We start from the raw sequence: 115,343 nt of genomic DNA on the forward strand, positions 1-115,343 counted from the left end.
CTGCTGCTGCTGATGTGTGTCCTGGTCTTCCTTCAGTCCACGTCCGTGCTGGGCTGGATGCTGCCGGTCTGATGTCCCAGCAGTGCTGCGCGGGTACCCCGCAGGTGCCCGCGCAGCGCGCTGCGGTAGCCCGCCACGTCGCCCTGTTCGAGGAGGGCGACGAGTTCGGTGTGCTCGTGGTTGGTGGCGCGCAGCCGGTCGTCGTCGTTGAACACGGCGACGAGGCCCATGCGCTGCTGGCGGTCCCGCAGCCCGGAGTAGAGACCGAGCAGGATGTCGTTGTCCGCCGCGCCGACGATCAGCTCGTGGAAGGCCTGGTCTGCGGCGACGAACGCCTTGCCGTCACCGGCCTCGCGCAGCTTCCGCTGCTCACGGAGCTGGCCGCGCAGCCGCTCGACGAGCGCCTCAAGCGCCGCAGGGCCGAGGGAGGCGACCTTCTCCGCGGCGAAGGACTCGATCAGCTCCCGCGTCTCCAGGACCGTCTCGACCTCCTTGGCGGAGACGGGCACCACCACCGCGCCCCGCTTGGGATAGAGGCGCAGCAGCCCCTCCGTCTCCAGCCGCAGGAATGCCTCACGCACGGGCGTCCGGCTGATGCCCAGCGCCTGGGCCACCGTGCCCTCGCTGATCAGCTCGCCACCGGCGAGGACGCCTTCGAGTATCCGTTCCTTGGCGTAGTCGTAGGCGCGCTGGGACGTGGGGAGAGCCTTTCCCACCTGCTGCCCCCCAACATGGATGGATTCATGTGTCCGAGCGGGACATTAGATGCGCCTCCTGCGGCCGTGCAACCGGCTCCGCCGTGCCCCTCCCGGGCGGGACGGAGCGGCCGTCGCCCCGGCCGCAGGGAGATGCCAGGGGCCCGGTTCGCCGTCCGCGGCGCCCATCAGGGATGATGGGAGAAGGATCCACATCCCGGACGCTGCTGTGCCGGCCCGGACTCCCCACCCGCCCCGCAGTCACAACGCAGGTGAGAGAGCCGAGAGTGCCCGTATGCGATTTCTGAACGATCAGCAGCCCCCGTACGACCTGACCTACGACGACGTCTTCATGGTGCCCGGCCGCTCCGCCGTCGGCTCCCGCCAGGGCGTGGACCTCTCCTCGCCGGACGGCACAGGCACCACCATCCCGCTGGTCGTCGCCAACATGACGGCGATCGCCGGACGGCGCATGGCCGAGACAGTCGCCCGCCGCGGGGGCCTCGTGGTCATCCCGCAGGACATCCCGATCGACGTCGTCTCCGAGGTCACCAGCTGGGTCAAGAACCGCCACCTCGTGCTGGACACCCCCATCACGCTGGCGCCGACCCAGACGGCGGCCGACGCGCTCTCGCTGCTGCCCAAGCGTGCCCACGGGGCGGGCGTCGTCGTCGAGGGGGGACGCCCCGTCGGCGTCGTCACCGAGTCCGACCTGACGGGCGTGGACCGCTTCACCCAGCTCTCGGAGGTGATGTCCCGCGACCTGCTCGTCCTCAAGGCGGACATCGACCCCAGCGAGGCGTTCGACCAGCTCGACGCCGCGCACCGCAAACTCGCCCCCGCCGTCGACGCCGACGGCCGCCTCGCCGGCATCCTCACGCGGAAGGGCGCGATGCGCGCCACGCTCTACACCCCCGCCACCGACGGCGCCGGACGTCTGCGCGTCGCGGCCGCCGTCGGCATCAACGGCGACGTGGCCGGCAAGGCCGCCGCGCTGCTCGAAGCCGGCGTGGACACGCTCGTCGTGGACACGGCACACGGCCACCAGGAGCGCATGATCGAGGCGCTGCGTGCGGTACGCGCCCTGGACCCCCGAGTGCCCGTCGTCGCGGGGAACATCGTCGCCGCCGACGGCGTCCGCGATCTGATCGAGGCGGGTGCCGACATCGTCAAGGTCGGTGTCGGTCCGGGCGCCATGTGCACCACGCGGATGATGACCGGAGTCGGCCGTCCGCAGTTCTCCGCCGTCCTGGAGTGCGCGGCGGAGGCACGCCGCCACGGCAAGCACGTGTGGGCCGACGGCGGCGTGCGGCACCCGCGGGACGTGGCCATGGCGCTGGCGGCGGGTGCGTCGAACGTCATGATCGGGTCGTGGTTCGCCGGTACGTACGAGTCGCCGGGCGATCTCCAGCAGACCGCCGACGGACGGGCGTACAAGGAGTCCTACGGCATGGCCTCGGCCCGTGCCGTGCTCCACCGCACCAGCGCCGAGTCGGCCTACGACCGTGCCCGCAAGACGCTGTTCGAGGAGGGGATCTCCACCTCGCGGATGTTCGTCGACCCGGCGCGTCCCGGCGTCGAGGACGTCATCGACGCGATCATCGCGGGAGTCCGCTCCTCGTGCACGTACGCGGGCGCCGCCTCCCTGGCGGAGTTCGCGGAGAAGGCCGTCGTCGGAGTGCAGAGCGCCGCCGGGTATGCGGAGGGTGAGCCCCTGCACGCGAGTTGGTGAGCACGGGAACGGGCACGGGCTCGGTGCGGGGCGCTGCGCGTACACGGCGCGGCGGCCCGCCCGAGCGCTTGGTGAGGCCGGCACCGGCGGCTGCGCCGGGGGCTGAACGAATCGCCTCCGCCCGCCAGTTGCACGCAACACATCGCCGCGAGCGCGCAAAGGTGTCCCGTTCCGTGACGCGGCACCCGCCTCGTAGGGTCGTGGGCCACATCTGATCAACACCGAGGAGGCCGCTGCCGTGCCGGTCCAGGGAGCAGACCCGTCCCTTCATCCGAAGTCCCCCGCACCGCGGGGCGCCGCCGGCCGGCTGCTGCGCCGCAAACCGGTGGAGCGCCTGGTCGCCGAGGGCGGTCACGGAGCGGGCGGTGACCTGCGCCGCAGCCTCGGCCTGTGGCAGCTGACCATGATCAGCATCGGGGCGACGCTGGGAACGGGGATCTTCGTCGTGCTCGGTGAGGCCGTCCCCGACGCGGGCCCCGCGGTGACCGTCTCCTTCGCGATCGCCGGACTGACGGCGCTCTTCTCGGCGCTCTCCTACGCCGAACTGGCCGGCACCATCCCCGTCGCCGGCTCGTCCTACTCCTACGCCTACGCGACCATGGGCGAACTGGTCGCCTGGGTGTGCGGCTGGTGCCTGCTGCTGGAGTACGGGGTGTCGGTGGCGGCGGTCGCAGTCGGCTGGGGCCAGTACATCGACGAACTCCTGCACGGGACGCTCGGAGTGACCCTCCCTCAGGCGCTGGCCGCACCGCCCGGCGAGGGCGGGCTCTTCAACGTCCCCGCCCTGCTGGTCGTACTGCTGGCGATGGCCTTCCTGATGGGCGGCGCGAAGGAGAGCGCCCGCGCCAACACCGTCATGGTGGCGGTGAAGATCCTGGCGCTGCTGGTGTTCTGCGCCGTGGCCGCCGCCGGGGTGAAGGCGGGCAACTACCAGCCCTTCATGCCGCTGGGCATGGCCGGGGTCAGCGCCGCCGGAGCCACCCTGTTCTTCTCCTACATCGGCTTCGACGCCGCTTCCACGGCCGGGGAGGAGGCCAAGGACCCGCAGCGTGACCTGCCTCGCGCGATCCTGCTCTCGCTGGGCCTGGTCACCGTGCTGTACTGCCTGGTCGCGGCCGTCGCCGTCGGCGCCCTGCCGTGGCGGGAGTTCGAGGGCACCGAGGCGGCTCTGGCGGGTGTGCTGCGCAGTGTCACCGGGCAGGACTTCTGGCCGGCGGTGCTCGCGTTCGGCGCCGTCGTGGCCATCGCGTCCGTCGTGCTGGTCGTGCTCTACGGACAGACCCGCATCCTCTTCGCCATGTCCCGGGACGGCCTGGTGCCCGGGATCTTCTCCAAGGTCCACGCCCGCAGCGGCACGCCGCGCGCCAACACCCTCATCGTCTCCCTCTTCTGCGGGACACTGGCCGCCGCCGTCCCGCTGGGCCGGCTGGCCGACGCGACAAGCATCGGGACACTCTTCGCCTTCGGCCTGGTCAACGTCGCGGTGATCGTGCTGCGCCGCACTCGCCCGACGATGCGGCGCACCTTCCGTGTGCCCGCCTCGCCGCTCGTCCCCGCCGTCGGGCTCGGGCTGTGCCTGTGGATGATGTTCAGCCTCGACTCCGTCACCTGGGCCGTCTTCGGCGTCTGGATGGCCGTGGGCGCTGTGGTCTACTTCGGGTACGGTATGCGCCGCTCCCGGCTGAACGCGGGCGAGGACGGCACCCCGCCGTCGTCGCCGGACCCCGCGCGCAGGGAAGAGTGAGCCAGCCGCCGTGCCCCTGAACGAACTCGACGAACGCATCGTCCACGCCCTGGCCGAGGACGCCCGCCGCTCCTTCGCCGACATCGGCGCCGAGGTCGGCCTCTCCGCTCCCGCCGTCAAGCGCCGGGTGGACCGGCTGCGCGAGCAGGGCGCCATCACCGGCTTCACCGTACGGGTGGACCCGGCGGCGCTGGGCTGGGAGACGGAGGGCTGGATCGAGATGTACTGCCGCTCCAAGACCTCGCCCGAGGACATCCGCCGCGCACTGGCCCGCTACCCCGAGGTCGCCTCCGCCTCCACGGTCACGGGCGATGCCGACGCCGTCGTCCAGGTCTTCGCCGCCGACATGCGCCACTTCGAGCAGGTGCTGGAACGCATCGCGGGCGAGGCCTTCGTGGAGCGTACGAAGTCCGTGCTGGTGCTCTCGCCGCTGCTGCGCCGCTACACCTCGGGGGCACCGCGCTGAGAGGGCCGCACGGCCACGGCACGCGTACCGCGCACCGAGCACGCAACGAATCACCACAGCGACGGAAGAAGACGCAACGGACGGCTCCTGGATGCGCAACGGATGAGCCTTGCCCGCCGAACTGCCCGGATCTACCGTCGAAGTGTTCCCCCGCACATCCGCAGGACCGGCCCAGAGTCGGAGGTTCCATGACGTCGCTGCGCGTCGCGCTGCACCAAGGCCCCGCCCGGGCGCCACGTACCGTCGAGGACGGCCTGTCCGCGATCGACGACGCCGCCCGCCGTGCCGCGGCCCGGGGCGCGCGGCTGCTGGTCACCCCCGAACTGTCGCTCACCGGCTACGCGCTGGGGGACCGCGTCGCCGCCCTCGCCGAACCCGCCGGGGGCGACAGCGCCCGCGCCGTCGCCCGGATCGCCCGGGAACACGGCATCGCCCTCGTCCACGGATACCCCGAGCTGGACGGGGGGAGCGTGCACAACTCCGTGGCGCTCACCGGCCCCGACGGGTCCGTCCTGGCCGGCTACCGCAAGACGCACCTGTACGGCGGCTGGGAGAGGGCCCACTTCACGCCCGGCGGCCGGCTGCTCGTCCAGGCCGACCTGGAGGGCGTACGGATCGGGCTGCTCGTCTGCTACGACGTGGAGTTCCCCGAGACGGTACGCGCCCACGCCCTTGCCGGAACCGAGCTGCTGGTGGTGCCGACGGCGCTGATGCGCCCGTACGACATCGTCCCCCGGACCGTCGTGCCCGCCCGCGCCTGGGAGAACCAGCTCTACCTCGCCTACGCCAACAGGCAAGGCCGCGAAGGGGAGTTCGACTTCGCCGGCCTCAGCTGCCTCGCCGCCCCCGACGGCACGGTGCCCGCCCGCGCGGGCAGCGGCGAGGAACTGCTCCTCGCCGACGTCGACACCGCAGCGCTGCGGGCCTCCCGCGCGCAGACCACCTATCTGGACGACCGGCGCGGCGACCTCTACGCCGCCTGACGGGGCCGTCCGGCCCCACGTTCCCGTCCCTGTCCTTCCCCGCCGCGTTCGCTCACCCTTCCGACGCCCCCCGCGGAGCGCGCCGTTCTCCGGGCGCGCGCCGCGGTCACACCCGCCCACCGACGAGAGAGGCACGCCCCGATGACGTCAACGGTGCCCACGGCCGTCCACGAGGAGCAGCCGGCAGCCGCCGCGACCGCGCCGCCGCTGACCATGTTCGGCCCCGACTTCCCCTTCGCCTACGACGACTTCCTCGCCCACCCCGCGGGCGTGGGCTCCGTGCCGGCGACCGAGCACGGCAGCGAGGTCGCCGTGATCGGCGGCGGCCTCTCCGGCATCGTCACCGCCTACGAGCTGATGAAGACCGGGCTCAAGCCCGTCGTCTACGAGGCCGACCAGATCGGCGGACGGCTGCGCACCGCCTCCTTCGAAGGCGAGGAGAACCTGACGGCCGAGATGGGCGCGATGCGCTTCCCGCCGTCCTCCACCGCCTTCCGGCACTACGTGGAGCTGACGGGCCTGGAGACCCGTCCGTTCCCCAACCCCCTCGCCCCCCACACCCCTTCGACCGTCGTCGACCTCAAGGGCAGCCCGCACTACGCCCGTACGCTGGAGGATCTGCCGCCCGTCTACCACCAGGTCATGGACGCCTGGAACGCCTGCCTGGAGGACGGGGCGGACTTCTCCGCCATGCAGCGCGCAGTGCGGGAGCGCGACGTGCCGCGCATCCGGGAGATCTGGTCCCGGCTGGTGGAGAAGCTGGACAACCAGACCTTCTACGGCTTCCTGTGCGACTCGCCCTCCTTCTCCTCCTTCCGGCACCGCGAGATATTCGGGCAGGTCGGTTTCGGCACCGGAGGCTGGGACACCGACTTCCCCAACTCCATCCTGGAGATCCTCCGGGTCGTCTACACCGGCGCGGACGACGACCACCGCAGCATCGTCGGCGGCAGCCAGCAGCTCCCGCTGCGGCTGTGGGAGCACGAGCCGGACAAGCTCACCCACTGGCCGCGCGGCACCTCGCTCGCCTCACTCCACCCCGGCCGCACCCACCGTCCGGCCGTGACACGCCTGACCCGCAATTCGGGCAACCGCATCACCGTCACCGACGAAGGCGGGAACATCCGGACCTACCGGGCGGCGGTCTTCACCGCGCAGTCCTGGATGCTGCTCAGCAAGATCGACTGCGATGACGCGCTGCTGCCCATCGACCACTGGACGGCCGTGGAGCGCACCCACTACATGGAGTCCTCGAAGCTGTTCGTGCCCGTCGACCGCCCGTTCTGGCTCGACGAGGCCGTCGACGACAAGGGGCTGCCGACCGGCCGGGACGTGATGAGCATGACGCTCACCGACCGCATGACGCGCGGCACGTACCTGCTCGACGACGGACCGGACCGCCCCGCCGTCATCTGTCTCTCCTACACATGGTGCGACGACAGCCTCAAGTGGCTCCCCCTGAACGCCAACGAGCGCATGGAGGTGATGCTCAAGTCCCTCGGTGAGATCTATCCCGGCGTCGACATCCGGCGCCACATCACCGGCAGTCCGGTCACCGTCTCCTGGGAGAACGAGCCGTACTTCATGGGCGCGTTCAAGGCCAACCTCCCCGGCCACTACCGCTACCAGCGGCGCCTGTTCACCCACTTCATGCAGGACCGGCTGCCCGAGGACAAGCGCGGACTCTTCCTCGCGGGTGACGACGTCTCCTGGACGGCGGGCTGGGCGGAGGGAGCGGTGCAGACCGCGCTCAACGCCGTGTGGGGCGTTCTGCACCACTTCGGCGGCGGCACCGACCCGGCCAACCCGGGCCCGGGAGACGTCTACGACGAGATCGCGCCGGTGGAACTGCCCGAGGACTGACGCCTCCTCAACCACGCCGGGGCGGGGCGGGAGCACGACCCCGCCCCGCCCCGCCCGGTGACCGGGTCACGGGCGGAGGAGCCCCGATGATGGGGGCATGGATGTCAACGAGGTGCTTCTGCCCGGCGTCGGTCTGCGTTACGAGTTCACCAACGAGGACGGCGACCGTGTCGGCATCATCGCCCGGAGAACGGGCGAGTTCGAACTGGTGGTGTACTCCGCCGACAACCCCGACGAAGGCCGGCCCGCCCTGCGGCTCACGGGCGACGAGGCCGACGTCCTCGCGGAGATCCTCGGCGCCCCGCGGATCGCCGAGCGGTTCGCCGACCTCACCAAGGAGGTCCCCGGACTCGGCTCCGGACAGGTCGAGGTGCGGGCCGGTTCCCCCTTCGACGGCCGCCCGCTGGGCGAGACCAGAGCCCGGACGCGGACCGGCGCCTCGATCGTGGCCGTCGTACGCGGCGAGGAGGTCACCGCCTCTCCGGGCCCCGGCCACCGGCTGCGCGCCGGGGACGTGCTGGTGGTGATCGGGACCCGCGACGGCATCGCCGGCGTGACCCGCATCATCGAGGGCTGATCCCGTGCACACCTCCGTCGCCCTGCTGCTGGAACTCGGCACCATCCTCGTCGCGCTCAGCGTGCTGGGCGCCCTGGCGCGGCGTTTCGCGCTCTCGCCCGTGCCGCTGTACCTGCTGACGGGAGTGGCCCTGGGCGAAGGGGGAGTGGTGCCCGTGCCCTCCGCCGGCGAGTTCGTCGACATCGGGGCCTCCCTCGGTGTGGTCCTGCTGCTGCTCGCGCTCGGACTTGAGTTCACCATCCCCGAGTTCACCGTCAGCCTGCGCCGGCACGTGCCCTCCGCCGTCGCCGACCTGCTGCTCAACGCCCTGCCCGGCGCCGCGGCGGGCTGGCTGCTCGGACTGGACGCCCCGGGCATCCTCGCCCTCGCGGGCGTCACCTACATCTCCTCGTCCGGCATCATCGCCCGCCTCCTGGGGGACCTGCGGCGGCTCGGCAACCGGGAGACCCCGGCCGTGCTGTCCGTGCTGGTGCTGGAGGACTTCGCGATGGCCGTCTACCTCCCGGTGCTGGCCGTGACCGTCTCGGGCGGCACGTGGCGCCAGGCCCTGCTGGGGGTGCTGATCGCGGTCAGCGCGGTGACGGCCGCCTTCGCCGCGTCCTACTGGTGGGGCCGTCACCTGGGCAGGCTGGTCTCGCATCCGGACTCGGAACAGGTGCTGCTGCGGGTGCTGGGCATCACCCTGGTCGTGGCGGCGCTGGCCGAGGCCGTCCACGTCTCCGCCGCCGTCGGCGCCTTCCTCGTCGGCCTCGCCCTCACCGGCGAGGCGGCGAACAAGGCGCGTGCCGTGCTCAGCCCGCTGCGGGACCTGTTCGCCGCCGCGTTCTTCCTCGCCATCGGCCTCTCCGTCAGCCCGCGGGACCTGCTCCCGCTGCTCCCCGTCGCGCTGGCGCTCGCCGTGGTCACCGCGGCGACGAAGGTGGCCGCCGGCTGGTACGCCGCCTCCCGGGACGGAGCCGGGCGGCAGGGCCGGCTGCGGGCGGGGACGGCGCTCATCGCCCGCGGTGAGTTCTCCATCGTCATCATCGCCCTGGCCGGCACACAGAACAGCCGCCTCGGACCGCTGGTGACGGCCTATGTCCTCATTCTCGCCGTGGCAGGCCCCCTCGCCACCCGCTTCGTGCGAATCCGCCCCGCGCCCCCGCCCGCCGCGCGGGCCCGGGACCTCCCGCCCGGCTGACCTCCGGCACCGGACGGAGCCCCGGCCCGGACCGCCTCCCGTGCGCTACATGCCCGCCTCCCGCACCGCCGCGTACAACCTCCGTGCGGAGTCCAGCAGTTCCGACACGTCGCGGGACGCACCCTGCAGATCCACGATCACCTCGTCCACCCCGGCGGCGACGCCCTCGGCGAAGTCCTCGACGATCTGCTCCACGCTGCCCTGGTGCTGCCGCCGTCCGCCGTCCAGCGGCTTGTCGGTGACCCGTACCGCGCACCGCTGCACCAGCGTCAGGGAGTCCGGGTCCCGCCCGTGGCGCTCGGCCAGCTCACGCACCGTCGCCCAGGTGCGCGCCACCACCGGGTGCGGAGCGAGGGAGGGCAGCCAGCCGTCCGCACGGCGTGCCAGCCGGTCCAGGGTGCGGTGGTTGCTCGCGGCCAGCAGCACGGGAACCCGCCCGGACACCGGCTTGGGGCCCACATCGGAGGGCGGGAGGCGGGTGCGGATGCCGTCGTAGGAGGACGGGCCCTGACCCCACACGGTGTCGCAGACATCCAGTGTCTCCTCCAGCAGCTCACCGCGACGGCCGAAGTCCGCGCCCGCCGCGGCGTATTCGTCCCGCGACCATCCCGTGCCGAGCCCGGCGACCAGACGGCCGCCGCTCGCCGCGTCCAGGGAGGCGAGTGTGCGGGCCAGGTCGAACGGCGCGTGCAGCGGTGCCACCAGCACGGCCGTTCCCAGCCGCACCCGCCCGGTGACCGCCGCGGCCTGCGCGAGGGTGACCAGTGGGTCGGCGACCCGCCGGAAGCCCTCCGGCCAGGGGCGGCCCGGCACGCCGTACATGCCGTCGACCGGGTCCTCGGGCACCAGCGTGCGCTCGAAGACCCACAGACTGCCGAAACCGCACTCCTCGGCGGCGCGCGCCACCTCGGTCACATCACGGCTCGGCTCGTACTGCTTCATCTGCGGCAGACCGAGTCCCAGTCCCAGCGTCATCCTTGCTTCCTCCGCACGTCCCGCCTCCCCACGTCCGCGCCCCGTGCACGGACGGCCGGCCTCCGTGGCGGCGGACGCCCTCCGCGCCACGCCGCCTTCGCTGATCTGCTGGTTCCCCGGCGGCGGTGCGCCCACGCGTCCGCCGGCGTGTACGAGGAGAGTGGCGTGTACGAGGAGAGCGGAGGGAGGACAGCGGCGTCGCGGGCACCGGCCCGCCGTGCGGGCCCGCGCCGAACCGGTCGGCGAACTCCCCGGCAGGCCACCGGAGCGCAGGCGGGTGACGCCCGGCGGCCGGCCTCAGGCCGGCTTGCGCCACACGGAGATGTGCTTCGCGGAGTCCTGGGTGAACGGTGTCCCCTCCCAGTCCGCGACGCGGCGTTCCAGATCGAGCCCGGCGATCCGTGCCATCAGGTCGAGCTCCGCCGGCCAGACGTACCGTTGCCGGCAGGTGCCGCGGCGGTAGCGGCCGTCGTCGCCGTCGCGGGTGAAGTGGTGGGAGACGAGAGTCTGCTCGACAAGATCGAGGGTGTCGAAGCAGAGATGCTGCTCGGAGACGTCGAACGGCACCGCGACCTGGCCGGGCGGCAGGAACCGCAGCGGCGGCACGCCCAGTTCGACGACGAACCGGCCGCCTGGCGCCAGATGACGTGCGGCGTTGCGGAAGCACTCGACCTGCTCGTCCTGCGTGAGCAGGTTCGCGATGGTGTTGTAGACGAGATAGACCAGGGTGAACTCGCCGGGGACGACGGTGGTGGCCATGTCCCCGACGGCTACCGGGAGCGCCTCCTCGTCGATCTTGCGCCGCAGGACCGCTGCCATGTGTTCGGAGAGTTCGACGCCCACCACCGGCACGCCGCGTTCCCGGAGCGGGACACCCACGCGTCCGGTTCCGATGGCGAACTCCAGCGCCCTGCCGTCTCCGGCGAGTTCGGCGAGGAAGGTGAGAGCCGGTCCGAGCACTGCGGCCGAGGAGTTCTCGGCCTCCTCGGCGTCGTAGCGGTCGGCGGTCGCACGGGTCCACAGCTCACTGCTCGTCACGGGCGGCCACTCTGCCGGGTGCCGGGGGCGCTGTCGACGCATTTTCCTCCACCGGCTCCGGGCGGGCGGGCACCTCACGGCCGTCTGCTCCCGGCCTCCTCGTCGCTCTCCGTGCCGTCGGCCGCCTGCTCCGTGCCCGGTGCCGCCCGTGGCGGGGCCAGGTCTTCCCTTCCGGCCGCCGGGCCCGCTCCCGCAGCCGCGGGATGCGGCCCGGTACGCAGCACCCCGGCACCGAGGACCAGCCCCAGCAGCAGCACCGTGACCAGCCCGAAGGAGACCGTCAGCGAGGTCGCCTCCGCTATCCACCCCACCGCCGCGGGCGCCGCCAGTCCCGCGGCGTAGGCGAGCGTCGCCACCCCCGCGATCTCCTGGCCCGGAGAGCCCGAAGTGGTACGGCCCGCCGCCGCGAAGCACAGCGGCACCACCACGGCGACACCCACGCCGATCAGGGCGAAGCCCGCGACGGCCGGGGCCGGCGTCTTGGAGAGGACCACCAGGGCGCTGCCGGCCGCCGCCACGCATCCGCCCGTCCGCACCGCCCGCACCGCGCCCATCCGCCGTACGACCGCGTCGCCCACCAGCCGCGCGACGGCCATCGTGCAGGCGAAGGCGGTGAACGCGGACGCGGCGAGTCCCCGGCCGGCGTCCGTGACGTCGCGCAGGTAGATGCCCGACCAGTCCATCGAGGCGCCCTCCGCGAAGACCGCACAGAACCCGATGAAGCCGATCGCCAGCGCCCCGCGCCCGGGAAGCGCGAAGTTCGGCGGCTTCTCGGCACCGTGCTCGCCGTCCCCGGCGGCGCCCTCGGGGGACGCGCGTACGTCCAGCGCCCACCGGCTGGCGACGGCCGCCACCACTGCCAGGACCGGCCCGGCCACGGCGAGTTGGACCCGGCCGTCCAGGCCCGTGTGCGCTGCGGCGGTGCCTGCCGCGCCGCCCAGCAGCGTGCCCACGCTCCAGATCCCGTGCAGCCCGGACATCACCGAACGTCCGTAGCGCTCCTCGATCTGCACGCCGTGCGCGTTCATCGCGACGTCCATCAGGCCCAGCCCGCACCCGTAGACGAACAGGGCCAGGCACAGCCACAGCAGCGAGGGGGCGAGCGCGGGCAGTGCGACGGAGGCGCAGCACAACACGGAGAGCCACGCCATCGAGCGACGCGGCCCGTAGCGGTGTGCGATGCCCGCCGAAAGCGTCATCGCGGCGGAGGCGCCCAGTGTCAGGAAGACCAGCGCGACGCCCAGCCAGCCCGGACCGAGAGCGAGATGCTCTCTCATCCAGGGGATGGCTGTCGCGAAGCTGCCGCTGACCGCGCCGTGCGCGGCGAAGACGACCGAGATCGCGCGACGGGCCCTGCGGGTGGCGCCGTCGATGGCGGTCTGCTGCATGTACGGGCTCCTCCGGCCTGTGCGTCTGTGTCCCGCGCCGTACGCGCGTCCACTTCCGCGCGCCGCTTCTGCCCGCGCGATCCGGGACACTGTACGGGCGGTCACACGCGGCGGGACAAGGGATTCCGGCAACGGGACCGAACCCGTCGAGCGGCGGTGGCGGAAGCGGCGGTGCCGCCGCGGCGACCGTGGTGCGTGAGCGGTCTGTGAGTGAGCACACAGACCGCGGCAGCATGGGCCGCCCGGCGGCGTGGCAGACTGGAGGCGTACCAGTGACGTCAGCGCACTCCGGGGTCGGTGAAAGTCCGAACCGGCGGTTACAGTCCGCGACCCGTTCGCCGCCAGCGACCGGTTGACCAGGTGAGATTCCTGGACCGACGGTGAAAGTCCGGATGGGAGGCAGTGCGCGGCGGGCCGAGACCGGTACACCGCCGTATCCGGGCGGTGCGTCCGCGTCCTTCAGGGACGGGGCGGCCCCTCGGGAACTTCCCCTCCCTCCGGCGGTGTTCTCCGACCCGGCCCGTACACATCCCACATGCCCCGGAGTCCGTGCCCGAAGAGGCAGGAGAGACCCGGTGGCCACCGACGCCGCAGTGTCATCACCGTCCGCCGAACCGGCCGAACGTGCTGCCATGCGCCGAGCGGTCGAACTCGCCGCGCGCGGGCTGGGATCCACCAGCCCCAACCCCGTCGTCGGCTGCGTCGTGCTCAGCCGTGACGGCCGCCCCGTGGGTGAGGGCTGGCACCAGCGCGCCGGCGGTCCGCACGCCGAGATCCACGCCCTCGCCGAGGCCGGCGACGACGCCCGCGGCGGCACCGCCGTCGTCACCCTCGAACCCTGCGACCACACCGGCCGTACCGGCCCGTGCACCACCGCCCTCATCGAGGCCGGGATCGCCCGCGTCGTCTACGCGGTCGCCGATCCCGCCTTCGGGGGCGGGGCTGAGCAGCGGCTGGCCGAGGCGGGCGTGGACGTCGAGCGGGGGCTGATGGCCGGCGAGGCCGCGGCGGGCAACGCCGCGTGGCTGACCGCGATGCGGCTGCACCGTCCTTACGTGGTGTGGAAGTACGCCGCCTCGCTCGACGGCCGCATCGCCGCCGCCGACGGCTCCAGCCGCTGGATCACCTCCGAGGAGGCCCGCGCCGACGTCCACCGGCTGCGTGCCCGTACCGACGCCGTGATCGTCGGCTCCGGGACGGCACGTGCCGACGATCCCCACCTGGCGGTGCGGGGCGTGCCGGGAGCCGAGCAGCCCCTGCGTGTCGTGGTCGACACGGAGGCGGCGGCCGTACGTCCCGGCGCGCGCGTCCTCGACGACGCCGCACCCACCCTCGTCGCCGTCGCCGAGGACGCCGCCGCCGGTGAACTCGAGGGCGCCGCCGAGCTGTTGCGGCTGCCACGGGCCGCCGGCGGACGCGCGGGCCTGGACCTGGCGTCGCTGCTGGAGGCGCTGTACGCACGCGAGATCCGCTCGGTGCTGCTGGAGGGCGGCCCGACGCTCGCCGGTGCCTTCGTGCACGAGGGCACCGTGGACGAGGTCATCGGCTATGTCGCTCCCGTACTGCTGGGCGCCGGACCCACCGCGCTCGGCGGCGCGGGAATCGTCACCATCGCGCAGGCGCTGCGGTTGAAGGTGACCGAGACCGTCCACACCGGTCCGGACCTGCGGATCACAGCGGTTCCCGCTGCCGCCGCCCGCGCCGGGACCGCTGCGGGCGCCGCTGCCGCCGCCGTGTCCACCGCCGCTCCCGTCACCCCCGCCGCTGCCACCGAGGAGTCCTGAGTGTTCACCGGAATTGTCGAAGAGCTGGGTGAGGTCGTCGCCGTCGGCGAACTGCCGGGCGCCGCCCGCCTCCGGGTGCGCGGCCCCCTCGTCACCGACGGCGTGCGGCACGGCGAGTCGATCGCGGTCAACGGCGTCTGCCTGACCGTGGTCGAGGCCGCCGGCGGTGAGTTCACCGCCGACGTCGTCTCCGAGACCCTCTCCCGCTCCTGCCTGGGCGCCCTGGTGGCCGGCTCCAGGGTCAACCTGGAACGTCCGATGGCCCTGGGCGGCAGGCTCGACGGTCACATCGTGCAGGGGCACGTCGACGGCACCGGCACGCTCACGCGGCGCACCGCCGAGGGGACGGTGGAGGTCGCACTGCCGCCGGAACTGGCCAGGTACATCGTGGAGAAGGGCTCCATCACGGTCGACGGCGTCAGCCTCACCGTCGTCGAGGCCGGTGACGAGCACTTCACCGTCAGCCTCATCCCCACCACCCTGGAGCTGACCACCCTCGGCCTCAAGAAGCCCGGAGAGACGGTCAACCTCGAGGTCGATGTGCTGGCCAAGTACGTCGAACGGCTGCTGACCCACGACGGGCGCCGGCGGGAAGGCGGCCCGGGCGGCTCCGCGGGCGGCCGGCAGCAGGGGGACGCGAAGGAAGCCCTGCGGTGAGCGCCTTCGAGTGGCTCAACAGCCAGGCGTTCACGGCATTCGGCCAGCACGTCATCCACTCCGACCTCATCGGCAACGTCATCGGCCTGGCCGCCCTCGCGCTGGGCTGGCGCCGCTCCCTGCTGACGTGGCCCGTCCAGGTGCTCTCCGGCGTCGTCCTCGTCTGCGCGTACGCCTCCGCGCAGCTCGCGGGCGGTGTGGGCAAACAGCTCCTGGTCATCGTCGTCGCCCTGTGGGGATGGCGGCAGTGGCGGCGCGGCAGGGAAGACAGCCGGGACGGTTCGGTGCCGGTGCGTTTCGCGAGCGGCCGCGAGCGGGGAGTCCTGCTCGCCGGCACGTTCGTGGGGACGCTGGCCGTCGGCTCGCTCTTCACGCTCGTACCGGCGCTGTCGTGGAACCCGTGGCCGGACGCGTACATCTTCGTCGGGACGCTCGCCGCGATGACGGCGCAGGCGCGGGGACTGGTGGAGTTCTGGTTCGCCTGGCTGCTGGTCGACCTGGTCGGCGTCCCGCTGGCCTTCAGCAGCGGACTCGCCTTCTCCGGACTGGTCTACGTCATCTACCTCGGACTGGTGCTGTGGGGCCTGCGCAGCTGGTGGCTGCGTACGCGGACGGCCTCGGCGCAGACGCCCGCCGGGGAGCGGACCTCCGCGGAAGGAGCACTCCCGTGACCGGAGCGGACCGCGCGGACCGGCAGCCGTCCCGTACGTCCCGTACATCCCGTACGACCCGAACGATGGCCCCGAGCGGGCCGGACGAAGGAGCCGCAGGCATGAGCGCAGGTATGAGCAGCGCGGAGACGGGCGCGGCCCCGGGCCGGTACGCGGACCGCGACGCGGCGGGCGTGCCGGAGGGGGAGGGCCCGGAGGAGTTCGCCCTCGACCCCGTCGAGCGTGCCATAGCCGACATCGCGCTCGGCCGGCCCGTCGTGGTCGTCGACGACGAGCACCGGGAGAACGAGGGCGACCTGATCGTCGCCGCCGAGCGGATCACCCCCGAGATCGTCGCCTTCATGATGAGCGAGTGCCGTGGCCTGATCTGCACGCCCATGGAGGCCGCCGACCTGGACCGGCTCGACCTGCCCCAGATGGTCGAGCGCAACTCCGAGGCGATGGGCACCGCCTTCACCGTCTCCGTGGACGCCGCCGCCCGGCACGGCGTCACCACCGGCATCTCCGCCGCCGACCGCGCCGCCACCATCCGGCTGCTGGCCGATCCCGGGTCGGCGGCTGCCGATTTCGTACGTCCCGGGCACGCTTTCCCTCTGCGCGCCCAGCCCGGCGGTGTCCTCGCCCGGGCCGGACACACCGAGGCCGGAGTGGACCTGGCGCGGCTCGCCGGGCTGCGTCCCGCCGCCGCCATCGTCGAGATCGCCGGTGAGGACGGCACGATGCTGCGGCTGCCCGAACTGCTGCCCTTCGCCCGCAAGCACGGCCTCGCCGTCATCTCCATCGAGGACCTCATCGCCTACCGCCGCCGCGACGCCGAGCCCACCGTCCACCGCGAGGCGACGACCCGGCTGCCGACGCCGCACGGCGAGTTCAGGGCGTACGGATACCGCTCGGCGGACGGCGTCGAGCACATCGCCCTGGTCGCCGGCGACCTCACGGAGACGGGCGGCGAGGACGTCCTGGTGCGGGTGCACTCCGAGTGCCTCACGGGCGACGTCTTCGGGTCGCAGCGCTGCGACTGCGGCACCCAGCTCGACGCCTCCCTGGAGCGCGTCCAGCGCGAGGGCCGAGGCGTGGTGCTCTACCTGCGCGGGCACGAGGGCCGGGGCATCGGGCTGATGTCCAAGCTGCGCGCGTACGAACTCCAGGAGCGCGGACGCGACACCCTCGACGCCAACCTCGAACTGGGGCTGCCCGCCGACGCGCGCGACTACGCCGCGGCCGCCCGGATGCTCACCGATCTCGGCGTCCGCTCGCTGCGGCTGATGACCAACAACCCGGAGAAGACCGCGGCGCTCACGCGGTACGGGCTGCGGGTCGACGCGCGGGAGCCGATGCCCGTGGAAGCGGGCGAGCACAACGTCCGCTACCTGCGCACCAAACGGGACCGCATGGGCCACGATCTGCCGTGGCTGGACGCGGAACCCGCCTCCCCGTGCGGCACCCAGTGACGGCGGGGTGACCGTCCCCACAGCGCGGGCACGGCCCGCGGGCAGGGCGGGCACAGATGACGAGAACAATCCGGCGAAAGAGGCGAGGAGCAACGTGAGCGGCAAGGGCGCCCCCGAACTGACCGTCAAGAACTGCGGCGACCTGCGTGTGGCAGTGATCGCCGCACAGTGGCACGAGGAGGTCATGGACGGCCTCGTGGACGGTTCGCTGCGTGCGCTGCGCGAACTGGGCATCGATGAGCCCACGCTGCTGCGCGTCCCCGGCAGCTTCGAGCTGCCCGTCGTGGCCAAGGTCCTCGCGGACCGCGGGTACGACGCGATCGTGGCGCTCGGCGTCGTCATCCGCGGCGGCACCCCGCACTTCGACTACGTCTGCCAGGGCGTCACCCAGGGGCTCACCAAGGTCTCAGTCGACTGCGCGGTCCCCGTCGGGTTCGGAGTGCTGACCTGCGACACCGAGGAACAGGCCCTGGACCGGGCGGGTCTTGAGGGCTCCACCGAGGACAAGGGCCACGAGGCGGTCACCGCCGCCGTGGCCACGGCGGCGGTGCTGCGCGCGGTGGCCGAACCCTGGCGCTGACGGCCGCGGGAGGGCACGTAGAGTTGGGGGCACCATGGCGAACAAGACATTCGAGGAGCTCTTCGCCGAGCTCCAGCACAAGGCCGCCACCGGCGACCCCATCACCTCACGCACCGCGGAACTCGCCTCCCAGGGCGTGCACGCCATCGGCAAGAAGATCGTCGAAGAGGCGGCCGAGGTGTGGATGGCCGCCGAGTACGAGGGGGACGAGCGCACCGCGGAGGAGATCTCGCAGCTCCTCTACCATCTTCAGGTGATGATGATCGCCTGCGGCGTCTCCCTCGAGGACGTATACGCTCACCTCTGAGTCCGCCCCGGCACCCGCCGCGCCCGTCCTGCGGACGCGGACACGCCCCGGCACACACAGCACTCCGGCACACACAGTACTCCGGCACATCCGGGCAAGCGCCCGCACCACACACGCAAAGGAAGCCCGCACCATGCTGCGCATCGCCGTCCCCAACAAGGGTTCACTGTCCGAGCCTGCGGTGGAGATGCTCCATGAGGCGGGTTACCGGCAGCGCAAGGACCGCCGTGAACTCGTGCTCGTCGACAGCGAGAACGAGGTCGAGTTCTTCTTCCTGCGCCCCCGCGACATCGCCGTGTACGTCGGTTCCGGCAAGCTCGACATCGGCATCACCGGCCGCGACCTGCTGCTGGACTCCGGGGCGCAGGCCGAGGAGATCCTCCAACTCGGCTTCGCCGGCTCCACGTTCCGCTACGCCACCACCCCCGGCACGGCCACGACGGTGCACGACCTCGGCGGCATGACCGTCGCCACCTCCTTCGCCGGGCTGGTCACCAAGCACCTGGCCGACCACGGGGTCGAGGCGTCCGTGGTCCGGCTGGACGGCGCCGTGGAGACGGCCATCCAACTGGGCGTCGCCGAAGTCATCGCCGACGTCGTCGAGACCGGAACCACTCTGCGCAACGCGGGACTCGAGATCATCAGCGAGCCGATCCTGCGCTCCGAGGCCGTGGTCGTACGCGGTCTGGACGTGGCCGGCGACGACCCCAAGACCGGCCAGTTCCTCCGCCGGATGCAGGGCGTCCTCGTGGCGCGGCGCTACGTGATGATGGACTACGACATCCGCGCCGAGCACCTGGAGGCGGCCGTGGCCCTCACGCCCGGCCTGGAGTCGCCCACCGTCTCCCCGCTGCACGACCAGGGCTGGGTCGCCGTACGCTCCATGGTGCGCACGAACGAGGCGCAGCGGATCATGGACGATCTCTACGAACTGGGCGCACGCGCCATCCTCACCACCGGCATCCACGCCTGCCGTCTGTAGGACGTGCCGGTCTCCCGAGGTGATCCCGCCCTCCTTCGCGGACCCTCCGTGGAGGGGGCACCGCCCTCGCAGCAGCCAGGAGTCCCGCAGATGAGTGAACCGCCCGCTCTGCCCGTCACGTTCCGGCCGACCCGCACCCGCGTCGTCCTCGTCGCCGTGGGTGCGGCGGTGTGCGCCGTGCTGACCCTGGTCGGGCTGATCGTGCCGACGACGAGTCCGGGGGAGCGGCTCAGCTTCGTCTTCACCGGCGTGCTCTTCCTCGGCGTACTGCTGCTGCTCTCGCGTCCGCACGTCACCGCGGACGAGGACGGGATCACCGTCGTCAACCTGACCAGGAGGCGCCGCCTCGAATGGGCGGAAGTGCTGCGCGTGAATCTGCGCTCGGGAGACCCCTGGGTCTCGCTCGACCTCGCCGACGGCACCAGCCTTCCCGCCATGGGCATTCAGCCGGGGATCGCCAAACAGCAGGCCGTCGCCGACGCGAGCGCGCTGCGTGCCCTGGCGGAGAAGCACGGCACCGGGGACACCGTGGGCTGAGCGGCGCTCCGCACGCCCGCGTACACCCGGAAGCGGAACCGAGCCGTCCGGCCAGTGCCTCTGCCCAGTACCGGGCAGAGGCCATTACGCTGGTCCGGGTGGCTCTCGGCCGCACCCCGCTTCCGTGACCCCCTACCCGAGGAGTGACCACCGCCGGCAATGGACGGATCGTCCTGTAGTACCTGCGCTGTGCCTCCCCCGGAAGTCCGGGGAGCCGCAGCATGACCCTCTCGCTCGTACTGCTCGCGGCTGCCTTCGTGCTGATCCTGGCCAACGGCTTCTTCGTCGCCGCCGAGTTCTCCCTCGTCACCGTCGAGCGCCCCGAGGCCGAACGTGCCGCCGCCGAGGGCGACCGCCGGGCCCGGTCCGTCACCGCCGCCCTGCGCGAGCTCTCCTTCCAGCTCTCCGGCACTCAACTCGGCATCACTCTCACCTCGCTGGTGGTCGGCATGCTCTGCGAGCCCGCCCTCGCGCACCTGCTCAGCCCCACGCTGAGCGCCGCCGGACTGCCCGACGGCGCTGTGCCGGGCGTGGCCGTGATGACCGGCATGCTGGTGGCCTCGTCCGTGCAGATGGTCCTGGGCGAGCTGGTCCCCAAGAACTGGGCCGTCTCCAGACCGCTGTCCGTGGCCCTTTTCGTCGCCCGCCCGCAGCGCCTCTTCGCCGCCGCGTTCCGGCCCCTGATCTCGGCCCTCAACGCTGTCGCCAACCGCATCGTGGCCACCTTCGGCGTGCATCCCGCCCAAGAGCTGGCGTCCGCGCGCACACCGGGCGAACTGGTCTCCCTCGCCCGGCACTCCGCACGCGCCGGAGCCATCGAGCAGGACACCGCGGACCTGTTCGTGAGGACGCTGTCACTGACGGCGCTGACCGCCCAGCACGTGATGACCCCAAGGCTGCGGGTATGCGCCCTGCAGGGCGGCGCCACCGCCGAGGACGTACTCAACCTCACCCGCGCCACCGGCCTCTCCCGCTTCCCCGTCTACGGCGACCGGATGGACGAGATCACCGGTATCGCCCATCTCAAGGACGCCCTCGCCGTCCCCGCCCACGAACGGCTGCGCACCCCCGTGGCCCGAATCGCCGCTCCCGTGCTGCTCGTTCCGCAGACCCTTCCCGTCCAGCCGCTGCTGGAGCGGCTCCGCCGCGAGGCACCCCTCGCCGTGGTCGTCGACGAGTACGGCGGCACGGCCGGAGTCGTCACCCTGGAGGACATCGCCGAGGAGCTCGTCGGGGAGGTGCGTGACGAACACGACGGCGAGGCCCTGCCCGCGCTGGCCCCCGCACCGCCCGACGCCCAGGGACGTCCCGCGTGGGACGCCGACGGCGGGTGCCGGGTCGACGTGCTGCGCCGCATCGGGCTCGAAGCTCCCGAGGGTCCGTACGAGACGGTGGCAGGGCTCGTCGCCGACCGCCTCGGCCGCATCCCCGCGCCCGGGGACACGGCGCGGCTGCCGGGCGGAGGGGGCGCGGCGGGCTGGCTGTTGCGGGTGCGGCACGTGGCGCACCACCGCGCGGAACGCGTCCGCATCGTGCGTACGGCGCAGGGCGGTCCGCAGGACGGTTCGCGGGGCGCCGGCTCCGGGGGAAGCCGTCCTGCCGGTGCCGGTGACCGCGCCTTTCGGCGAAGTGCCCCGGCGGCCGGGGGGAGCTGCCGGTGAGCGCCCTTCAACTCCTCCTCGCCGCCCTTCTCGTGCTGGGCAACGGCTTCTTCGTGGGTGCCGAGTTCGCCCTGGTCTCGGTGCGCCGCAGCCAGATCGAACCACTGGCCGCCGCCGGTGCCGGCCGCGCCCGCAGGGTGCTCGAGGGCCTGGAGAACCTGCCGCAGATGATGGCCGCGGCGCAGTTCGGCATCACCGTGTGCTCACTGACCCTCGGAGCGGTCGCCGAACCGACCGTCGCCCGCCTGCTGGAGCCGGTCTTCCACGCGGCAGGTGTGCCCGAGGCACTCATCCACCCCGCCGGGTACGCCATCGCGCTCGCCGCCGTCGTCTTCTGCCACCTCGTCATCGGCGAAATGGTGCCGAAGAACCTGGCCATGGCCGCCCCGGAGCGCACCGCCCTGTGGCTGAGCCCCGCCCTGGTGGCCTTCGCCCGGCTCTGCCGGCCGGTGACAGCGGCCTTCGGGTCCCTCTCGAGGCTGATCCTTCGCGGATTCCGCGTCGAGCCCAGGGACGAGGTCGAGGCGGTCTTCACCAGCGAACAGCTCACCGGTCTCCTCGCCGACTCCCGGCAGGCCGGCCTGCTGGACCACGCGGAACACGAACGCCTCTCCGACGCCCTCGGACTCGGCTCCCGCCCCGTGACGGACGTACTGCTGGAGGGCGGTGCCCTGGTGGCCGTCCCTCCCGGTGTCACCCCGCGCGAGATCGAGGACCTCACCGTACGGACGGGCTACTCCCGCTTTCCCGTCCGCGCGCCCGGCGGCGCCTTCATGGGCTATCTGCACGTCAAGGACGTCCTCGACCTCACCGAGCACGACCGTGCCGTTCCGCAGCACCTGTGGCGCACGATGACCACCCTGCGCGCCGAAGTCCCCCTCGACGACGCCCTGACGGCGATGCGCGGCGCGGCCTCGCACCTCGCGGCCGTCGCGGACGCCTCGGGACGGGTGCTGGGCCTGGCGGCGCTGGAGGACGTACTGGAAGAGCTGCTCGGCGAGATGCACGACCCGGCGCACCGGTCCGGCGGGCCGCCGCCGCAGCGGAAGCACCCACCGGTGCAGGCCGGGGGCGACGGGCAGACAGGAGGTGCCCCGCACCCGGGTGGCGGCACCGATCGCTTTACGGCCACGGAGCCCGCCGGCCGCGCGGAGGCCTCCGTCAGACCGGCGGAGGAGGGTCAGGACGGGGACCGTCGGGGCCCCTCCCGGACAGCACCTCACCGTACGCCTGCATGAGGTCGGGCAGCCTCAGCGTCGCCAGATCCTCCCGGCCGGGATCGCCCGGATATCCGGACAGCCGCAGGTCGCGGTACGCGCAGCTCTTCTCGTAGAGGGTGCGCAGGAAGCGGCCGTTGCCCAGTTCGTCCACCCAGCCCTGGTCGACGACGTGGCCGCTGATGCTGCGCAGCTCCTCCAGGCTCTCCTCGTCCCACAGGTCACCGTTCTCGGCGGCCAGGACCTCGCCGATCGCGGTCAGTTCCAGCGGCCGGTAGCTGGGGAAGTCGACGCGCGTCGTGAAGCGGGAGGACAGACCCGGATTGGCGGCCAGGAGCCGGTCCATGCCCTCCCGGTAGCCGGCGAGGATGACCACGAGCTGATCGCGGTTGTCCTCGGCGCGCTTGAGCAGTACCTGGAGCGCCTCGTCGCCGTAGGCGTCGCCCTTGCTGTAGCCGGAGTTGGCCAGGGCGTAGGCCTCGTCGACGAAGAGCACGCCGCCCATCGCCGAGTCGATCAGCTCATTGGCCTTCACGGCCGTCTGCCCGAGGAACTCCCCGACCAGATCGGCCCGCTGGGCCTCCACCAGATGATCGCCGCCGAGCAGTCCCAGCGCGTAGAACGCCCGTCCGAGTATTCGTGCCACCGTCGTCTTGCCCGTACCCGAGGGCCCCGAGAAGACGAAGTGTCTCTTCGGCGGCTGTACCGGCAGTCCCTGCGCGGCACGCAGCCGCGCCATGTGGAGCTGCGCCGAGAGCGCCCTCACCTGGCGTTTGACCGGCTCCAGGCCGACCATCCGCTCCAGCTCCTCCAGCGCCTGCGCCAGCAGCGCCGGGTCCGAGGGGCCGGTGAGCACCCGCTCGGTGCCGGCGTCGGTGGCGTGCGGCACCGTACGGCCCCGTACGGCGTCGGAGTCGACGCGTACGGGCTCGGCGGGGTCGCCGGAGTCCTCCAGCCGCAGCGCGTCCGCGCCCGGGTCGACGTCGGGGTCGGCGCCCTCCGCCGGGTCCGGCACCTCCAGCCCGCCGGGAGGGGCGGCGGGGCCCGGAGCGCTCTCTCCGGCGGCCGGCTCCCCGGCACCGCCTGACTCCACGCCTGGCTCGATGCTCTCGCCGAGCCCGTCCAGCCCTTCCATGCCCTCCATGCCGCCGCCCTGTCCGCTGCCGGTGCCGGCCAGGGTGATCGCGGTGGCCAGGTCGCCGGCCTCGCCGAGACCGTCGCCCTCGGCGATGTTCGTCAGCCGGGCCGCGGTGTCCATGAAGGCCGGATCGATACGGTGCACGGCGCGGTAGAGCGGCAGGGCGGCGGCGCTGCGCCCCGTGCCCTCGCGGGCGCGCGCCAGCCAGTAACGCAGCTCCTTGCGCTGCGGCTGCTCGCTGCGGCAGCGCATCAGCGCGGCAGAGAGCAGCGGTTCGGCCTGCCCGTACATCTCCAGGCGTACGCGCGCCATCCCCGCGAACAGGCCCGCCTCGATGCCCAGCAGCGGATCGTCGACGAGGACCTCGGTGTGTGCGACCAGCCGCTCCCAGTCCTTGGCCAGGTAGGCGCGGCACGCGTGCAGGAAGCGCACCTGCGGATCGGTCTCCACCGGCGGGCAGTCGGCGAGTGCCCGGTCCAGCTCGGCGACGTGCCGCCCGTCCAGCCAGTGGGAGGCGTGCGCCAGCAGCAGGTCGCGTTCGCTCTCCAGTACCGGCTGCACCCACCAGCCCAGCCAGTACCAGGAGTTGAGGTCACGCGCGTAGCGTGCGCGCTGTTCGCCGAAGCGCCGCCGGTGGTGGTACATGCGCAGCAGTGCCGTGGGGGTGTCCGCGCGCAGCGCGTGCAGGCCCAGCCAGGCGTCGGCCATGCCCGGGTCGAGCCGGACCGCCGTGTGGAACTCCTCCTCGGCCTGTGCGTACTGGCCCACGGTGTAGGCGTCGACGCCGCGCAGCCACGCGAGATCGGCAGGGGCGTGCAGGTGCTGGCCGCTGTGCGTGCCGTAATCCATCACGTCCCCCACGAAACGTAACCCCCGCCATCCGCCGACGGCCGCCCGCTGCATCCCCGGTCATGTCGAGCTCCGGGACGTCCCTGCACCGGAGGACCGGAGAGGCGTCGGACGAATGTCCGTGATCCGGGAGGGAATTGGGGCCGGCTGACCCTGGTTTGCCCGATGTCACGCGCGCCTACGCATCGTACCTGCGAGGTTGTCGCCGCCGAAGGGCGGTGCGGGCGCGGGAGGAAGGGCTGAAGCAGGGACTCCGGTACGGTCACGAACGGTCACGAACGGTGATCCCGGGCGGCGGGTGAGACCCCCGCGGGCCCGGGCGCGGGCAGAACGAAGCCCCCGATCACGGGGGAACAACCGGGGGCTTCGCGTCTGCAGGCGACCTGTACAGACCGCCTGTTGGAAAAGTAATTCCTCGGATGCTCCCGGGTCAAGCGGCTCTGCGGCACGGCACCCGGCGCACCCACAAGGGACACCCAACGGGTCACCGTGGGTGACGAGTTGGGACTGTCAGCGGTCTCCCGCGGGCCCCGCCCTCACCTCGAAACCCTCTCGTCCCGCCCGCACCAGAGAATTCGCAGACGAATACGAGGGGTCCTCCGCGAAGTGCGCGGTCTCCGCGCGCGTCCACTCCGCCCAGAACGGCGCCAGCCCTGCGCCGTCCCGCCGCAGCCCCCGCTCCCACGCCCGCTCCCGCGGCATGTCCATCCACAGCAGACAGGCCAGATACGGGCGCAGCGCGCGGCGCCCCGCCCCGACTCCCTCGATGAGCACGACAGGCTCCGGCGGCAGCACCGAGGCGGCGCCGGCGCCCTCGGGGAAGGCGCCGGCCGTCCAGTCGTAAGGCGTCCAGCGGGCCGGGCGGCCCCCGGCCAGGGGCGTGAGGATCTGCCGCACCAGCCGCCCGTCCCAGCCGAAGAAGTCCTCGTGCGTCGCCAGGTCGTCCAGATGCAGTACGGGCGCACCGGAGAGTTCGGCAGAGAGGCGGGCGGCGAATGTGGTCTTGCCCGAGCCGGCGTGGCCGTCCACCGCCACGAGCCGCACCGGGCCGCACGAGGGCGGCAGCGCCCTCAGGCGGGCGGCGAGACGGGGGAGGGGCGCGGCCGGGGAGCCGGACGGGGCGCAGGACGCGGACGGGCTCATCCGGCCCAGCGTACGGGCGGGGGAGCACCGGGACCGTCACTGGTCCACACCAATATTGGTGCCAGGCCGATGCCCGGTGCTCTGGCCCGGGGGGCGCTCCACCGGCGATAGTGGCACTCTGACGCGCACCTGCCGCCGCATGGGAACCGAGTTGAGGGATCTATGGCCATGAACAGCAGACCCGCCGCACGCCGCACCGTACTGGCCGCCGCCGTAGCCACCGCGGCCGGCGTCGCATCCGCGCCCCAGGCCACCGCGAGCGCGCGGCTGACCGCGCGGGCGGCGGGCAGCACCGCGGCACGGGCGGGACGTGGCGCCTCGGATGTCCACCTGCACAGCTGGAGCCGCTACCGCGACTGGGTCGAGGGCAGGGCCGAGGGCGTACGGGTCGTCGGCGGACGCCGTCCCGCCGTCGTCTTCGGGCGGGCACAGGGCACGGTCGAGTACGAGGACCCCCACACCGGAGAGAGCGCCGAGTGGGAGTACGCCAGGTGGACCTCGCCGCTGCGCAAACCCGGCGTCGACGCCGGGGAGGTCATCACCTCCTGGAACGCCCGTACCCCCAAGGGCACTTGGCTGCGCGTGGAACTCCACGGCCTCTACTCGGACGGCACGCGGACACCCTGGTACACCATGGGCGTGTGGACCTCCGGAGACGGCGGGGACGTACCGCGCCGTACGTCCGTCGACGACCAGAGCGACGACAAGTCCAGCGTGTGGACCGACACTTTCGCCATCGACGACCTGGCCGGCGGCCTGCGGCTGGTGGCCTACCAGCTGCGCCTGACCCTCCACCGCGCCGTGGGCAGCGGCGCCGAGCCGGCGGTGTGGCGGCTGAGCGCGATGAGTTCCGACGTCCCCGACCGCTTCGAGGTCCCCGCCTCCGAGCCCGGTCCGGCGCGCGGTGTCGAACTGGACGTGCCGCGGTACTCGCAGGAGATCCACAAGGGCCAGTACCCGGAGTACGACGGGGGCGGCGAGGCGTGGTGCAGCCCCACCTCGTCCCAGATGATCATCGAGTACTGGGGCCGGAAGCCCTCCGCCGGGGACCTGGAGTGGGTCGATCCCGACTTCGCCGACCCGCAGGTCTGCCACGCGGCCCGCCACACCTTCGACTACCAGTACGAGGGGTGCGGCAACTGGCCCTTCAACGTCGCCTACGCGGCCACGTACCGGGACATGCAGGGGGTCGTCACCCGGCTCGGGAGCCTGACGGACGTGGAGCGTCTGGTGGCGGCGGGCATCCCCGTCATCACCTCGCAGTCCTTCATCGAGTCCGAACTCGACGGCGCCGGATACGGCACGGCGGGCCACCTGATGACCGTCGTCGGCTTCACCGAGGACGGAGACGTCGTCGCCAACGACCCGGCGTCCGAGGACAACGAGGCCGTCCGGCACGTCTACAAGCGCCGTCAGTGGGAGAACATCTGGCTGCGCACCAAGCGCAAGGACGAGGAGGGCGAGGTCAAGTCCGCGACGGGCGGCGTGTGTTACCTCTACTTCCCCACCCGGCTTTCCGCAGCTCAGAAGCGGGTTCTGAAGTCCCTCGGAGTGCACTGACGCCCACGGCGAAGCGCCCCTCGCGATCTTCGCGAGGGGCGCTCTCTGCGTCCGGGCCGGCCCCGGGGAGAATCCGGGGTGCCGCCCGGACCTGGCTGACGGCTGGGCAGGTCTCTCTCCTGCCCACGGCTTGCGTCCCCACCGCTCAGAGCTCGGCCAGCACCTCGTGCAGGGCCGCGGTCACCTTGTCCTGGACGTCGGTGGGCAGTGCCGGATACATCGGCAACGAGAAGATCTCGTCCGACAGTCGCTCCGTGACCGGGAGCGATCCCCTGGCGTAGCCGAGGTGCGCGAAGCCGGTCATCGTGCGGACCGGGCAGGGATAGCTGATGTTGGGTGAGATGCCGTACCCCTTCAGGGCCTCGACGATCTCGTCACGGCGGGGATGGCGGACCACATACACGTAATGCACATGGTCGTTCCCGTCCGCGGTGGATTGCCGTCGTGACCGGGGCCCAGTTCGTTGGCCGGCTCCTGGTCCGCGGTGGCGATGCTGGCAGTGAAGGCCGGCGGGTCCGCCGGACGTGCGACGGCGTTCTCCGTCAGGCGTGCCAACCGTTCCTTGGGGTTGCGTATCCGGGACGTTGCGCCGTGCACGCGCCCGCGCGCACGGAACTGGCCGGCGCCGAAGCCTGCGAGCGGCAGCTTGCGCGGGATCGTGTCCATCCGCCCCACATGCTTGGCCACCAATTCCCGGTTGCGGTCCAGTTCGTCGCGCCACTCCTTCGCCCAACGACCGGCCGCAGGGCGTGACTTACCCGCATCTGAGGGGGCGGCACCCCGCGTGGGGAGGAGAATGTCAAGTCGGCCGGCACGGCTCTGGTGCACGCACCCTCGTCCGCGGTGGCGGAAGTGAGGGCGGCCCGCGGGCAGGTGCCCGTTCATCCCCGGAAGCGGTCCGCCACGATCGTCCTCGACCCGGACACCGTCCACTCCGGCATGCTCCTGGCCACCCGGGCGGCGTCAGCTCCCGTCCCCTTGAAGGTCTGCTCGACCAGCGCGGTCACGGGTCCGCCCGTCCGCACCGTCGCGGTGAACCCCTCCGGGCGTCCGACCACGTCCACCGTGGCTTCCTGCCCGTCGCAAGAACGGCCGTTCACCGACAGGACCGGACCGGTGAGTGTGATCCGAACTCTGGGGGCCGCGTTGGCGCCGACGTCGATCGTCAACTCCCGGTCGCTCGGCCGGCGGAAGCTGACCCTGCCGGACGGCACGGTTCTCGGCTTCGCCAGCAGCGCGTCCCCGCGCACTCGCAGGCCCGTCGCGTCGGCGGCGTCCTGCAGCAGGCCGAGTGACCGGGCCGACTGGGGGCCGTCGCTCTCCAGGAGGATCCGCGTGCCGCCGGCTGTCTGTTCCTGCATGAGGATCAGGTGCTTCGGACGCTCCGGGGTGTAGGGCGGCAGCACCGCCGACGCCACGAGGCCCGTGACGAGTACGACGGCCAGCGCGGCCGGCGCGGCCGGCGCGCGACGCGGACGTCCGGCATGCACGGCGAACACCGCGACCGCCAGTGCGAGGGGGAAGACGACCACGGCTGTCAGCGCACCGAGGATCACGTCGGGTGGGACGGCGAACGACTCGCGGCCCAGCAGCGGAACGAGCAGCGTGTAGATGTTGCGTACGAACTCGGCCGCCAGGAGGGTCTGCGCCGCAACGGCCACGACCACCGGCCATGCCGCCCACCGCCGGCCGAGCGTCGCGGAGACCCACAGAGCGAGCGTCAGCAGAGCGCTGAAGGTCCACAGCAGGTACGCGGCGCTGACGCCGGCCCAGGCCGTGACGCAGCTGAGCACGGTCGCCGCGGCGGTCACGCCCAGGGCAACCGTCAGGGTGGCCTCCTGCCTGGAGGCCCGTGCGCGTCCGGAACGCCGCAGCAGCGCCAGCGGAGCAAGGGTCCCCGCGACGGCGGCGGGGATGTGGAGAAGACCGATCAGCCACGGCCTGCCGTACCAGGAGAACTCCCCCTGCGTCAGCCAGGTGAGCCCCCCGACGGCGAGCCCGGCGACGATGCCCGTGAGCAGTCCGCCGGTCGCCAGCCCGGCGGAGAGCAGGACGGCCCGGGCCCGGACACGTCCGCGGCGGCGTTCCAGCAGTACGAGGCCCGCCAGCGCGGCTGACAGGACGGCCGAGCCGATGACCGGCACGACCGGGTCGAACGTCACCCAGGCCCGGTTGAGCAGGTCGAAGTAGTAGGGCGCCGGCGAGGCTTCGGGGTGGTCCAGCTCGGCCACGACGCCGGTGACCGTGTCGACCGCGGCCTGCGCTGTGCCCGGCGGAATCCGGCCGACGCGGTCGAGCGGCGTGTGGTAGACGTAACCGTCGCCGATGGGGGCGTAGTCGATGCCCTGCCAGCCCGCCTCCCGCCACACGCGGCTGTCGGTGTCGGAGTTGAGCAGCCCGGTCTGGAAGAGCTGCTGCCCGACGACGGAGCCGAGCGGTCGGGGGGCGGCCCCCGCCGCGTCCACCAGGCCGCCGCTGTTCGCCGATGCCTGGAAGAGCACCGGCAGACCGCCGGCCCCGATCGCTTCCATGTTCAAGTACCACTTGACGTCGCGCGCCCACCGGTGGCGGGTGAACGCGTCCGCGCCGGTGAACCCCGCCTCTTCCCCGCCGTTGAAGAGGAAGACCACCGTGTGCTCGGGTCTGTCCCGGCTCAGCGCGCGTGCCGCCTCGATCATGGCTCCGACGTTGACCGCGTCGTCGGCTGCGCCACGGCTCTCGAGGGGTGCGTCCACATGAGCGTTGACGAGAACTGTCTTTGGGCTCTTCCCGGCTATTCGGGCGATCACGTTGCTCACCGAGTACGTCACGTCGCGTTCCTCGAGACGGACGGTTCCGGAAGCCCGCTGCCGTGTGACGTCCACTCCCGGGACGGCTGTGAGGGAGCGCTGCACGTCGCCCATGGCGGCTGCCAGCTGGGGTGTTCCGACGTGGCGGTAGCCGTGCTCCTGCAGGCGTTTCGTGGTGGCGAGAGCGCGCTTGCCCGCCTCGCGGTCGTCGCCGGGCGTGGCGGAGTTGAAGGCGATCGAGAACGTGACCGCGGTGAGGACCGCGAATGTCAGCCACGTCACCGCGAACCTCATGTTCGCGCGCCGTGGCCGGTGGGCCGCTTCGTCTGCCTCTGTGGCCGGAATCGGACCGCCGCAGCGGTCGGTGCGGAGCGGCATGACGGGACCTTATCCGATGGGGGTGAGGGGCGCCGGCCTCGGGTTGACGGTACGTCAACACCCGCGCGAGAAGCGTTATCACGCCTGGCAGGTCAACTGCGAGTGCTATTGTCTGTCTGTTTGATTCGTGCTCTGCCAATGGGCGGGGAGTGACGACAACTCGGGGGGTTGCGTCAACGATGACGCGTTACAGATCGTCTTTCCCGTGGCGCGACCTGCCCGAAGTGGTCGAGATTCGCGGCGACCGGGGTGCGGGCAAGACCACGATGCTGGCCGACATCGTCACCTGGGCCCGCGCCCGGGGCACGACGGTGGCAGCGGCGCACCCGCCGGAGACTCAGCCTCCTTGCCCCTACGGGCTGTTGCTGGACCTTCTGGACGCGCTGCCCGCAGCACCGGCGGCCGGCGGTGCGGACGGCTTCGCCGGAGCGCCCTGGTTGCGGACGAGCATGCTGGACGGACACTGCCGGGACCGGACGGGTCGTCACCTGGCCGCTGCGCTCCGCCGGGAGCTGTGCGCGAGTGCGCCTTCCGGCGGGCTGCTGGTCGTCCTGGACGACGTGCAGTGGGCCGATGCGGCCTCCGTGCGGCTGCTGGAGCACCTGGTCCGGCATTCCGCCGACGGGCGGGGGCCCGGCGGGCGGGTCAGCCTCGTCGTCGCGCACCGCCCACGCCAGACGCCTCATGTCCTGCTGGCGGCCCTCGACCAGGGCGTCGGCGCCGGGCGCGTCGTGCGGGCCGTGCCGCAGCCGCTGCCGGCCGAGGAGGCGCTGACGCTGTTGCCCGCGGACCTGGACTGGCAGGAGAGCGCCCGCATTCTCACCCAATGCCGGGGCAACCCCGGTCTGTTGACGGCCTGCGCGGACGCCCTGAAGCAGCGCGGCGCGCGTTCCCTGGCACCTCCGGCGCTCTCGCCGGAGGTGCTGACCGGCGCGGTGCGTGACTTCCACCGGCTGTCCGAGACCGCGCTGCACGTCGCCGGGGCGGGGACGGTGCTGACGGAGCCGTTCGACGTGAAGCTGCTGCGGAGGGTGGCCGATGTCGGCGATCAGTTCTGCGACGCGATGGACGAACTGGTGCGGTTCGACATCTTCACCATGGACACGTCGCTGGCCGATCTCCGCTTCAGCACGTGGCTCCAGCGCGCGGCTGCGCATTGCGTGGCCGGGGCCGGCTGGCTGGTCGGTGCCCAGGAGCGGGCGGCCGCGGCCGGCGGGAGCCGGCCTGCGGCAGAGAGCCGGAGGCCGGCTGCCGGGGCGCTGGTCGAGGCGGCTGCGCGGCGGCGGTGGTCCAACGCACCCGCGGCGGTCGTGTGGTCGGAGGCTGCCGCGGCGGTGCCGGAGGAGTCCAGCCGTTCCGCCGTGGTCTGCGGCAGCGCGCTCGCGCTGACGGGCCGGTTCGTACGGGCACTGGAGCTGCTGGGGCGGCCGTGGCCCGACCGCACCCTGCCCGACCGGGTCGAGGCCGCCCAGTGGCACGCCTGGTGCGAGGACATGCTGGGACGGCCGCAGGCGGGCGCCGCCGTGACAACCGAGTACGTCGCGCGGAGCCGGAACCTGTCCGACTCGTACCGGGCGGTTCTCATGGGTACGCGGATCGCGAGCGAGTTGCGGGCCGGGCGGCGCGTCTCGCCGGACAGCGTGTCGGAATCCGAGAGCCTCCTCGGCGCGGTGCCGTCCGTGACACGGGGATGGCTGAGTGCGCTGCTGGCCAAGGCCGCCCTCGGCTCGGCCGGCCCGGTGCCGATGGGCGCCGCCTTCCATGCCACGAGCGCCGCGCTGCTGCTGGACGAAGCCGGTGACGAGGCCGTCGCATGCCATCTCGACGGGCTGGTGTGGCTGGCGGAGGCCGAGTTGCAACTCGACCGTGTGCGCGCAGCCGGACGCCACGCGGGACGCGGTCTGAAGGTCTCCCAGGAACGGGGCTTCCGCGCGCACGCCGTGGTGCTGGCCGAACTGCTCACCCGGCACGGCCGTGCCGCCGGAGACGCCGACGCCTCGGCGAAGTACGCACGAGTGGCGGAGTCGTCCGCCGCTGAGACCGACAGCGACCATCTTCTCGCTCTGGCCGGACGTGCACGTGCGGCGGCCAGCCAGGGCCCGGACGCCGGGGCGAGCGCGGCCGGTGCCCGCAGGGAGCCGCTGGGCATGCTCAGCAACCGGGAGGTGGAGGTCGCGGTCCTCGTCAGCCGGGGCTGCACCAACCAGCGCATAGCGCGGGCCCTGTCGATCAGCCAGAAGACGGTGGAGACCCATCTGGGGCGCATCTTCCGCAAGCTGACGGTGTCCTCCCGTGCCGAGGTGGCGGCCCTTGTCGGACGCTCTCGTGGGGACCGTGGCGATGATGAGGTTCCGGGGGTGTTCGGGCTCGACGCCGCCCGCCGGCGTACGGCGTGATCAAACTCCCGACGACCCCGACGCGATGTGCTGGAGAAGTTCGCGTGCGGTGCGCAGACGGTAGATCGTCGGCACGTCGACAGGCAGACCCCGGTCGCGCAGCTCCCTGCTGAGGCGCAGCGCCAGCAGGGAGTTGCCCCCGAGGTCGAAGAAGTCGTCCTCCATCCCGGCGTCCGTGTTCACCACGTCCCGCCAGGTCGTGAGGAACCTGTGCTCGGCCTCGTCCGAGCCGTCCGCCGCCGGTGCAGCCGTCCCGTCGGGCGCCGGCGGCGCAGCGTGGAGGGAGACCAGGGCGCGTTCGTCGACCTTGCCGTTGGGCGTCAGCGGGATCTCCCCGACGGGTACGACGACCGGAACGAGGTAGTCGGGCAGCGACCGCGCCAGGTGACGACGGAGCTCGCGCCGGTCGCCGCCGGTGAGAACCACGAACGCCGTGAGCAGGGCGCCGTCGGCGTCCTCCCCGTCCGCCACGGCGAGCACGGCGGCGTCGGCGGCGTAACCGCTGGCGAGGACGTGGTGCCGGACCTCTCCCGGTTCGATCCGGTGCCCCCGCACCTTGATCTGGCCGTCGATGCGGCCGTGGTGCTCCAGGGTGCCGTCGTCCCGGAGGACGCCCAGGTCCCCGCTGAGGTACATGGGCGCGCCGTCGAGCGGGTCGCGGACGAAGCGCTGCCGGGTCAGTTCGGGCCTGCCGAGATAGCCGAGTGCCAGCCCGTCACCGGTCACCGCGATCTCCCCCTTGACCCCCGTCGGCAGGTGGTGCCGGGCGCTGTCGAGGATCCGCACTCCCCATCCCGGCAGCGGTCCACCGACCGTACGGCCGGCCGACAGCGCGTCACCGCGGGTCACGGTGTGAGCGGTGACGTGCACGGTGGTCTCTGTGATTCCGAACATGTTCACGACTCGGCACCGGGCTTCCGGGTGCACGTCGAACCACGGAATGAGCCTCGCCGCGTCCAGCGGCTCTCCGCCCAGCACCACCAGCCGTACGCCCTCCAGCGCCGGGCCGGCGCGTTCGAGGTCGATGAGCCGCTGGAAGGACGACGGTGTCTGGCTGAGCACGGTGACGCGCTCCCGCGCCAGCAGCCCTCGGAAGTCCTCCGGGGAGCGGCACGTCAGATAGGGCACGACCACGAGCCGTCCGCCGGTGGCCAGCGCTCCCCAGATCTCCCACACCGAGAAGTCGAATGTGAACGAGTGGAACCACGTCCACACGTCCTCCGAGCCGAGCGACAGGTCCTCCCGGGTGGCGCCGATCAGGGCGGTGACGTTGCGGTGCGGCACCACCACGCCCTTCGGCCGGCCCGTCGAACCCGAAGTGTGGATGACGTAGGCGGGATCGCCGGCGCGGGGGTGGTCAGCTGTGGCCTCCTGTCTGCTCCCGGCTCGTCTCCCGTCGGCTTCGAGCGCCGCAAGGGTGACCGCTCGCCGGTCCGGGACTGCGCTGTCTGCGCCGTCTGGGCCGGTGGAGCCGACGACCACCACTTCGAGGTCCGTGTCCCGTGTGAGGTACTCCCGCCGGGCGCGGGGGTGGGCCGGATCGAGCGGCACGTAGGTTCCACCCGCCGAGAGGACGGCGAGCAGGGTCACCACGAGGTCCGCCGACCGGTCGAGGCAGACGCCGACCCGGGTGCGACGGCGTACGCCGAGCCCGCGCAGTCCGGCGGCCACGGCGTCGGCGCGCTCGACCAGTTCGCGGTAGCTGAGCCCGGCCCCGCCGTCGGTCACCGCGGTCGTGTCCGGGGACCGGGCGGCCTGTGCACGGACCAGATCGGGGATGGTCGCCGCCGGTGCGGGGCCGGTCCTGGCAGCCGAGGCCAGCGCGACGATCCGGGTGGCTTCGTCGGGATCGAGGAGCGGGAAGTCGCCGGCACGGCCTGACGGACTCCCGCCCGCGACGGCTTCGCTCACGGACGTCAGCATCGACGGCAGGTGGCGTACGCCGGGGAGGCGGGCGGAGTGCCGGCGCCAGCCGCGCACCTCGACCACGCCGGCGGAGTCGGGCTGGACGTGCAGAGTGAGCGCGCTGCCGTCGCAGAGCCGGGGCCGGTACCGCAGTTCGGAGGGTGTCCGCGGCGCGGGATCGATGTGGACGGTGACGCGGTGGGCGGCCTCCTGGCTGTCCGGGTGCACGGTGCCCTCGGGAAACGTGTGGGCCGCACGGAACTCGGCCGTCGTCGTCTCCGGTCCCAGGGGGGAGACCATTCTGGTCCCGGTCCCGGACGGGGTGATCACGTCGAGGACCGCGGGGTGCTCGGCGGTCCGGGCGAGCAGCAGGGCCACCAGCGCGACGACGTCGTCCGTGAGCCGGAGGCACTCGCGAAGCGCGGGAAGTGCCACGGTGAACTCCGCCACGCCCGTGCCCGTGCCCGTGCCCACACCGGTGTCCCGTCCGGGTGCTGCGGGCGTGGCGGGCCACGGTTCACCTCCGGTGACGGCCGCCGCGATGCGGTCCAGCTCCGCCCGGTCGATCCGGTCCGCCCGCGCGACCACCACGAGATCCCTGACGCCGTCGCCGTACTCCAGCAGTGTCGCCCGGAGGGCCGGTCCCGCCGGGCTCAGTGCGATGCAGAGTTCCCGGTCACGGCGTGCGGCAGCGAGCGGGCTGCCGGAAGGGCCCGGTACGTGCTCCGTCCACACGCGCTGGGCTGCGCCTGTCGCGGCGGCAAGCCGCGCGCGGCATGTCCCGGCGTCGGCCCCGGCGGGCAGCCGGTGGACCGCCCCGTGCGACGGCACGGTGAGCACCTCCCGGTCAGCGGGCACTGAAGCCGCCGTCGACGGTGACGACACTGCCCGTGGTGTCGGCGGACTCGTCCGAGGCGAGCCACAGCACGGCCGCGGCGACGCTGCCGGGCTCGACCAGCTTGTTGGTGGGCTGCTGGCTCACCAGCGCCGGCTCCTGGTCCGTGGCGCCGATACGGAGGCAGCGGCCGATCTCGGCGAGCATGCGGCCCTCGTTGGGTCCGCCGTCGCGGACGGAGCCGGGGCACACCGCGTTCACACGCACCCGGTACGGAGCGAGGTCCAGGGCGGTGGCCTTGGTCAGTCCGACGAGGCCGTGCTTGGAGGCGACGTAGCCGCTGAAGTTCCGGTAGCCGACCAGCCCGGCGGTCGAGGCGATGTTCACGATGCTGCCGTGGCGGCGTTCGGTCATGTCGCCGCAGACCGCCTTCGTCAGCCGCCACGGCGCGGTCAGATTGACCTCCGTCATCACTGCCCACTCCGGCTCGGTGACGTCGTTCACCGCCTGTCCGGAGGGGGAGACGAGGCCGGCGTTGTTCACGAGCACGTCGATGTGCCCGAACCGCTCCCGCCCTTTCGCCACCGCATCGGTTACCTGTTCGACTTCCCGTACGTCGGCTGTCAGCGACAGGACCGCTGCGCCGCGCTCCCGGGCCAGCCGGGACGTGTGGTCCAGCTGGCTGCGCGTCGCCATCGGGTAGGGAACGCCCGGAAGGTCGGCCGCGACGTCGAGCAGCACGAGGTTCGCGCCCTCGTCGGCGAAGGCAGCGGCGCAGGCGCGGCCGATCCCTCGCCCGGCCCCCGTGATGAGGGCGGTCCGTCCCGCCAGCCGCCCTGTCATCCGGAGTGCTCCAGTGAGTCCGCGGTTTCGCCCACCAGGCTCAGCAGCCGGGGCCATGCGTCGACGAGGTACATGTGGCCGCCCTCGACGTCGGCCAGCCGGAAGGGGCCGGTGGTGACCTCACGCCACTGCTCCGCCTGTGCGGCGCCGACGATGGCGTCGTCGCTGCCGCGGACCGCGAGGACCGGGACGTCCAGCTTGGGAGCGTCCTCGTCGGCCCGGTAGTCCTCGTGCATCGCGACGTCGGCCCGCAGGGGCGGCAGCAGCACCTCGCGGAGTTCGGGTTCGCCCAGCGCGGGATGACGGTACCCGGCGATGACCTCGACGCCGGCGACGAACTCCTCGTCGGGCAGCCCGGTGATCCGTCCGCCCCGGGGCACTCCGGGCCGGGTCGAGCCGCTCGCCACGAGCATCAGTGCGGGCGCCGCTTCTGCGGCTGCGAGCGCGCGGCAGAGTTCGTAGGCGAGGATCGCGCCGAAACTGTGGCCGAGGACGACGACCCGGTCGGCAGCGCGGGCGGCCGGCAGCACCTCGGGCACGACGACGGACAACAGGCCCGCCACGTCCCGCTGTTCGGGCTCACCGAACCGCTTCTCCCTGCCGGGGATGCCGACCGGCTCGACGTGCATGCCTGCGGTCGGGCCCTTCCAGCCGTGGAAGAAGCTGGGTCCCGCACCGGCCGGCGGGAGGCACAGAACCGTCGTCTTCGGCATGACCTTCAACTTCCCACTCGGCAGGTGATCGTGAGCGGCCGCCATGCTTCCACGCCCCGTCCGCGGACCGGGAGTCGGGAGAGTTCCCGACGTACCGGCGGGCCCCCCGGGCCGCGGCCGCGCTGCTAGATTCGCGGTTCCCTCGGCAGCGGCTGGAAGACGGAACATCGTGAACGACAAACCGTGGAGGCTGTGTGTCGCCGGTGCCGGAAGTGTCGGAGCGGGGTTCCTCGCGATACTGCGCGACCGCCACGACGATCTGATCGCCCGCTACGGCGCGCAGTTGTCCGTCGTGGGTGTCGCGGAGCTCGGAGGTGCGGCCCTCGACCCGGACGGGCTGGATCTCCCGGTCGTCCTCGACGCGCTGGCGGCGGGAAGGCCGCTGGCCGCGCTGGCCGGCGTGGGCCGCCCGGGAATGTCCGCCGCGGACCTGCTGCGCGAGTGCGACGCCGACCTCCTGCTCGGAGCCACGCCCGTCGATCTGGCCGAGGGACGGCCGGGACTCGGCCTGGTGCGTCATGCGCTGGCGACGGGAACCCACGTCGTGCTGGCCGACAAGGGGCCGGTCGCACTCGCCTACGACGAACTCGCCGCCGCCAGTGACCTCGCTGACGGCTGGGGGATGCCGTATCCGCCATCGACCGGCGCGGACGAGCCGAGCGGCGCGGTCGACCGGCCGTGCCTGCGGTTCAGCGCCACCGTCGCCGGTGCACTTCCCGTGCTCAACATCGGGCGCCGCGACCTGGCGGGCGAGGAGGTGATCCGCATCGAGGGCGTGTTCAACGGGACGAGCCAGTACATCCTGCGGGCGATGGAGGCCGGTGCGGACTTCGAGGAGGCCCTGGCAGACACCCAGCGGCGCGGCATCGCCGAGGCCGATCCGTCGCTCGACGTCGACGGTCACGACGCGGCCTTCAAACTGCTCGTCACCGCCAACGCCGTGCTCGGCGCGGGCGCACGGCTGGAGGACGTGGCGGTGACCGGCATCCGCGGCCTTCCTGGTGAGGCGGTGCGGGCCGCGCCGGAATCCGGGCGCCGGCTCGTGCCGCTGGCGGTCGTCGAGCGGTCCCCCGACGGCTTCCGGCTGCGGGTCGGACCCGAGACCGTGGCCGAGGACCATCCACTGGCGCGGCTGCATCCCGACGAGATGGGGGTCGTCTACTACGCCGACCGCGTCGAGCGGATATCGGCCGCCAGCCTTGAACCGCGCCCGGAGCCGGCGTCGTCCGCGATGCTCCGTGACGTCCTGGAGATCGTGCGCACCAGACCGGAGCCGCCGTCCGCCGGAAGGAAACGCCACTCACCGTGCGCCGTTTGACCCTGTGCCAGGTCCCCGGCCGGTTCGCGATGCTCCGGCTCGGGCCGGACGACGATATCCCGACGTGGGCGCTGGCGCCCTCGAGCACGTTCACTTCGCTCACCCGCACCGGCGGCGAGCTGTCGCTGATCGTTCCCGCCGCGTCGGTACCCCTCGGAGTACGGTCCGACGGCGGGTGGTCCTGCCTCGGCATCGACCAGCAGTTCGGCCTGGACGTGCCCGGCATCGCGGACTCCGTGCTCTCCCCGCTCGCTTCGGCCGGGCAGAGCGTGTTCGTCGTCGCCACGTTCGACACGGACCACTTCCTCGTACGTGACGTCGCCGCCGCGGCGGCAGTGCTCGAAGCCGCCGGTCACCGGGTGCTGCTCGCCGGCTGAGCCGGGCCGCAGTCCTCGTCGTCCGGCTCCGGCGAGCGGCCGGTCACCAGCCGGAGGGCAACGACCGCGGCGACGGCGGTCGCGGCACCGCTGACGAAGAACGGCGCCCGCAGGCCTGCGAATTCGGCCACCACCCCGCCGAGCAGCCCACCGACCGGCGAGATCCCGTTGACGATCAGACGGTAGGCCGCGTTGACGCGACCGAACTGCGACTCCGGGATGATCTCCTGCCGGAGCGACAGGGTGACCACGGTCGCCATCGACGTGGCCAGCCCCACGAACGACAGTGCTCCGACCGCGGCGGCGACGTTCGTCGTCAGGCCGGCGATCACGAACGCGGCCGGGCACACGGAGATCGCCAGCAGCAGTGCCTTCGGCCGGCCGAGCCAGGCGACGCAACGCGGCGCGAGCATGAGACCCGCCAGTCCCCCGACGCCGATGCCGAGGAGGAGCAGCCCGTAGGCGCCGGCGCTGACGTGCAGTACGGAAACGGTGTAGAGGACGGCGATGCCGAGCACCGTGAGGTTGGCGAAGTTGACCAGGCAGATGGCGACGGCCACCGTGCGCAACGAGGTGGAACGCCACAGCCGGCGCATGCCGTCGACGGCTCCGCTCCCCAGCGTCCTGACGGACACGGACTGCCGGCCGTCCGGCCCCGCTCCCTCCTTCGGCGCGCGGCCGTCGCGGCCGTCGGGGCGGACCGTCCAGATCAGCACCGCGGCGGCGGCCGACAGCAGAGCGTCGATACCGAAGGGCAGCGCCGCGGCGACGGTGAGGAGCATGGGCCCGAACGGCGTGCCGAGGAAGTCCGTGGTGATCGACTGGGCACCGATGATCCTGCTGTTGGCCCTCTCCAGGCCGGCGCTGCCCGACACTTGGGGAACGACGGCCTGGGCCAGGTTGTCGGCGAGGGTGTCGACGGAACTGATGACGAACGACACCGCGATCAGCTGCCAGATCCCGGCGTTGCCGGTCAGGACGAGGATCGCGAACACGGCCACGACGGCGGTACGTCCCGCCATGCACAGCCACATCGTCCGCCAGGGAGCGACGGCGTCGGCCAGCGCGCCCGCGAAGGGACCGACGACGATCCACGGCACGCGAGCCGCGACCGTGACGAGTGCGATGAGCAGGGGCGACTGGGTGAGGGTGGTCGCGAAAACGGCGAGCGCGGCGATACGGCAGCCGTCGCCCAGCCCGGACAGCGCAGTCGCCGAGAACAGCCTCAGGAAGCCCTTCCCGAACCGCGGGCGCTGCCCGCCTCTAGTCACCGAGTCTCGCCGCGACCTCGCCGTCCGACATCTGCTGGACCTTCAGCACAACCGTGGCGATCCGCTCCGTGTCGACCCCGGCCGCGGCGCCCTGCGTCTGCACCATCCCGGACATCGCCTCGATCGTGGGTGCCTCGACGAAGAAGTGGAGCGGAAGCTCGATCCGGAAGACCTCGCGCACCCGGGAGACCACCACCGTCGCCAGCAGGGAGTTGCCGCCGTGGTCGAAGAAGTTGTCCCGTACCCCGATGTCGCCGGTGTCGAGGGCCTCGGACCAGATGCCCAGGAGCACCTCCTCCAGCGGTGTCGACGTGGGAACCGGCGCCGCAGCAGTGGGGACCGCGTCGGGTTCCGGCAGGGCCCCGTGGTCGACCTTTCCGCTGGTGGTCAGCGGGAACTCCGGCAGGACCGTGACGGTGACCGGGATCATGGGGGTCGGGACCCTTGTGCCCAGCTCGCGGCGGAGGCTGTCGGCGTCGGGCGGGTTCTTCCCCGCCACCGGCACGACGTAGGCGTGCAGGACATGGCTTCCCGTCCCGTCCGGGCGGGCGACGACCGCCGCGTCCCCCACCAGCGGCCCGGCGCGCAGCAGGCTCTCGACCTCGCCCGGCTCGACCCGGTAGCCGTGCACCTTGACCTGGCGGTCGATGCGGCCCAGGAACTCCAGCGAACCGTCGGCGAGCCACCGCACCCGGTCACCGGTCCGGTAGACGCGCTCGCCGGGGCGGAACGGATGGGGGACGAATGCCTCGGCCGTCTGCTCGGGCCGCCGGAAGTAGCCCTTGCCGAGCTGGGCCCCGCCGATGACCAGTTCGCCGGCGGCTCCCGGCGGTTGCAGGTTCATCCGGCCGTCCACGACGTAGAGGTCGCTGCCGGGGACGGGCGACCCGATCGGAACCGGGTCGGGCACGGGCAGCGAGACCGGCTGCGTCGTGATGTCGAGGGTCGTCTCCGTGGGGCCGTAGCAGTTGAAGAGCCGGGCATTCGGGAGGGCACGCAGCAGCTGCGTGGCGAGCGGCGGCGCCAGGACCTCGCCCGCGGACAGCACCAGCCGCAGTGAACTGCCGGCCTCGCCGAAGCCGGGCCTCATGAGCACCGGCCGCAGCAATGACGGGATGAACTCGCACGCCGTGACCTGATGCCTGGTCAGGACGTCGTGGAGGTAGGCGGGGTCGGTGCCCAGCCGAGGGCGGGCCAGGACGGTCCGTGCTCCGCAGAAGAGCGGGACGAGGATCTCCCACATGGCCGGGTCGGCATTGACGGTGCTCTTGTGGAGGACGACGTCCTGCTCGGTGAAGCCCATCTCCTCGCGCATTCCGAGCATCCGGTTGCCGATGCCGTGATGCGTCAGCACGACGCCCTTCGGCTTGCCGGTGGAGCCGGAGGTGTAGAGGAGGTACGCGCCGTCCGCCGGGTCGACACGGACGCCGGGCCGCTTCTCCGGGCAGGCCGCCAGTTCGGTGGCGACGGCGTCCAGATCGACGACGGCCGGTACACCGGAAGCACCTTCCGCGCCGTCGAAGCGGCCGGTCACCGCTGACTCGGTGATCACCAGTTCGGGGTCCGCGTCCTGGATCAGGTCATCGACCCGGCTCCGCGGATGGCCGGGGTCGAGAGGCACGCACACAGCGCCGGCCTTCAGGACGCCCAGCAGCGAGACGACGAGTTCGGCCCGGCGGTCCAGGCAGACCGCGACCCGGTCGCCGGATTCCACCCCGCGTGCGAGCAGCCAGTGCGCCATCCGGTTCGCCTGCCGGTCCAGTTCGCGGTAGGTGAGCGTGGCCTGCTCTTCGCCGTCGACGGCGACGGCGACACGGTCCGGGGACTCGTCGGCGCGGTCGGTGAACAGATCCTGCAACGGCCGGGCGGGGTGGGCGGGGGACTGGCTGCCGCTCGTCTCGGACAGCAGGGTGCGGCGCGCGTTGCCGGACATCACCGGCAGTGCGGCCAGCGGGATGTCGGTGCCGGCCTCGGCGACGTGCTCGAGGGCTGCAGCCACCCCCTGCGCGATCTGGGCCGCCGTGGACGCGCCGAACAGGTCGGCGGAGTGGACCAGCCAGCCCTCCAGTCCGCCGTCGTCCCGCGGGGTGAAGTCCAGGCTGAAGTCGAAGTCGGTTCCCGAGCGCGGCTGTTTGGGGACGACCGACTCCACTCCGGGCAGCTTCAGCTCACCCAGTGGTGTGTTGTTGAGGGTGAGCAGCACCCTCAACAGGCCCGACGGACCGCTGTCGTGCTCGCCTGCCAGGTCTCCGGCCACCTGGTCGAAGGGGAGGTCGGCGTGGGCGGACCCGCCCACGACGGTCTCGCGCGCCCGGGCCAGCAACTCCCGGAAGGTGAGAACGCCGTCGAAGTCGATGTCGAGGGCGACGGTGTTGACGAAGAAGCCGAAGATCTGCTCGAACTCGGGCCGGCTGCGTCCCGCCACCGGCGTGGCCAGCAGCGTCCGTGTCTGCCCCGACCAGCGGTGGAGAACGTACGCGTACGCGGCCAGCAGGACCATGAACAGCGTGGAGTCGTGTGCACGCCCCGCACGGGCCAGGGCAGCCGTCAGCTCCGGCCCGAGATGCAGTGGCACCGACCGGCCCGTGAACGTGCGCCTGGCCGGTTCGGGACGGTCGCCCGGTACCCGCAGCGGCTCGACGCCGGCGAGCCTGTCGCGCCAGTACGCCCGGTGCGGCTCCGGTTCGTCGCCCGCGAGCCAGTCGCGCTGCCAGGCGGCGAAGTCCGGGTAGCCGACCGGGGGCGGCGGGAGTTCCACCGGCCGGCCGTCGACGGCGGCGGCGTAGGCCGCAGAGAGATCCTCCACCAGCAGGCCCAGCGACCAGCCGTCCGCGATGATGTGGTGCAGCACCAGCCCGAGGCGCCAGGTGCGGCCGTTTTCGTCGTCTGCCGTCCGCCACAGCCGGACCCGTGCCAGGCTGCCTGTCGCGAGGTCGAACGGTCTGCGCGTGAGCTGGTCCATCAGCCGCGGCAGTTCCCGCTCGCTCGCCCGGCCGACCTCCAGGTCGGCCACCGCCTCGTCAGGGGGCCTCACGACCTGCAGCACCGTCCGCTGCCCGGTGTCGAGTTCGAAACCGGTGCGAAGTGCTTCGTGCCGCCGGACGACCGCGCGCCAGGCGTCGCGGAACGCCTGCTCGTCCAGGTCGCCCGACAAGGTGCAGAGCACGGGGATGACGTAGGCCGCCGAGGCCGGGTTCAGCTCGTGCAGGAAGTACAGCCGTTCCTGGCCGGGGGCCGCGGGGAAGCGCGCGATGCCTTCTCCGCGCGGGACGCGAGGGGCAGGGGCCGCGTGCTCCCGCCGCCGTCCGGCGAGCCGCCGCTCGACCTCCGCGCGCTGTCCGGGAGACAGCGCCGCGAGCTTGCGGCGCAGCGCGTCGTTGTCCGTCATGTCGTTCCCCTGTGTTCCTGGAACCCTGTCACCCGTGACCGGCCATGCGGTCGAAGTCGACGATCAGCACGTCGCGATACGCCGGCCGGGCGGCGTCCCGGGGATGGATGTCGGTCACGTCGTGCATCACCCTGCGGTCGTCGATGAGCAGGTAGTCGCCGGGGCCGGTGAGCTCGGCCGACATCGTGCGGCGTCCCCGGGAGTCGTAGAGCGAACTCGTACCGCCGTCGATGTTGGCCCTGCGGATCAGCAGCGACGTGACGTACGTGCAGCCGTCACGGTGCCTGCCCTGCGGGGCGGGCCTGCCCGGCTGATCCGGCGAGGAGACGATGCGGAACGGATGCAGCTTGACGTCCCAGACGGAGTTGCCCTCTGCCTCGCTGACGATTCCTCCGAGCATGCGCACGACGGACCCGGTCAACGGGTCGTCCGCGAACGCCGCCGTCAGCGGTTCGAAGCTGCGGTCGACGCCGCCGTTGAGCGGGTTGACCGACGTGTCCTGGTGATAGGTGCTGTGCGGAAGCCGGGTGAGGGACTTCCCGTCGAGCCGGTAGTGGCCGAAGCGCCGGTACCGGTAGGTCCCGCCGTCCTTCATGTATCTGTCGAGGGTGAGGTGGTCCCAGTGTTGTGCGTACCGCGTCCAGTCCTCGTCGCTCGCTGCCACGGCGGGGGAGGTCACGGACGTGTCCCGGACGACCCAGCCCTCATCGGCCAGCGCGGCGGCCTCCGGGCTCCTGGCACGGGACGGCGATGACGGGGAAGACGTCACATTCCCTCCTGGGGGAGCGCGGCCTCGGATGAGCCGGCCGTTCGGCGGCGTCCGGCCGACCGTCAGCAGGCTGGTCCACACGGCCGGCTGCCGGGAGTCGGGAGAACTCCCGATACCTGGAGGGACGCGCGCCGGGGGAGCATGCGCCGACGGGCGCGGAGTGAGCACTCCCGCGCTGCTCCCTGGTACAGCAAGGAGGCCTAGGGTGGGTGCGCAACCGCTGGTGGTTCCCGCCTCGCTCGCCCAGCAGAGCCTGTGGGTGCACAGCCGAGTGGCGGAGAACGACGCGGCCTATCACGTGACCGCCCTCGTCCGGATGACAGGTCCGCTCCAGCTCCCGGCGCTCAAACGCGCGCTGGACGTGATCGTCGACCGGCACGAGTCCCTGCGTACGGTCTTCCGCCTGGACGCCGACGAACTGATGCAGGTCGTCCATCCGCGGCTGCCGCCATCCCTGGAGGTCCGCCCGGTCGGTCACGACGAACTCGACGGCGTAGTGGAGAAGCTGCTCGACCCGCCGTTCGACCTGGCGTCGGGTCCGCTGCTGCGGCTGCATGTGCTCCGGCTCTCCGCGGACGAGCACGTCGCGGTCCTGGTGATGCACCACATCGTGACCGACGCGGTCTCCTCCACGGTCCTGCTCTCGGAACTGGCCCACGTGTACGAGGCGGAGACGAGCGGGACCGAACCGGATCTCCCTCCGCTCCCCATCCAGTACGCCGACTACTCCGTGTGGCAACGGGACAGGCTTTCGGGCGCCCGCCTGCGGCGCCTGACCGACTACTGGGCCGCCCGCCTGGAAGGCGCGAAGCCGCTGGGCGTCCCGGCCCGGACCCCGGCCGGGCCGGGGCGGGCCGCCGTGTCGATGTTCCGGTGGCCGGCGGAACTGGCCGGGCAGGTGCACCGTCTGGCGAGCCGGAGCAGCGCGACGCCGTTCATGGTGCTGGTGGCCGGCATCGCAGCCGTGCTGGGGCGGTACCACGACCAGACCGACGTCACGGTCGTCTCACCCGTCGAGGGCCGCGGACGACCGGAACTTGCCGGTGTCGTGGGCTACTTCATCAACGCGGTACCTCTCCGCGTCGACCTCTCCGGCGACCCCGCTTTCTCGTCGCTGCTGGAGCGGGTCAGACAGAGCGCCCTGGAGGCCTACGACCACCAGGAGCTTCCCATCGAGCAGGTGTCGGGACTGCTGCGCCGTCACGGAGGACCCGGCGCCGAGCGGGTGTGTTCCGGCGCCATGGTCGTGCTGCAGGAGCCGCGTCCCTCGACCTGGCAGGTCGCGGATCTCACGCTGGAGCTGCTGCCGGCGCCTGCCTCGATCGCCAAGTCGGACGTGGTGCTGGACGTCCGCCCCGACGGCGGCGGATTCGCCGGTTCCCTCGAGTGCGACCGGGCCGTTCTCACGCGGGCGGAGGGTGCGCGGCTGACCGGCCACCTGGCCGGGTTCCTCGGCCTGGCGGCGGGCGCCCCCGACGCAGGCGTCGCCGAACTGCTCGACCGGGCGGTTCCCGCGGACCAGGTGCCGGCAGGGCGGGCGGCTGCCGTGGGCGCCCGCCCCGACACCGTCGTGGCCGGCCGTGAGCGTGCGGGCTCCGGCGGTTCCGACGAGTCCGCCCGGCCCAGGACCCCGGCGGAGTCGGCAGTGGCGGACGTGTGGTCGGCGGTGCTCGGCGAAGGGCCCGTCGGCGTGCACGACAACTTCTTCGACCTCGGCGGGCAGTCCCTCGCGGCAGTGCGCCTGGCCGCCAGGCTGCGCCGGGACTTCGGCGTCGACGTGTCGGTCGCGGGTGACCTGTATCCCGACTTCACCGTGGCGGCGGTGGCGAAGCTGGTCGCGGAGCGTGCAGCCGCGAAGGGAGACCAGGAGGCCCCGGCGCAGAGAGCGGAGGGCGCCGCGGAGGCGGATGCCGCGGGTGGAGACCACCGGGCCGGTCCGGCCGGATACGGTCACCCGCAGGCCGCGCCTCCGCGCCCACGCGGTGAGCAGCGCTTCCGGGCGTCACCCGCGCAGGAGGGCATGTGGGCCGGCCTGGGCTCCGGCGGTCCGCCGCCGGTGGTGCTCGGGGGTGTCCGGGTGCGCGGCGCTCTTGACGTCGAGCGGCTGGAGCGGGCCTTCGCAGCGGTGGCGGCGAGGCACGAGACGCTGCGCAGCACCTACTGCGATGCCGGCGGCGAACTGCTGCAGACGATCTCACCGGAGGCACGGATACCGGTCGCCGTGCGCGACGCGGCGCCCGAGGGCTACGCGGAGACGGTGCAGGCGGAGATCGACCGCGGATTCGACCTCCGGAACGAGGTTCCCGCCCGCGTCGTCGTACTGCGCTTGGCCGGGGACGACCACATCGTGCTGGTGCTCCTCCACCACATCATCGGCGACGGGCAGACCGTCGAGATCCTGGCCGGGGAAGTATGGGCCTGCTATGCGGGCCGGGCGGAGACGTTGCCCGCGCTGCCCCTGCAGTTCGCCGACTTCGCCCGGTGGCACCGGCAGCTGCTGGAGGGGCCGCGAGGCCGTGAGCTGATCGGCTACTGGGTCGGCCGGCTCGCGGGCGCGGCTCCGGCAACGGTCCCGGACGACCTGACGCCCTCCGGGGGGCCGTGGGCACCGGGCGCCGCGGTGGAGGTGCCGATCCCGGCGGAGACGTTCGAGGGCGTCGCCCGGCTCGCCGCCGGCCGGCGGGTCACCCTCAACTCGGTCGGCCTGGCCGCGTTCAGTACGCTGCTCGCCCGCTGGACCGGCGACCGGGAGATCTGCCTCCGCGCACCCGTGTCGTACCGTGACGACGCACGGCTTCAGAACCTCGTCGCCGACTTCTCCAACGACGTCGTCATCCGGCTGAACCTGTCGGACGGAATGACCTTCGAGGATCTGCTGCGCCAGGTCGAGGAGACCACCGCGGAGGGTTTCGCCCACCACGAACTCCCGCCGCACATGCTCGAACCCCATCTGCCGGATCCCGGTCTGCTGTCGCGGCTCTTCCGGATCCAGTTCACCACCGAGCGGGAGGTCACGCCCGAACCGGCGGCCGGCGGGCCGGCGGTCAGCGCCTGCGTCCCGCCGTTCCCGTATGCCTACCGTCCGCTCAGCGTCCGGCTCAGGCACGGGGGTGAGCGCCCGAACTGCGTGTGGATCTACCAGAGTGACCGGTTCTCGCGTGAGCGGATTGAGCATCTCGCCGGCGACTTCGTGGACATTCTGGCGGAGATGACGGTCGAACTCTCGCGCACGGCACTTCCCCCTCACAGTCGGGGATTCCCCCGACTGTGACACCACATCGGCGCGTGACACGGTTCCCACGTCAGGCGCCCCCTGCCGCCCGTTTCACCTCAGCTCCGAGGAGTGCGAATGAGCACGATCGCGGTTCTCACCAACGATCTCCAAGCAGATCTCGTCAACAAGAACGAGGAGCGCAGGAGCGCTGTCGAGAAGGCCACCCCCGCCTACGCCGAGTTCCTCTCGGCGCTGCGCACCCGTGGTCACCACGTCGTTCACCTGCAACTGATCAACATGCCCGACGATCCGATCGCGGAGCGCTACGACGGTTTCCTCCCGGTGCAGAAGGGCACCGAGGGCGCCGCCGTGCTGCCGGAGTTCCTCGGTGAGGGCGACATCCTCGTGGAGAAGCACAAGGACAGCGGCTTCTACGAGACCGACCTGCACGAGCGGTTGCAGGCGCTCGGGGTCGAGACCGTGATCGTCACCGGGATGCAGACCCAGATCTGCGTCCAGACGACAGCGGCCGACGCCTTCTTCCGTGAGTACAACGTGTGGGTCCCCAGCGACTGTGTCGTCTCGGCCAGGCCCGCGGACACGGCCCGCGCGCTGGAATGGCTGGACGGCTACTGCGCGATGGTGGCGCCCTCGGCCGAGATCATCGGCATCCTCGACGCGGACGGGGAGCTCCCCCGCAAGGAGTTCGTGGTTCCATGACCACCGGGGCATCCCCGCCCGCCGGTGCCGACGGCACCGGGCCGGGCACGCAGGCCACCGCGGGCGGAAGGATTCTGCTCGACCACGGGACGGGCGCCGCGCTCAGCCGTGAGCTGATCGAGTTCATGGTGGAGGTCCTCGGCGATGCCTACACCGGAGAGATGGAGGACAGCGCCACGCTGCCGGTTCCCGCCGGCAGAATCGCGATGACGACCGACTCCTTCGTCGTCGATCCGCCGTTCTTCGGCAACGGCGACATCGGCAAGGTGGCTGTGTGCGGCACGGTGAACGACCTGGCCGTCGTCGGCGCGGAGCCGCTCTATCTCACTCTCGCGGTGATCCTGGAGACCGGCCTGCCCATGGCCGATCTGCGCCGTGCTCTCGTCTCGGTCAGGGACACGGCACTGGAGGCCGGTGTCAAGATCGTGGCGGGCGACACCAAGGTTGTCGGCAAGGGCGAGGCGGACCAGATCTTCCTCAACACCACCGGCGTCGGCGTCCTCCGCCGTGCGCCGAAGCGGATGACCGATGTCCGCCCCGGAGACCGCGTGATCGTCACGGGACCGCTCGGCAACCACACCATCCACCTGCTCTCGGTCCGTGAGGGTCTGGGTTTCGAGCGGAACGTGCTCAGCGACTGCGCTCCGCTGAACGGGATGATCGCCTCGCTCGAGAGCGCCGTGCCCGAGGGATCGGTACGTTCGATGCGGGACGTGACCCGTGGCGGGCTGGCAGCCGTGCTTCACGAGTACGCCGCGACGCTCAGCCGCACTCTCCGCGTCGACGAACAGGCGCTGCCCATCGACCACGAGACCCGGATGGCCGCCGACATGCTCGGCATCAACCCGATCCACGGCGCCAACGAGGGCTGCCTCGCCCTCTTCGTCGCGCAGGACGCCGTCGACCGCGTGCTGCATGCGCTGCACGCGCACGAGTACGGCCGGCGCGCGGTGGTGGTCGGTGAGGTGACCGAGGGCGAACCCGCGGTGGAACTCGTCCGCGCCGACGGTCTCGTCAACCGCCTCGAGGAGCTCCGGGGAGCCGAGCTTCCACGGCTCTGCTGAGGTCGCCCATGTCGACAGTTGCGGGATCCGAGCCGTCCTCCGGCGCAGCGGACGACGGGCACGCGCGTGCCGAGTGCCGGACGGTCAGGGTCGAGGGAGTGGTGCAGGGGGTCGGCTACCGGCCCTTCGTGTACACGCTCGCGGTACGCCTGGGGCTCACGGGCTGGGTGCTCAACGACTCGCAGGGCGTGCTGACCGAGGTCAGCGGCCCGCCGTCGGCCCTGGACCGTTTCGTGGATGCCCTGCGCGACCAGGCGCCGCAGCTGGCCAAGGTCACAGGTGTACGGATCGAGGAGTCCCGCTCCGCGCCGGAGTCCGTTGCCGGCTTCCGGATTCTGGAGAGCCGTCGCGACTCCGCCGCGAGTACCTATATAGCCCCGGACTCGCACGTCTGTGACGACTGCCTGCGTGAGGTCCGCGACCCCGGCGACCGCAGGTACGGCTACCCGTTCACCAACTGCACCAATTGCGGGCCCCGTTACTCCTTGATCGCCAGCCTCCCCTACGACCGGCAGAACACCACCATGGCGGTCTTCGAGATGTGCGACGACTGCGCCGCCGAGTACGCCGACCCGGCCGACCGCCGCTACCACGCGCAGCCCAACGCCTGCCCGGAGTGTGGTCCCCGGCTCACCCTGTGCGACTCCGCGGCGGAGCAGGTCGCGACCGGTCCCGGGGCGCTGACAGCGGCATCCGGCGCGCTGCTGGCGGGAAAGATCGTCGCCGTCAAGAGCGTCGGCGGCTTCCATCTGGCCGTGAACGCGCGGGATGCCGGGGCGGTGGCGGAGCTGCGCAGGCGCAAACGGCGCGACTCCAAGCCGTTCGCTGTCATGGCCGCCGACCCGGCGAGCGTCGAGCGGGTCGCGCGGGTGAGCCCCTCCGAGGCGGAGCTGCTGGAGTCGCCGCCCCGGCCGGTCGTGCTGCTGCGCAAGCTTGCCGGCACGCTCCCGGAGACCGTCGCGCCGCGGAACCCGAATGTCGGGGTGATGCTCCCGTCGGCCCCCCTGCACCATCTGCTGATGGACGGCGCCGGTCTCGACGTGCTGGTGATGACCAGCGGCAACGTCTCCGGCTTCCCGATCGCCTACCGCAACGACGACGCGCTGCGGCAGCTCACCACGATCGCGGACCTGGTGCTGCTGAACGACCGTGACATCCAGGTGCGCGTGGACGACTCCGTCGTCCGCCTCTCGGAGCACGCGTCGCTCGACGAGCCGCTGGTCACCTTCTTCCGGCGGGCGCGCGGCTACGCCCCCTACCCGGTGAGGATCGACGAGGTGCCCGAGCCGGTGGTGGCCTACGGGGCGGAACTCAAGACGACCGTCGCGGTGGCCTCCGGTACGGACGCCTACCTCAGCCAGCACGTCGGCGACCTCAAGAACGACGAGGTCTTCGCCTCCCACCAGAACGCCGTGAGCCACCTGGGCAAGCTCTACGGCCTCACACCGGCGAAGGTCGCGTGCGACCTGCACCCCTCTTTCCGGTCGCACCTGCACGCGCAGCGCGGCGAAGGCGACGTCACCGCCGTCCAGCACCACCACGCCCACATGGCCTCGTGCATGGCCGAGAACCAGCTCACGGGTCCGGCGCTGGGCGTGCTCTTCGACGGCGCGGGCTACGGTTCGGACGGCACCGTCTGGGGCTCGGAGTTCCTGCTCGGCGACTACCTCGGGTTCCGCCGTGCCGCCCACCTCAGGCCCATCTCCCTGCCGGGCGGGGACCAGGCCGTGAGGGAACCGGTGCGCACCGGCTTCGTGCTCGCGCTCGACGCGTACGACGGCGACGTGTCCTCCGCCGTCGGGGCGTTCCCCGCCCTGGGCGCGCTCGATGCCAGGCAGTGCCACGTCTACGCGACCATGGTGCGGCGTGGGATCAACAGCCCGGTGGCGTCCAGCATGGGGCGCTTCTTCGACGGTGTGGCGGCGCTGCTCGGCGTCTGCGGTGTCGCGGAGTACGAAGCGCAGGGGCCCATCGAACTCGAGGGCCTGCTGGAGCGCGACCTGACGATGGCCCAGCCGTATCCGTTCGGGTACTCCGAGAAGGAGCCGGGGGTGACCGAGATCGACCCCCGGCCCGTGATCCGCGCGATCGCCGGGGACCTCGCAGCGGGGACGGACACGGCGTGGATCAGCCGGCGCTTGCACTCGGCCGTGGTCGCCCTGATCCGGGACCGGAGTCTCGCCGAGTGCGGGAAGGCGGGTGTCGAGCAGGTCGTACTCTCCGGCGGCGTGTTCCTCAACGAGTTCCTCATGGTCAACGCAATGGCCCAGCTGCGGTCTGCCGGGCTGCGCCCCTACTGCCACCGGCTCGTTCCCCCGAACGACGGCGGTATCAGCCTCGGACAGATCGCGGTGGCCGCTGCCGGGCTTCGGCGGGACGCGGCGCGCGACGAGGCAGCCGACCAAGGAAGAAGGTAGAGATGACCGGCGCCATACCCACGCTCGAGGACGTGCTGGGAATCCTGGAGGAGCACGAGGAGCAGGCACACAGGACGCTGAGCCTGGTGCCGTCGGAGAACGTGCTGTCGGGGCTGGCCAAACTCCCGCTGGTCCTCGACTCCTACCATCGGTACTTCTTCAACGAGGGCGGCGCCCCCGACCGGTGGTCGTTCCGCGGAGCCCAGGGGCTGCGCGACATCGAGATGAAGGTGACCATCCCGCTCCTGGAACGGCTCGGCAAGGCCTCCTACGTCTCCGTCCGGCCGCTGAGCGGGCTGAACGGCATGACCCTCGCGCTCGCCAGCCTCGGCGGGGAGCCGGGTTCGACGATCGTCACGGTCGCCCCGCAGAACGGCGGTCACTTCGCGACGCCGAGTGTGGCGGGCCGGCTGGGTCTGCGGGTGGAGTTCCTCTCCGGGCCCGGCCCGCACGAGATCGACTGGAGCGCTGCCTCCGATCTGCTGCGGCGCGTCCGTCCGAGCCTGGTCTACGTCGATCAGTCGCACTGCCTGTTCCCGGTGGACGTCGCCCAGCTCGTCGCGACCGTGCGCGCGGCGTCGCCCGGAACCACCGTCCACGTGGACGCGAGCCACTGGATGGGCTTCATCCTCGGCGGCGTGTACGCCAATCCGCTGGACCTCGGCGCGGACAGTTTCGGCGGGTCGACCCACAAGACCTTCCCCGGCCCGCAGAAGGCGGTGCTGCTGACACGCAGCCCCGAGATGGAGAAGCGGATCCGGGAGACGCAGGACTACCTCATCAGCAGCCATCACCTTGCCGCCGTCGCCAGCCTGGGGATGGCGCTGCTGGAGTTCCAGGAGTTCGGACCCGAGTACAGCGCCGCGGTCGTCCGCAACACCAAGGACTTCGGCGGACACCTCCTCGACCGCGGACTCACCGTTGCCGCCGCCGACCGCGGCTGCTCGGCGGGCCATCAGCTCTGGCTGGACACCGCTGCAGACGGTGTGCCACCGCACGTGGCCAGCGACCGGCTCGCGGCCGCCGGGCTGATGGTGAACTATATGGACGGCCTCCCCGGCTTCCCCGGCCAGGGCGTGCGCGTCGGGCTGAACGAGGCCACCTACCACGGGCTCCTCGGCGACGACCTCCCCGAACTCGCCGACGTGTTCGTCTCCGCCGTCACCGGGACCGCGCCCGCCGGCCGGCAGGCCGAGCGCACGGCGGCGCTTCGGCGCCGGTGGGTGGAGCGCAGACAGCAGTCGCCGGAGCGGGCACGCCTGACCGAGCGCGCCGACGCGCTCTTCTCCAAGGCACTGGGCCTGCGCAACGGTGGGGCGTCGGTGCGTCCGCACGTGCTGGCGCGATGACCCGCCCCGTCGTGGGAATCACCGCGTACCGGGACCGGGCGCGGTGGAACATCTGGGACGTCGACGCCGTCCTGATCCAGCAGCACTACGTGCGCTGCGTCACCGACAGCGGGGGCTGCGCCGTCGTACTGCCTCCCCACGAAGCGGGCACAGAGGTGGTGCGGCGCCTGGACGGGCTGCTCCTCACCAGCGGCCCCGACATCGACCCCCGCCTCTTCGGTCAGGAACCGCATCCCGAATCGGAGGAGCCCAGCGCTGTCCGCGACCGTGCGGAGCTTCAACTGCTGCGGGCCGCCCTGAGATCGGACCTGCCGGTACTCGGGGTGTGCCGCGGGCTGCAGCTGATGGCGGTCGAGTACGGAGGGACGTTGCACCAGCATCTTCCCGACGTCGTCGGCAACGACGGCCACAGTCCGGCCTCCGGCGAGTTCGGCGCCCATGAGGTGACGTTCGCCGAGGACACGCTGGCGTTCGGGATCTACGGGCGTCGGGCCCGGCTGAACTCCCACCACCACCAGGCGGTCGCCGAAGCCGGGCCGGGCCTGTTGGTCAGCGGGCGTGCCGGCGACGGTGTGGTCGAGGCGGCGGAGGACCCGGCGAAGCGGTTCGTCCTCGGCGTGCAGTGGCATCCGGAGCTGTCCGATGACCAGCCCCTGTTCGACGCTTTCGTCGGCGCGTGTGCCGGCGCCGGGCCGGCACCCCAGGAGTAGCCCCATGTGGAAACCGATTCCCCGCCCCGACCGGACGCTCGTGGACATCCTCCGCGAGCGGGCGGCGCGGACCCCGGACCGAGTGGCGCTCGTGTTTCTCGACGAGGGCCCGGAGGAGGTGACCGACGCCCAGTTGGACAGGGACGCACGGTCCCTGGCGTCCGCGCTGCTCCAGCACGCGGTGCCCGGTGAGCGCGCGCTGATCCTGCTGCCTGCGGGACGGGCGTACGTGACCGCCTTCCTGGGCTGCCTCTACGCCGGCCTCGTCGCCGTTCCGCAGTATCCGCCCACTCCCGGCCGGGGCGGCGGCGCCGTGCTGACGACCGCGACCGACGCCGAGGTCGCCGTGGCGGTCACCGACGCGGCCGGACGCGAAACGGTGACCGCCGAGCACGCCGCGCTGTCCGCGGTGCCGCGCACCTGGGTGGTCGTCGAAGACGTGCCCGCGGCCCCGCAGTCGGACGCGTCCTGGCAGGGCCCCGGCACCGGCTCCCTCGCTCTCCTCCAGTACACCTCGGGCTCCACGGGCACACCCAAGGGTGTGATGGTCCGTCACGACAACGTGGTCCACGGCTCCGCCGTCATCGCCAGGGCCATCGGGACGCATCCCGGTTCCCGCTCCGTCAGCTGGCTGCCGCCGTACCACGACATGGGCCTCATCGGTGGCGTACTGCAGCCGCTCTACGGCGGCTTCACAGGCATGCTCATGGCTCCGATGTCGTTCCTGCGCCACCCGTTCCGCTGGCTCGAAGCCATCAGTACGTACCGGGCGACTGTCACGGCCTCGCCCGACTTCGGCTACCTGGAATGTGCGCGCCGTGTCTCGCCCGGGGACGCCGCGACGCTGGACCTGTCGTGCTGGGAGCACGCAATGACAGGTGCCGAGCCGGTGCGCCCCTCGACGCTCGAAGCGTTCTCGGCGGCGTTCGAGCCGCACGGGTTCCGGCCCGCGGCGTTCCATCCGTGTTACGGGCTGGCCGAGGCGACGCTGTTCGTCACCGGAGGACGCTCCGGGACCGGCCCGCCGCGCGTCGTGACGCTGGACCGCGCAGCACTCCGGTCCGGAGCGGCGTGCCAGGTGGCCGCGGGTGCCGACCCGGCACTGCCGAAGGTCGATGTCACCGCGTGCGGCAGCACGGTGAGCCAGGACCGGGTCCTCGTCGTGGACCGTGAGTCGCTGCGGCCCTGCGCCGACGGCGAGGTGGGCGAGATCCTGGTCAGCGGCCCCACCGTCTCGGCGGGCTACTGGCGCACGGACGCGGCCGACAGCGTCTTCTCGGCCGCCGTGCCCGGATCGTCAGACGGTTTCCTGCGGACCGGTGACCTCGGCTTCCAACTCGACGGAGAGCTGTTCGTCACGGGCCGTGCCAAGGACCTGGTCATCGTCGGCGGCCGGAACCACTACCCGCACGATCTGGAGAGGACCGGGGAGTCGGCGCACCGTCTGATCGCCGCGTCACGGTCGGCGGCGTTCTCGGCCGATGTGGACGGCCAGGAACGAGTCGTGCTGGTGCACGAGGTGGCGCGCGGATTCCGTGCGGAGGACGCGGCCGAGGTGATGGACGCGGTGACGGGCGCCGTCACGGCGGAGCACGGGATCGCCCCGTACGAGGTGGTGCTCGTGCGGCGGGGCAAGGTGCCGACGACCACCAGCGGGAAAGTGCGCCGAAGCCGGTGCCGGGAGCTGTGGCTCGATGACGGGCTCCCTCGGCTCACTCCGTCCGCGCCGCGGGGGACCGGGGCCGGAGGCCGGGCCTTGGCGGACGGACGGGCCGTCGCCCCGGCCGTCGCCGAAATCCTCTGCCGCGCCCTGGAGCTGGAGAGCGACGCCCTGGCGGCGGACGTTCCGCTGGTCGCCCTCGGACTGGACTCGCTCAGGGCCGCCAGGGTGGCAGAGTCCCTGCGCGACACCTTCGGCGCGGCACCCGGCCTGCCGGAGCTGCTCAGCGACCTGACGCCCGGAGGGCTCAGCGAATGGGCCGGTGCCGTGCAACAGCGGCCGGCGCCTGCCTGCTCCGAAGCCCCGGCGCACGCCTCGGCGCCGGCCCGAGCCGGTGCCGGGGAGGCCGCCGTACGGCCCGCCGGCAGTGCGCAGGAGTGGCTGTGGCTGCTGGACCGGGAGGGGGCAGGGCCCGCCTACACCGTCGTGGGCGGCGTCCGCCTGCGCGGGACCGTGGACGCGGAGCGGATGCGCCGCGCCGTCGGCGCCGTGCTGGCCGGTCACCCGGTTCTCCGCACCACTTTCGCGCCCGACCGCGAGGGGACGCTGCTCGCCACGGTCCAGCCCCGGCAGCCGGTGCCGCTGCCTGTCGTGGACGTCTCCGGTGAACCGGAGAGCGCCGCCGTCGCCGCCGTGCAGGAGCTGGCTTCGCGGGGCTTCGACCTGGCGACAGGCCCACTCCTGCGGGCTGTGCTGGTGCGTTCGCAGGAGCGTGAGTGGACCCTCGGCGTCGCCGTGCACCACATCGCCCTCGACGGCTGGTCCCTGGCCGTACTGCTGCGGGAGTTGGGCAGCGCCTACGCCGCCGCCGGCCGGACCGCCGGCCGCTCTGCCGGTACTCCCGAGCACAGCCGGGCAGTCCGGTGCGCCGGCTCCGAGCCGGCAGGGCCCGCGCCGGGTGACGCCGCGTTCTGGCGCTCCACGCTGGAAGGGGCGTGTGCTGTCGCCCTGCCCCTGGACCAGGCGGTGGCACAGCGCGGTGGCCGGCGCGGTTCCTCGGCAGCCCTTGAGCTGCCGGCCCGGCTCGTCCGCGGGGTCAGGGCATACGCCGCAGAGCACCGGGCGACGCCGTTCATGGTCCTGCTGACAGCGCTGGCGGCTGTGCTGGCGCGACGGACAGGGCAGACCGATCTGGTGATCGGCACACCGGCGGCGCGCCGGGACCCGGCGACCGCGGACGAGGTGGGCCTCTTCGTCAACACGCTTCCCATCAGGGTCGACGCATCGAACGACCCGGCCTTCGCGAAGCTGCTGGAGCGGGTACGCACATCGTGCCTCGCGGCCTACGCCCACCAGGACCTGCCGTTCGAGAAGATCCTCGAAAGCGCCGACATCCTCGACCCGCCGGGCCCCCGGGCCCCGCTGGTGCGGATCTGCCTCGCCGTGCAGAACCTCCCCTTCGAGCCGTGGCAGGTGGAGGACCTGACTGCCGAGCCGTTCGAACTGCCTTCTCCCGGTGCGCAGTTCGAGCTGAGGGTCAGTCTCGCGGAGCGCCCCGACGGGTCCATGTCGGGCCACACGGTGCACGCCGCTGACCTCATCGACGCACAGGCCGTCGCCGCGGTACGCGAGGAACTCCTGGTGGTCCTCGACGCCGCGGTCGGCGGCGACGGCCGTCCACTGGACCGGCTGCCGCCGCTTGCGGAGAGCCCTGCAGACGCGACGCAGGCGAAGGAAGCGGTCGACGTCGGCGGATTCCGGGTGGCACCGGAACGGGTCGCGGAGCTGCTGCACAGGCATCCGCACATCGCCGGGGCGGAGGTCAGGGCCGAGCCGGCCGAGGGGGAGGGCTCCAGGCTGGTCGCCGAACTCACCGCCGCCGAGGAGGCCGTACAGGTTCCGGACGGCGAGCTGCGCTCGTTCCTCTCCGCCGACCTGCCCGGCGCCGCCATACCCGTCGAGTACCGCTGGACACAGGAGCCGGCGGCATTCGAACTCCTCTCGCTGACAGACCCCGGGCCTGCCGCCTTCGTCGGCCCTCGCGACGAGAGCGAGGCGAAGCTCGCCGCCATCTGGTGCCACGTGCTCGGCCTGCCCGAAGTCTCGGTGAACGCCGACTTCTTCGAGCTGGGCGGGCACTCCCTCCAGGCCGCGCGCATCATCACGCGCATCGAGGCGGCGTTCGGGGTGCGGGTGGACGTCGATGCGGTGCTGACGGCCGGGACGACGATCGAGAAGCTGGCCGCCGTCGTGCGCGACGCGGCCGCACGGCCCGTGGACCCGGCCGTCGAAAGTGCGCTCGCCGCCATGGACGGGCTGTCGGACGAGGAGCTCGCCGAACTCCTCGGAGGGGAGGAGGGCGCATGACGCAGACGGCGGAGACAGCCGCTCGCTCGCTGCCCGGTCTGCTGTTCGAGGCCGCCCGCCGGGAGCCCGGACGGATCGCGCTCGTCGACGGTGACACGAGCCTCACCTACTCCGAGGTCGACAGGGCCGCAGCGGAGCTCGCCGTGGTGCTGCGGAGGGAGGGCGTGACGCGCGGGACGAGGGTCGGCCTCGTGATCGAGCGCACCGTGCGGATCCCGGTCGCGATCCTGGCGATCTTGAAGCTGGGCGCGGTCTACGTGCCGCTGGACCCCGAGTATCCCGCGGAGCGGCTCCGGCACATGGTCGAGGACGCGTCCGTGGGACTCATCGCGGGTGACCCGGCGGCACTGCCCGGCGGGGTGGCCGGGGACCTGCCGTGTGTCGGCCTGTCGAGTCGTGCAGCCGGCAGCCGAGCAGGCACCGACGACGGTCCCGGAGGCGAGGACGCCGCCTACGTCATCTACACCTCGGGATCCACGGGGCTGCCGAAGGGGTGCCTCGTCACGCACGGCAATGTGCTGTCGCTCGTAGATGCGGCGATCCCTATGCTGCGCGTCGGGGCGGACGACCGGTGGTCGCTGTTCCACTCCGCCGGCTTCGACGTATCCGTGTTCGAACTGTGGGCGGCCTGGTCGACGGGCGCCGCCGCGGTGGTGGTGCCCGACGCCGCGGCCCACTCGCCCCGCGAGCTGCTCGGCCTCCTGAGGGACAGCCGGGTCACGGTGCTCAGCATGGTGCCGACCGTGTTCAGCCAGTTCGTCCACGCGCATGCCGAGGAGGGCGCCCCCGGCCTGGGGCTGCGCTACGTCCTGTTCGCGGGTGAGAGCATCCAGCCCGACGTCGTCGAGGACTTCCTGGGGCGCTTCGCCGAACCGCCGGCCGCGGTCAACCTGTACGGGATCACCGAGATCACCGTCCACGCCACCTTCAAGGAACTGCGGGCGTCCGACCTGCGTGGCCCTGTCGCGTCTCCGATCGGCCGCGAGCTGCCGCACCTGCGAATCGTGCTGCGCGACCAGGAAGGCCGCCCGGTGCCGCAAGGGGAGCCGGGCGAGATCTGGGTGCACGGCGCCGGAGTGGCCCGGGGCTACCTGAACCGCCCGGAACTGACGGCTGAACGCTTCAGAGCGGTGGACGGGGACCCCGTCGGCGACGTCGGATACCGCTCGGGCGACCTCGCGCGCCGGCTCCCGAACGGCGAACTGGAATTCATGGGGCGCAGCGATCAGCAGGTGAAACTGCGGGGGTTCCGAGTCGAACTCGGAGAGATCGAGAGCGTGCTGCGCCAGCACGAAGGCGTCCACGAGGTCGCCGTGCTCACGGACAGTCCGGCACCCGGCCTGCGGGTGCTGCTGGCACTGTTCGTCCCCTCGGACACCTCCGACATCCCCACGGCGCCCGTGCTGCGGGAGGCCGCGCGCCGCCTGCTGCCGGAGCACATGGTCCCGCACCGGTTCGAGGCGCTCGCCGCGCTGCCCCTGACGCCCTCCGGCAAGCTCGACAGGCAGACCCTGGCGAAAGCGGTACGGCAGCGGCGCCGAACGTCCGGTTCGTGACGGGAACGGCTCACACCCAACACTCCGCCGGCAGCTTCCGCGGTGCGCCCCGGCTCAGCCTGCCGGGGCCTCGAAGACCATCCTGACCTCCGTCACGCGGTAGCGGGCGCGGTCGAAGGCCGCGGCCATCGGCGTGTTGGACACGTCCGTGGTCGCGGTGATGCGGTCGGCGCCGCCGGCGGCGTGGACGCGGGTGATTTCGCCCAGCAGGTCGTCGACGTAACCGTGGCCGCGCCGTTCGGGCACGACGCCGAGATATCCGACGTTGCGGTTGTAGGGCGTGGCCGACGGAATGGCGAAGCCCACCGGTTCTCCGTCCGCCGTCTGTGCCAGCCGCCACCACGACCGCTCGCCGGGGCACGAGCGGTAGAACTCGAGATCGCCCCGGGCCACGCCGTCCGCGTCCGTCGCCGCGAGCTCCCGCAGGGTCGCGACATCGAGGCTGCCGACGGCGACCCGCCGGAACAGCGCGAGGAACTCCTCGTCCCCGGCGGGACGAAAGGCCAGTCGGCGTGACGGAGCGGGCACCCCGGCGGCGGGCGTCCACTCGTAGCGCAGCCGTTCGACGACGTCGGTCAGTCCCGCCGCCCGCGCCGCGCCGGTGCGCCAGTCCACGGCTGCCGCGACGCCGGGATCGTCGCGCCAGCCGGAGGGCAGCATCAGGTTGAACTCGGGCGCCGCGCCGAACTCGGCGTGCCCACGCGCCAGGAGCTCGGCGGCGAGGGCGGCCCGGTCGGGCACATCGGCCTGCACATGGAGGCAGTCGAGGGCGAGCGGACGGTCGCTGTCCGCGCGTCCCCACCACAGGGCACGTGCGACGATCCGCGAGCCGTCACCGGCGAACCAGGTCCACTCGGGCCGGACACGGCCTGCCGCAGCCTCCTCCCGGAAGCGCTCGGTGTCGACGGACCCGACCGGGTCGTCCACGGTGAAGTCGACAGGATGCTCCATCTCGGCCGGAGTCGCGTGTCTGATCAGCATCATGTCTCCTCTGCCGTGGGCTTTCACTGATGCGTGGTTCCCACGTGGAGATCCGACATCGCGACGAGAACGCGGCGGTCTCCCCCGAAAGGGTCGCGCCCGTGCGTGGCCAGGAAGTTGTCCACGATCAGGACGTCGGACCGCTGCCATGCGAAGGTCACGCGTGCCTCCTCGTACAGTCCGCGGATCAGGGCGATCACCTCGTCCTCGATCGGCTCGCCGTCGCCGTAGAGGGCGTTGCGTGGGAGCCCGTCGAGGCCGTAGTCGGCGATCAGGACCTCGACCACCTCGGGAGGCAGGATGGAGGTGTGGAACAGGTGCGCGTGGTTGAACCACACCGTCTCACCCGTTCGGGGATGTGCGGCCACCGCCTGACGGACGGAGATCGTGCGCAGGCTGTCGCCCCGCCCCCATTCCGCCTCCGTTCCGGAGGCGTGACAGTAGGCGTCGACCTCCGCCCTGTCGGTGGTACCGAAGACCTCCTGCCACGGGAGATCGACGTCGGGGCCGTAGTTGCGCACGTAACGCACGCCGTGGCGGGTGAACCGCTCCTTGACGTCGTCGGGTATCCGCGGGAAGACACGGCGCTCGCTGGCGACCGGCGTCGCACCGCCCTCGGCGGGCGGGACGTCGCAGTAGAAGTAGAGACGGCCGGGCCAGTTGTGGGCGTAGGACATCTCGTGGTGGAGGTCGATCGGCCGGTCGCGGCTCATCTCGGTCGAGGTGAACACCCTGTCGGCGACTTCGGTGCGGGGAGCGGCACGCTCCGTGTAGTCGAGCAGGTCCGGCGAGAAGGCGCGAGCCGCTTCGCCGAACGCGCCGGCGTCCGGCACGTCGAATCCGCGGCACAGCACCGCACCGTGCCGGAGCAGGTCCTCGGTCAGCTGCCCGTGGTGCTCGGCGATCCACTCGGCCGGCGAGACGGGCGCGGTCGCCTCGAGCGTGAGGAGGAACGGCTCGTCGTCGGAGGCGACCGCACGGGCACCCGTGTACCCGGCGGAGGGATTGGTGGTCATGGCCCGTTCTCCACGGTGCTGATCGGATCGGACATCGCTGTCAGGATGCGGCGCGGACCCTCGAAGGATTCGCGCGCGTGCGCCGTGATCATGTTGTCCACGACCAGGACGTCGCCCCGCTGCCAGTCGAACGACACGGTCTCGGCGTCCATCGCGCGGCGGATCTCGTCCAGGACGTCCTCTTCGATCGCGGCGCCGTCGCCGTAGTAGGTGTTGTAGGGGAGGTCCTCCTCGCCCAGCGCCTCGAGCAGAGCGGTGCCGACCTCCTCGGGCAGGGAGGAGACGTGGAAGAAGTGGGCGTGGTTGAACCAGGTCTCCTCGCCGCTCACGGGATGGGCGCGGACGGCAGGGCGTACCTGGGTGGTGCGCAGCTGGTCGTCGGAGACCCACTCGGCGGTGATGCCGGCGCGTCGGCAGTATGCGTCCACCTCGGAGCGGCTGTCGGTCTGGAACGCCTCCTGCCACGGCAGGCTGATCCCCGGCAGGTAGTTGCGTGCGTAGCGCACGCCGGTGCGGCGGAAGCGGTCGACGGTCTCGGGACGGAGCCTCCCGAGCACCCGGCGTGAGTCGACGAGCGGAGTCCGTCCGTCACGGGCGGGCGGATGCTCGCAGAAGAAGACGATCCGCGTCGGCCAGTCGTCGGTGTAGGACTGCTCGTTGTGCGGGAGGATGCGCTCCTGCGCTGGGTACTCGGTCGAGGTGTAGACACCCTCCGACACCAGGCTCCGCGGTGAGGAGCGTTCCCCGTAGTCGAGGATCTGCGGCGACAGCGCCCGCATCACCGCGTGGAAGTCGGTGTGGTCGACGACGCGGAAACCGCGCAGCAGTACGGCTCCCGCCGTACGGGCCAGCCGGTCGACCTCGTCCGTGTGGTCGCTGATCCAGCGTGCCAGGTCCGCGCCGGCACTCCCTGAGAGGACCAGTCCGGGAAGGGACCGCCCTTCCCAGCCGGTGTGGATCTCGACGTTCACCGTCGTGTCCATGAGCGCCCTTCCACTTGTCGGGTGACGGACACCCCGCGCGTCGGCTCGACTCTCTCGCAGGGCTCCTCAGGCATTGCCTCGGTCGATCCTCGGGATCGGTGCGTGATCGTCCGTTTCCGTCGCGGTCTCGTTCATCCGCTCGCCGATGAGTGAGGCGAGGCTCGCGAGGTCGGTGGCGTTGAAGAACTCACCGATCATGATCCGGACGCCGAACGTGGACCGGATCCGGGCGATGGCGCGGAGCGCGACCAGCGAGTGACCGCCCAGTGCCGCGAACGACGCGCCGCGACCGACCCGCTCGGTGTCCAGCAACTCGGCCCAGATCTCGGCGAGCTGCTTCTCGACGTCGCCGCGGGGCGGCTCGTCCGCGAGTCCGCCTCCGGGCTCGTCGGCGGGTTCGGGCAGCGCAGCGGTGTCGATCTTGCCGTTCGCGTTGACCGGCCATTCGGCGAGCACTGTCAGGTGACGGGGCACGGCCGCCGACGGCAGGCGGTCGGCGAGGAACTCCACGAGGCGGTGTGCCAGGCCGTCCGGGGCGCCGGGCGCGAGGACGTGTGCCACCAGCCGCGGGTGGCCGGCGCCGGTGGTGCGGACCTGGACGAGGGCGTCGGTGACCGCGGGGTCGTCCCGCAAGAGGGCCGCGACTTCGCCGAGTTCGACTCTGTGGCCGCGGATCTTGACCTGATCGTCGGTACGGCCGAGGAAGTCCAGCGAGCCGTCCGGCAGCCAGCGGACGCGGTCGCCGGTCGCGTACAGCCGCTCGCCGTGTTTGAAGGGGTGCGGGACGAAGCTCCTCGCCGTCGCCGCGGGAGCCCCGGCATAGCCGCGGGCGACCTGCACGCCCCCGACGTACAGTTCGCCGGGGACGCCGGCCGGCAGCAGCCGGAGCCTGTCGTCGAGGACGAGGAGTTCGGTGCCGGGGACAGGCCGCCCGATGGGCACGACGTCCGGTACCGGCGCGGTGACATCGCCCGCCGTCACGTCGATGGCCGTCTCGGTGGGCCCGTACTGGTTGACGAACCGCGCCCGCGGCCAGCGGGCGAGTACCCGCTCCGCGAGCCGGCGGGAGAGGCGCTCGCCGCCGCTGAGCAGCAGGCGCAGCCGGGGAGCGTCAGGGCCGTCGGCGCGGACGAACTCCTCCAGCAGCGAGGGGACGAAGTGGCAGACGGTGACGTCCCGGGCGGCGATCAGCTCGTGCAGGTAGTCGACGTCGCGCTGGCCGCCCGGGCGGGCGGCCACCACGGTGGCGCCCGTCACGAGGGGCAGCAGCAGCTCCCACAGCGACACGTCGAATCCGACGGGCGCCTTGTACAGGACCCGGTCTGCGGCGTCGAGCCGGTAGCTTTCCTGCATGCCCGCGAGCCGGTTGAGCAGCCCGCCGTGAGTGCCCAGGACACCCTTGGGCAGACCGGTCGAGCCGGAGGTGAACAGCAGGTACGCGGCCCGCTCCGGTGCCGGCGCCGGAAGACCGGGACGGCCGGAGGGCTGCTCCGAGAGCAGTTCGTGGGTCAGCGCGATACTTCCGCCGGGGGCCGCGTCCCCGGCGGGACCGGTCAGCACCAGACGGGCGTCGCCGATCTCGACGAGCCTGGCGAGGCGGCGCGCCGGCTGGTCGGGCGGCAGCGGCACGGCCACGGCTCCCGCCTTGAACGTGCCCAGCAGGGCGGCGGCGAAGTCGGTGCCGCGGTCCAGGAAGAGCCCTATCCGCTCTTCGGCTTCCACCCCCCTGGAGAGGAGCAGGTGGGCAACCCGGTTGGCGCGCCGGTCGAGTTCGGCGAAGGTCGCGGACTCCCCGGAGGCGTCCGCGACGACCACCACGGCGTCCGGGGTCTCGTCGGCCAGCGACTCGAACCAGCGGACGACATCGGTGTGTCGGGTGCCGGCGGGGGGTACCGCGCCGGGCAGCTCCGCCAGGCCCGCTCGTTCGGCCTCCTCATTCAGCAGGGCGACGGGTGAGTCGGGGGCATGCGCGGCGGCAGTCAGGAGGTCCGTGAACGCGCCTGCGAGCCGCGCCGCGGTGCCGGCGTCGAAGAGTTCGGTGGAGTACTCCAGCCGGCCCTGGAGGCCGCCGTCCTCGGCGGGGGTGAGCTGGACGGACAGGTCGCAGCGCACCGTTCCGACGAGATCGGGCAGCACCTCGACATCGAGGCCGGGCCAGGACGTCTTCAGGGGCGGGTTGTTGTGCAGTGCCAGCCAGTGTCTCGCCAAGGTGGTCTGACCCGACACGTCGCGCTGCAGCGGCAGTTCGCCCACGATCCGCTCGAAGGGCACGTCCTGGTGCGCGTAGGCGTCGAGGCAGACGTCCTGCGTCCGCCGGACCACGGAACGGAAGCGCTCGTCCGGGTCCACGGGCACGCGCAGGGGCAAGGTGTTCACGAAGAAGCCGACGATGTCCTCCAGTTCGGACCGTCTGCGGCCGGCCACGGGTGTGCCCACCACCACGTCGTGGCTCCCGGACCACCGGCCGAGAACGAGGGACCACCCGGCGACGAGCGCCATGAACAGCGTCGCGTTGGAGGAGTCGGTGAGCGTCCGCAGGGCCGACACCACACCGGGGGAGAGCGACAACCCGACGGCGTCCCCGGCGTAGGTCCGCTGCGCGGGGCGCGGCCGGTCGGTCGGCAGGTCCACCATCGGGACTCCGTCGAGGCGTTCCCGCCAGCGCGCCAGCTGGTCCTCCAGCTCTCCCTGCGCGAGCTGGTCACGCTGCCACGCGGCGAAGTCTCCGTAACTGATCTCCAGCTCGGGCAGCGACGGTGGACGATCGTCGGCGAGAGCGCGGTATATCTCGCCGAACTCCTGCACCAGCACCCCGACGGACCAGGCGTCGACGGCGATGTGGTGCATTGAGAGAACCAGAACCCACTCGGGGGACGGCGCGTCGGTCACACGCAGCAGCAGTGGGCGCAGCAGCGGCGGGCGGCTGATGTCGAAGGGCTGTGCGGCGGCTTCCGCGACCGCCTGCTGCAGGGAACCGCGTTCGACGTCCCGTACCGGCAGTTCGAAGGACACCTCCTCGGACGAGTGGACGCGCTGGACCGCTTCGCCGCTCAGGTACGGGTCGACGATCCCCGTGCGCAGGCTCTCGTGCCGTTCCAGGAGAACCCCGAAGCTGCGGCGGAGGAGCCCGACATCGACCTCGCCCCGCAGGCGCAGCGCGCCCGTCCCCACGTACATCGCCGAACCCGAGAGGCTCTGCTCGACGGTGAGGAGGCGCTCCTGTCCGAAGGACAGGGGTGCTCGCGTGCGGTCGCCCACGCGGCGCGGGATTCGGATGTCACCCCGGTCGATGTTGTCCTCGGCGAGCAGCTTGTCCAGCAGCCGCTGCCGTTCCGGGGTCAGTCCGCCCGGCTTGGAGGTCGCTCCGTCCACTTCAGCGCTTCCCAACTCGATGTGCCCCTCCCGCCAGGATCGGCTGGTCGTACCGGCGTTCCGGGACGGTGCCCGCGGGACGTGGCCGGTCGAGGTGCAGGAGGATTCGTTTGAGCCACCGGTCCGTACCGTCGTACCGAGGCTTGAAGGCCTCCCTGCCGTGCACGACGAGATCGTTGTCGATCAGCAGCATGTCACCGGGGCCGATGTCCACGGTCGTGCTGGCACGTTCGAGGCCGGTCATGAGGTTGTCGTAGGCCGACCGGAACTTCGGGTCCTCGATGAGGAACCGCGTATAGGCGGGGTCGAACCGCAGGCACGGTCCGTCGTCGGCGTCCCACACTGTCGCGACCCCGGGCCCGGCGTCGGCGCCTGCTGGCTCGTGCTCTTCCGGCTGTCGTGCGGCGGCGTAGGAGTCGTCGGGCAGGATCTGCGTGTCGGTGCGGCGGAGCAGGTCCAGTTCCGCGTCGGTGAGGTCGACGTCACGGATGGAGGCGACGCGGCTGCCGATGCGATCCGGGTTGCGCATGCACGTCAGGACGATGATGTGGGCCCGCTCGGGGTGGAAGGCGTCCTCGGTGTGCCACTCGAGGGGGGCCTGGCTGCTCGCCCCCACCTGCATGGTCTCGTACCCCTGGGTGGGGACGATGTCGTGTACCAGGCGGCCGTCCTGCTGGCCCGCCCAGCCGAAGGGCCTGCCGAGAGACTGGGCGATCACCGCGATGGCGATGTCCAGCCCGCGGGTCTCGACGGACTGCGCCTCCCCCCACCGTGCCGGCGTCGGCCCGACCGGGAAGAACGGTGTCAGCAGCCCGCGTACCGTCCGAGCGCCCGCACCGCGGTCCGGCGGGGTGACGTGCTCGCGCACTTCCTCCACGAGCCCGTCGGGCACCGATATGCCCTCGCCGAGGAAGTCGTCGGCAGTCCGGCCCGCGTACGCCCACTCCATCGCACAGCTGTGCAACAGTCGGGCAGATCTGGGCAGGCCGACGGCTGCGGTACGAGCCATGCTGCGCTCCTCCGTACTCGGGGTCCCGGGCGCAGAGACCTGGCACCACGGTTCCAGGACTGCCGGAGAACGACTCTAGGCAGCCGTTCCCGCATTGTTGTGTCAGGAGATGCCCTGATGTCCGGCGCAGTCCCGGCCTGCTGCCGGTGGTGTAACGTCCGCAGCGCTTCCGGCCGCCTGCCCTGGGGCGGAGCGGGTCGCTTTTGGCCAACACGAGGGAAGGCTTCCGTGAGCATGGGTCCCGAACTTCCCGCATCTCCCGGGACACCGGCGTGCGCGGGTGCCCGCATGATCGCCGAGAAGTACTGTTCGGCCGCCCTCCTGAACCACTGCCTCCGTTCGTACGTGTGGGCTGCGGCTTACGGGTCCCGCGAAGGAGTGGCCTACGACTCCGAGTTGCTGTACGTCGGCTCGCTGCTCCACGACATCGGGCTGGTGCCCGAGTTCGACAGTCACGCCGTCGGCTTCGACGACGCGAGCGGGCACGTGGCCTACGTCTTCGCGACCGGAGCGGGCTGGGACGAGGAGAGGCGTACCCGCCTCGTCGACATCGTTCTGAGCCACATGTGGGACGTCGTGGACGTCGACGTGCATCCGGAGGGATTCCTGCTGGAGCGCTCCACCAGCATGGACATCTCCGGCCGGTACATGGACGACTTCCCGGCGGATTTCAAGGACGCCGTGCTGGCGCGTCTGCCCCGTGCCGGCCTCGCGGAGGAGTTCCTGGCCTGCTTCCGGGACCAGGCAGGACGCAAGCCGGCCAGCTCGCCCGCGCGGGCCCTGCGAAACGGCATCGCCGAGCGGATCCTCAGCAATGAGCTGGACGGATGAGGCGTCAGTAGCGGCGCCACCACAGCTCGACGGAGTCCTCCAGCTCCAGCCCGGTCCAGGACGCCAGAACCTCTTCGGCCGCCTGCGGCCCGAACTCCAGCTTGACCACTTCCTCCACCGTGGCGCGGTCGGGGAACGCCCACCGGAACGCCACGTGGCTCCTCGACCAGCCCCGCTCGGTCCAGAAGCGTTCGACTGCCCCGGGCTCCGAGGTCGCCCACGCACTGCGGAAGAGCCGGCCGAACGGAGACCTGACGGTGTCGTGGTCGATGACGAAGGACACGCCTCCCGGCCGCATCACGCGCTCAAGCTCGGCGAGGCCCGGTTCGCAGCCGGGCCCGAAGAAGTAGGCCCACCGGGAGTGATGGACGTCCACCGAACTGTCGGCGAGGGGGAGTTCCTGGGCGCCGGCCTCCGTCACCTGAACGTGGGGCAGGTCCAGCACGCGGGTCCTCGCGCGCTCGACGAGCGGCGGATGCGGCTCGACGCCGGTCACCGACCGTGCCGATTCGGCGAACACGGGCAGGTGGAAGCCCGTGCCGCAACCGATGTCCAGGACATCCAGACCGGCCCAGTCCATGACCGAGCGCATGGCGTCCTCCAGGGCGCCGTCGGGGTCCACCGCCAGGTTCTCCAGCTCGTAGACGTCGGGGTCGTTCCAGATGTTGGGGGACGGAATGGCGTGCATGGCCGGACGCTACTGCGTAACCGGTGTGACAGTCATCCCCGTGATCGGGCCCGGCCGCCGGGCTCGCCGAGCGGTGGGCCCGACTCCGGCACCGGCCGGCGCTCCACGCCGGCTTGCGCGCGGAGCGTCGTCCGCCGCCGGTCAAGGCCGGTCAACGCCGGTCAGCTGCCGGGCGTTCCCGGCGCCGTCTGTTCGGCCCAGATGACCTTGCCGTCCTGCGTGTAGCGCGTGCCCCAGCGCTCGGCCAGCTGGGCCACGAGGAAGAGCCCCCGTCCGCCCTCGTCCATGGTGGCCGCGTAGCGCAGATGGGGCGAGGTGCTGCTGTGGTCGAAGACCTCGCAGAAGAGCGTGCGGTCGCGGACAAGCCGCACGTTGATCGGTCCCGCACCGTGGCGCACGGCGTTGGTGATCAGTTCGCTGAGGATCAGTTCCGTGGTGTCCACGAGGTCCTCCAGACCCCACTGCGTGAGGTGCTCGGTGACGGCGGCGCGTACGCGGCGGACAGCGGCGGGGTCCGACTCCACGTCCCACTCGGCGACTTGCCCGGCACCGAGCACGTGCGTACGGGCGACGAGCAGCGCGATGTCGTCTCTCTGGACGTCCGGAAGCAGGGATTCGAGCACGGCGTCGCAGGTCTCCTCCGGCGACCGGTCCGCGTACGCCAGCGTCTCGCCGAGCAGCCGCAGCCCGGCGTCGATGTCCTGCTCGCGGCGTTCGACGAGGCCGTCGGTGTAGAAGACGAGTCTGCTGCCCTCGGGCAGTTGCAACTCGACGGTTTCGAAGGGCCGTCCGCCGATGCCGAGAGGAAGTCCCGGGGGTACGTCCAGGAACTCCACCGTGCCGTCGGGATGTGTGACCGCGGGCATCGGGTGGCCCGCCCTGGCGACGGCGCACGTGCTGGAGACGGAGTCGTAGACGGCGTACAGGCAGGTGGCCCCGGTGATGGCGGTCTCGTCGCCCGCCGCGACCGCGTCCTGGTCGGTGAGGTTGACCAACTCATCGAGGTGGCCCAGGAGTTCGTCAGGCGGGAGATCGAGGGAGGAGAAGTTGCGCACGGCGGTGCGCAGCCGCCCCATGGTGGCGGCGGCATGCAGCCCGTGTCCGACGACGTCGCCCATGACCAGTGCCACCCTGGCGCCCGGCAGAGGGATGACGTCGAACCAGTCACCGCCGACTCCCTCCTGGGCGGGAAGGTACCGGGAGGCGACTTCGACGGCGTTCTGTTCGGGCAGTGCGCGGGGGAGCAGGCTCCGCTGCAGGGCCACGGCCATGCCGTGCTCGCGGGTGTAGCGGCGGGCGTTGTCGAGCGAGACGGCGGCACGGGCGGCCAGTTCGGCCGCGAGAAAGAGATCGTCCTGTTCGAAGGGCTCGGGCTTCTCGGAACGCCAGAAGTTGACGACGCCCAGCAGCATGCCGCGGGCGGGCAGCGGCGCCGTGATGAGCGAGTGGATCCCGTAGTCGAGGATGTGGGACGCACGGGTGCGGTCCACCGCCTGCCACCCCGGGGAATCCCCCAGACGAGGCACCAGTACAGCCTGTCCGCTCTCGATGCTGCGGGCCGGGGGCGATGACCGGCCGAAGGTGATCAATTCGCCCGTTGCGAAGAGGGGAGCGTCGTCGCGGATGCCGCTGTAGGCCAGGCGCCGCATCCGCGTACCGCCGTCGTCGGTGCTGATGCTGGTGCCGTTCACCCCCGGTTCGTCACCGCGCAGCACGGGATCGGCGAGGTCGACGGTGACGAAGTCGGCGAAACGCGGGACCGCCACCTGCGCCAGCTCCTCGGCCGTATGGGTCACATCGAGGGTCGTGCCGATCCCGCCGGTCGCGTCGTAGAGCAGCTCCAGCCGTCGCCGGACCAGCTCGACCCGCTGCGACGCCTCGCCGATCATCTCCATCACGTCATCGGGCCCGACGTGCTCCTCTCCGGCCACCGCGTCGACCGCAAGCCGCGCGGACGCCGCGCCCACCGAGCCGGCGAGCTGGGCCTCCGCGTGGTGGACCAGCTCCGGGGCCGCTTCGGCTGTGGGTGAGTCGGGTTCCCTTCCGGTGTAGGAGCGCATCGCCCTCCGGGCGCCGTCCCGCCCGAGGAAACGCTCCAGCAGAGCCTGCAGTTCGCCGGCGGTGGCACGGACCGGCCAGCGCCTCCGCTCCCTGACGGGCTCCGCGAGGACTTCGACGAACTGCATGGCCTGTGCCTGCTCGGCGGCGTCCGGCCGCCCGGCGAGAGAGACCGCGACGTACCCACCGATGTTCAGCAGCGCACTCCAGAACATCGCATGGCTGACCGGGTCCATCCCCGTCAGGCCGAACAGGTGCTGCGGCCGCAGCAGCTCGATGCCGAGCGGGCCCTGGCGCAGGAACGAGGTGGGAAGCAGCCCGGCGTCGGCGAAGCTCGGCAGCAGCAGGGTGTACGCCCACACCGCGAACCCCGCCATCAGGCCGACCAGCACGCCCCGGCGGGTACCGCCCTTCCAGAACAGGCCGCCCAGGATCGCGGGCGCGAACTGTGCCACCGCCGCGAACGACACCGTTCCGATCGATCCCAGCGCCGGCCCCTCGCCGGCGAGCCGGAAGTAGGAGTAGCCGAGCAGCAGGATCAGCACGATGGTCGCCCGGCGGATGCCGAGCACCAGCCCGGCGACGTCGGCGCGGTGCGCCAGCCGGGACCTGCCGCGCAGCAGAAGCGGCATCACCAGTGAGTTCGACACCATGGTGCTGAGCGCGATGGTCTCGACGATGATCATGCTGGTGCCCGCGCTGAGGCCGCCGATGAAGACGAACAGCGCGAGTGCCTGCGGGCCTTCGGCCATCGGCAGGGCCAGCACGTAGGTGTCGGCGTCGACGGACTCCCCGAATCTCAGCAGCCCGCCGGCCGCGATCGGAAGCACGAAGAAGGTGATCGCGAGCAGGTACAGGGGGAAGAGCCACATCGCCCTCTTGAGGTGGCCCTCGTCCACGTTCTCCACGACGATCATCTGCCACTGCCGGGGCAGCAGCACGATCGCCAGCATGGAGAGCACGTTGAGCCAGACCCATTCGCCGTAGCCGGTCTCCTCCCGCACCGTGAACAGCCGGGTGAGACCGGCGTCCGCTGCCTGGGAGAACAGGTCACCGAGCCCTCCGAACGCCCAGAAGGTCACGAAGATCCCGGCCGAGAGGAACATCACGAGCTTGACCACGGACTCGAACGCGATGGCGGCGACGACGCCTTCGTGGCGTTCGGTGGTGTCCAGGTGACGGGTGCCGAAGAGGATGGTGAACGCGGCGAGCAGCAGCGCCACGTAGAACCCGGTGTCCTGGAACAGCGGGATGTGGCCCAGCTCCGAGGTGGAGGTGATCTCGGGGTGCCGGCGAAGGATCTCGAAGGTGTTGGAGATCGCCTTGAGCTGCAGCGAGATGTAGGGAACGATCCCCACCACGGCGATGACCGTCACGAGGCCGCCCAGTGCGGCGCTCTTGCCGTAGCGGGCGGAGACGAAGTCGGCCAGCGAGGTGATCCGCAGCCGCCGGCTGATCCGGATGATTCTGCGCAGCACCAGCCAGCCCAGCGCGAACATGAGCATCGGGCCCAGGTAGACCGACAGGAAGCCGACTCCGGCCGTGGCGGCCGTGCCCACGTTGCCGTAGAAGCCCCACGCGGTCTCGTACACGGCCAGGGACAGCGCGTAGACGGTGGCGTTGTTGATCAGGCTCCTGCCGGTGTCCGCGCGCCGGTCGGCGTATGAGGCCACAGCGAAGAGCAGTCCGAGGTACCCCACCGAAACCGCGACGATGACCCAGGTCTGGAGCACGGCGCTACCTCGATCTGCCGCCGATGACGGCGACCAGGACGATCACGGACGCCCAGACGATGTACAGGTAGGCCCACAGAACCGGGACTCCGAAGACCCGGTCCGTGCGGTCGAACTGCACGAGCAGCGGCGGAACGATCAGCACCAGCCCCAGTCCCGCCACGGCCACCAGGCGCCCGGCGAGCTGTTCGTCGTCCCGCGAGTCCGCCACGGGCTGCCTCCGTATCCTCGATGTCACGCCGTGGACCGACCCGGTATGCGCAATGCCCTACGGTGACGCCGAGCGGCACCCGCCGCGCGCACCCTGCCCAGTCCAACACGGCATGCGGACACCTCGTAGAGCGCCACGCCCACTGCCGGCTGCGGTCCGGCAGCGAGAGTGATCACGGTTCCGCCGACCCGGCAGCGCCGCCAAGTCCGGCTCCCGGGTCCACCGCCGAATCCATGCATGACGGACCACGGTGAGCCCCGCCCCGACGATGCAGCGGCCCGCGCGCCGTCCTACGCTTCCGCCACCGCCTTGCGGAAGACGTCACAGGTGTGCTGGACCTCCTCCATGAGCCGGGTCGCCTCCGCCATCAGGATGCCGTACGGCTGGGAGGGGTCACCCAGTGACAGGGTGTTCTCCCGCACGCTCTGCACGAGCCGGATGTGGCACTCCCGCGCTCTGTCGGTGCACAGACACAACTCCCGCGTCTCCTCACGCATGTTGTGCTCGTCGATGCGGCCCAGAAGGCCGGCGACCTCCGCGAAGCAGGCAAGGAAGTCCCCGTAGCGCAGCAGGAAGTCACCGAACTGCGGCTCCCCGTCCTCCTCGGTGTGCTGCCACTGGGCGAAGCTCCTGGTCATCGAGACGACCTGGTAGGTGACCCGCTCCAGCGCCTCGATGACCGTCTGGCATCCCAGCAGGTAGGAGTGGCCGGGACGCAGCAGACAGCGCGGGTTGTAGTAGGTGCTCTCGCGGGCGGTCTGCGCCGCGACCTGCGCCTGGTCGACGATGGACCGCAGGTTCGCGGCACGGCGCTGCCAGTGCTCCGTCAACTCCTCTCCCGGTTTCCCCTCCCACAGGACGGGATACATGTCGCCGACCAGGTCGCCCAGGGTGTTCCCGAGCGTATGGATGCCGTACTCGGCGCTGTGGTAGCGCACCGGGGGGAAGACGAGCACATTCACCAGCACACCCGTCGTGCACCCGAGGAGGACGAGAAGGATGATCTGCCCGAGCTGCGTCAGGCCGTGGCTGACACTCGTCGCGGAGGCGTAGGCGGAGAAGGCGAAGAAGGCGGCCGTGGTCACCTGTGGGCCGTGGGTGCCGAGGGGCCGCCACCGGCCTATGACCAGCGCGGCGAGCGCCATGACTGCGAAGGTCACCAGTCCCGGATCGGCCATGAGCCCGAGGGCGCCCTGGAGCAGGACCCCCACCACCACGGCGCCCACGTAGCGCAGAGACTGCAGCAGCGTCTGATAGGCGGTGATCTGCATGATCAGTACCGCCGAGAACGGGGCGAAGGCGGGATTCTGCGCCTGCATCACGTCGTGCGCGAAGAACCAGGAGATGGTCGCGACGAGAGTGCTCTTGCCTATCAGGGTGACCGTGTCGCGTTCGTGGCTGTTGGCCGCCGCGGCTCTGTGCAGCCACTGCTTCGCGCGGGTGATGCCGCCCGCGGCCGGCGGTTGGGCATCCCGGGGCTCCGCCGCCGGATGCGGTGTCAGGGGCTTCCCGGTGCCCGCGGGCAGCGGCCGTACGTGGCTGCCGGCGATCGAGCGGAGAGCGGAGCGTCGAGTGGCCACGGCGAAACGGCGGCGAGGGGCCTCGACGGACCATGGATCATGCGCGGTTGTCCTGAACACGCCCGGACCTCCAGGGACAAGCGGTGAATCGGTGTGTACGGACGGTCTTCGCCGGGGCCGTTGCGCCCCGGCGGACCGGACTCGGCGAACCCCGTCGGCGCGGCCCACATGTCCGCCTGGCCGGACGGGAGTTGCGATGAGGAAGAGATCTGGGAGAAGTTCGTGAACTGCGTGGTGCGCGAGTCCGTGGTGGCGCTGTATGGACCGCCGCGTTCGCGGGCCGCGCTCACGCCCGTCGCGAGGACGTCCCGGAGCGACGCCGGGGAGGGAACCCGAAGCCGGGCGGGCGTGCGCTCAAGTCTCAGGCCCCGACGCCGGCTTGCGGCGGTCGGTCGGGGAGGGCGGAAGGGTCTCCAGCGGGACGGCGCGGGGGGAGTGCCACCGCAGGGCCGGTCTCCCGGGGAGTGCTGTCGTCGTGCGGCCGGGTGCAGAAGGTGCACGGGGCCGGGTGGTGCGCGCTCGGGACTTCGGGCGCCGGTATGAGCATGAACGTCACGACCTCTCCACCGTCTTCTGACGTCGGGCGTGCTTGTCCCAGGCCGTTGCGCCCGGGGTTCTGTTCGTTCTCATTGCATTCTGGGTGAACGCACGGGGCCCCGCACCGCGAGAACCGCCTCCCGCGGGCGTTCGGTGCGGACGCCCCACCACCGCTCCCGGCAGTGCGGATTCGCCGGCCGGCGGCACGGCCGGCGGTATGACCGGGCATCTGCGGGCGCTGCGGATCACGGGCGGCCAGGGCCGTCGCTCCGCATCCGTCCTGGCCGGCTTGCGAGCTTCGGGCACCCCGGATTCGGCCGTTCGTGTGGTGAGCGAGTCACGTGCGGCTCGACGAGCAGCCTGTGGTGCGGCTGTGCGGAGGCGTCACGGGCTCCGGGGGGCCGGGTCACCTGCCGCAGGACGCAGCAACGCCAGCAGCAGGCGCACGAGTTCGTCCACGACCTCGTCGAGCGTGGCGTCCACCCAGCCCGCTGCCCAGTCGTGCAGGAGGCCGTTCACACTGCCGATGAAGGCGGCGGCGGCGAGGCGGTGGTCACGGTCGGCCGCCTCACCCCTGCCGACAGCCGCTGCCGCCTCGTTGCGGATCAGGTCGATCCACCGTGCGCGGCGGGTCAGCCGTTGTTCATCCAGACGGGGGCTGACACCGACGATCTCGGTGAAGCTGATCCGTATGCGGCGCGGGTCCTCGGCGAGGCTGGCCGCGTACGCGCGGAAGACGCGGCCGTAGCGTTCGGCGAAAGGCAGCCCGCCGGTCCGGGCGAGTGCCTCGACGACGGCGCTCTCGGCCCAGTCGTTGGCTTCCAGGTGCAGGGCGGCGAGCACGTCTTCGAGGGTGCGGAACTCCTCGTAGAACTGCCGGGTCGAGAGCCCGGCCGCCTCGCAGAGCGCGGCGACGGTCGTCGCGCGGTAGCCCGGCCCGCCTCCGAAGAGCTCCAGTGCCGCGTCGAGGAACCTCCGGCGCCGTTCGGCGTGCCGCTCCGTGGCGGCCTTGCCCGCGTAGCGGCCGGTCGACCGCCTGAGCCGCTCCGTCACACCTCACCCCTCGCTCGTGTCCCGGCCATCTTCTCCCTTACGGGGGGTTGAAGAACCGCGGGCCCGTCGTTACTTTCAAGTAGCCAAGTGTGAAGTGAGGCGTTTTCACATTGCCCCGGCGAGGGCGCCTCACCAGCAGCACGACTGCCCGGAGAGCGCCGCCGCGCCCCATGGAGGGCATGGCATGCCCACGCTCGCCTCAGGTCCGTCCGCTCGCCGCCCGGCGGACGCGGAGCCGCTACGCGAAGGAGAGCCATGCCCGTATCCAGGAACAGGAACGAGCCGGCCGCGACCGGAGCCCTCACGCTCCGGGGCGGCCCACCCGCGCGGCGCCGTAGGCGGCGGCTGACGCTCGCGATCGCCACGGCGCTCGTGGCCGCCGCGACCACCACCGGCGCGTCGGCCGCCGCGAACGAATCCGCCGCCCGTGACGCCGCTGACCTTCGGGAGGTGATGTTCGTCGGCAACAACTGGGACGGCACCGCCGACGTGATCGAGTCCAAGGGCGGCTTCGAGAAGCTGGGGCGCATCAATGTGATCCCCGACAAGGAGGAGCGGCTGAAGGAGATCTACACCAACCCCGTCAAGCTCATCTTCTTCCTGGCCATCCGCAACGGACCGGGAGAAGGACACGATCAGTTCGTCGACGACATGTACTCCACCCCCGACGGTTCGGCCATGGTCGTATCCCGTCCCAGCTTCGCCGACGTCGTCTCCGTCGACGTGGCGACCGGGGAGATCAACTGGCGCTTCCCCGTCTCCGGTTTCCGCTCCGACCACATGGCCGTCTCACCGGACGGCGAGCGCGTCGCGGTCTCCGCGTCCACCTCCAACACCGTCCACGTCCTCGACATCGAGACGGGGGAGGAGGCCGGCTCCTTCAAGACGGGCGACAAACCCCACGAGAACGTCTTCACCGACGGTGGGAAGCACATCTGGAACATGTCCATCGGCGACGTCCAGACGTCGCTGGACGACCCCGCGATGGACTGGACGAAGGGCGACCGCAAGATCACCGTCGTCGACGCCGACACCTTCGAGGAGGTCAAGGTCATCGACATGCGCGACAGGCTCGACGCGTTCGGCCGCGAGGACCTCTCCGACGCCGTCCGCCCGGTCGCCTTCACCCCGGACGAGTCCAAGCTCTACTTCCAGGTCTCCTTCTTCAACGGCTTCCTCGAGTACGACGTCGCGGACGACAAGATCACCCGCGCCAAGACGCTCCCCAAGAACCCCGAAACCGACGAGGACCGCACCACCTGGGTCAACGACTCGCGCCACCACGGCATGTCGATGAGTCCGCAGGGCGACAAACTCTGCGTGGCGGGGACCATGGACGACTACGCCACCGTGGTCGACCGCGCCACCCTGGAGGAGGGCCCGCTGGTCGAGGTCTCCAAGCCCTACTGGGCGACCGTCAGCGGCGACGGCAGGTCCTGCGTCGTCTCGGAGAGCGGAAGCGACCGGGTCACCGCCATCGACTTCGCCACCGGGAAGAAGACGGCCTCGGTACCCGTGGGGGACCATCCGCAGCGCGTCCGGCTCGCCCACGTACCGGCCGACTGGACCAGTCCGCCCGAGGGCTGAGGCCGACTCCTCGCCACGGGGCGGGAGTTGTCCCTGGCTGCGTGAGGTCGACAGGGAGCCGGGCCGGCTGTCCTCGCCCCGTCTGCTTCACGCGGGAAGGAGACCGCCCGGGGCCGGGACGGGGGCGCCGGGGAAGGTCAGCGTCCGGTAGACGGCCACGCTGCCGGCGAGTTCGGCGCACGCCCGGGCCGCCGCGGTGGCCCGGTGCGTGCAGGACCGGTCCCGGGTGTCCAGGAGGATGCCGAGCGTCGTTCCGCTGTGCCCGACGGCCACGCCGAGACCGCCCACCTCCCGGCAGATCTCCCGCATCGGTTCCAGCGAGCGCTTGTGCCGGACCGACTGGTTCATCAGCGCACTGCGCGTCGCGACCCTGCCCACCTCCTCCAGATCGTGCCTGGGCACGGCGTGCGCGAGCCGCTCCAGCAGACGTGCGTACTCGTAACCGTCCGCCGTGGTGTACGGCTTGGGGATGCGGTTGAAGCCAATGGTGTCGACGGCGCCCCCCTCGTCCAGCCCCACCACGGTCATCGGCGGGAGCGACCCGAGGACGGCCCGCAGGCGGACGCTGCGGTGGTGGAAGGCGACGATCGCCGGATAGAGGACTCCGTCGGTCGGCTCGATGCGGGCCAGCAGCCTCTCGATCCTGGCGGGCGGCATGGGGGTCTCCAGCGCGTTCGCCACGGCCCGCGCGGTGGCGACCAGGTCCGCCGAGGAACTGGCCAGTCCCTTTCCCTCGGGAATCACGCTGTTGACGTTCAGCACGCCCCCGGCCGCGCTGCGGGTCTCCTCGGTGATCATGCGCGCCAGCCGCAGCGCCTTCTTCTTGTGCGCGGGACGTACGACGATCCCGTCGCGCCCGGGGTCCTGCCGGAAGGTGGCCATGGTCCACCGGGCGACGGGCAGTGTCACCAGGAAGTCCCCGTCCCTCTCCGGGAGTTCGCCCTGGAGCAGTTCGCCGAAGGTCCCGAAGGCGGTACCGACACCTGTCGGGCCCTGCCGCGGAACCACTGTCCGGGACAGCTTCATCTCTTCGCCTCCTCGGTGCGCGGGTGCGGTGCCGTCGAAGCATAAGATGAAAGTGATAATCATTCCAGCTCGGAGCCGATTGGAGTCGCGGAAGGCGGTTTCCGGCTCACCGGCGGCCCTGACGGCCCCACCCACCGGTGTGGGAGCAAAGGGCAGCGGAGCCGGGGCCGTTGCGGCGGCGTTGGTCATCCGCGTACGCGGTGGCGCAGCCAGACGGGCCGGGTCCGGCGCCGCACCGCCGGCACTCCTCACTCCTTGCGCAGCGCGGGCCGTAGCGCGTCGAGCACGCTCGCGTCGTCGATCGTGCCGGGGACGGGCTCGTCCCGCCCCTCGGCGATGCCCCGCATGGACTTGCGCAGGATCTTCCCCGACCGTGTCTTGGGCAGCGCCGGCACCACGGCGACATCCTTGAGCGAGGCGACAGCACCGACCTGGTCGCGCACCATCCGGACCAACTCCGCCTGCAGCTTTGCCGTGTAGCCCTCGGCGGCAGCGTCGACACCGGACTTGAGGACCACGAAGCCGCGCGGGACCTGGCCCTTCAGCTGGTCGGCGACACCGATGACGGCGCACTCGGCCACGTCCGGGTGGCCGGCCAGGACCTCCTCCATGCCGCCCGTCGAGAGCCTGTGCCCCGCGACGTTGATGACGTCGTCGGTGCGTCCCATGACGAACAGGTAGCCCTCGTCGTCGAGATAGCCGCCGTCGCCGGTGAGGTAGAAGCCCTCGAACGCCGACATGTAGGACGCCACGAACCGCTCGTCGTCCCTCCACAGCGTCGGCAGCGCGCCCGGAGGCATCGGCAGTTTCGCCACGATCGCGCCGCTGGTGCCGGGCGGCACCGGCTTTCCGTCGCCGTCGAGGACCTGGATGTCCCAGCCGGGCAGCGGCCTGGTCGGCGAACCGGGCTTGACCGGGAGCAGTTCGATGCCCGCCGGGTTTGCGACGATCGGCCACCCCGTCTCGGTCTGCCACCAGTGGTCGATCACGGGGATGCCGAGCAGTTCGGAGGCCCAGCGGTAGGTCCCCGGGTCGAGACGTTCACCGGCGAGGAAGAGGTACTTCAGCGACGACAGGTCCCACCGGCGGGCGTGTTCGCCCTCCGGGTCCTCCTTCTTCAGCGCCCGGAACGCCGTGGGCGCGGTGAACATCGCGCGCACGCCGTACTCGGAGGCGACGCGCCAGAACTGGCCCGCGTCCGGGGTGCCGACGGGCTTGCCCTCGTAGAGCACCGTCGTCGCGCCGGCCAGCAGCGGCGCGTAGACGATGTAGGAGTGCCCGACGACCCATCCGACGTCGGAGGCGGTGAAGAGGGTCTGGCCCGGGCCGACGTCGTAGACGTGCGTCATGCTCCAGGTCAGGGCCGTCGCGTAACCGCCGCAGTCACGCACGACGCCCTTCGGCTTACCGGTCGTCCCGGAGGTGTAGAGGATGTAGAGCGGATCGGTCGAGCGGACCGGGACCGGTTCGGCGGGCGGGGCCGCGGCGCACGCCTGCGCCCAGTCCACGTCTCCCTCTCCCAACTCGGCCTCGGCCTGCGGACGTTGCAGGATCACCCGGTGCGCGGGCTTGTGCGAGGCCAGCTCGATCGCCTTGTCCAGCAGCGGCTTGTACTCGATGACGCGCGAACCCTCGATCCCGCAGGAGGCGGAGACCACCACGGCGGGCGAGGCGTCGTCGATCCGGACGGCGAGCTCCTTCGCGGCGAAGCCGCCGAAGACCACGGAGTGCACCGCGCCCAGTCGCGCGCAGGCGAGCATCGCGATCAGAGCCTCGGGCACCATCGGCATGTAGATCACCACCCGGTCGCCCTTCCCCACGCCCAACTCCCGCAGCGCTCCCGCGAAGACGGCGACCTCGTCACGGAGCTCTCCGTAGGTCCAGGTCGCGGCGATGCCGGTGACGGGGGAGTCGTAGATCAGCGCGGTCCGGTCCGCCCGCCCCCCGTCGGCGTGCCGGTCCAGTGCGTTGTGGCAGACGTTCAACTCGCCGTCGGGGAACCACCGGTAGAAGGGCGGACGGGTGTCGTCCAGCGCCCTCGACGGCGCCCTGTGCCACTCCAGCGCCCCCGCTGCCTCCAGCCAGAACCGTTCCCGGTCCGACACGCTCGCACGGAAGATCTCCTCGTACTCGCCCACCGGGGCCTCCTTCCCGGGCGGCCCTGGGGCCGCCCCGTCGCGTGCTGGCCGTCCGCCGGCCGGGCCGCCCGCCCGTCCGGGCGGGACCCGGGCCGTCCTCGCCGGCGGACGGGAGCCGCCGCCTCGAAGGCAGCCGCGGCCTCCGCCCGTCCGGTACAGCGACGATACGGCCAGGACGCTGCCCTGGTCAGCAGCCAGGACGCTCCGTCCTCGGCGGCGGGGAGAACGGCTGTGGTCCCGCACGGCCCCGGGGCTGCCGGCGCACGCGAGCCGCCGGGAAGGGAAGCGGAAGCAGGTCTTCCCTAGAGTTGTCCCGTCCGTACCACCACAGCGACGACCCGAGGAACGCCACGTGAGCAACGTCCCCGCTGTCACCCTCAGCAACGGAATCCGCATGCCGCAACTGGGCTTCGGCGTCTACAAGGTGCCGGAGGAGGAGACCCGGGAGGTGGTCACCACCGCTCTGGAAGCCGGGTACCGCAGCTTCGACACCGCCACCCTGTACGACAACGAAGCCGGCACCGGAGCCGCACTCGCCGCCTCCGGCATTCCGCGCGGGGAACTGTTCGTGACCACCAAGCTCTGGAACACGGACCAGGGCCACGACGCGGCGCTGCGTGCCTTCGACCTCTCCCTGGACAGGCTCGGCATGGACTACGTCGACCTCTACCTCATCCACTGGCCGCTGCCGCGGCGCGACCTGTACGTCGAGACGTGGCGCGCCCTGGAGAAGGTTCACGCCGAGGGACGCGCCAAGGCCATCGGCGTCTCCAACTTCCATCCTGCCCACCTGAGCAGGCTGATCGACGAGACCGGAACCGTCCCCGCCGTCAACCAGGTCGAGCTCCACCCGCGGCTGCAGCAGGAGCAGTTGCGGGCTTTCGACGCCGAGCACGGCATCGCCACGGAGGCGTGGTCCCCGCTCGGCCGCGGCAACGGAGTACTGGACGATCCGGCCGTCACCGCGGCCGCGGCGAAGCACGGCAGGTCGCCGGCCCAGGTGGTGCTGCGCTGGCACCTCCAGCTGGGGAACGTCGTCATCCCCAAGTCGGTGACACCCGCCCGCATCCGGGAGAACTTCGACGTCTTCGGCTTCACGCTCGACGAGGACGACATGGCCTCCCTCGCCGCCCTGGAGACGGGCGAGAGGGTCGGACCCGACCCCGACACCTTCAACTGACCGGCCGCGCGGGCCCGTTCCGGCTCCGTGCCACCCAGCGGGCCCCGGCCCCGGGGCCGCACAGGGCGGCAGCCCGGGCCAGGCCCGGGGCACTCACGCTCAGGCGGGAGCCGGTGCCCGGCTCAGCAGCTCGTCGATACGCCTCAGTTCGTCGTCCGCGAAGTCGAGCCGTTCGGCCGCCGCGACGTTGTCGGCCAGCTGCTCGGGGCTGCTCGCACCGACCAGCGCCGAGGTGACGCGACCGCCGCGCAGTACCCAGGCCAGCGCCAGCTGCGCCAGCGACTGCCCGCGCTCACGCGCCAGTTCGTGCAGTCCACGCAGCATGCCGAGGGTCTCCTCGGTGATCTGGTCGGTGCTGAGGAACGGACTCGCCCCGGCGGCGCGGGAGTCGGCCGGGATGCCGTCGAGGTAGCGGCCGGTGAGCAGGCCCTGCGCCAGCGGTGAGAAGACGATGGACCCGGTGCCCGTCTCCTTCAGCGTCTCCAGCAGTCCCTCCTCCTCGGGCCGCCGGTCGAGCATCGAGTAGCGCGGCTGGTGGATGAGCAGCGGCGTGCCCAGTTCGCGCAGGATGCGCGCGGCCTCGCGCGTCTGCTCGGGGGAGTAGTTGGAGATGCCCGCGTAGAGGGCCTTGCCCTGCTGCACCGCGGAGTGCAGCGCCCCCATCGTCTCCTCCAGGGGTGTTCCGGGGTCGGGCCGGTGGGAGTAGAAGATGTCGACGTGGGAGAGTCCTGTGCGGCCGAGGCTCTGGTCGAGGGAGGCGAGCATGCTCTTGCGGGAGCCCCATTCGCCGTACGGGCCGGGCCACATGAGGTTACCGGCCTTGGTGGAGACCACGATCTCGTCGCGGTACGGGCGCAGGTCCTGGTCGAAGACCCGTCCGAAGGCGGTCTCCGCGGCGCCGGGCGGCGGCCCGTAGTTGTTGGCGAGATCGAAGTGCGTCACGCCCAGGTCGAAGGCGCGGCGGACGATGGCCCGCTGGTTCTCCAGCGGGCGGTCCGTGCCGAAGTTGTGCCACAGGCCCAGCGATATGGCGGGCAGGTGGAGGCCGCTGCGGCCGGTGCGGCGGTAGGGCATGGTGGCGTAGCGGCCGTCGTGGGCTCGGTACACGGTGGATCTCCTAGGGACGACGGTTCAGTGCGGGGACCGGAACCCGGTGCGTACGCGGAACGGCGCCGGCGCAGCCGCTCGCGTACACACGCAGGCCGGCGGGCCGGCGGAGCGATGAGTCGACAAGACGCCAAGACGACCATGCCGCCGGGGTGTTCTGTTGATCCGGGTGGTCAGGTCTTCGGGTCCTCAGGGGTGCACAGCGCGGTGGCCCCCGCAGATGTGCTCCGCATGCGTTCGCTCCTCAACCCGGTGCCGCGGTGGACCTCTTCAGGTTCGCCCGTTCCGGGCGATGCGTCCAATAGAAGAAAGCGAACGGATTCAGCGACTATGCTTCTCAATCGTGGAACTGAGGCACCTTGAGTACTTCGTGACCGTCGCCGGGGAACGGCACTTCACGCGCGCCGCTGAACGGCTGCTGGTCTCCCAGTCCGGCCTGTCGGCGTCCATCCGTGCCCTGGAGCGGGAGCTGGGCGCCAAGCTGTTCGTACGCACCACCCGCAGCGTCGAGCTGACCGGGGCCGGCGAGGCCCTGCTGAGCGAGGCTACGCGTACGCTCGCGAGCGTACGGGCGGCGAAGGAGGCGGTCGCCGCCGTACAGGGACTGCTGCGCGGCACGCTGTCCGTGGGTACCGAGCAGTGCATCGCCGGCGTGAACGTGCCCGGACTGCTGGCCCGCTTCCGCGCGGAGCACCCGGAGGTGGAGATCAGGCTGCGGCAGGCCGGATCGGCCCGGCTGACCGGGATGGTCGCCGACGGGAGCCTCGATCTGGCCTTCGTCGCACTGTGCGGGCCGCCGCCGCGGGGCGTGCACCTGATACCGCTCACGCACGAACCCCTCGTCCTGCTCTGCCATCCCGGGCATGCCCTCGCGGCCGGGGAGCAGGCGCGGTGGGCCGAGCTGAAGGGCGAGGCACTGGTGGACTTCCAGGCCGACTGGGGTGTGCGGCAGCTCACCGACAGGGCCTTCGCCGCCGCGGGAGTCGAACGCCAGGTCGCCCTGGAGGTCAACGACGTCCACAGCATGCTCGAACTGGTCGACCAGGGGCTCGGAATCGCCGTCGTCCCGCGCCACTTCGCCGGCAAGCCCCAGGCGTCGGGGCTGCGTACGCTCTCCCTGAGCGAGGGCCCGCAGCCGGTGTGGGAGGTCTCGGTGGCGGTACCGGCCGGGGACGCAGCCTCTCCCGCGGCACGGAAGCTGTGCGCCTGTCTCGGCCTGACCGGGAACGCGCCGTGGTGAGAGGAGTCAACTCGCCTCTCGCACGGAGGTGCTGGCCGTGGCGTGGGCGGGACGGCTCGGTCGTGGGTTCGGCTCCGCCGGCGTCGCACTCCTCGAAGTCTCCGACCTGGCCGGTGCGTTCCCCGAGCCGGGCGCCGCGTCTGCCGGCAGCTGCGCCGGCAGGGACGCTGCGGTACGGGAGCGTGAGGCCGGCACGCCCGCCGGGCCCGCAAGGCGGTCCCGCCTCCGTCCAGCCGCCGAGCCTGTCCGGCGTGGCCCGAACCATGCCCGTCCTTCGCGCCGCTCGGGCCCGGGAGGAGGTTGACTGGGCGAGTGGACTGCATCTTCTGCGACATCGTCAACGGCCGGCGCCCCTCACACCAGGTCTTCGAGGACGAGGCGGTGGTCGCCTTCCTCGACGCCCGTCCGCTCTTCCCCGGGCACACCCTCGTCGTACCGCGCGGACACCACGAGACACTGACCGATCTGCCCGCGCAGGCTGCGGGGGCGCTCTTCGGCCGCGTGCAGCGGATCACCGCCGCCGTCGAGACGGCCATGGAGGCCGACGGTTCGTTCGTCGCCGCCAACAACATCGTCAGCCAGTCCGTTCCGCACTTCCACGTGCACGTCGTCCCCCGCAACCGCAAGGACGGGCTGCGCGGCTTCTTCTGGCCGCGCAGCCACTACGCGGACGAGGCGGAGGCCGAGGCCGTCGCCGAGCGGCTGCGTTCGGCGCTGGAGTGATGACCGGGTACCCGTGACCCATGAATCCGGCGACCGTGTACCCCGTGGCCCGGAACTGCCGTCGCGCCGCACCGGTGCCGTGCCGCCCGCCCTTCCGGCTCCCGGCCGGACGCCTCACTTGGCGTCCGCGTAGCACTCCACGACGGCCGTGGTGAACGGGAACCGCACCGGCGTCGGGCCGAAGGCCGCGCGCGCCGCCCGGCGGCCCGCCCTGCGGACCGCCTCCGCCACACGCTGGGCCTCCTCGGCGGGACAGTGCACGATCACCTCGTCGTGCTGGAAGAACACCAGCTCCGCCTCCGTCCCCACCAGCTCCTGGCGCAGCGCGGCCAGCAGCAGCACCGCCCAGTCCGCCGCACTGCCCTGCACCACGAAGTTCCGGGTGAACCGGCCCCGTGCGCGGGCCGCGCCGGTCCCGGCTCTCCCCGCTGCCGGAGCCCGGCCGCCCTGCCCGTCTCCCTCCGGGCCCTCGTCTCCCTCGTCTCCCTCCGCGCCCTCCGAGCCCGCGGGCGGACAGGTGCGCCCCAGGTACGTACGCACCAGGCGCCCCTCCTCACCCGCCCGTGCCGCCTCGTCCAGATAGGCGACGGCAGCCGGGAAGCGGCGCCGCAGCGCCGCGAGGTGCTTCAGCCCGTCGCCACTGGTCTGTCCGTAGACCGCGCCCAGGAGCGCGAGTTTGGCCTGGGCGCGGTCCCCGGAGAAGCCCCGCTCCGACAGCGTCGTGTAGAGATCGTGGTCGCTGCCCGCGACCGCCGCCAGCCCCGGGTCGCGCGAGACCGCCGCCAGCACGCGCGGTTCCATCTGGTCGGCGTCGGCCACCACCAGCCGCCGGCCCGGGTCGGCCACCACCGCCCGGCGCACCACTTTCGGGATCTGCAGCGCGCCGCCGCCGTTGGTGGTCCAGCGTCCCGAGGCGGCGCCGCCCGGTACGTACTCGGCGCGGAAACGTCCGTCCCGCACCCAGGAGCGCAGCCAGGACCAGCCGTGCGCGGTGTAGAGGCGGTAGAGCTTCTTGTAGCGCAGCAGCGGCTCCACCGCCGGGTGGTCGACCTCCCGCAGCTCCCACGCCCTGGTCGAGGAGAGCCCGATCCCGGCCCGCGCGAAGGCCCGCAGCACGTCGGCCGGCAGATCGGGCCGCACCCGTACCCCCGCACCGAAGGCGTCCGAGACTTCCTCCTCCAGCTCGGCCAATCGCCGGGGGAGGCCGCCACCCCCGTAGCGCTCGCCGAGGAGCTCATCCAGCAGTGCACGGTGTATGTCCGCGCGCCAGGGCACACCCGCCCGTCCCATCTCCACCGCCACCAGCGTTCCCGCGGACTCCCCGGCCAGCAACAGCCTCATCCGGCCGGGGTGTTCGGCAACAGCCGTACGCTCCAGCTGCGCGGCGTACACCTCCAGCAGCGCCGTCATCGGGTCCACCCCCTCCGGCAGCGGAACCGGCCCCGCCTCGAACAGCGACGGCTCAGGGTCGGCTTCACGGGAGGCGGCGGGCGGATCCGGCGGCACCGGCAGCCCGTGCAGCCGCGCCCACGCGGCGGGCAGGGAACGCGGCCGCCCGGCCCGCCCCTCGTGGGCCAGCAGCAGTGCCTCGGCCGTCTCCACGTCGTAGCACCGCTCCACCCGCACCCCGGCCTGCAGCAGCCGAGGATGGACGGCGGCGGTCGACCGCCACACCCAGCGGCCCACGCCGGGCCGTGCCCGGACCGCCGAGACCGCCGACTCCTCCGTGCGGACCGGCCCCGCCGCCCGCCCGTGCCCGTCGAGCGGACAGACCAGGGCACGGCCGTCCGCGGACTCGGCGAGCGCCCAGCGTGGCACCGTGGTGGCGCCGGCTTCCGTGCCTGCGCCATCTGCGCCGCTGCCTCCGTCCGTACGGACCGTGTCTCCCGGGTCAGACGTCATGCCGTGGAGTGTGGCACCGGGGTCCGACAGGGACTCCGGCATCGACTCGGGCCGGACTCCGGCATGACTCCGGCCGGAGCCCGGCTCAGCCCGGCGGTCCCATGGCACTCCTCGCGCCCCGCGCGGGTACGCGGGGCGCGAGGAGAGCGGCCGGATCGGGCAGGAGCCCCGGTGCCGCGCCGGCGGCGGCCACTGCCGGGTCCGGGCTGATCAACGAGAACAGCCCTGGTGCACCGGCTAACGGATGGACTTGATCAGTTCGCCGTCCGGGGTGTCGCCGCTCAGCTCCCACACGAAGGAGCCGCCCAGGCCCTGCCCGTTCGCCCAGTCGCTCTTGCTGCCGATGGTCGCCGGGGTGTCGTAGCTCCACCACTGGCCGTCGCAGTGCGCGTAGGCGGTGCCGGCGACCGTACCGTCGGCGGGGCAGCGGTTCTTGAGCACCTTGTAGTCCTCGATGCCCTGTTCGTACGTGCCGGGCGCCGCGCCCGTGGCGGTGCCGCCCGGCTCGGCCTGGCTCACGCCGCTCCAGCCGCGTCCGTAGAAGCCGAGGCCCAGCAGCAGCTTGTCGGCGGGAATGCCCATACCCGTGAGCTTCTCCACGGTGGCCGCGCTGTTGAAGCCCTCCTTGGGGATGCCGTCGTAGCCGGTCAGGGGCGAGTGCGGTGCGGTGGGGCCCTGTGCGTCCCAGGCGCCGAAGTAGTCGTAGGTCATGGGCAGATACCAGTCGACGTACTGTGCCGCACCGGCGTAGTCCGCCGCCTCCAGTTTGCCGCCGGGCGAGGCGTCGGCGGTGATCGCGGCCGTCACCAGCCTGTCGCCGCCGAACTCCTCGCGCAGGGCCCTCATCACGTCTGTGAAGGCCTGCGGTCCGCTTTCGTCACAGGTCAGACCGCACGCGTTGGGGTACTCCCAGTCGATGTCTATGCCGTCGAAGAGCCCGGCCCACCGCTCGTCGTCGAGGAGGCCGCGGCAGGACTCCGCGAACGCCTCGGGGTTCCTGGCCGCCTCGGCGAAGCCTCCGGACCAGGTCCAGCCGCCGAAGGACCACAGCACCTTCAACTGCGGGTGCTTCTTCTTGAGTTTGAGGAGCTGGTTGAAGTTGCCGCGCAGCGGCTGGTCCCAGGTGTCGGCCTGGCCGTCGACGCTCTGCTCGGCGGTGTAGGACTTCTCGTGGTCGGCGAAGCTGTCGCCGAGGGTGCACCTGCCGCCCTGCACGTTGCCGAACGCGTAGTTGATGTGGGTGAGTTCGGCGGCGGAGCCGGAGGTGTCGATGTCCTTGACGTGGTAATCGCGCTGGTAGACGTCCCAGTTGGCGAAGTAGCCCACCAGCCTGTCCCCGGCGGCTGGTTGCTGTGCGGCCTGCCCTGCGGGCCGCTGCGCCGGGTGCGGCCCGGGGTCCGCCGCGGCGCCCGCGCTGCCCGCCGTGAGTCCCGCGGTCAGTACGGCCGCGAGGGCGGTGGCGACAAGGGCGGCGAGGCGGCGCGGTGAGGTGTGTGAGCTGCTTCTGCGGCGTCGTGCGGGTGATCGGCCCATGGTTCTCCTCGGAGAGGTCGCGGGAGCGGGGGTGCGTTCAGCGGTGTGCGATGCGCCGGGCGCGGTCTGCGCGCGGTGGGAGGTGACAGGGAGGGCTGAGCAGTGCGCAGTCTTCCCGGCGGAATCTAGAAGGACTAGACCAGTACGTCAATGGTTTGAACCAGTCGTGTCGGTGGTTCTGTGTCCGTGCGTCCCGTTCCGTCCGGCCGCCCGTGACGGCATGCCCACGATCGGGCATACTTTTTGCGCCGCAGTCGCTGGTCAGCCGCCGTCGCAACCCGGCGGGGCACCATCACGGCCCAGCGGTTCCACCCGGTCCCGGCCCCGGCCGATGACCGGACACGGTGGCGTCACCACACCCCGGTCCGCCGCCGCAGCCCCCGACAGGAGGAGTGCGTCGTGACGCCTGAATACGGACCGCAGCCGGTCGACCGCCAACTGCCCACACAGGAAGCGCGCGACCTGCTCTCCCTCGTACGCGACCTGGTCGCCCGGGAGATCCGGCCCGAGGCGAGCGAGGAGGAAGCGGCCGGCCGCTTCCCGCGCGAGGTCTTCGCCCTGCTCTCCGAATCGGGGCTGCTCGGCCTTCCCTATGCGGAGGAGTTCGGCGGCGGTGGCCAGCCCTACGAGGTCTACCTGCAGGTTCTCGAGGAACTCGCCGCCGCGCGCCTGACCGTCGCTCTCGGCACCAGCGTCCACACCCTCGCCTGCCACGGCCTCGCCTCCTTCGGCAGCAAGCAGCAGCGGGCCGACCACCTTCCCGCCATGCTCGGCGGCGGCACGCTCGGCGCGTACTGCCTCTCCGAACCCGCCTCCGGCTCCGACCCCGCGTCCCTGCGCACCCGCGCCACCCGCGACGGCGACGAGTGGGTACTGGAGGGCACCAAGGCGTGGATCACCCACGGCGGCATCGCCGACTTCTACACCGTCTTCGCCCGCACGGGTCAGGCCGGGCCGCGCGGCATCACCGCGTTCCTCGTGCCGGGGGACGCCGAGGGGCTCAGCGCGGCGGCTCCCGAACGCAAGATGGGAATGAACGGATCACCGACCGCGCAGGTCCACTTCGACGGCGTTCGCGTCGGCGACGCCCGGCGCCTGGGGGAGGAGGGCCAGGGCCTGTCCGTGGCGCTCTCCGCGCTGGAGGCCGGCAGGCTGGGCATCGCCGCATGCGCCGTCGGACTCGCACAGGCCGCGCTCGACGAAGCCGTCAGCTACACGCAGGGCCGCGAGCAGTTCAACCGCCCGCTCTCGGACTTCCAGGGCCTGCGCTTCATGATCGCCGACATGGCCACACAGATCGAGGCCGGACGCTCCCTCTACCTCACCGCCGCCCGGCTGCGGGACGCCGGCCGCCCGTACGCGCGCGAGGCTGCCATGGCGAAGCTCTTCTGCACCGACGCCGCGATGAGTGTCACCACGGACGCCGTCCAGCTCCTGGGCGGCTACGGCTACACCACCGACTTCCCCGCGGAGCGCTACATGCGCGAGGCCAAGGTCCTCCAGATCGTCGAGGGCACCAACCAGATCCAGCGCATGGTCGTCGCCCGCCGTCTGCTCGGCCCCGAGAGCGTGAAGTAGCGGCACGCGGCGGCACGGGCGGTGTCCGACCGCCCGTGCCGCCCGTCCGCCCGTCCGCGCCCCCCTGCGGGGGCGGTCCGCGCTACGTGCTCCCCCGCACGTCCTCGACGACCTTCCTGCCGAGCGCCGCCCGCACCAGCCCCGCCGCGAGCCGTGCCCGGTCCCGCGGGGCGACGAGGGCGGACAGCTCCCCGGGCGCCGTGGGCAGACCGAGCCGTTCGGCACCCTGCTGCGCCTTCCCGTCGAAACAGGGGCCGAACTCCGGCCACACGGCCTGCGCCTCCCGCAGGAAGATGTCGACGCCCGTCGGCCCGATGCCCGGCACCTCCCGCAGCCGCTCCCCGGGCTGCGGGTCCCGGCGCACCGCGCGCAGGTCGCCCCGGTACTTCCTCAGCAGCAGCTCCGCGCCGTCGCCCAGCTGCGTGGCGGTGCGCTCGTCGTAGCGCCGGTAGCCGCCGGCGCCGAGGGCGTCGACCCGCTGCTGCCAGGTCGCTTCGGCCATGCGGCGGGCGGTGCGCATACCGGCGCCGGACAGGGCGCGGGACGCCGCGACCGCGATGTCGGCCTGGATGCGGGCCGAGAGCAACAAGGAGAGCACCAGCAGCCGGTACAGCGGGGAGGGGGTGTCGCGCAGCGTGATGCCCGCCTGCTCCGCGTACGTACGGCCGTGCCGGTCGAGGAGCGCGCGCGCAGTCGCCCGGTCCTCTCTTTGCCGCTGCGGTCTCGTCCTGGCCTGGGTGTGTGTCATGAGGGCCTCGCTCGGCTGGCGGAGTCGGAGGCCGTACGGGTGCCCACGCGGGCGCTCCCGCCACACCGGAACACCGGGAAGTGCACTGCCGGAGCAACGCGTGACCGGCCACCCGGCCCGTGAACCGCCGCGCCGGCGCGCCCGCCCTCTGCGGCTCTCCGCTCGTCCGTGTGCCCTCCGTTCACCGGCACTCCCCGCTGCGCCGGCCCGGCGGACCGGCGCGGTCGGAACCGGCGGAAGCCCTCAGATCACGGGTGTCGCGGGGCGCCCCGCGTGCGAGAACGGCTGCATCCGCCAGTCCAGCCCTGCCGGGAGGTTCAGCAGTGCCGTCACGTCGTGGTCGTGGACGGACTCCCCGTCCAGCGGGGCGGCCTGGGACGCCGGCCGTCCCGAGCCCTGGCAGACCGTCAGCCCGAACGGGTCCCACGGCGAGGCGCACAGCCCGTGTTCGGGCAGTGCGTCCTCCTCCGCGAGCAGCGCGATCGGCTGCCCGCAGTCCGGGCAGGTCACCCGGAAGATCTCATAGGTCTCGCCCTCGTACGGGTCGGCGGCCGCCGCTTCATGCCCCGCCCGCCGGGCGGCGTCATCGGCAGTACGGACCCGCTTCACAGTGCGCATATTCCCCCTCGGGTGGATGTGCCGGGCATCTCGCCCCCCGGCCACAGCAAGCACTTCCCGCGTCGTCACGCGAATATTCGCGGCACGCTCCGGGACACGGGAGCACGGATGTGGGCTTGGTCACACATGTGCGCTGTACGCGCTGTCGGGCATGCGCCCGCTGTGCCGGAGCGCATCCGGCGCAGTAGGTTGACCTGCTGTGGAGGAAGTGGACAGGCACATCGTCGATCTGCTCGTCAGGGACGGGCGGATGAGCTACACCGACCTGGGCAAGGCCACCGGCCTTTCCACCTCGGCGGTGCACCAGCGCGTGCGCCGGCTCGAACAGCGCGGAGTCATCCGCGGGTACACCGCACTCGTCGATCCCGAGTCGGTGGGTCTCCCGCTGACCGCCTTCATCTCCGTCAAACCCTTCGACCCCAGCGCACCCGACGACATCGCCGAACGTCTCGCCGAGGTGCCGGAGATCGAGGCGTGCCACAGCGTCGCGGGCGACGAGAACTACATCCTCAAGGTGCGCGTCGGCACCCCCATCGCGCTGGAGCACCTCCTGGCCCGAATCCGCTCGCTCTCCGGTGTCTCCACCCGTACGACGGTCGTCCTGTCCACCCCGTACGAGGCCCGCCCGCCGCACATCTGACGCACCGTGCGCCCGGCGCCCGCCGGGCCGGCGGAACCCCCGCGCGGAAGCGGCAGGCGTGCGGGCGGGAGACTGTCCCCATGAGCGAGAGCACCGCCCGCCGCCACGGGACACGCACCGTCCTGCTGCGCGGGGGAGAGATCCACAGCCCCGCCGACCCGTTTGCGACAGCGATGGTCACCGAAGGCGGCAGCATCGCGTGGATCGGTTCCGACGCCGCCGCCGACTCCTTCGCCGGCGGCGTCGACGAGACCGTCCACCTCGACGGAGCCCTCGTCACCCCCACCTTCACCGACGCGCACGTGCACACGACGGCCACAGGTCTGGCACTGACCGGCCTCGACCTCACCGGCACTCCCACCATGCGGGACGCGCTCGCCCATATCCGCGGCTACGCCACGGCACGTCCCGGCGACCGGGTCCTGCTCGGCCACGGCTGGGACACCACCGGCTGGCCCGAGGGGCGTCACCCCACCCGCGCGGAACTCGACGAAGCCACCGGCGGACGCCCCCTCTACCTCTCGCGTACGGATGTGCACTCCGCCCTCGTCACCACCGCACTGCTCGACCTCGTCCCCGGCGTCAGGGAGCGCTCCGGCTTCGCCGACGGCGCCCCCCTGACCCTCGACGCGCACCACGCCGTGCGCCGCGCCGCCCACGGCACCCTCACCGCAGCACGGCGCGCAGAGGCCCAGCAGGCGGCTCTCGGCCACGCCGCATCCCTCGGCATCGGCGACCTGCACGAGTGTGCGGGCCCCGGCATCTCGGGCGAGGAGGACTTCACCTCGCTCCTCGCCCTCGCGGCGGAGGGCGACGGCCCGCGCGTGCACGGCTACTGGGCCGAGCCCGTCACCTGCGCCGCGGACGCCGGCCGCATCCGCGCCCTGGGCGCCGTCGGAGCCGCCGGCGACCTCTTCGCGGACGGCTCGCTCGGTTCGCACACCGCCCACCTCAGCGCCCCCTACGCCGACGCCCCGCACACAGGCGCCGCCCACCTCGACGCTGACGCCGTCGCCGCCCACGTCGCCGCGTGCACGGAGGCCGGCCTCCAGGCGGGGTTCCACGCGATCGGCGACGCAGCCGTCGCAGCCGTCACCGCCGGAGTACGGGCAGCCGCCGGGCAGGTCGGCACCCAGCGCGTACGCGCTGCCCGGCACCGCGTCGAACACGCCGAGATGCTCACCGAGGAGACCATCGCCGCCTTCGCCGAGTTCGCGCTCACCGCCTCCGTGCAGCCCGCGTTCGACGCGGCCTGGGGCGGCACCGGGGGTATGTACGCCGCGCGGCTCGGCGCGGAGCGGGCAGGCACCCTCAACCCGTACGCCGCGCTCCTGCGCGCGGGTGTTCCGCTCGCCTTCGGCTCCGACAGCCCCGTCACTCCGCTCGACCCCTGGGGCACCGTCCGCGCCGCGGCCTTCCACCGCACACCCGCGCACCGCATCTCCGTGCGCGGCGGCTTCACCGCGCACACCCGCGGCGGCCGGCGCGCCGTGGGCAGCGACGAAGGGGGCGTCCTCGTCCCCGGGGCCCCGGCCGACTACGCGCTCTGGCGCACCGGTGAGCTGGTCGTCCAGGCCCCGGACCGCCGGGTCGCGAACTGGTCGACCGACCCGCGTTCCGGCACCCCGGGGCTGCCCGATCTCACCCCCGGCACCGAACTGCCCGTCTGCCTGCGGACCGTCGTAGGGGGAGCGACGCTCTACGCGCGGCCGAACGAGTGATGTACGCGCGTCCCGTACGCCCGAACGATGCCCCCTCAGCCTGTCGCCCCCGCGCTGGGGGCGCGGCACTGACCTGCTGATTCGGCGAAACGCCGCAGGTAGCGTGGCTGTTGACAGGCGATGCCCGCAGCCGGGTAGGTTCAGCCAGGTCCACCACAGGACGTCCGGCTTGCCGTTCCCCGCGCAGTCGTCGAACGCCGCTGGGCCAGGGGGTGGTGTGCCGCACCGGGACGCCACCACTGGGAGCCAGGTCCAGCGCCCGCGGCACGGGGGCGGAAGGTTCAGGCTGGCCGGCAGGTGTGACCCGGGTGGGGCCCGGATGCTCAGTAGACAACGGCTCTCGGTCGGCCCGCAGCCAGCGGGTCCCAGGTCGGCCCGAAGGGCACCGGGCCCCGACCCGCAGTCTTGCGCGGCGGCGCCCGCCACAGCTCCCCTCACCTCCGCCCCGCCCCCGGGCACTGCCCCGTGGTCCTCCGCGCGGCGCCCGTGCACGGGGTCCGGAACCCGGCGGCGCCGGGGCTCGTTCTTCCGTCCGCGGCATTGCCGACCCACGGCCCGCGGAGGTGCCCCCGCGTTATACGGTCACCTCACCACCGCACGACCTGCAGGAAGGGCGCGACCGTGCCATCGGGTTCCGACACCACCGCCGCATCCGCCGCCGGCGGTCCTTCCGCCGACGGGCCGGACGGCCCCGCCGGGACGCCGCACCCGGGCAGCCCGCGGGAGAGCTCCGAGGAGAGCGGTCCCGCCCGCAGTGCCACTGGTTCCAGCTCCCCCGAGGCCCTGGGGACGGAGCCCGAGCCGGACGGGAGCGCCGCCCCCGCGCCGCCCCGCGGACGGATGCGGCGGCTGGGCAGCCTGATACGGCGTGAAGCCGCCCGTACGGCACTGGCCGCCGTGGCCGGTGTCGCGCTGGCCCTGGCCTTCCCCCCGTACGGCGTGTGGCCGCTGTCCCTGGCCGCTGTCGCCGCGCTCAGCCTCCTCACCCGAGGGCGGACGCTCCGTCAGGGAGCCTGGAGCGGGCTCGCCTTCGGCTGGCCCTTCTTCACCGCGCTCCTCAAGTGGCTCCATGTCGTCGGCTGGGACGCGGTGCTGGGACTGGCCTTCCTCCAGGCCGCCTTCCTCGCCGTCCTCGGTGCCGCCGCCGCCGTCACCTCCCGGCTGCCGCTGTGGCCGCTGTGGGGCGCCTGCCTGTGGGTCGCCGAGGAGTGGGCACGCGACCGGGTGCCCTTCGGCGGGTTCCCGTGGGGGCGGCTGGCCTTCGCCAACACCGGCTCGCCGTACACGCCGCTGGCCGCTCTGGGCGGGGCCCCTCTGGTCACCTTCGCCGTCGCGCTGACGGGTACGGTGCTCGCCGCCGCCGCTCTCGCCGTGTGGCGCCTGCGCCGAGGAGCGCCCGCGTCCGCACCGGCGGACTCCGGCGCTGAGCGCACCAATACCCGCCGGCGCTCCGTCCACATGACCGTGGTGGGCCCGCTGGCTCTGGCCGCGGCCGTCACGGCCGCCGGCTACGCCGTTCCGGTACCCACCGACGCCGACGACACGGCGGACATCGCCGTCGTGCAGGGCAACGTGCAGCAGCCCGGCATGGACTTCCTCGGGCGTCCCATGAAGATCCTCAACAACCACGTCGAAGCCACCCTCGACCTCGCCCGCGAGGTCGAGTCGGGCAAGACCGAACGCCCCGACCTGGTCATCTGGCCCGAGAACGCCTCGGACCTGGACCCCTACAGGTGGCCCGAGGCCGGCGAGCGCATCGACGAGGCGGCCCGCGCGGTCGGCGTCCCCATCCTGGTCGGAGCCCTCGTCGACCACCCCACCCGGGAGGGCTACGTCAAGAACCAGGGCATCGTCTGGGACCCGCAGTCGGGGCCGGGGGCGTCCTACACCAAGCAGCACCCCGTGCCGTTCGGCGAGTACGTCCCCTTCCGCGACGAACTCAGCAAGGTCATCACCCGGCTGGAGCGCATCCCGCGGGACTTCTGGCCCGGCGACCGCTCGGGCGTTCTCCAGACGGGACCGGCCCGCCTGGGCGATGTGATCTGTTTCGAGGTCGCCTACGACGAGATCCCACGCGACACCGTCAACGCCGGCGCCCGTGCCCTCGTCGTCCAGACGAACAACGCCACCTACGGCAACACCGGACAGCCCGAGCAGCAACTGGTGATGTCCAAGCTCCGAGCGGTCGAGCACGGCCGTGCGGTCGTGACCGCCGCCCCCAGCGGCATCAGCGCGATCGTCGCCCCCGACGGCACCGTCGAGCAGCGCACGAAGGAGTTCGAGCGGGACGTCCTGACCGCCCGGCTTCCGCTGAGGGACGAGATCACACTCGCCGATCGCGTCGGCGCCGCTCCGGAGTGGGCGCTCGCTATGGTGGGCCTCCTCTCCTGCGCGGGGGCCTGGTACGCCGGACGGCGCGACCGGTCCGTACGCCAGGCGCAACAGGCGCGGCAGACGCGCGGAGCGCAGAACCACAAGGGGCAGCAGCGGTGACGGACGGCAGGCAGGAGCGGAGCTACGGGCCGCTCGGCACGGTTTTGGTGGTCATCCCGACCTACAACGAGGCCGACAACATCGAGACCGTCACAGCACGACTTCGCAAGGCCGTGCCCGAGGCGCACATCCTGATCGCCGACGACAACAGCCCCGACGGCACAGGAAAGGTCGCCGACGAACTCGCCGCGCAGGACGCCCACGTCCGGGTGCTCCACCGGAAGGGCAAGGAGGGCCTGGGTGCCGCCTACCTCGCGGGCTTCCGCTGGGGCATCGAGCACGGCTACGGAGTGCTGGTGGAGATGGACGCCGACGGCTCCCACCAGCCCGAGGAACTGCCCCGTCTGCTGACCGCGCTCAAGCGCGCCGACCTGGTGCTCGGCTCACGCTGGGTTCCGGGGGGACGGGTCGTCAACTGGCCACGCTCGCGGCAGTTCCTCTCCCGCGGCGGCAGCGTCTACTCACGGGTCCTGCTCGACGTGCCGCTGCGGGACATCACCGGCGGCTTCCGCGCCTTCCGTGCCGAGACCCTCAGCGGCCTGGGCATGGACGCCGTCGCCTCCCAGGGCTACTGCTTCCAGGTCGACCTCGCCCACCGGGCCGTGCGCGCCGGGTTCCGCGTGGTGGAGGTGCCGATCACCTTCGTCGAGCGGGTGAGGGGCGACAGCAAGATGAGCCGCGACATCGTGGCCGAGGCGCTGTGGCGCGTCACCGCGTGGGGAGTGGAGGGCAGAGTGAAGCGAGCGCTCGGCCGCAGGCACACTTGAACCATGACGAGCCGTGCACCGTACCCCCAGGAGCCACCTCACGAGCAGCCGGGCCCCGGCGGCTCCGGACGCAGGGACCCCTCCGGCCCCCGGCGCTCCCGGCTGCGCCGCTTCCTCCCGCTGGGAGTGGCGGCGTGGGCGCTGCTGGAGATCTGGCTGCTGACCCTCATCGCCGAGGCGGTGGGTGGCCTGGCCGTGCTGGGGTTGCTCCTGGCCGGTTTCGTGCTGGGCATCCTCGTCATAAGGCGTGCCGGTCGGCGAGCCTGGCGGTTGCTCGCGGAGAGTGTCCAGCAGGCCCAGGCCCGAACCCAGCAGGGGCAGGACGGCCAGGCCGCGGCGGAGGAGTCAGAGAGCGCACGTGAGGGCCGGGCCGGCGGCGGCAACGCGCTGGTGATGCTCGGCGGGCTGCTGCTCATGATGCCGGGCTTGGTCTCCGACGCGGCCGGACTGCTGTGCCTCTTCCCTCCGACGGCCGCCCTGATGCGCCGCACCACCCGCCGCTATCTGGAGCGCAGCGCCGGCGCCGGGCCGGGCGGCATCGGGGACGCCTATCAGCAGGCCCGCAGGGCGGAGCAGCAGATGCGCATCCACCGTCCGGACGGCAAGGTCGTCGAGGGCGAGGTCGTACGGGACGACGACCCGCCCACGCGCGACCCGGGCGCCGGAAACTGAGCGAGGGCTGGGGCCCGGCCGAGTGGGAGCACACGACAGCGCGCGGCCGGTGACCGCCTGAGCGGGTCACCGGCCGCGCGCTGTCGTACTGTCAGCTGCCGGACGCCTGTCCGCTCACGCGGACTTGCGCTTGTTGTTGCCGTCCCGCGGATGCACCGCGAGGTTCATCGTGCCGGAGCGGAGAACGGCGAGGCGCTCGGCGAGGACTTCTTCCAGTTCCTCGCGCGTGCGCCGCTCCATGAGCATGTCCCAGTGCGTACGCGCGGGCTTGCCCTTCTTCTCCTCCGGCCCTTCGCCGTCCACCAGGAGTGCCTGTGCACCGCACACCTTGCACTCCCACTCGAGCGGGATCTCGGCCTCCACAGAGAACGGCATCTCGAAGCGATGTCCGCCCTCGCATGCGTACTCCACGGCCTGGCGCGGTGCCAGGTCGATACCGCGGTCGGTCTCGTAGCTGGTCACCACGAGTCGCGTGCCGCGAAGAGCTCGCTCACTCATGAATTCGTGCCTCCCGGGCTGGTCGCCCACAGGACAGGTGTCGCTGTCGTCGTCATCTGGTCAACGTCCGGTCGGCGGTGAAGATTCCCGAAACGGGGATGCGTCGTCCGTCGTGCCGCCCTTCGTGTACCCACCGGTGACCGGTTTGTCACAAATGGCAGGAGACATCACCCAGTGTCGTCATCTCCGTGCCGTGCAGTAACGGTCCATCCGGCGAGCCGAGGGCGTACACTACCGGGCCGCCGCCGCATGTCCTAAATCCGGCCCGGCGGAGGGTTGCCCGCAGCAGCCGCCGCCCGCTCCACCGGTACCCGGAGCAGCACGAGGAAACCCAGGACGAAGAAGACGACCAGAGAGATGATGGCAGCCCGGTAGCTCTCCGTCAGCTGATACGCGAGTCCGAAGACCAGCGGTCCCAGCCAGCTCGTCCCCCGGTCGCTGACCTCGTACAGCGAGAAGAACTCGGCCTCCTTGCCGCGCGGCACCAACTGCGAGTACAGCGACCGCGACAGCGCCTGGCTGCCGCCCATCACCAGCCCGATGCCGGCGGCGAGCACGAAGAACCATCCCGGGGCCCCGGCCGGCAGGAAGTACCCGGTCGCCGTGATCGCCGCCCACGCCGCCAGCGATCCGAGGATCGTGCGCTTCGCCCCGTGCCTGCGGGCCAGCTTCCCCATCAGCAGGGCTCCCGCCACGGCGAGCACCTGGACGAGCAGCACGGCCGCGATGAGCGTCGTCTGGTCCATCCCCAGCTCCTCAGAGCCGAAGACCGACGCCTGGGTGATCACCGTCTGCACGCCGTCGTTGTAGATGAGGTATGCCAGCAGGAAGAGCATCGTCAGCCGGTACTGACGCAGTTCGCGCAGTGTCACGGCCAGTTGCCGCCAGCCGCTGAGCAGCGAGACGCGGGCGCCCGCCACCGTGCCCGGCCGCTCCCGCAGCCGCAGCAGCGGCACGACCGTGAAGAGAGCCCACCACACTCCGGCGGAGGAGAGGCAGATCCGCACGGCGGAGCTCTCGCTCACACCGAGCGCCTCGTGCTGCAGGAACAGCGCGAGGTTGGCCACCAGTACGACGGACCCGGCCGCGTAGCCGAAGGCCCAGCCTCGGGAGGAAACCGCGTCCCGCTCCTCGGGGGCGGCGATCTGGGGGAGGAAGGCGTTGTAGATGACCACAGCCACCGCGAACGAGACGTTCGCGACCACGAGCAGCGCACCGCCCAGCAGGTACCGGTCGCCCTCCAGGAAGAACATGGCGGCCGTCGCGCCCGCGCCGAGATAGGCGGCTGTGCCCAGGATGGGCTTCTTGCGGCCCGTACGGTCGGCTATCGCCCCTGCCAGCGGCATCACCACCACCGACAGCAGCACCGAGACGGAGACCGAGTAGGCGAAGTAGGAGCCCGCGCGCACCGGGATGCCCAGCGGGTGCACGAAACCGTCCGCGTCCGCCGCCGCCTTGGCGACCTCCGTCAGGTACGGGCCGAGGAAGACGGTGAGGACGCTGGTGGAGAAGACAGAGTTCGCCCAGTCGTAGAAGTACCAGCCGCGCTGCTCGCGGCGGCGCTCGTCGGCACCGTCCTCGGCACCGTCCTCGGCTCCGGTCACGACAGCACTCACACTTGCCCCCTCGCTCTGCCGGACCGTCCACGGTGCCGGTGCGCTCGCTTCCGTGCGGCCGGGCGGGCGGCACCTCCGCCCGGGTCTACTGAGCTCCGGGGCCGGGCAGCCACGCACCCCGCTCGGTCAGGACGTCGCGCAGTGTCTCGATGTGATCGGTCACAATGCCGTCAACACCCAGGTCGAGCAACTCCTGCATCCGTGCGCGTTCGTTGACGGTCCACACGTGCACCTGCATACGCCGGGCATGTGCCGCCCGTACGAACGCCCGGTCCACCACTCTTGTCCCCGAGCTGCGTTCGGGGACCTGTACGCACACCGCGCTGCGGCGCACCGCCCACACCGGCAGCAGCCCGTACGAGCGCAGCCGCAGCCGCACCACGCCGCGCCGCCCCAGTGACGTGGCCAGCCTGGGCCCGGCGAGCGCCTGGGCGCGGGCGACGCGGCCCTCGTCGAAGGAGCCGACGCACACGCGCTCCCACGCGTCCTCCTCGGCGAGCAGGTCCAGCAGGGGACCCAGTGCGGGCTCCGCCTTGAGGTCGATGTTCCAGCGCGCGCCGGGGAAGGCACGCAGCAACTCCCGCATCAGCGGCAGCGGTTCGCGTCCGCCGACCCGTGCGCGGCGCACCTCGGACCAGGGCAGTTCGCGGATCGCGCCGTGTGCGTCGGTCAGCCGGTCCAGCGCGGCGTCGTGAAAGGCGACGAGCTGTCCGTCGGCGGTCGCGTGCACGTCCGTCTCCAGATAGCGGTAGCCCAGGCCGACCGCGTGGGCGAAAGCGGACGTGGTGTTCTCCATGCCCGCCGCGGTGCCGCCGCGGTGGGCGAGCGCGAGCGGAGCGGGATGGTCGAGGAAGGGGTGCCGCGGTGCGCGGCGGAGGCCGGGCCGTGGCGGAGGGTCTGCGCTCATCACCGTCGCAGTATCGCGCGGGCTGTCACAGTCCCGGCTGCCGCCCCCGCCCGTCGTCGTCCGGCGGGCGGGGAGCAGCATCCTGCCCTCCGCTCGCCGGAAGGGAGGGCGAGTCGGGCGTGCCGCGTGCCACCACGTGCGAACGGCCCGGTGCCGCCGCGTCGTCGATGTGAACGGGCGCCGGTTCCGGCACGGCGAACACCCGCAGGAACAGCTGCGCCAGAGGCCCGATCGCCAGCGCGTACACCACGGTGCCCACTCCGGCCGTGCCGCCCAGCAGCAGCCCCGACACCAGCACGCTCACCTCGATCCCCGTACGCACCATGCGTACCGAGCGGCCGGTGACCCGGTGCAGGCCCGTCATCAGGCCGTCCCGAGGGCCCGGCCCGAACCGTGCGGAGATGTACAGGCCCGTGGCCACGCCGTTGAGCACGACGGCCGCGGTCATCAGCGGGACACGCACCGCGAGAGCGCCGGGCTCCGGCACGAGCCAGATCGTGCCGTCCATCGCCAGCCCGACCAGCACGACGTTGGAGACGGTGCCCAGGCCCGGCCGCTGCCGCAGTGGCACCCACAGCAGCAGGATCACGGCGCCCGCGACGATCGTGATCGCGCCGATCGACAGGCCGGTGTGCCCGGCCAGCCCCTGGTGCAGTACGTCCCAGGGGTCGAGCCCGAGATCCGCGCGCACCATCAGCCCGGCGCTCGCCCCGTACAGCAGCAGCCCCGCATACAGCTGGACCAGCCGTCGGCCCGTGTACCGGCGGGCAGGGGCGGCGGCGGACCGTGCGCCTTTGAAGACCGACAAGATGAACCTTCCTCTCCCGTACCTGCGCCTGCCCTGACTGCGCCGGCGGCTGGTGCCGATGGGCTGGTGCGTGGCAGTCTGGAGCCGGAGACCAGGCCACATCCATGTCCAATCCGGGAAAGGTGGACCGCAGCCATGGCTCAGTGGACCTCTGCCGTAGGGGCGCCGCAGCTCGCCCGGCTGCTGGCCTCCCAGCGCGCCGCCACGGCGGCGGAGGCGGGGCACCGCGTCCCGGCGTACCGCTCGCTGGCCGACGGCGTACGCCTTCTCGTGCTTGAAGGCCGCATCCCGGTGGCCACCCGGCTGCCCGCCGAGCGTGAACTGGCCGCCGCCCTGCGCGTCAGCCGTACGACCGTGGCCGCCGCCTTCGAAGCGCTGCGCAACGACGGCTTCCTCGCCTCCCGGCGCGGCTCGGGCAGCTGGACCGCCGTACCCGCGGGCAAGCCGCTGCCCACCCGCGGGCTGGAGCCGCTGCCGCCGGAGTCGTCGGGCTCGGTGATCGACCTGGCCTGTGCCACATTCCTGGCCCCCGAACCTCACCTGACCGACGCCTTCCAGGCAGCCGTGGGCGACCTTGCGCCCTACACCCACACCCACGGCAACTACCCGGCGGGCCTGCCCGCTCTGCGCGAGGCACTCGCCGAGCGCTACACGGCGCGAGGCGTGCCGACCATGCCCGAGCAGATCATGGTCACCACCGGTGCCATGGGCGCGGTCGCCGCCCTGGCACGCCTTCTCACCCCGCGCGGTGAACGCGTCGCCGTCGAACACCCCTCCTACGCCAACGTCCTTCACCTGCTGCGGGACGCCGGGGCACGCCTGGTGCCCGTCCCCATGGCCGGCGGCCTGACCGGCTGGGACCTGCCCGCCTGGCGGCAGGCGCTGCGCGAGACCGCGCCGCGCATGGCCTACGTCATAGCCGACTACCACAACCCCACCGGCGCTCTCCCCGACGACGACAGGCGCCGTGATCTGGTGGCTGCCGCCCGCGCGGCCGGCACGGTCCTGGTGGCCGACGAGTCGATGACCGATCTCACCCTGGACGAAGGCACCGAACTGCCGCGCCCTGTCGCCGCGTTCGACCCCGGCGGCTCGGCCGTGATCACCGTCGGCTCCGTCAGCAAGGCGATCTGGGCCGGTCTGCGCATCGGCTGGGTCCGTGCCGCACCCGAGGTGATCCGCAGTCTCGTCGCCGCACGCGTCTACGCCGATCTCGGCAGCCCCGTGCTCGAACAGCTCGCCGTCGCCCGCCTGATGAAGGGCGACGGATGGGACGCGGCGGTCGCGCTGCGCCGCGCCCGCGCCCGCGAGAACCGGGACGCGCTCGTCGCGGCCCTCCACGCCCGCCTGCCCGACTGGGAGTTCGCCGCACCGCACGGCGGGCTTACCCTGTGGGTCCGCACCGGCGGCCTGTCCGGCTCCCGCATCGCGGACGCGGGGGAGCGCATCGGAGTGCGGGTTCCGGCGGGGACGCGCTTCGGTGTCGACGGCGCGTTCGAGGGCTATGTGCGGCTGCTGTTCACCGTTTCCGGGCCTGTCGTCGCAGAGGCCGTCGCCCGGCTTGCCGAGGCCGCCGAACTGGTCCGTACGGGTGCGGTGCCCGAGGGGGACGTCCCCCGCACCTACGTGGCCTGAGCCGCCTGAGTCGTGGTCTCCGGTCCTGGCCCCGCCGCCGCGCCCGTCGCCGCCGCCGTCTTGTGCAGCACGTCCGGAAGGACGGTGCCGGGGGCGCCGGAGGCCTCGGGGTCGCCCTGCTGAGCGGTCACTCCCTTCGCGCGGGTCCCCGCACGCGGCGGCATCAGGCGCAGCACGGCCTGTCTTTCGGCTTCGCCCGCCGCCTCGTCGAGCGGGTCCGGCGTCGCGGGCACCTGCAGCCTCACCGCCGGGCCCCCTCCCAGCCGGGCGAAACCGCGCCCGGGAAGCGGGCCGGGCGGCGGCGCGGTGTCCTCGCCCAGCGTGTCCCGGGTCTCGGCGGGAGAGGCCGCTCCCAGCAGCACCCGTGCCCGGGTGTAGGCGCGCACCGCCGGGCTGAGCTGGTCCGCGCACTCGAAGTGCTCCGCCACCGCCACCGTCACGTTCGCCGCCCTTCCGTGCCGCAGCGGCACCTGGAGCAGCTCCTGCGGATCGCGCCGCGCCTCCGCCCGCGCCAGATGGCTCAGCGCCGCCGGCCGGTCGAGGACCACCCACAGAGGCCGCCGGGCGTCGTCGGGAACGCCGTGTCCCGTCTGCCGGGCACGGCTCGCCGCCGAGAGCCGGCGCTCCGTCTCGTGGACCACCCATTCGAGTGAGGCGAGCGCACCCATCACGGACGTCTCCACGGCGAGCACGCCGCTTCGTCCCGCCAGACCGGTGTAATCGCCGGAGCCGCCGCCGTCCACCACCAGCACGTCCCCGTGCTGGAGCGCCTGCAGCATCACCGACCGCAGCAGGGTGCTCGACCCCGCACCCGGAGCGCCGGCGGCCAGCAGGTGGGACTCCGTGGAGCGCGGGCCCGTACGCCAGATGACGGGCGGGAGGTCGCGCGCCCGGCCGCCGTCGGTGACGGGAACCCTGCGGTGCACCGACTCGGCGTCGGTGAAGCCCAGCACGATCTCACCCGGGGCCGTCACGAAGCGCTGAGCGTGGATGCCCTGCGGCAGCGGTCCGGGGACGGTCATCTCCAGCCGGTTGCGCTCCTCGTCCCACACGAAGCGGTACTCGCGGTCCCGTCCCGACTTGGCGCTCAGCAGACGCTCCACCAGGAGCCGTGCGGCCGGGTCGCTGTCACGGAAGTGCGGTGGATAGCGCAGGAGGAGGCGTTCGAGCCGGCCGTCCCCGGCGAAATCCGCCTCCTCGAAGGCCCGCTCCCAGGGACCGTCGTGCGCGAACAGCGGCTGAGGGGCCGCGTCGTCGGGGAGGGCGAAGTGCGGTACGAGCGCTTCGTAGACCGCCTGCAGCCGGGCGTTCTCCTCCTCGTCGGGGACGGTGCCGGTGCGTGAGCCCTCGCGGCCCTGCCAGGCGGCCGCTCCCACCACCAGGACCACCGCGAACGCCGGCCCCCACGGCAGCAGTGCCACCACCAGCAGGCCCACCGCGAACAGGAACAGTGCGGGACCCCGGCGGTCCTTCGGTGTGCGCACCCACCAGCGCACCGCCAGCACGGTCAGACGTCCCAGCCCGCGGACCAGCGTGATCAGGGGATGCAGGATGTCCAACGCGCCGTCCGCGCCGGCGCGGACGGCGCCGTGTGTCCGCCCGCTCGCGCTGCCGGGCCCCCCTCGTGGCCGGGGGAGTGCAAGTGGCCAACGCGCCACACGGCCTCCTGTGGTCAACAGCTTGTGAAGTGGTCGCGCGGAGGCGGGAGTCCACCGCCGCGAAAGGCTAGAACTTGATGCCGCCCAGCAGGCTGGCCAGGCTCGCGCTGCCCTCCTTGATACCGGGGGCGAGAGCGGTGCCCGCGAGGTAGAAGCCGAAGAGCGCGCAGACCAGAGCGTGGGAGAGCTTCAGGCCGTCCTTGCGGGTGAAGAGGAAGACGATGAAACCGAGCAGGAGAACGCCGGAGATGCTGAGAATCATGGGGACTCCTATGTAGGGGGTATCACCCTGAGTTCCTCAAGAGTCACAGAAAGTACATAAACAGGGAAACGGGCAACCGGGTGATTCGCTCCCCGTGCGGATGCCTCGCCGGCGTGCGGTGGAAAGCCCGCTCCCGGCCCGGGTGCCGTAATGCCTCTTTTGTGCGCAGATTGTGTATTTCATCGTGCGATCATCTGCGCTGTGCTGTCGCTGATCCTCATCCACTTCGCCGGGGCGTGCTGTGCTCCGCTCCTGGTCCGGTGGCTGGGCTCGCGGGCGTTCCTCGTCCTGGCCCTGGCCCCGGCCGCGGCGGCCGGATGGGCGTTCGCGCAGTACCGGGACCTCGCGGCCGGCGAGGTGATCGTCCAGAGGTGGCCGTGGATACCGCAACTCGGCGTGGAGATCAGCCTGCGCTGCGACGCGCTCGCCCTGCTGATGGTGCTCGTCGTCGGGGCTGTCGGGGCGCTGGTGCTCGTCTACTGCGCCGGCTACTTCAGCTGGGGCGAGTTCGGACTCGGGCAGTTCGCGGGCGCGCTGACCGCGTTCGCCGGGGCGATGCTCGGGCTGGTCCTCGCCGACGACCTGGTCGTGCTCTACGTCCTGTGGGAGCTGACCACCGTCTTCTCCTTCCTGCTCATCGGCCATGTGCCCGAGCGCCGCCCCAACCGGCTGGCCGCCCTCCAGGCGCTCATCGTCACCACACTCGGCGGACTGGCCATGCTCGTCGGCTTCCTGATGCTGGGCCAGGAGGCGGGCACGTACAGCATCTCCGCCATCGTGGAGCGCCCGCCGCCCGTGGCGGGTACCGTCCCGGCCGCGCTGGTGCTGATCCTCGCGGGCGCCCTGTCGAAGTCCGCGGTGTGGCCCTTCAGCCTGTGGCTGCCGGGCGCCATGGCGGCACCGTCGCCGGTCTCCGCCTACCTGCACGCCGCCGCCATGGTCAAGGCCGGGGTCTACCTCGTCGCGCGGCTGGCCCCCGCCTTCGACTCCGCGCTGCTCTGGCGCGTGAGCGTGCTCGTCCTCGGCGCCCTGACGATGCTGCTCGGGGGCTGGCGCGCACTGCGGGAGAGAGACCTCAAGAGGCTGCTGGCCTGGGGGACCGTGAGCCAACTCGGCTTCCTGATGGTCCTCTTCGGTACGGGCACCTACGACGCCGCGCTCGCGGGCACGGCGATGCTCCTGGCGCACGCGCTGTTCAAGGCGCCGCTCTTCCTCGCCGTCGGCGTCATCGACCACGCCACCGGGACACGGAACATCGAGCGGCTGTCGGGACTGGCCCGCTCCATGCCCGTACTGTGCGGCATCGCCTGCCTCGCCGCGCTCTCGATGGCCGGTCTGCCGCCGATGCTCGGCTTCGTGGCGAAGGAGGCCGCGTTCACGTCCCTGCTGGAGGGTGGGAGTACGCACGCGTGGACGCTGGCGGCCGTGGCGGCGGGGTCGGCGCTCACGACGGCCTACACCCTGCGGTTCCTGTGGGGAGCGTTCGCCGCGAAGCGGGCCGCGCCCCGCACGCCGGTCAGCGGCGGCACAGGGCCGCTGCTCCTCGCACCGGCGGCCCTGTGCGTCCTCGCCGGCGCGGCTCTGGGCCCCGGCTCCGGGGGACTCGATCCGCTCCTCGCCCGCTACGCCGGATCCTTCCCCGTACCCGAGGACCCCTTCCGGCTCGGGCTGTGGCACGGCTTCGAGCCGGCACTGCTGGTCTCCGTCCTGGCCTGGCTCGCGGGCGGCGTCCTCTTCCTGGCCACGCGCCCTCTCTCCCGGCTGGCGGAACGCATGTCGGTTCTCGAGGGGGCGCAGGTCTTCGCGCGCTCGCTGTGGTCACTGGAGCGGGCCTCCCTGGAGGTCACCGGCGCGGTGCAGCGCGGCTCACTCCCCGTCTACCTCGGCACGGCCCTCGCGTTCCTGATCGCCGCGCAGAGCGCCGCCATGATCATCGACCCGCCGTGGCGGCACATCGACTCGGTGCGCTGGTTCGACTCCGTGCCGCAGCTCGGCGTCGCCGTCGTCATCTCCGTCGTCGCCGTGCTGTGCGTGACCTCCCGTCAGCGGATGAAGGCGGTCGTGCTGGCCGGCGTCACCGGGTACGGCACCGCGGTGCTGTACGTCCTGCACGGCGCCCCGGACCTGGCGCTGACTCAGTTCGCCGTCGAGACGGTCTCCCTGGTGGTCTTCGTACTGGTGCTGCGCAGGCTCCCGGCACGGTTCCCCAGCAAGCGGCGGACGGGGAGCCTGCGGCGCGTCACCCGGACCGTGACCGGACTCGCCGCGGGAGCCTTCACCGCCACACTGACGTACGTGGCCGGGGCGTCCCGCCCCGACATCCCCCCGGCAGGGCCCGGGCTCATCGACGCGACCGCGGACCACGGGCTGAAGAACGTCGTGGCCACCGCCCTGGTGGACCTGCGCTCCTGGGACACGATGGGCGAGTCGGCCGTGCTCGGGGTCGCCGCCGTCGGCGTGACCTCGCTCGTCTATCTGCGGCGCCGCACCGGCAGCCCCGTCACGGCCGCGACCACCGGGCCGCGCTCCGGCGGGGGGACGCTGAGTGAGAGCTCCGGGCCGTCCGCGCCGCCCGGAGGAGCGGAGACCGCTCCCCGCGCCGCACCCGCCGGGACCGCGCTGGGCCCGGCCGGAGACCGGCCGGGACGTGCCGTGGGCGCCACGCCCCGGCGCACCTGGCTCACCGCCAGCGGAACCCTCGACCCCGAACGACGTTCGGTGATCTTCGAGGTGGTGGCCAGACTGGTCTTCCACCCCATCCTCGTGCTCTCCCTCTATCTGCTCTTCTGCGCCGAGACCCTCCCCGGCGGGGGCTTCACCGCGGGCCTGGTCGCCGGGCTCGCGCTCACCGTGCGCTACCTCGCGGGCGGACGTCACGAACTGGCCGCGGCCGCGCCCGTCGATGCCGGATTCCTGCTCGGCCTCGGCCTGCTGACGATGACCGGTACGGGCCTGGCGGGACTGGTGCTGCGTGGCTCGGTGCTCGGTTCGGGGACGTACGAGGGGCGGCTGCCCGTCATCGGGGACTTCCACGCCGCCAGCCCGGTGCTCTTCGACACCGGCGTCTACCTGCTTGTGCTGGGAGTCGTGCTGGACGTGCTGCGCAGTCTCGGCTCCGGCATCGACCGGCGGGTGGAGAGAAGCATGCGCGACGAGGCGCACACAGCGCCGCACGGCGGTGACGGCAGCGGCCCGGACAGCGGCGGGCGGCGCCCGGGCGGGGAGGCAGGCGAGTGAACGAGACAGTGGCACTGGTGGCGGCGGGCGGCGCGCTCGTCGCAGCGGGCACGGTCCTGCTGCTCAGCCGCCCCCTCACCCGCATCGTGCTGGGCGCGATCGTCCTGGGCAACGGCGTCAACCTGCTGCTTCTGGCCACCTCCGGCGCCGCGGGCCGGCCTCCGCTGCTCTACCCGGAGGTCGACAGGGAGGACATGCCGGATCCGCTGCCGCAGGTGTTCATCCTGACGGCGATCGTCATCAGCCTCGCCATGACGGCGTTCCTGTCCACCATGGCCTACCGGGCGTGGGAGCTGTCCGGCTCGGACGACGTACAGGACGACGTCGAGGACATCCTCGTCGCCCAGCGCGCCGACTACGCCGAGGAGCGCGACCGGCTGCGCGCCCTCTACCGCGAACGCCGCGAGGGGCACCGGGAGCAGCCCGCCGACGGGGAGCAGCAGACCCGCCGTGGCGGCGCGTTGAAGCGGCTGCGGGGCGACCGCAGCGAGTACCGGGAGGGACGGCGCAGGGCACGGGCCGAGATGCGGGCCGACCGCCGGCGCGGAGCCCGCGCCGAGGAGGGCACCGACGAGGACGACCTGTGGGAGACGATCCTGGGAGCGGACCGGTGATCGCCGGACTCACCGCCGCCGCGGCCACCCCCGGGGAAGCGGCGTCGGTCGCCTCGGCGCTCGTGCCGCTGCCGGTGATCCTCCCGCTGCTGGCCGCAGGGCTGAAACTGGCGATCGGCGTACGGCTGCAGCGTACTCAGCGCGTCATCAGCACGGTCGTCCTGGCCGCGGTCCTGGCCGTCGCGCTGCTGCTGCTCATCGACGCCGACAGGTACGGCCCTCAGGTCGTGTACGCCGGCGGGTGGCCGCCGCCCGTCGGCATCGTGCTCGTCGCCGACAGGCTCTCCGCGCTGATGCTGGTGATCTCCTCGGCCGTCACGCTGTGCGTGCTGCTCTACTCCATCGGGCAGGGCATGGCGGACAACGACGAGGCCACGCCCCTGTCCGTCTTCCACCCTTCCTACCTGGTGCTGGTGGCCGGCGTCTCCGACACGTTCCTGGCCGGTGACCTCTTCAACCTCTTCGTCGGCTTCGAGATCATGCTGACCGCCAGCTATGTGCTGCTGACGCTGGGCGGCACCGTCACCCGCATCCGGGCGGGAGCCACCTACGCGATCGTCTCGCTGCTCTCCTCGGTGCTCTTCCTGGCGGCGGTCGCCGTGGTCTACGCGGCGACGGGCACCGTGACGATGGCACAGCTCGCGGGAAGGCTCGACAGGCTCCCCGACGGAATCGGCCTGCTGGCGCAGATCTCGCTGCTGACCGTCTTCTGCATCAAGGCCGCCGTCTTCCCGCTGGCCGCCTGGCTGCCGGACTCCTACCCGACCGCGCCCGCCCCCGTGACGGCCGTCTTCGCCGGACTGCTGACCAAGGTCGGCATCTACTCGATGCTGCGCACCCAGACCCTCCTCTTCCCCGGCGACCGTCTCGCCGACGCCCTGATGGTCCTCGCCCTGCTCTCCCTGATCGTCGGCATCCTCGGAGCCGTGGCCCAGAGCGACCTCAAGCGGCTGCTCTCCTTCACCCTGGTCAGCCACATCGGATTCATGGTCTTCGGTATCGCGCTCGCCTCCCGCGCCGGATTCGCCGGTGCCGTCTTCTACGTCGCGCACCACATCACCGTGCAGACCACCCTCTTCCTCGTCGTCGGGCTGGTGGAGCGGCGCGGGGTGACCACGGACCTGCAGCGCCTGGGCGGCATCGCCAAGCTCTCCCCGGCACTCGGCCTCGTCTTCTTCATCCCGGCCATGAATCTGGCGGGCGTCCCGCCGCTGTCGGGGTTCCTGGGCAAGTTCGGACTGCTGCGCGCGGGTGTCGGCCACGGAGGTGCGCTGGTGTACGTCCTCATCGCCGCAGCCACCGCCACCAGCCTGCTGACGCTCTACGCGCTGGCGAAGGCGTGGAACCTGGCCTTCTGGCGGGCCGCACCGCCGGAGCTGTACGTGGTGGGCGTCGTCCTCGACGTCGTCGAGACGGAGGAGGAGACCTCGGCCTCCGCACCCGGTGGCCCCGGACTGCCGGGCGGAGAGCCCGGCGAACCCGGCAGCGCCGCCGACGCCCCCGTCCTCTCCGGCGGCCGGACCGAGGCCGCCACCTTCGGCGGACGGGCCATCACCACCGGCCGTCCGCCGGCAGCCATGCTGCTGCCGACCATCGGGCTGGTGGCCTTCGGACTGGCCTTCACCGTGCTGGCCGGTCCGCTCTCCTCCCTGACCGAGCGCGTCGCGGACGAGCTGACGGACCGCACGTCCTACGTCACGGCGGTGACCGGCCGATGAGCGGCACCGAAACGCAGCCGCCGGGCGGTCCCCCACGCGCCCGGAGCAGACTGCGGGCGGCGCAGTGGCCGATGGTGCTCGGACTGACCGCACTGTGGATGCTGTTGTGGGGCACGCCGAGCGCCGCGAACGCGCTGACGGGCGTCGTCGTCGGGGCCGTCGTGTGCGTGGTCTTCCCGCTGCCTCCGATCGAGACCCGGGTGCGGCTGCGTCCTCTCGGCGTTCTGCGCTTCGCCGGCCGCTTCGCCATCGACATGGTCGCCTCCAGCTGGCGGCTCAACCGTTACATCCTCGGCACGCGCCGCCCGCTGAGTGCCGTGGTGGCGGTACGGCTGCGCGCGCCCGGGGATCTCATGCTCACGATCACCTCCGCAGCGGTGTGCGCGGTGCCGGGCAGCAACGTCCTCGATGTGCACCGGCCCTCGGGGACGGTCTACCTGCACGTGGTCGGAGCGGGGAAGGAAGCCGAGCGGGAGCAGGCTCGCTACGAGGTGCTGCGCCTGGAGGCCCGCGTGGTACGGGCGTTCGGTACCCGTGCCGACGTGGCCGCCCTCGACGCGGAGGAGGGGGGTGCCCCGCCCCGCCGGCGCGGCGGGGCGCCCGGCGGGAGCGACTCGCAGGGGGAGGGAGGCCCGTGGGGACCGTCGTGAACATCGTCATCGGGCTGCTGCTGGCCTCCGGGGGGCTGGTCACCGTACGGCTGGTGCGCGGCCCGTCCATGCTGGACCGCGCGGTGGCCCTGGACGCGCTCGTCGCCGTGGTGATGGCAGGCATCGGTGTGCTCACCGCGGTGCGGCGGATCCCCTTCTACCTTCCGGCGCTGCTGGTCCTGGCCTTTCTCGGCTTCACGGGGTCGGTGAGCATCGCCCGGTTCCTGGCGCTGCGCGACGAGGCGGGCAGCGAGGACGCCGACGAGGAGGAGGAGCGCACGGACGGCGACGCGGACGGCGGGACGGCCGCGAACGCGGCTGCCGCCGGTGGCGCCGGCGGAGGAGACAGGGGCAGGAACGACGGGGAGGACGAGGGATGACCTGGGTGGGCGTGGCGGATGTGACGGCAGCCGTGTGCATGATGACCGGCGCGCTGCTGTGCGTGCTGGCGGGAATCGGGCTGCTGCGGCTGCCGGACGTACTGGCCAGGATGCACGCCGCCACCAAGCCGCAGGCGCTCGGCCTGCTGCTCGTCCTGATCGGAGCCGGACTGCGGCTGCGCAGCGCCGTGGACCTGGGAACGCTGGTGCTCGTCGGTCTCTTCCAGCTGCTGACCGTGCCCGTCGCCGCGCACATGGTCGCGCGCGCCGCCTACCGCTCCGGCCGGGTCGACCACGAGCACCTCGTGGTCGACGAACTGGGCGAGGCATCCCGCAGGTCCACGGGCCCGCCGGACTGAGCCGGCCCGCCCGGCTGGGCGGGCGTGCGGACCCCACGGGGTCCGGTGCGACGCCGGGGAGGAATGATGCCGGTGTCAGCTTCGACTGCCGCTCCCTCCACGGAGGTTCGCATGTCCACAGACCACCGCACCCGCGGCGACGGCCCTCCGGGCCGCTCCGCACGCTCCCGTCGCTCGGACCGCTCCGCCAGGGCACTCGCGCGACTGCTGGCCTCCGCCGGGGCTGCGCACCTCGTACTTCCCCGCCCGTTCGACAGGACGGTGCCCGCCTGGCTGCCCGGCAGCGCCCGCACCTGGACGACGGCCAGCGGCGTGGTCGAACTGTTCCTGGCCGCAGGCCTCGCCGCCCCGTGCACACGTCGCGTGAGCGGGTACGCCGCTGCCGGGTTCTTCGCTGCCGTCTTCCCTGCCAACGTGAAGATGGCTTACGACTGGCGGCAGCGGCCCACCCCGGTGCGGGCCGCCGCCTACGGTCGTCTTCCGCTCCAGGTCCCCCTCGTGCTGTGGGCGCGGCACGTCGCGCGGAGCGCCGGACGCTGACTCGGCGCTCGGCACCCGGCGGGGCGGACCCCTTCTGCCCCGCCGGGCGGGGCAGAAGGAGAGACGCCGCGCATGCCCTCGCGTGCGCCGGGAGGAACCACGGGCACGTCTCGTTCCGTGCGACCGGCCGGACCCGGCTGCCCGGCGGGAGCGGCCGGGTGCGCGCTGCGGCGGAGGGGCGCAGCGGGGAGGCATGGCGCTGCTCCCGTCGAGGCGCCGGAGCTCACGGCTGCCGCGACCACGCCGCCCACGCGGAGGCGACATCCGCGTGGAAACGGCAGCGCACGTCGTCGCCGAGCGGCTCGCGGACGCCCTCGTCCGCCCCGACGATGTGGAAGCGCAGACGGCTGCCTGGCGGGAGCAGTTGGGGCAACTCGTGCGCGGAGAGCGCCTCGTCCCGGTGGACATGATTCAAGTCCAGGTAGAACTGGGTGCGTTCGTTCTCGGCGCGGGCGTACAGGCTGTAGTGCAGCACCCTCATCGTCGCGGCGCACAGCGTGCCGCTCGCCGCCAGCCACACGCGCAGACCCGCGACGGCCAGGACACGGACCTGCATCGTCGCCGTCCCCATGAAAGCCCTTGTCCGGCTGCACGCGGCGAGGCAGGGGGAGGCACCCGCACCCCGCCCGTACAGGCCATCGGTGTCGCTGACGTACTGACTGGTATGGCAACCAGTATCACTGCCAACTCCCGTCGGCGCAGGCGGTGACCGACACGGCACGTTCCCCGCGCATTTTCCGACGGGCGGGGACTCCTCCCGTCCACGGGTTCGCCCTGGTGAGCGCGGCGCGGAAGCCCCGCTGGGGGCCAACAGCCGTGCTGTGCAGCTGAGTTCGGTCCCTCGACCCGCAGGAGGCCACGATCTGCTGCCGACGCGCTCTCCTTCGCAGCGACAAGACCTTCCCCGTCGTCACGGGATGTCCCGCAAGTCCCCAACAGGACAGTCGAGACGGCAGTCGGCCGACGGGCCGGACCCACTCGGCGACACCACGTCACATCCTCACCGTCAGTCGTGCCGCCCGCCGAAGCTCCGGGGTCGGCTCCCCGTCACTGACCTGTGGCCGCGGCGTCCTCGCAGCCGCTCCGGCGGGCGACGATCACGGTCGCGCCGAGTTCGCCGCAGACGGCCACGCGGGGACTCAGCCCGCTCCGGGCCACCGCGTCGGCCGCCCGTGCGACCTGGCCTTCGCTGGTCTCCACCAGCAGAATGCCGTCCGGCGCGAGCCACAGCGGTGCCTGGGCGGTCACACGGCGCAGGACGTCGAGGCCGTCCGCGCCGCCGTCCAGCGCCGCCCGCGGCTCGTGGACGCGTGCCTCGGGCGGCAGCAGTGCGACCGAACCAGCGGGTACGTAGGGGGCGTTGGCGACCAGGATGTCGACGCGGCCGAGCAGCGCGGCCGGAAGCGGCCCGTAGAGGTCACCCTCGTGGACCCTGCCGCCGGCGGCTGCGAGGTTGCGGCGGGCGCACCGCACCGCGGCGGGGTCGATGTCGGCCGCGTGCAGTTCGAGATCCTCGACGGACGCGGCCAGCGCCGCCCCGAGCGCGCCCGACCCGCAGCACAGATCGAGGACCACATCGCCCGGAGCTGCCAGGGCGGCTGCCTGCCGGGCCAGGAACTCGCTGCGGCGGCGCGGTACGAAGACCCCTTCGTCCACCTCCACCCGCAGACCGCAGAACTCGGCCCAGCCCAGGACGTGTTCGAGGGGGTGGCCGGCGGCGCGCCGCTGCGCCATGGCAGCGAGTTCACCGTCGGAGGAAGCGGCGCAGGAGAGCAGCCGCGCCTCGTCCTCGGCGAAGACGCACCCGGCGGCGCGCAGCATCGTCACAAGCCAGGAGAAGGAGGACGACGAAGAGATGAGCGACATGGGGGCCTTTCGGGGATTCCCTCGGTGCCTGCTCCGCCCGCCCGCGTCACACGGCCCGCACGGCCGCGGGAGAGGGGCACCCGGCTGGTGCTGCGGTGATGACTCCCACCTCCTCGGCGCGCGGCGTGCTCAGGGACGAGAACTCTACCCGAGCGACACCGCCGTGCGCAGGGCTCTCCTTCCGCCACCCGCCCCGCAGCCCCCTTCCCTTGCCCTGCGGCCTACGTGCCCAGCCCGGCGGCCGCGGCGAAACCGACGACCGCGCCGAACGCGCGCACGCCGCGCTGGAGGACGGTCACCGTCACCCTCCTCTCGCCGTCCGCCCCGGCGCCGGAAGGCTCCGAGACCTCGACCCAGCTGGGTGCGTCCAGATCGACGTAGCGCTCGAACTGCGCCTCCATGCGCACCAGACGGGGTTGCCCGCCGGCCATGGCGTGGTGGCCGCTCTGGCGGGCCGCTTCCATCAGCAGCATCCCCGGAACGTGGTCGACGGGATGGTCGAAGAGCCAGGGACTGCAGGTGAGGACCCGCAGCTGCCGGCGTCCCGCCTCCTCGGCCGGGGCGAGGACCACCTCCCGCTCACTCTCCCGTCCGACCAGCGGGGGAGCCAGCGGCGGGGGCGGCCGGAGCGCGGCGGCCATGGCCGCGGACGGCTCCACGGCGGAACGCCCGCGCAGCCGTGCGTAGACCTCGGGGCTGTGGGCGCTGAAGACCGTGCTTGCCCGTCCCAGCGTGCGGCCCCCGCCGCTGACGGTCATCTCCAGCGCCAGTCTGCGCAGCCGCCGCCCCGGAGCGGGCGGATGCGAGGCCGTCAGCCGCAGGACCACCTCCGCGGGCCGGTCCTCCACGTGTAACAGCGGTGCCGCGAACCGGCAGTGGTGGTGGTCCCATATCAACTGGTGTTCCCTGGGCACCCCGTACGCCGCGTGCGCCAGCATCGGCAGCACCTGTCTGGTCGTCTCCACCAGCAGCATCGGGTCCTGCACCCCGTCACCGCCGGTGCGCCAGAACCCGTGGTCCCGCGGCCACTGCGCACCGACCTCGAACTCGCGCTCGCCGCGGCGCCGCCAGCCGGTCAGCAGCACCTCCGCGTGCGCGGCCTTGTGAACGAACTCGCGGGGAACGGGTGACGAGTACGCTGGGTTTTCCGGCAGATGGGGCACGGCGGGGGTGACAGTCATGTGCGGCTCTCCGGTGGGACGGTGTCCGAAGCGATATGTGCCGGAAACCATAGAACCACTGGTCTGCGAGGTCCGATGACGGCGGAGAGAACAAGGCCGATGCAGCAACGTGCCGTGGAGACGCGGCAGTTGATTCTCGAAGCGGCGGCGGAGGTCTTCGACGAGGCCGGCTACAAGGCCGCGCGGATCTCCGAGATCATGCAGCGTGCCGGCATCACCCAGGGAGCGCTCTACTTCCACTTCTCCTCCAAACTGGACCTGGCCCGCACGGTGATGCTCGCCCAGCAGGAGGCGGTCGTCCTGCCTCCCGGCCCGGACGGACTCCAGCGCCTGATCGACACGACTCTCCTGCTCGCGCGGGAGCTTCAGACGAACAAGCTGCTGCGTGCCGGGGTCCGGCTGGCAGTGGAGCAGGAGGAGATCGGCTTCCACGACGACGCCCCGTACCTGGAGTGGGCCGGGGTCTTCCGCG

The 115,343-nt window shown here is 72.2% G+C and carries 88 protein-coding genes, 2 pseudogenes and 1 riboswitch (2 of these 91 running past the window's edge); of the genes and pseudogenes, 50 read left to right on the forward strand and 40 right to left on the reverse strand.

Going from position 1 to position 115,343, the window contains the following annotated elements; genetic code table 11:
• Positions 1-72: the 3' end of an L-lactate permease gene (locus H343_RS0114060; protein ID WP_028431678.1), read on the forward strand. Its footprint begins 1,668 nt before the window's first position; the window shows 72 of its 1,740 coding nt (coding positions 1,669-1,740); the start codon falls outside the window, past its left edge; the stop codon is at positions 70-72.
• Here the strand turns inward: H343_RS0114060 and H343_RS0114065 are convergent.
• Complete coding sequence (locus H343_RS0114065) at positions 33-716, reverse strand: GntR family transcriptional regulator (protein ID WP_028431679.1); 684 nt, start codon at positions 714-716, stop codon at positions 33-35. The genes H343_RS0114060 and H343_RS0114065 overlap by 40 nt on opposite strands.
• Before the next feature lie 274 nt (positions 717-990).
• Here H343_RS0114065 and H343_RS0114070 point away from each other — a divergent pair, with 274 nt between their 5' ends.
• The 7 genes from H343_RS0114070 (at position 991) to H343_RS0114100 (ending at position 9,240) form a co-directional block, all read left to right on the forward strand.
• Entirely contained in the window at positions 991-2,427 is a 1,437-nt protein-coding gene (locus tag H343_RS0114070) for a GuaB1 family IMP dehydrogenase-related protein (RefSeq protein WP_028431680.1), read from the forward strand.
• Between the two features lie 238 nt (positions 2,428-2,665).
• Positions 2,666-4,171: an amino acid permease gene (locus tag H343_RS0114075; RefSeq protein ID WP_028431681.1), complete on the forward strand. Its 1,506-nt coding sequence runs from the start codon at positions 2,666-2,668 to the stop codon at positions 4,169-4,171.
• A 10-nt stretch (positions 4,172-4,181) separates the two neighbouring features.
• Positions 4,182-4,637, forward strand: coding sequence for an Lrp/AsnC family transcriptional regulator (locus tag H343_RS0114080; RefSeq protein ID WP_028431682.1), 456 nt, complete (start codon positions 4,182-4,184; stop codon positions 4,635-4,637).
• A gap of 188 nt (positions 4,638-4,825) precedes the next feature.
• Positions 4,826-5,620 (forward strand): carbon-nitrogen hydrolase family protein, encoded by a 795-nt coding sequence (locus tag H343_RS0114085; RefSeq protein WP_028431683.1) that lies wholly within the window; start codon positions 4,826-4,828, stop codon positions 5,618-5,620.
• A 141-nt stretch (positions 5,621-5,761) separates the two neighbouring features.
• On the forward strand, positions 5,762-7,483 hold the full coding sequence (locus H343_RS0114090) for an FAD-dependent oxidoreductase (RefSeq protein WP_028431684.1): 1,722 nt from the start codon (positions 5,762-5,764) through the stop codon (positions 7,481-7,483).
• Positions 7,484-7,580: 97 nt separating this feature from the next.
• Entirely contained in the window at positions 7,581-8,060 is a 480-nt protein-coding gene (locus tag H343_RS0114095) for a cation:proton antiporter regulatory subunit (protein WP_028431685.1), read from the forward strand.
• Positions 8,061-8,064: 4 nt separating this feature from the next.
• The gene (locus tag H343_RS0114100; protein ID WP_028431686.1) at positions 8,065-9,240 is read left to right on the forward strand and encodes a cation:proton antiporter; all 1,176 of its coding nucleotides are present in this window, start codon (positions 8,065-8,067) and stop codon (positions 9,238-9,240) included.
• A 45-nt stretch (positions 9,241-9,285) separates the two neighbouring features.
• On the opposite strand, the gene H343_RS0114105 is transcribed toward H343_RS0114100, so the two are convergent.
• The 3 genes from H343_RS0114105 to H343_RS30545 all read right to left on the reverse strand — a co-directional run bounded on the left by H343_RS0114105 (position 9,286) and on the right by H343_RS30545 (position 12,641).
• Positions 9,286-10,215, reverse strand: coding sequence for an LLM class F420-dependent oxidoreductase (locus H343_RS0114105; RefSeq protein ID WP_028431687.1), 930 nt, complete (start codon positions 10,213-10,215; stop codon positions 9,286-9,288).
• 297 nt (positions 10,216-10,512) lie between these two features.
• A complete protein-coding gene (locus H343_RS0114110) occupies positions 10,513-11,253 on the reverse strand; it encodes a class I SAM-dependent methyltransferase (protein ID WP_028431688.1) in 741 nt (246 codons plus the stop codon).
• 74 nt (positions 11,254-11,327) lie between these two features.
• On the reverse strand, positions 11,328-12,641 hold the full coding sequence (locus H343_RS30545) for an MFS transporter (protein WP_078505592.1): 1,314 nt from the start codon (positions 12,639-12,641) through the stop codon (positions 11,328-11,330).
• 279 nt (positions 12,642-12,920) lie between these two features.
• Positions 12,921-13,051, forward strand: a riboswitch (FMN riboswitch).
• A gap of 222 nt (positions 13,052-13,273) precedes the next feature.
• On the opposite strand from H343_RS30545, the gene ribD reads away from it, so the two are divergent.
• The 10 genes from ribD (at position 13,274) to H343_RS30555 (ending at position 22,509) form a co-directional block, all read left to right on the forward strand.
• Positions 13,274-14,425: a bifunctional diaminohydroxyphosphoribosylaminopyrimidine deaminase/5-amino-6-(5-phosphoribosylamino)uracil reductase RibD gene (ribD, locus tag H343_RS30550; RefSeq protein ID WP_051265250.1), complete on the forward strand. Its 1,152-nt coding sequence runs from the start codon at positions 13,274-13,276 to the stop codon at positions 14,423-14,425.
• The gene (locus H343_RS0114125) at positions 14,426-15,082 is read left to right on the forward strand and encodes a riboflavin synthase (RefSeq protein WP_028431689.1); all 657 of its coding nucleotides are present in this window, start codon (positions 14,426-14,428) and stop codon (positions 15,080-15,082) included. It begins immediately after the preceding gene.
• Entirely contained in the window at positions 15,079-15,753 is a 675-nt protein-coding gene (locus tag H343_RS0114130) for a nicotinamide mononucleotide transporter family protein (protein WP_028431690.1), read from the forward strand. Before H343_RS0114125 ends, H343_RS0114130 begins: the two co-directional genes overlap by 4 nt.
• Positions 15,754-15,854: 101 nt before the next feature.
• Positions 15,855-17,204, forward strand: a complete 1,350-nt coding sequence (locus H343_RS0114135; protein ID WP_486586897.1) for a bifunctional 3,4-dihydroxy-2-butanone-4-phosphate synthase/GTP cyclohydrolase II — start codon at positions 15,855-15,857, stop codon at positions 17,202-17,204.
• A 94-nt stretch (positions 17,205-17,298) separates the two neighbouring features.
• Positions 17,299-17,784, forward strand: coding sequence for a 6,7-dimethyl-8-ribityllumazine synthase (gene ribH / locus H343_RS0114140; protein WP_028431692.1), 486 nt, complete (start codon positions 17,299-17,301; stop codon positions 17,782-17,784).
• A 34-nt stretch (positions 17,785-17,818) separates the two neighbouring features.
• Complete coding sequence (locus H343_RS0114145; protein ID WP_028431693.1) at positions 17,819-18,091, forward strand: phosphoribosyl-ATP diphosphatase; 273 nt, start codon at positions 17,819-17,821, stop codon at positions 18,089-18,091.
• A 133-nt stretch (positions 18,092-18,224) separates the two neighbouring features.
• Positions 18,225-19,073 (forward strand): ATP phosphoribosyltransferase, encoded by an 849-nt coding sequence (gene hisG, locus H343_RS0114150; protein WP_028431694.1) that lies wholly within the window; start codon positions 18,225-18,227, stop codon positions 19,071-19,073.
• A 90-nt stretch (positions 19,074-19,163) separates the two neighbouring features.
• Positions 19,164-19,610 (forward strand): PH domain-containing protein, encoded by a 447-nt coding sequence (locus tag H343_RS0114155; protein ID WP_028431695.1) that lies wholly within the window; start codon positions 19,164-19,166, stop codon positions 19,608-19,610.
• A gap of 221 nt (positions 19,611-19,831) precedes the next feature.
• Complete coding sequence (locus H343_RS0114160) at positions 19,832-21,271, forward strand: hemolysin family protein (RefSeq protein ID WP_028431696.1); 1,440 nt, start codon at positions 19,832-19,834, stop codon at positions 21,269-21,271.
• Positions 21,268-22,509, forward strand: coding sequence for a hemolysin family protein (locus tag H343_RS30555; protein ID WP_078505596.1), 1,242 nt, complete (start codon positions 21,268-21,270; stop codon positions 22,507-22,509). The genes H343_RS0114160 and H343_RS30555 overlap by 4 nt, the downstream gene beginning before the upstream one ends.
• Here the strand turns inward: H343_RS30555 and H343_RS0114170 are convergent.
• Together H343_RS0114170 and H343_RS0114175 are read right to left on the reverse strand one after the other, a co-directional pair.
• Positions 22,433-24,475, reverse strand: a complete 2,043-nt coding sequence (locus tag H343_RS0114170) for an AAA family ATPase (protein WP_199778922.1) — start codon at positions 24,473-24,475, stop codon at positions 22,433-22,435. The genes H343_RS30555 and H343_RS0114170 overlap by 77 nt on opposite strands.
• A gap of 510 nt (positions 24,476-24,985) precedes the next feature.
• A complete protein-coding gene (locus tag H343_RS0114175; protein WP_051265189.1) occupies positions 24,986-25,618 on the reverse strand; it encodes a hypothetical protein in 633 nt (210 codons plus the stop codon).
• A 168-nt stretch (positions 25,619-25,786) separates the two neighbouring features.
• On the opposite strand from H343_RS0114175, the gene H343_RS0114180 reads away from it, so the two are divergent.
• Positions 25,787-27,178: a peptidase C39 family protein gene (locus tag H343_RS0114180; protein WP_028431699.1), complete on the forward strand. Its 1,392-nt coding sequence runs from the start codon at positions 25,787-25,789 to the stop codon at positions 27,176-27,178.
• A 145-nt stretch (positions 27,179-27,323) separates the two neighbouring features.
• Here the strand turns inward: H343_RS0114180 and H343_RS0114185 are convergent.
• Together H343_RS0114185 and H343_RS0114195 are read right to left on the reverse strand one after the other, a co-directional pair.
• Positions 27,324-27,614 (reverse strand): annotated as a pseudogene (locus H343_RS0114185) (DegT/DnrJ/EryC1/StrS family aminotransferase); the annotation flags it as partial.
• 445 nt (positions 27,615-28,059) lie between these two features.
• Positions 28,060-30,249, reverse strand: a complete 2,190-nt coding sequence (locus H343_RS0114195) for a M20/M25/M40 family metallo-hydrolase (protein WP_158679561.1) — start codon at positions 30,247-30,249, stop codon at positions 28,060-28,062.
• Between the two features lie 275 nt (positions 30,250-30,524).
• On the opposite strand from H343_RS0114195, the gene H343_RS0114200 reads away from it, so the two are divergent.
• Positions 30,525-32,741: a LuxR family transcriptional regulator gene (locus tag H343_RS0114200; RefSeq protein ID WP_028431703.1), complete on the forward strand. Its 2,217-nt coding sequence runs from the start codon at positions 30,525-30,527 to the stop codon at positions 32,739-32,741.
• Here H343_RS0114200 and H343_RS0114205 read toward each other — a convergent pair whose 3' ends face one another.
• Genes H343_RS0114205 through H343_RS0114215 form a run of 3 tightly spaced genes read right to left on the reverse strand, consistent with a single transcriptional unit; the run spans position 32,742 to position 37,037 of the window.
• Positions 32,742-35,477, reverse strand: coding sequence for a non-ribosomal peptide synthetase (locus H343_RS0114205; RefSeq protein ID WP_486586898.1), 2,736 nt, complete (start codon positions 35,475-35,477; stop codon positions 32,742-32,744).
• 16 nt (positions 35,478-35,493) lie between these two features.
• Entirely contained in the window at positions 35,494-36,324 is an 831-nt protein-coding gene (locus H343_RS0114210) for an SDR family oxidoreductase (protein ID WP_028431705.1), read from the reverse strand.
• Entirely contained in the window at positions 36,321-37,037 is a 717-nt protein-coding gene (locus H343_RS0114215) for an alpha/beta fold hydrolase (protein WP_028431706.1), read from the reverse strand. Before H343_RS0114215 ends, H343_RS0114210 begins: the two co-directional genes overlap by 4 nt.
• Before the next feature lie 169 nt (positions 37,038-37,206).
• Between H343_RS0114215 and H343_RS0114220 the strand changes: the two genes are divergently transcribed.
• Positions 37,207-38,355, forward strand: coding sequence for a homoserine dehydrogenase (locus H343_RS0114220; protein WP_028431707.1), 1,149 nt, complete (start codon positions 37,207-37,209; stop codon positions 38,353-38,355).
• The gene (locus tag H343_RS0114225) at positions 38,343-38,732 is read left to right on the forward strand and encodes an ACT domain-containing protein (RefSeq protein ID WP_028431708.1); all 390 of its coding nucleotides are present in this window, start codon (positions 38,343-38,345) and stop codon (positions 38,730-38,732) included. The genes H343_RS0114220 and H343_RS0114225 overlap by 13 nt, the downstream gene beginning before the upstream one ends.
• On the opposite strand, the gene H343_RS30560 is transcribed toward H343_RS0114225, so the two are convergent.
• The 3 genes from H343_RS30560 to H343_RS30565 are packed head-to-tail and all read right to left on the reverse strand — an operon-like array spanning position 38,708 to position 44,160.
• Positions 38,708-40,003: an MFS transporter gene (locus H343_RS30560; protein WP_051265195.1), complete on the reverse strand. Its 1,296-nt coding sequence runs from the start codon at positions 40,001-40,003 to the stop codon at positions 38,708-38,710. The two genes, H343_RS0114225 and H343_RS30560, sit on opposite strands and share 25 nt — an antisense overlap.
• Positions 39,996-43,391: a non-ribosomal peptide synthetase gene (locus tag H343_RS0114235; protein WP_028431709.1), complete on the reverse strand. Its 3,396-nt coding sequence runs from the start codon at positions 43,389-43,391 to the stop codon at positions 39,996-39,998. The genes H343_RS30560 and H343_RS0114235 overlap by 8 nt, the downstream gene beginning before the upstream one ends.
• A gap of 28 nt (positions 43,392-43,419) precedes the next feature.
• Positions 43,420-44,160, reverse strand: a complete 741-nt coding sequence (locus H343_RS30565; RefSeq protein ID WP_037903676.1) for a 2OG-Fe dioxygenase family protein — start codon at positions 44,158-44,160, stop codon at positions 43,420-43,422.
• Positions 44,161-44,365: 205 nt separating this feature from the next.
• On the opposite strand from H343_RS30565, the gene H343_RS0114245 reads away from it, so the two are divergent.
• From H343_RS0114245 to H343_RS30585, 8 genes are all read left to right on the forward strand, one after another.
• A complete protein-coding gene (locus H343_RS0114245) occupies positions 44,366-47,431 on the forward strand; it encodes a condensation domain-containing protein (RefSeq protein WP_028431710.1) in 3,066 nt (1,021 codons plus the stop codon).
• Between the two features lie 78 nt (positions 47,432-47,509).
• Positions 47,510-48,094 (forward strand): cysteine hydrolase family protein, encoded by a 585-nt coding sequence (locus tag H343_RS0114250; protein WP_028431711.1) that lies wholly within the window; start codon positions 47,510-47,512, stop codon positions 48,092-48,094.
• Positions 48,091-49,158: a hydrogenase expression/formation protein HypE gene (gene hypE, locus H343_RS0114255; protein ID WP_078505604.1), complete on the forward strand. Its 1,068-nt coding sequence runs from the start codon at positions 48,091-48,093 to the stop codon at positions 49,156-49,158. The genes H343_RS0114250 and hypE overlap by 4 nt, the downstream gene beginning before the upstream one ends.
• Positions 49,159-49,166: 8 nt before the next feature.
• The gene (hypF, locus tag H343_RS30570; RefSeq protein ID WP_078505606.1) at positions 49,167-51,575 is read left to right on the forward strand and encodes a carbamoyltransferase HypF; all 2,409 of its coding nucleotides are present in this window, start codon (positions 49,167-49,169) and stop codon (positions 51,573-51,575) included.
• A gap of 2 nt (positions 51,576-51,577) precedes the next feature.
• Complete coding sequence (locus tag H343_RS30575; protein WP_078505608.1) at positions 51,578-52,924, forward strand: hypothetical protein; 1,347 nt, start codon at positions 51,578-51,580, stop codon at positions 52,922-52,924.
• The gene (locus tag H343_RS0114270) at positions 52,921-53,634 is read left to right on the forward strand and encodes a gamma-glutamyl-gamma-aminobutyrate hydrolase family protein (RefSeq protein WP_028431713.1); all 714 of its coding nucleotides are present in this window, start codon (positions 52,921-52,923) and stop codon (positions 53,632-53,634) included. Before H343_RS30575 ends, H343_RS0114270 begins: the two co-directional genes overlap by 4 nt.
• A gap of 4 nt (positions 53,635-53,638) precedes the next feature.
• The gene (locus H343_RS30580; protein ID WP_051265198.1) at positions 53,639-57,661 is read left to right on the forward strand and encodes an AMP-binding protein; all 4,023 of its coding nucleotides are present in this window, start codon (positions 53,639-53,641) and stop codon (positions 57,659-57,661) included.
• On the forward strand, positions 57,658-59,217 hold the full coding sequence (locus tag H343_RS30585; protein ID WP_051265200.1) for an amino acid adenylation domain-containing protein: 1,560 nt from the start codon (positions 57,658-57,660) through the stop codon (positions 59,215-59,217). The genes H343_RS30580 and H343_RS30585 overlap by 4 nt, the downstream gene beginning before the upstream one ends.
• A gap of 54 nt (positions 59,218-59,271) precedes the next feature.
• Here the strand turns inward: H343_RS30585 and H343_RS0114285 are convergent, their stop codons facing one another.
• From H343_RS0114285 to H343_RS30605, 5 genes are all read right to left on the reverse strand, one after another.
• Positions 59,272-60,201, reverse strand: a complete 930-nt coding sequence (locus H343_RS0114285) for a GNAT family N-acetyltransferase (protein WP_486586899.1) — start codon at positions 60,199-60,201, stop codon at positions 59,272-59,274.
• Between the two features lie 20 nt (positions 60,202-60,221).
• Positions 60,222-61,214, reverse strand: a complete 993-nt coding sequence (locus H343_RS30590) for a TauD/TfdA family dioxygenase (protein WP_051265202.1) — start codon at positions 61,212-61,214, stop codon at positions 60,222-60,224.
• Positions 61,211-62,197: a TauD/TfdA family dioxygenase gene (locus H343_RS30595; RefSeq protein WP_051265205.1), complete on the reverse strand. Its 987-nt coding sequence runs from the start codon at positions 62,195-62,197 to the stop codon at positions 61,211-61,213. Before H343_RS30595 ends, H343_RS30590 begins: the two co-directional genes overlap by 4 nt.
• Before the next feature lie 66 nt (positions 62,198-62,263).
• Positions 62,264-65,569 (reverse strand): non-ribosomal peptide synthetase, encoded by a 3,306-nt coding sequence (locus tag H343_RS30600; protein ID WP_051265208.1) that lies wholly within the window; start codon positions 65,567-65,569, stop codon positions 62,264-62,266.
• 1 nt (position 65,570) lies between these two features.
• Positions 65,571-66,578, reverse strand: a complete 1,008-nt coding sequence (locus tag H343_RS30605) for a TauD/TfdA family dioxygenase (RefSeq protein WP_078505615.1) — start codon at positions 66,576-66,578, stop codon at positions 65,571-65,573.
• Between the two features lie 288 nt (positions 66,579-66,866).
• Between H343_RS30605 and H343_RS0114310 the strand changes: the two genes are divergently transcribed.
• Positions 66,867-67,409: an HD domain-containing protein gene (locus H343_RS0114310; RefSeq protein ID WP_486586900.1), complete on the forward strand. Its 543-nt coding sequence runs from the start codon at positions 66,867-66,869 to the stop codon at positions 67,407-67,409.
• A 4-nt stretch (positions 67,410-67,413) separates the two neighbouring features.
• Here the strand turns inward: H343_RS0114310 and H343_RS0114315 are convergent, their stop codons facing one another.
• The 5 genes and pseudogenes from H343_RS0114315 to H343_RS0114335 form a co-directional block, all read right to left on the reverse strand.
• Entirely contained in the window at positions 67,414-68,097 is a 684-nt protein-coding gene (locus H343_RS0114315; protein WP_028431716.1) for a class I SAM-dependent methyltransferase, read from the reverse strand.
• A gap of 161 nt (positions 68,098-68,258) precedes the next feature.
• Positions 68,259-69,971, reverse strand: a pseudogene (locus tag H343_RS33590) (SpoIIE family protein phosphatase); the annotation flags it as partial.
• A 1,921-nt stretch (positions 69,972-71,892) separates the two neighbouring features.
• Positions 71,893-72,099 carry a hypothetical protein gene (locus H343_RS0114325; protein WP_028431717.1) on the reverse strand — a complete coding sequence of 69 codons (207 nt, stop codon included), beginning with the start codon at positions 72,097-72,099 and terminating at the stop codon, positions 71,893-71,895.
• 290 nt (positions 72,100-72,389) lie between these two features.
• On the reverse strand, positions 72,390-73,679 hold the full coding sequence (locus tag H343_RS0114330) for an aromatic acid exporter family protein (RefSeq protein WP_486586901.1): 1,290 nt from the start codon (positions 73,677-73,679) through the stop codon (positions 72,390-72,392).
• Positions 73,680-74,600: 921 nt separating this feature from the next.
• Positions 74,601-75,269 (reverse strand): TetR/AcrR family transcriptional regulator, encoded by a 669-nt coding sequence (locus tag H343_RS0114335; protein ID WP_028431719.1) that lies wholly within the window; start codon positions 75,267-75,269, stop codon positions 74,601-74,603.
• 255 nt (positions 75,270-75,524) lie between these two features.
• On the opposite strand from H343_RS0114335, the gene H343_RS30615 reads away from it, so the two are divergent.
• Positions 75,525-76,856 carry a YncE family protein gene (locus H343_RS30615; protein ID WP_106958848.1) on the forward strand — a complete coding sequence of 444 codons (1,332 nt, stop codon included), beginning with the start codon at positions 75,525-75,527 and terminating at the stop codon, positions 76,854-76,856.
• Positions 76,857-76,943: 87 nt separating this feature from the next.
• On the opposite strand, the gene H343_RS0114345 is transcribed toward H343_RS30615, so the two are convergent.
• Positions 76,944-77,882, reverse strand: a complete 939-nt coding sequence (locus H343_RS0114345; RefSeq protein ID WP_051265215.1) for a GHMP family kinase ATP-binding protein — start codon at positions 77,880-77,882, stop codon at positions 76,944-76,946.
• Positions 77,883-78,130: 248 nt separating this feature from the next.
• A complete protein-coding gene (locus tag H343_RS0114350) occupies positions 78,131-80,020 on the reverse strand; it encodes a propionyl-CoA synthetase (RefSeq protein ID WP_028431721.1) in 1,890 nt (629 codons plus the stop codon).
• Positions 80,021-80,372: 352 nt separating this feature from the next.
• Between H343_RS0114350 and H343_RS0114355 the strand changes: the two genes are divergently transcribed.
• On the forward strand, positions 80,373-81,200 hold the full coding sequence (locus H343_RS0114355; protein WP_028431722.1) for an aldo/keto reductase: 828 nt from the start codon (positions 80,373-80,375) through the stop codon (positions 81,198-81,200).
• A 99-nt stretch (positions 81,201-81,299) separates the two neighbouring features.
• On the opposite strand, the gene H343_RS0114360 is transcribed toward H343_RS0114355, so the two are convergent.
• Positions 81,300-82,307: an aldo/keto reductase gene (locus H343_RS0114360; RefSeq protein WP_028431723.1), complete on the reverse strand. Its 1,008-nt coding sequence runs from the start codon at positions 82,305-82,307 to the stop codon at positions 81,300-81,302.
• 343 nt (positions 82,308-82,650) lie between these two features.
• Between H343_RS0114360 and H343_RS0114365 the strand changes: the two genes are divergently transcribed.
• Together H343_RS0114365 and H343_RS0114370 are read left to right on the forward strand one after the other, a co-directional pair.
• Complete coding sequence (locus tag H343_RS0114365) at positions 82,651-83,547, forward strand: LysR family transcriptional regulator (protein WP_028431724.1); 897 nt, start codon at positions 82,651-82,653, stop codon at positions 83,545-83,547.
• 312 nt (positions 83,548-83,859) lie between these two features.
• Positions 83,860-84,270 (forward strand): HIT domain-containing protein, encoded by a 411-nt coding sequence (locus H343_RS0114370; protein ID WP_028431725.1) that lies wholly within the window; start codon positions 83,860-83,862, stop codon positions 84,268-84,270.
• 114 nt (positions 84,271-84,384) lie between these two features.
• Here the strand turns inward: H343_RS0114370 and H343_RS0114375 are convergent, their stop codons facing one another.
• Together H343_RS0114375 and H343_RS0114380 are read right to left on the reverse strand one after the other, a co-directional pair.
• On the reverse strand, positions 84,385-86,172 hold the full coding sequence (locus H343_RS0114375) for a bifunctional 3'-5' exonuclease/DNA polymerase (RefSeq protein ID WP_078505642.1): 1,788 nt from the start codon (positions 86,170-86,172) through the stop codon (positions 84,385-84,387).
• A 237-nt stretch (positions 86,173-86,409) separates the two neighbouring features.
• Positions 86,410-87,705, reverse strand: coding sequence for a glycoside hydrolase family 18 protein (locus H343_RS0114380; RefSeq protein WP_028431727.1), 1,296 nt, complete (start codon positions 87,703-87,705; stop codon positions 86,410-86,412).
• 399 nt (positions 87,706-88,104) lie between these two features.
• Between H343_RS0114380 and H343_RS0114385 the strand changes: the two genes are divergently transcribed.
• Positions 88,105-89,283, forward strand: coding sequence for an acyl-CoA dehydrogenase family protein (locus tag H343_RS0114385; protein WP_028431728.1), 1,179 nt, complete (start codon positions 88,105-88,107; stop codon positions 89,281-89,283).
• An 82-nt stretch (positions 89,284-89,365) separates the two neighbouring features.
• On the opposite strand, the gene H343_RS0114390 is transcribed toward H343_RS0114385, so the two are convergent.
• Both H343_RS0114390 and H343_RS0114395 read right to left on the reverse strand, forming a co-directional pair.
• A complete protein-coding gene (locus H343_RS0114390; protein WP_028431729.1) occupies positions 89,366-90,031 on the reverse strand; it encodes a hypothetical protein in 666 nt (221 codons plus the stop codon).
• A 243-nt stretch (positions 90,032-90,274) separates the two neighbouring features.
• On the reverse strand, positions 90,275-90,649 hold the full coding sequence (locus H343_RS0114395; RefSeq protein ID WP_028431730.1) for a hypothetical protein: 375 nt from the start codon (positions 90,647-90,649) through the stop codon (positions 90,275-90,277).
• Between the two features lie 199 nt (positions 90,650-90,848).
• Between H343_RS0114395 and H343_RS0114400 the strand changes: the two genes are divergently transcribed.
• The 5 genes from H343_RS0114400 (at position 90,849) to fxsA (ending at position 96,942) form a co-directional block, all read left to right on the forward strand.
• Complete coding sequence (locus H343_RS0114400; protein ID WP_028431731.1) at positions 90,849-91,289, forward strand: Lrp/AsnC family transcriptional regulator; 441 nt, start codon at positions 90,849-90,851, stop codon at positions 91,287-91,289.
• A gap of 80 nt (positions 91,290-91,369) precedes the next feature.
• Positions 91,370-93,010 (forward strand): amidohydrolase family protein, encoded by a 1,641-nt coding sequence (locus H343_RS0114405; RefSeq protein ID WP_028431732.1) that lies wholly within the window; start codon positions 91,370-91,372, stop codon positions 93,008-93,010.
• Between the two features lie 621 nt (positions 93,011-93,631).
• Positions 93,632-95,503, forward strand: coding sequence for an apolipoprotein N-acyltransferase (lnt, locus tag H343_RS30620; protein ID WP_051265217.1), 1,872 nt, complete (start codon positions 93,632-93,634; stop codon positions 95,501-95,503).
• Positions 95,500-96,270 (forward strand): polyprenol monophosphomannose synthase, encoded by a 771-nt coding sequence (locus tag H343_RS0114415; protein WP_028431733.1) that lies wholly within the window; start codon positions 95,500-95,502, stop codon positions 96,268-96,270. The genes lnt and H343_RS0114415 overlap by 4 nt, the downstream gene beginning before the upstream one ends.
• A 3-nt stretch (positions 96,271-96,273) precedes the next feature.
• Positions 96,274-96,942 (forward strand): FxsA family membrane protein, encoded by a 669-nt coding sequence (gene fxsA / locus H343_RS0114420; protein ID WP_028431734.1) that lies wholly within the window; start codon positions 96,274-96,276, stop codon positions 96,940-96,942.
• A gap of 114 nt (positions 96,943-97,056) precedes the next feature.
• Here fxsA and H343_RS0114425 read toward each other — a convergent pair whose 3' ends face one another.
• The 4 genes from H343_RS0114425 to yczE form a co-directional block, all read right to left on the reverse strand.
• Positions 97,057-97,440, reverse strand: a complete 384-nt coding sequence (locus H343_RS0114425; RefSeq protein WP_028431735.1) for an RNA polymerase-binding protein RbpA — start codon at positions 97,438-97,440, stop codon at positions 97,057-97,059.
• 254 nt (positions 97,441-97,694) lie between these two features.
• Positions 97,695-99,056, reverse strand: coding sequence for an MFS transporter (locus H343_RS0114430; RefSeq protein ID WP_486586902.1), 1,362 nt, complete (start codon positions 99,054-99,056; stop codon positions 97,695-97,697).
• A gap of 85 nt (positions 99,057-99,141) precedes the next feature.
• Positions 99,142-99,963: a glycerophosphodiester phosphodiesterase family protein gene (locus tag H343_RS0114435; protein WP_028431737.1), complete on the reverse strand. Its 822-nt coding sequence runs from the start codon at positions 99,961-99,963 to the stop codon at positions 99,142-99,144.
• 25 nt (positions 99,964-99,988) lie between these two features.
• Positions 99,989-100,771, reverse strand: coding sequence for a membrane protein YczE (gene yczE, locus H343_RS30625; protein WP_486586903.1), 783 nt, complete (start codon positions 100,769-100,771; stop codon positions 99,989-99,991).
• Between the two features lie 135 nt (positions 100,772-100,906).
• Here yczE and yczR point away from each other — a divergent pair, with 135 nt between their 5' ends.
• Positions 100,907-102,406 (forward strand): MocR-like transcription factor YczR, encoded by a 1,500-nt coding sequence (gene yczR, locus H343_RS0114445; protein WP_028431738.1) that lies wholly within the window; start codon positions 100,907-100,909, stop codon positions 102,404-102,406.
• On the opposite strand, the gene H343_RS30630 is transcribed toward yczR, so the two are convergent.
• Together H343_RS30630 and H343_RS0114455 are read right to left on the reverse strand one after the other, a co-directional pair.
• Positions 102,394-104,064, reverse strand: coding sequence for a P-loop NTPase family protein (locus H343_RS30630; protein WP_486586904.1), 1,671 nt, complete (start codon positions 104,062-104,064; stop codon positions 102,394-102,396). The two genes, yczR and H343_RS30630, sit on opposite strands and share 13 nt — an antisense overlap.
• A 67-nt stretch (positions 104,065-104,131) precedes the next feature.
• Complete coding sequence (locus H343_RS0114455) at positions 104,132-104,326, reverse strand: hypothetical protein (protein WP_028431739.1); 195 nt, start codon at positions 104,324-104,326, stop codon at positions 104,132-104,134.
• A gap of 201 nt (positions 104,327-104,527) precedes the next feature.
• On the opposite strand from H343_RS0114455, the gene H343_RS0114460 reads away from it, so the two are divergent.
• The 7 genes from H343_RS0114460 to H343_RS0114490 all read left to right on the forward strand — a co-directional run bounded on the left by H343_RS0114460 (position 104,528) and on the right by H343_RS0114490 (position 111,824).
• Entirely contained in the window at positions 104,528-107,563 is a 3,036-nt protein-coding gene (locus H343_RS0114460) for a Na+/H+ antiporter subunit A (protein ID WP_028431740.1), read from the forward strand.
• Entirely contained in the window at positions 107,560-108,177 is a 618-nt protein-coding gene (locus H343_RS0114465; RefSeq protein ID WP_028431741.1) for a Na(+)/H(+) antiporter subunit C, read from the forward strand. Before H343_RS0114460 ends, H343_RS0114465 begins: the two co-directional genes overlap by 4 nt.
• Complete coding sequence (locus H343_RS0114470) at positions 108,174-109,895, forward strand: Na+/H+ antiporter subunit D (protein WP_486586906.1); 1,722 nt, start codon at positions 108,174-108,176, stop codon at positions 109,893-109,895. The genes H343_RS0114465 and H343_RS0114470 overlap by 4 nt, the downstream gene beginning before the upstream one ends.
• Positions 109,892-110,545, forward strand: coding sequence for a Na+/H+ antiporter subunit E (locus tag H343_RS30635; protein ID WP_078505619.1), 654 nt, complete (start codon positions 109,892-109,894; stop codon positions 110,543-110,545). Before H343_RS0114470 ends, H343_RS30635 begins: the two co-directional genes overlap by 4 nt.
• Positions 110,530-110,925, forward strand: a complete 396-nt coding sequence (locus H343_RS30640; RefSeq protein ID WP_037903679.1) for a monovalent cation/H+ antiporter complex subunit F — start codon at positions 110,530-110,532, stop codon at positions 110,923-110,925. The genes H343_RS30635 and H343_RS30640 overlap by 16 nt, the downstream gene beginning before the upstream one ends.
• Positions 110,922-111,284 carry a monovalent cation/H(+) antiporter subunit G gene (gene mnhG / locus H343_RS0114485; RefSeq protein WP_028431743.1) on the forward strand — a complete coding sequence of 121 codons (363 nt, stop codon included), beginning with the start codon at positions 110,922-110,924 and terminating at the stop codon, positions 111,282-111,284. Before H343_RS30640 ends, mnhG begins: the two co-directional genes overlap by 4 nt.
• Positions 111,285-111,395: 111 nt before the next feature.
• Positions 111,396-111,824 carry a membrane protein gene (locus H343_RS0114490; protein ID WP_028431744.1) on the forward strand — a complete coding sequence of 143 codons (429 nt, stop codon included), beginning with the start codon at positions 111,396-111,398 and terminating at the stop codon, positions 111,822-111,824.
• 223 nt (positions 111,825-112,047) lie between these two features.
• Here H343_RS0114490 and H343_RS0114495 read toward each other — a convergent pair whose 3' ends face one another.
• From H343_RS0114495 to H343_RS0114505, 3 genes are all read right to left on the reverse strand, one after another.
• Positions 112,048-112,380: a hypothetical protein gene (locus H343_RS0114495; protein ID WP_158679562.1), complete on the reverse strand. Its 333-nt coding sequence runs from the start codon at positions 112,378-112,380 to the stop codon at positions 112,048-112,050.
• Positions 112,381-112,871: 491 nt separating this feature from the next.
• Positions 112,872-113,690, reverse strand: coding sequence for a putative protein N(5)-glutamine methyltransferase (locus tag H343_RS0114500; protein WP_028431746.1), 819 nt, complete (start codon positions 113,688-113,690; stop codon positions 112,872-112,874).
• Between the two features lie 221 nt (positions 113,691-113,911).
• Complete coding sequence (locus H343_RS0114505; protein ID WP_028431747.1) at positions 113,912-114,871, reverse strand: ScbA/BarX family gamma-butyrolactone biosynthesis protein; 960 nt, start codon at positions 114,869-114,871, stop codon at positions 113,912-113,914.
• 99 nt (positions 114,872-114,970) lie between these two features.
• On the opposite strand from H343_RS0114505, the gene H343_RS0114510 reads away from it, so the two are divergent.
• A protein-coding gene (locus tag H343_RS0114510) for a ScbR family autoregulator-binding transcription factor (RefSeq protein ID WP_028431748.1) crosses the window boundary here: on the forward strand, positions 114,971-115,343 show its 5' portion. Its footprint extends 245 nt past the window's final position; 373 of the gene's 618 nt are visible here — the first part of the coding sequence; the start codon lies at positions 114,971-114,973; its stop codon lies off the right edge, out of view.

It is taken from the genome of Streptomyces sp. TAA204 (assembly GCF_000424965.1).

Coding starts and splice junctions, on each gene's coding strand:
- H343_RS0114070 (WP_028431680.1), top strand. CDS start 991: ATGCGATTTCTGAACGATCAGCAGCCCCCGTACGACCTGACCTACGAC.
- H343_RS0114085 (WP_028431683.1), top strand. CDS start 4,826: ATGACGTCGCTGCGCGTCGCGCTGCACCAAGGCCCCGCCCGGGCGCCA.
- H343_RS0114090 (WP_028431684.1), top strand. CDS start 5,762: ATGACGTCAACGGTGCCCACGGCCGTCCACGAGGAGCAGCCGGCAGCC.
- H343_RS0114095 (WP_028431685.1), top strand. CDS start 7,581: ATGGATGTCAACGAGGTGCTTCTGCCCGGCGTCGGTCTGCGTTACGAG.
- H343_RS0114105 (WP_028431687.1), bottom strand. CDS start 10,215: ATGACGCTGGGACTGGGACTCGGTCTGCCGCAGATGAAGCAGTACGAG.
- H343_RS30545 (WP_078505592.1), bottom strand. CDS start 12,641: ATGCAGCAGACCGCCATCGACGGCGCCACCCGCAGGGCCCGTCGCGCG.
- ribD (WP_051265250.1), top strand. CDS start 13,274: ATGCGCCGAGCGGTCGAACTCGCCGCGCGCGGGCTGGGATCCACCAGC.
- H343_RS0114135 (WP_486586897.1), top strand. CDS start 15,855: ATGAGCGCAGGTATGAGCAGCGCGGAGACGGGCGCGGCCCCGGGCCGG.
- H343_RS0114145 (WP_028431693.1), top strand. CDS start 17,819: ATGGCGAACAAGACATTCGAGGAGCTCTTCGCCGAGCTCCAGCACAAG.
- hisG (WP_028431694.1), top strand. CDS start 18,225: ATGCTGCGCATCGCCGTCCCCAACAAGGGTTCACTGTCCGAGCCTGCG.
- H343_RS0114155 (WP_028431695.1), top strand. CDS start 19,164: ATGAGTGAACCGCCCGCTCTGCCCGTCACGTTCCGGCCGACCCGCACC.
- H343_RS0114160 (WP_028431696.1), top strand. CDS start 19,832: ATGACCCTCTCGCTCGTACTGCTCGCGGCTGCCTTCGTGCTGATCCTG.
- H343_RS0114170 (WP_199778922.1), bottom strand. CDS start 24,475: ATGGATTACGGCACGCACAGCGGCCAGCACCTGCACGCCCCTGCCGAT.
- H343_RS0114175 (WP_051265189.1), bottom strand. CDS start 25,618: ATGAGCCCGTCCGCGTCCTGCGCCCCGTCCGGCTCCCCGGCCGCGCCC.
- H343_RS0114180 (WP_028431699.1), top strand. CDS start 25,787: ATGAACAGCAGACCCGCCGCACGCCGCACCGTACTGGCCGCCGCCGTA.
- H343_RS0114200 (WP_028431703.1), top strand. CDS start 30,525: ATGACGCGTTACAGATCGTCTTTCCCGTGGCGCGACCTGCCCGAAGTG.
- H343_RS0114210 (WP_028431705.1), bottom strand. CDS start 36,324: ATGACAGGGCGGCTGGCGGGACGGACCGCCCTCATCACGGGGGCCGGG.
- H343_RS0114215 (WP_028431706.1), bottom strand. CDS start 37,037: ATGCCGAAGACGACGGTTCTGTGCCTCCCGCCGGCCGGTGCGGGACCC.
- H343_RS0114235 (WP_028431709.1), bottom strand. CDS start 43,391: ATGACGGACAACGACGCGCTGCGCCGCAAGCTCGCGGCGCTGTCTCCC.
- H343_RS0114250 (WP_028431711.1), top strand. CDS start 47,510: ATGAGCACGATCGCGGTTCTCACCAACGATCTCCAAGCAGATCTCGTC.
- hypE (WP_078505604.1), top strand. CDS start 48,091: ATGACCACCGGGGCATCCCCGCCCGCCGGTGCCGACGGCACCGGGCCG.
- hypF (WP_078505606.1), top strand. CDS start 49,167: ATGTCGACAGTTGCGGGATCCGAGCCGTCCTCCGGCGCAGCGGACGAC.
- H343_RS30575 (WP_078505608.1), top strand. CDS start 51,578: ATGACCGGCGCCATACCCACGCTCGAGGACGTGCTGGGAATCCTGGAG.
- H343_RS0114270 (WP_028431713.1), top strand. CDS start 52,921: ATGACCCGCCCCGTCGTGGGAATCACCGCGTACCGGGACCGGGCGCGG.
- H343_RS30580 (WP_051265198.1), top strand. CDS start 53,639: ATGTGGAAACCGATTCCCCGCCCCGACCGGACGCTCGTGGACATCCTC.
- H343_RS30585 (WP_051265200.1), top strand. CDS start 57,658: ATGACGCAGACGGCGGAGACAGCCGCTCGCTCGCTGCCCGGTCTGCTG.
- H343_RS0114285 (WP_486586899.1), bottom strand. CDS start 60,201: ATGATGCTGATCAGACACGCGACTCCGGCCGAGATGGAGCATCCTGTC.
- H343_RS30590 (WP_051265202.1), bottom strand. CDS start 61,214: ATGACCACCAATCCCTCCGCCGGGTACACGGGTGCCCGTGCGGTCGCC.
- H343_RS30595 (WP_051265205.1), bottom strand. CDS start 62,197: ATGGACACGACGGTGAACGTCGAGATCCACACCGGCTGGGAAGGGCGG.
- H343_RS30605 (WP_078505615.1), bottom strand. CDS start 66,578: ATGGCTCGTACCGCAGCCGTCGGCCTGCCCAGATCTGCCCGACTGTTG.
- H343_RS0114310 (WP_486586900.1), top strand. CDS start 66,867: ATGATCGCCGAGAAGTACTGTTCGGCCGCCCTCCTGAACCACTGCCTC.
- H343_RS0114315 (WP_028431716.1), bottom strand. CDS start 68,097: ATGCACGCCATTCCGTCCCCCAACATCTGGAACGACCCCGACGTCTAC.
- H343_RS30615 (WP_106958848.1), top strand. CDS start 75,525: ATGCCCGTATCCAGGAACAGGAACGAGCCGGCCGCGACCGGAGCCCTC.
- H343_RS0114345 (WP_051265215.1), bottom strand. CDS start 77,882: ATGAAGCTGTCCCGGACAGTGGTTCCGCGGCAGGGCCCGACAGGTGTC.
- H343_RS0114375 (WP_078505642.1), bottom strand. CDS start 86,172: ATGACGTCTGACCCGGGAGACACGGTCCGTACGGACGGAGGCAGCGGC.
- H343_RS0114380 (WP_028431727.1), bottom strand. CDS start 87,705: ATGGGCCGATCACCCGCACGACGCCGCAGAAGCAGCTCACACACCTCA.
- H343_RS0114390 (WP_028431729.1), bottom strand. CDS start 90,031: ATGACACACACCCAGGCCAGGACGAGACCGCAGCGGCAAAGAGAGGAC.
- H343_RS0114395 (WP_028431730.1), bottom strand. CDS start 90,649: ATGCGCACTGTGAAGCGGGTCCGTACTGCCGATGACGCCGCCCGGCGG.
- H343_RS0114405 (WP_028431732.1), top strand. CDS start 91,370: ATGAGCGAGAGCACCGCCCGCCGCCACGGGACACGCACCGTCCTGCTG.
- fxsA (WP_028431734.1), top strand. CDS start 96,274: ATGACGAGCCGTGCACCGTACCCCCAGGAGCCACCTCACGAGCAGCCG.
- H343_RS0114425 (WP_028431735.1), bottom strand. CDS start 97,440: ATGAGTGAGCGAGCTCTTCGCGGCACGCGACTCGTGGTGACCAGCTAC.
- H343_RS0114435 (WP_028431737.1), bottom strand. CDS start 99,963: ATGAGCGCAGACCCTCCGCCACGGCCCGGCCTCCGCCGCGCACCGCGG.
- yczR (WP_028431738.1), top strand. CDS start 100,907: ATGGCTCAGTGGACCTCTGCCGTAGGGGCGCCGCAGCTCGCCCGGCTG.
- H343_RS0114455 (WP_028431739.1), bottom strand. CDS start 104,326: ATGATTCTCAGCATCTCCGGCGTTCTCCTGCTCGGTTTCATCGTCTTC.
- H343_RS30635 (WP_078505619.1), top strand. CDS start 109,892: ATGAGCGGCACCGAAACGCAGCCGCCGGGCGGTCCCCCACGCGCCCGG.
- mnhG (WP_028431743.1), top strand. CDS start 110,922: ATGACCTGGGTGGGCGTGGCGGATGTGACGGCAGCCGTGTGCATGATG.
- H343_RS0114490 (WP_028431744.1), top strand. CDS start 111,396: ATGTCCACAGACCACCGCACCCGCGGCGACGGCCCTCCGGGCCGCTCC.
- H343_RS0114495 (WP_158679562.1), bottom strand. CDS start 112,380: ATGCAGGTCCGTGTCCTGGCCGTCGCGGGTCTGCGCGTGTGGCTGGCG.
- H343_RS0114500 (WP_028431746.1), bottom strand. CDS start 113,690: ATGTCGCTCATCTCTTCGTCGTCCTCCTTCTCCTGGCTTGTGACGATG.
- H343_RS0114505 (WP_028431747.1), bottom strand. CDS start 114,871: ATGACTGTCACCCCCGCCGTGCCCCATCTGCCGGAAAACCCAGCGTAC.